This is a genomic window from Pseudomonas sp. S8, from assembly GCF_050473925.1.
GTDB classification, from domain to species: domain Bacteria; phylum Pseudomonadota; class Gammaproteobacteria; order Pseudomonadales; family Pseudomonadaceae; genus Aquipseudomonas; species Aquipseudomonas parakoreensis.
In genome coordinates this window covers 5,362,501-5,475,323 of the sequence record NZ_JBFDVZ010000016.1, presented here as the reverse complement: position 1 = coordinate 5,475,323, position 112,823 = coordinate 5,362,501, and the positions used below count along the sequence as shown (strand labels likewise).

Genomic DNA, 112,823 nt, shown 5'->3' with positions numbered 1-112,823 from the left:
GATCATGGTGCCGAAAGGCGAATGGGGCGACCGCGTATTGCGTGCGTTCAGCCAGGACTGGCAGGCCAATGGCGGCAGCATCGTTGCCACCGAACGCGTTGATCAGCCAGTGCAACTGGCCCAGCAGATCGCTGACATGTTCCAGCTGCGTCAAAGCGAAGCCCGCGCCAAGAGCCTGCAAAACGCTGCTGGCACCAATGTCGCCGCGCAGCCGTCGCGTCGCCAGGACATCGAGTTCATCTTCCTCGCAGCCACCCCGCAGCAAGCGCAGCAGATCAAGCCGACTCTGAACTTCCAGTACGCGGGTGACGTTCCGGTGTACGCAACTTCCCACGTGTACAGCGCCAGCGGCGATGTGAACCAGTACAACGACATGAACGGCGTGCGCTTCTGCGAAACCCCATGGTTGCTGGAAGCCAATGACCCGCTGCGTCAGCAAGTCACCGCGCAATGGCCGCAAGCGGCCGGCAGCCTTGGTCGCCTTTACGCCATGGGCGTCGACGCCTACCGTCTGGCGCCGCGCCTGGGTCAGTTGAAGGCGCTGCCGGACAGCCGCATCGAAGGTCAGTCGGGTAGCCTGGGCATGACCCAGACCCAACGCGTAGTGCGTCAGTTGCCATGGGCACAGTTCGTCAACGGTCAGGTTCAACGCCTGCCGGACACCCCGCGCTGATGCCCGACGGCTCGCACCTGCAAAGCGGTAAAGATGCCGAGCGCCAGGCGCTCGAGCATCTGCAACACCAGGGTCTGCGCCTGCTGGCGCAGAACTGGTCATGCAAACGGGGCGAGCTTGATCTGGTCATGCTTGATGGCGATACAGTAGTATTCGTCGAAGTCCGCTACAGAAAAAACACTCAATGGGGTGGCGCGCTCGCTAGCATCGATGAGCGCAAACGGCAGAAGCTGATTTTCGCCGCACAGCATTTCCTTCAGCGCGAGTCACGTTGGGCCGATTCCCCTTGCCGCTTCGACGTGGTGGCCATCGACAGGCACCCGGATCAGTTGAACTGGTTGCAGAATGCGTTCGATGGTTGATTCTCTGCACACCACCCCGGACACTTTCACCGACAATTTTTGCTCTTTGCTTTGCGGGCTGCACATTCACGTGCCGAACAGCCGCGCTACTTAAGGTCACACAGATGGACATGCAATCCCGAATTCGCCAGCTTTTCCAGGCCAGTATCGACACCAAGCAACAGGCGATGGACGTACTTGCACCGCACATCGAGCAAGCCAGCCAGATCATGGTCAACGCCCTGCTCAACGAAGGCAAAATGCTTTCGTGCGGCAACGGCGGCTCTGCCGGCGACGCCCAGCACTTCTCCTCCGAGCTGCTCAACCGCTTCGAGCGTGAACGCCCGAGCCTGCCGGCCATCGCTCTGACCACCGACAGCTCGACCATCACCTCGATCGCCAACGACTACAGCTACAACGAAGTGTTCTCCAAGCAGATCCGCGCACTGGGTCAACCCGGCGACGTATTGCTGGCGATTTCGACCAGCGGCAACTCCGCAAACATTATTCAAGCGATCCAGGCCGCACATGATCGCGAAATGGTTGTCGTAGCTTTGACTGGCCGCGATGGCGGCGGCATGGCTTCACTGCTGCTGCCTGAAGATGTCGAGATTCGCGTACCGGCCCATGTCACTGCACGTATTCAGGAAGTCCATCTGCTGGCGATCCATTGCCTCTGCGATCTGATCGACAGCCAACTGTTCGGGAGTGAAGAATGACCCCTAATCGCCTTGGCCTTCTGGCCTTGACCCTGTGCCTCGGCATCAGCGGCTGCACCTCGGTGGTGAATGCCAGCCGTGAAGCGCCGATTGAAGACGACCGCGGCACCCGAACCTTCGGCAGTAAAATCGACGACTCGCTGATCGAAACCAAAGTCGGCGTCAACGTGGCCAAGGCCGACCCCGGCCTGGACAAGGATTCACATATCGTCGTCACCAGCTTCAACGGCGTGGTCCTGCTTGCCGGCCAGACGCCGCGCGAAGACCTCAAGGCCAAGGCCGAACAGGCCGCCGCCAACGTGCAGCGCGTGAAGAAAGTGCACAACGAACTGCAAGTGATTGCACCTTCAAGCTTCCTCGCTCGCCAGAACGACGCCTGGCTGACCACCAAGATCAAGACCCAGATGCTGACCGACGCCAGCATTCCCGGCTCGCGCATCAAGGTCGTGACCGAGAACGGTATCGTTTACCTGCTGGGCCTGCTGACCAAACAGGAAGCACAACAGGCAACCAATCTGGTGCAAGGCGTTGCCGGCGTGCAGAAGATCGTGAAGCTGTTCGAATACATCGATTGATCTGCACTTCTGTAGGAGCTGCCGAGTGAAACGAGGCTGCGATCTTTTGATCGTCAAAAACAAGATCAAAAGATCGTCCGAACGCGGCCCGAGCCTTCGGCAGCTCCTACGTAATAAAAAAGGCGACCCTCTCGGGTCGCCTTTTTTATTACTTCACCACTTTCAAACTTGGCCGGCCACTTGGGCGCGGCGGCTCGCTGTCGGGTGGCGGCACATCGTCATCAGGCTCGATATCGTCTTCGTCATCCATCGGCGACTCTAGATCGAACACCATGCCCTGACCGTTTTCCCGGGCATAAATACCCAGAATTGCGCTGATCGGCACATAGAGACTATGCGGAACGCCACCGAAGCGACCCTCAAAGGTCACCACGTCGTTGTCCATGTGCAAGTGCCGCACGGCACTGGGCGAAATGTTCAGGACAATCTGCCCGTCGCTGGCGAAACCTTGCGGCACCTGCACTGCCGGGTATTCGGAATTGACCAGCATGTGCGGGGTGCAATCATTATCCACAATCCACTCGTAGAGCGCGCGGACCAGATAAGGTCGACTGGAGTTCATAGCGGCTCCTTAAGCCTTAGCGCATGTCGCGTTCGACGCCAGACAGACTCGCCTGGAAAGCCTCACGCGCAAACTGGCGCTCCATATAATCAAGCAGCGGCTTGGCCGGCCGCGGCAGTTCAATACCCAGAATCGGCAAACGCCAGAGTATTGGCAATAGGCAGCAATCCACCAGACTTTGTTCCTCACTGAGGAAAAACGGCTTTTCGGCAAACAACGGCGACACGCCCGTCAGGCTTTCACGCAATTCCTTGCGCGCCACGACACGCGCGGCTTCCTTGGTTTTCGGATCCAGGATCAGATCCACCAGACCACACCAGTCGCGCTGAATACGGTGAATCAGCAGACGGCTGTTGGCACGCGCCACCGGGTAAACCGGCATCAGTGGCGGATGCGGGTAACGCTCATCCAGATATTCCATCACCACGGTCGACTCCCACAACGCCAGGTCGCGATCGACCAGTGTCGGGAGACTGCCGTAAGGGTTCACCTCAATCAGTTTAGGCGGCTGGCGGCCAGCTTCCACGTAAATGATTTCGGCGCTGACACCCTTCTCTGCAAGCACGATGCGCACTCGGTGGGAATAGTGGTCGGCGGGGTCGGAGTAACAGGCCAACCGATTGGTCACGCCCATGGCGATCCTCCTCGCTTGTTGAAATGATTGGAACCGGAAAAACGCGCGCGCCCAGAGGGCGCCTCCCGCAATGCCTGGCGAACCAGACATTGCGTTATCGGAAGCACCCTTGGGCGCGCGCGATTAACAGCAATGCTTGAAGCGTATCAGTGCACGTCTTTCCAGTATTCACGCTTGAGCAGGTAGGCGAACACAAAGAAGAACGCCAGGTACAGCAAGACGTAAGTACCGATGCGCTGATGTTGCAGCTTAACCGGGTTAGCCGAGTAAGCCAGGAAGGTTACCAGATTCTTGACCTTCTCATCGAACTGCTCTTCGTTCAGAGCACCGGTTTTCGGCACGATGGTCAGCTGATCGCATGCTTCATGCGTCAGCGGCGTACCGGTCAGCGGATCGTATTGCTTCTTGCCGTCCTCGACGATCTGCACTTGCTTGCAGCCCACCACCTGACGACCTTGCAGGCCGACCAGCACGTTAGGCATGCCGACGTTCGGGAAGACCTTGTTGTTCACGCCCCATGGGCGCGCCGGATCTTCGTAGAACGAGCGCAGGTAACCGTAGAGCCAATCGGTGCCACGCACCCGAGCCACCAGGGTCAGGTCCGGTGGCGCAGCACCGAACCAGGTCTTGGCGTCTGCCGGCTGCATGCCGATGTTCATGTGGTCGCCGATCTTGGCGCCGGTGAACACCAGCTTCTCGAGCATCATGTCGTGGGGAATGCCGAGATCATCGGCCACCCGTTCGTAACGCTGGAACTTGGCACTGTGGCAACCCATGCAATAGTTGGCAAAGGTGCGCGCACCGTCCTGCAGGGCAGCTTTATCGGACACGTCGATGTCGACTTTTTCCAGCTCCGGACCACCGTGTTCGGCGGCGAAAGACAGCACAGGCAGCGCAGCAAAAATCAGAGCAAAAAATAACTTTTTCATCAGCCAGTCACCCTTTCCGGAACCGGTTTGGTCTTCTCGAGCCTGGTGTAGAACGGCATCAGAATGAAGTAGGCGAAGTACAGGAAGGTGCAGATCTGCGACACCAGCGTGCGCTCGGGCGTCGGGGCCAGTACGCCCAGAATGCCGAGGATCACGAAGGAAATGCAGAACACCAGCAGCCAGATTTTGCTCATCCAGCCCTTGTAGCGCATCGATTTGACCGGACTGCGGTCCAGCCACGGCAGCACGAACAGCATGGCAATCGAGGCCCCCATGGCGATCACGCCCATGAGCTTGTCCGGGATCGCACGCAAGATCGCGTAGAACGGCGTGAAGTACCAGACCGGCGCAATGTGCTCAGGCGTCTTGAACGGGTTGGCTTGCTCAAAGTTCGGCTTTTCGAGGAAGTAACCGCCCATTTCCGGGAAGAAGAACACGATAAAGCAGAAGATGAACAGGAACACCACCACGCCGACGATGTCTTTCACGGTGTAGTACGGGTGGAAGGCAATGCCGTCCAGCGGGACACCGTTTTCGTCTTTGTGCTTCTTGATGTCGACGCCATCCGGGTTGTTCGAACCGACTTCGTGCAGCGCCAGAATGTGCAACACCACCAGACCGAGAATCACGATCGGCAGCGCCACGACGTGCAGTGCGAAGAAGCGGTTCAGAGTGATTCCGGAGATCAGGTAGTCACCACGAATCCACTGGGTCAGGTCGTTGCCGATGACCGGAATCGCACCGAACAGCGAGATGATCACCTGGGCACCCCAGTAGGACATCTGCCCCCAAGGCAGCAGATAACCCATGAAGGCCTCAGCCATCAGCGCCAGGTAGATCAGCATGCCGAACACCCAGACGAGCTCACGCGGTTTCTGGTACGAACCGTAGAGCAGGCCCCGGAACATGTGCAGATAAACCACAATGAAGAACGCCGAAGCGCCGGTGGAGTGCAGCAGACGCAGGATCGAGCCGTACTCGACGTCGCGCATGATGTACTCGACGGAAGCGAACGCCTCTTCTGCCGACGGGGTGTAGCTCATCGTCAGCCAGACACCGGTGACGATCTGGTTGACCAGCACCAACAGTGCCAGCGAGCCGAAGAAATAGAAGAAGTTGAAGTTTTTTGGCGCGTAATACTTGCTGAGATGGTCTTCCCACATTTTGGTCGCCGGGAAGCGCGCATCCACCCAATCCATGAACTTGCTCATCACGCTTTCTCCGTATCGACGCCAATGACAATCAGGTCATCGGTCTCATAGGAATGCGGGGGAACTGGCAGGTTCAAAGGCGCGGGTTGCGACTTGTAGACGCGGCCAGCCAGATCGTAGTGGGAACCGTGGCAAGGGCAGAAATAGCCGCCGACCCAGTCTTTGCCCAAGTCCGCAGGCGCCACTTCGGGACGGAAGGTGGGAGAGCAACCCAGGTGAGTGCAGATCCCGATCAGCAGCAGGATTTCCGGCTTGATCGAGCGCACTTCAGGATCGACATAAGTAGGTTGCGTGGAGTTTTTGGAAGTCGGATCGGAGAGCTGGCCCTCGATCTTCTTGAGATTCCCCAGGATTTCCGCAGTACGGCGGACAATGAACACCGGCTGACCGCGCCATTCGGCAATCATCTGCTGTCCTGGCTCGATCTTGCTGACATTCACTTTCACCGGTGCACCGGCGGCTTTCGCCTTGGCACTGGGAAACCATGACCCCACGAACGGGACCGCAGCCCCCACCGCTCCTGCAGCACCCACCACGGATGTGGCTGCTACCAAGAAGCGACGCCGGCCTGCATTCACGCCGTCATTGCTCATTCAGTCCTCTCCCATCAGCTTTGTGGCCTGTTAAATCAGGCATCTACTAAATAAATCAATGTTACTTATAAAAATTTTGCCGAGATGGTAATGAAAAGCCCCAATTCTGACAAGGGAATTACCCGGGGCTCCCACCCTCAAGCCTTGTAGTATAGGGGGTCTACGAATGTGGCAAGTTGTCACAGCGCAATTCTTTAATAAATCGCAGGCATAAAAAAACGCCCGGTTCCGTGAGGAATCGGGCGTTCTTTTTTGAACGTGGAAACGAATTAACGCTTCGAGTACTGCGGACGCTTACGCGCTTTACGCAGACCAACTTTCTTACGTTCAACTTCACGGGCGTCGCGAGTAACGAAGCCAGCTTTGCGCAGAGCGCTACGCAGGGTTTCGTCGTAGTCCATCAGAGCGCGAGTGATGCCGTGGCGGATTGCGCCAGCCTGACCACTTACACCACCACCGATGACAGTGACGTAGATGTCGAACTTCTCGACAGTCTCGGTCAGTTCCAGCGGCTGACGAACTACCATGCGGGCAGTTTCGCGGCCGAAGAACGAGTCCAGGGAGCGGTTGTTGATGGAGATGTTACCAGTACCCGGACGCAGGAAAACGCGTGCGGTTGCGGTCTTGCGACGGCCAGTGCCGTAATTTTGAGTCGCCGACATAATGAACTATTCCGTTAAATCTTCAGTTCTTGGGGCTGCTGAGCAGTATGAGGGTGTGCAGCGCCCGCATAGACTTTCAGCTTACGGTACATGTCACGACCCAGCGGGTTCTTAGGCAGCATGCCTTTAACCGCGGTCTCGATCACGCGCTCAGGGGCCTTGGCGATCAGCTTTTCAAAGTTGATCGACTTGATGCCGCCCGGGAAACCGGAGTGGGAGTAGTACATTTTGTCAGTGGTTTTAGCGCCGGTTACACGGATCTGCTCGGCGTTGATTACGACGATGTAGTCGCCGGTGTCAACGTGAGGAGTGTACTCAGGCTTGTGCTTGCCACGCAGACGGCTCGCGATTTCGGTGGCCAGACGACCCAGGGTCTGACCAGCAGCGTCGACGACAAACCAGTCGCGCTTTACTGTTTCCGGTTTAGCAGTAAAAGTTTTCATTCTTTATAGCCTCAGGGGCCGCCTGTAAATAAGACGGCGGATCTTACTGAATAGTGCGTACTTTGACAAGTCAAAGGCAGCCGGATACAGACGCTTTCGGGGGCTCGGGTCGGCGCGTCCGTTCAACGGCAAGATTCTTCGGCGGCGGCGCATCACTTCCACTGCAGAAAGAGGTCGGCAATTATGCAGATTGCGAAAAAATTTTCAACCTGCTTTTATGATTGTTTTGCCCAAGGAGCACCCGATGGACTATCGCCAGCTAGGCCGTACCGACCTGAACGTGAGTGCAATCTGCCTCGGCACCATGACCTGGGGCGAGCAAAACACTGAAGCTGAAGCCTTCGCCCAGATCGAGCGGGCCAAGGAAGCCGGGATCAATTTCATCGACACCGCCGAGATGTACCCGGTGCCGCCGAAAGCCGAAACCTACGCCACCACCGAGCGCTACATCGGCAATTATTTCAAAAGCCGTGGTGATCGTGCCGACTGGATCCTCGCCAGCAAGATCGCCGGCCCGGGCAACACCATCGACTACATCCGCGACAAAAACCTGCGCCACAACCGCCAGCACATCACCGAGGCGGTGGATGCCAGCCTCAAGCGCCTGCAGACCGATTACATCGACCTCTACCAGTTGCACTGGCCGGAGCGCAGCACCAACTTTTTCGGACAACTGGGCTACAAACACAAGATCGAAGCCAACCTGACGCCGCTCGAAGACACCCTCGAAGCGCTCGACGAACAGGTCAAGGCCGGCAAGATCCGCCACATCGGCCTGTCCAACGAGACGCCGTGGGGCACCATGCGCTTCCTTGCCCTGGCCGAAGCCCGGGGCTGGCCGCGCGCGGTGTCGATCCAGAACCCGTACAACCTGCTCAACCGCAGCTTCGAGATCGGCTTGGCGGAAATCGCCATCCGCGAACAGTGCGGCCTGCTCGCCTACTCGCCGCTGGCGTTCGGTTTCCTGACCGGCAAGTACGAAGGCGGCGCGCGTCCGCCGAAAGGTCGCCTGAGCCTCTACAGCCGCTTCAGCCGCTATTTCAACGCGCAATCGGAAGCGGCCTGCAGCCGTTACGTGGCCCTGGCCCGTGAACACGGTCTTGATCCGGCGCAGATGGCCCTTGCATTCGTCACCCAGCAACCGTTCGTCACCAGCAACATCATTGGCGCGACGACGCTGGAGCAACTGGACAGCAACATTGCCAGTTTTGATCTGAAGCTTTCCGATGAGGTGCTGGCAGGGATCGAGGCGATCCACAAGGATCATCCGAACCCGGCGCCTTGATCAACCGTTAAAAGCTTCGCGAGCAGGCTCGCTCCCACAGGTACAGCGTGATCCCTGTGGGAGCGAGCCTGCTCGCGAAGGGGCTCGTCAATTCACCGCAGAACTCACAGCGACCGCGCAATGATCTCCTTCATGATTTCATTGGTACCGGCATAGATCCGCTGCACCCGTGCATCCGCCCACGCCCGGGCCACCGGGTATTCCCACATGAAGCCGTAGCCGCCATGCAACTGCACGCACTCGTCGAGCACCTTGCATTGCAGGTCGGTGCCCCAGTATTTGGCCATCGCTGCTGTCGGCACATCCAGCTTGCCCTGCAGATGCAGCTCCAGGCACTTGTCGACAAAGACCCGGCCGATCTGAATCTCGGTGGCCATTTCCGCCAGTTTGAAGCGGGTGTTCTGGAAGTCGGCGATCGCCTTGCCAAACGCCTTGCGATCACGGGTGTAATCCAGCGTCCATTGCAGTGCCGCTTCGGCTGAGGCCAGACCACCAATCGCCACGGTCAGACGCTCCTGTGGCAATTCCTGCATCAAATAGGCAAACCCCGCTCCGGCCTGCCCCAGCAGATTTTCCTGGGGGACACGCACGTCCTGGAAGAACAATTCCGACGTGTCCTGCGCCTTCATTCCGACCTTCTCCAAGCGTCTGCCCTTCTCGAAGCCCGGCGTATTCGCCTCTACCACAAACAGACTGGTGCCCTTGGCGCCGGCTTTCGGATCAGTCTTGGCGACCACGATCACCAGGTCAGCGAGGAAGCCGTTGGTGATGAAAGTCTTGGAGCCGTTGATCACATACTCGTCGCCGTCCAGCACTGCGGTGGTCTTGACCCCTTGCAGGTCGGAGCCCGCACCCGGTTCGGTCATGGCAATCGCACTGACCATCTCGCCCGAGACCAGTTTCGGCAGGTACTTGTGCTTCAGCGCTTCGCTGCCGTAATGCAGGATATACGGCGCGACGATGTCCGAATGCAGCGAAAAGCCGATACCGGTCAGACCCAGACGACCGACCTCTTCGATCACCACAGCGCTGTACAGGAAGTCCGCGCCCAGGCCGCCATACTCCTCCGGCAGGTGCGAGCAGAGCATCCCCGCCTCCCCCGCCTTGTTCCACAGTTTGCGGTCGATGTGGCCTTGTTTCTCCCATTGCGCATGGAACGGCACGGCCTCTTTTTCGAGGAAGGTTCGTACGCTGTCGCGGAACAATTCGTGCTCGGAGCTGAACAAGGTTCTGGGGATCATGCGGCACCTTTCATTGTTGTTGGAAGAATATGACCTTCAGAGACTAAGCCTCACCTCCGACACAGGACACTGGACACATCCGACAAAAAATAAGACGATCCAGCCGTCTGGTGACCACTTTCCCTTATAAAAACAAAACAAAAGTTGAATTATGTCCAAGCAAGTCTCCACGCCCTTGCGGCGCGTCAGCATCCTGGCAATCGACCGGGTTTTCGCATCCACCCTCATGCAGGCCAAGGATTTCTTCCATCTGGCCAGCCTGCGTTACGGTAAACAACTGGGCCACGGCCTGACACCGGCGTTCGAAACCCGGCTGGTCAGCCCCGACGGCAAACCGGTGAACAGCTTCAGTGACGTGATGATGCCGGTGGACGGCGGCCTGGAAAACGCCGACGTCATCATCCTCCCGGCGTTCTGGGACGATTTCGATACGCTGTGCGGCCGTTATCCACAGATCCTGCCGTGGCTGCGCGAGCAGCACGCCCGTGGCGCCGTGCTCTGCGGCGAAGCCACCGGGGTGTTCTGGCTGGCCGAGGCCGGGCTGCTCAACGGCAAGGAAGCGACCACTTACTGGCGCTTCTTCAATGCCTTCGCCGAGCGCTTTCCCAAGGTGTACCTCAATCAGGACAAGCACCTGACCGACGCCGACAACCTGTATTGCGCCGGCGGCACCACCTCGGCCTGCGACCTGTATATCTACCTGATCGAACGCTTCTGCGGTGCCAACGTGGCGCAAGCCGTGGCCCGCGACATTCTGTATGAAGTGCAGCGCAGTTATTCGCCGGGACGTATCGGTTTCGGCGGGCAGAAGCTGCACCAGGACGTGATCATCCTGCAGATCCAGCACTGGCTCGAAGAGCATTTCGCCGACAAGTTCCGCTTCGAAGACGTGGCCCGCGAGCACGGCATGAGCATCCGCAACTTCATGCGCCGCTTCCAGACCGCGACTGGCGACAAGCCGCTGCACTACCTGCAACGCCTGCGCATCGAGACTGCCAAAGGTCTGTTGTCGGGCAGCCGCAAGAGCATCAAGACCATCAGTTATGAGGTCGGCTACGACGATGCGAGCTTCTTTGCGCGGCTGTTCCGCCAGCACACCGAGCTGTCGCCGAACCAGTATCGGCAGCAGTTTCAGCAGGCTGCGTAGGCCCCTGAGCAAATACAAATCCTGTGGGAGCTGGCTTGCCAGCGATGGCGTCGTGTCAGGTGATATCTATTTCTCTGACAAACCGCTATCGCTGGCAAGCCAGCTCCCACAGGGATCGCAGTGCATTACAGATTTTCTTCAGCGCAAAAAAAGGGCCTGCAATTGCAGGCCCTTTTTATTCGCCGAATCTGTTTAAGGCTTGTGCGCCCGGGACAGGAATTCGTGCGATTGCATCTCCAGCAGACGGCTCAGCGTACGCTGAAATTCGAACGTCAGGCGCCCGCCGGTGTACAGGTCTTTCAACTCGACTTCGGCAGAAATGATCAGCTTGACGTTTCGATCGTAGAACTCGTCGACCATGTTGATGAAACGCCGGGCGATGTCGTCGGTGGTGACGCTCATCTGTTCGACACCACTGAGCAGCACCGCGTGGAAGATCTTGCCCAGCTCAATGTAGTCGTTCTGGCTGCGCGGGCCGTCGCACAGTTCGCGGAAGTCAAACCAGGCCACGTCGTCACAGGTGCGCAGGGCACGGATTTCGCGGTTCTCAATGATCAGCACATCGTTTTCCACCGCCGCCGTGCATTCCGGCGTCAATGCCTTGAAGCTCTTGCGCAGGCTTTCGTGGGCCGCTTCGTCCAGCGGATAGTGGAACAGCTCCGCTTGTTCGAGATGGCGCAAACGGTAGTCGACGCCGCTGTCGACGTTGACGATTTCGGTGTTCTGCTTGATCAGCGCAATGGCCGGCAAGAAACGCGCGCGCTGCAGGCCGTCCTTGTACAGGCCGTCCGGAACGATGTTCGAGGTCGCGACCAGGGTCACGCCGTTCTTGAACAGCTCTTCCATCAGCGTGCCGAGGATCATCGCGTCGGTGATGTCCGAGACGAAGAATTCATCGAAGCAGATCACTCGCGACTCGGTCGCAAAGCGCTTGGCGATGATGGTCAGCGGGTTTTTCTCGCCGCCGAGGGTTTTCATCTCTTCGTGCACGCGCTTCATGAAGCGGTGGAAGTGAGTGCGGGTCTTTTCCTTGAACGGCAGCGCTTCGAAGAAGGTGTCGACCAGGTAAGTCTTGCCGCGCCCCACGCCGCCCCAGAAGTACAGGCCCTTGACCGGCGTCTGATCCTTCTTGCCAAACAGTTTGCCCAGCAAACCCGGCTTGTTCTGCTCGGCCGCGATCAGATCGTCGTACAGGCGCTGCAGATGACGCACAGCAGTTTCCTGCGCGGCGTCATGGAAGAAGTCCGGGCGTTTCAGATCAGCTTGGTATCGTTCTAGGGGCGTCATAATTCGTTAGCAAGGCAACAAAAACGGGCCGTCACTGTAGCGACGGCCCGTGGGAATGGCAATCAGCCCTTGGTCGGGCCGCACCGTTGTTTAGTCCTGAACCGGGGTCAGCGCTACGCGCAAAGCTTCGATCGCGGCGTCCCGCGCAGCAGCATCAGCGAACGCCGGGCTGTCGCCAACGCACTCGCCTTCCAGCCACACGCTAAAGCTCAGGTCTTGATTGCGGATGTCCAGCGCCTGACCGGTTTGCAGTTGCTTGGTCACCTGGCCGGCGGTTTTGCCGTCGGCGAAGTTACGCGACAGCAGCAGTTGCTCGCCATCGGCCGCCAGCAGACGGAAACGGAAGCTGCCGTCGTCTTCACGGAAACTGACGAAACGTGCAGCTTTCACGGCTTTCTTTTTGGTGGTCGCCGCGACTTGCACCTGATTGACGAACGAACGCAGGCCAACCGCTTCACGCAGTTCGTTGAGGAACGGCGTCGCCACCGCACGGGCCTTTTTCGCACCGTGTTGCAGGATGTCTTCCAGATCCGCCGGGCGCTCGATCAGTTGGTGATAGCGTTCGCGAGACTCGCCCAGTTCTTTGTCGAGCAACTGGAACAGACGGTTCTTCGCCTCGCCCCAACCCAGACCGCCGAGCAGTTCGCTGCGGAATTCGTCAGCCTGCGCCGGTGTGGCGAAGGCCTGGAACAGAGTGAACAGGTGCGAGTTGTCCGGATCTTTGGCTTCGCCCGGCGCTTTGGAGTCGGTGACGATCCGCGAGATCGCGTCCTTCATCTCTTTGGCGCTGGAGAACAGCGGGATGGTGTTGTCGTAGCTCTTCGACATCTTGCGCCCGTCGAGGCCGGGCAAGGTCGCCACGCTCTCCTCGATCAGCGCTTCAGGCATGGTGAAAAACTCTTTGCCCTGGCCGAACAGGTGGTTGAAGCGCTGGCCGATGTCTCGGGCCATTTCCACGTGCTGGATCTGGTCACGACCGACCGGGACCTTGTGCGCGTTGAACATCAGAATGTCCGCCGCCATCAGCACCGGGTAGCTGTAGAGGCCCATGGTGATGCCGGCATCCGGGTCTTCACCGCTCTCGACGTTCTTGTCCACCGAGGCCTTGTAGGCGTGCGCCCGGTTGAGCAGGCCTTTGGCGGCGACGCAGGTCAGCAGCCAGGTCAGCTCAGGGATTTCCGGGATGTCGGACTGGCGATAGAAGGTCACACGGTCGACATCCAGGCCACCGGCCAGCCAGGTCGCGGCGATTTCCAGACGCGAGCGCTGGATGCGCAGCGGGTCATCGCATTTGATCAGGGCGTGGTAGTCGGCCAGGAAGTAGAACGAGTCGGCATTGCTGTCGCGGCTGGCGAGGATCGCCGGGCGGATGGCGCCGGCGTAGTTGCCCAGGTGCGGCGTGCCGGTGGTGGTGATGCCGGTGAGGATACGGGTACGGTTCGTCATGGGTAATCGCTTGTCAGACTGCAATCAATTCGAGAGACGCGGCAGGATCAGATCCTTGAGATCGGTCAGCTTGCCATGAAAAAAGTGTCCGCATTCTGCCACTTTCAGCAGCTCATGGGGGCGCTTGAGTTGTTCCGACCAGTCGTAGACCAGCTGCGGATCGATCACTTCGTCGGTTTCCGGCTGGATCACGGTCAGCTCGCCGTGCTGTGGCAGTTGATCCTGATCGCCCAGGCGCATCACCGCCGGCGCGACCATGAACAGCTGCTTGAGCTGCACGCCTTGGGCTTCGAGACGACCGCCGAGACTTGCTGCAACAAATCCGCCGAAGGAGAAACCGAACAGGGTCAGCGGCAGATCCGGGTGTTTTTCCCGCAGCCAGGCGGCAGCGGCCTGGGCGTCGTCGACTTCACCGCTGCCCATGTCGTGGGAGCCTTCGCTGGCACCGACGCCGCGATAGTTGAAGCGCAAAGTAATCAGGCCGGCGTCGCGCGCGGTGCGCTGCAGGGTCGAGACGACCTTGTTGAGCATGGTGCCGCCCTGCACCGGGTTCGGATGGCAGATCAGCGCGATGCCGATTGGCTGCTCGCTATCCAGATACAACGCTTCGATATGGCCGACTGGGCCATCAATCACTACAGGGGTTTCACGCATCAGCAAGGAAGGAACTCCGTGACCTCGAATCGGGTCGACTCGTCTAGCAAATTGTCTGTGCCAATCTATTGCGAGTGAATCGCGGTATACAGCGCAGGTTCGAGCCGTTAACGTAAAGCAAAGCCGTTTATAGAGGAAGGACTCGTGGAACACTCGCTCTTAGTTTGGTTGTTACCGACTCTTGCCCTGGTTGTGGGTGTCGCCATTGGATTCCTGATCGCTCGCGTCGCACCGAATGCCGCGCCGAGCCGCACGCAGCGTCAACTGGATGATATCCAGGAGCGTTTCGACAGCTACCAAAACGAGGTGGTCACCCACTTCAACAGCACCGCGATGCTGGTCAAGAAGCTGACCCAGAGCTATCAGGAAGTGCAGGATCATCTCGCCGAGGGCGCCAACCGCCTGGCCCTGGACGAGCAGACCCGTCAACGCCTGATCGCCGCCTTGCACGCCGATGCCGCCCAGGCACCGCGCGAACGCCTGACGCCGCCGCGCGATCAGGAGCCGCCGCGTGATTACGCGCCAAAAGCCCCGAACTCACCGGGCATGCTCGATGAGCATTACGGTCTGAAGAAGTAATCGGGTTTCGCGCCCAATAAAAAGCCCCCGGACAATTCGGTTGTCTGGGGGCTTTTTTGTATCTGTTGAGTTTGGGGTGCCTGCACGGGCCCAGTAACAGGAGCTGTCGAGTGAAACGAGGCTGCGATCTTTTTGATCTTGTTGTTGAAAGCTGAAGATCAAAAGATCGCAGCGTGCCGCAGCTCCTACAGGGCGACTACGTTCGGGCAAAAAAATGCCCGGTCACAAGACCGGGCATTTCTTCACTCAAGCATTCAGTTACGGATACTGCTGAACCGTACCCGGCTGTTGCTGCTGACCACCATACTGCTGACCCGGAATCGCCTTCAGGTTGACCTCGACGCGGCGGTTCTGCGCGCGGCCATTGACGTCACCGTTGCTGGCAATCGGGTTATCCGGGCCGGCGCCACGGGCCGACAGGTTGGCACCGCTGACACCTTGCGAGGTCAGGTAAGTTGCCACGCTCTGCGCACGACGCTGGGACAAGTCCATGTTGTGCTGGCGGCTGCCGGTGCTGTCGGTGTAGCCGACGATTTCGATCTGGTTCTGGTTGAACTCTTTCAGCGAGTTCGCCAGGTTGTTCAGCGGTTGGTAGAAGCTCGGTGCGATGTTCGCCGAATCAGTGGCGAAGGTGATGTTGCCCGGCATGATCAGTTTGATCTGATCGCCTTGGCGCTGCACTTCAACCCCGGTATTGGCCATGCTGGCGCGCAGCTTTTTCTCTTGCTGGTCGGCGTAGTAACCGTAACCGGCGGCCGAAGCACCGACCACCGCCGCGCCGATCAAGGCGCCCTTGCCACGGTTGTTGTGGTCGATGGCGGCACCTGCCAATGCACCGGCCAGAGCGCCGAGGCCACCGTATTTGGCAGTTTTGCTCATGCCTTGCGAGCCACCGTCGGCCTGCCCCTGATTGTCATACGGGTTGGGCGAGGCGCAACCGGCCAACATGGCCACAGCGGTAGCAACAATAATCAAACGAGGCGTGGTGAACATGAAGAGCTCCTGGTTTTTGCATTTTGTGTGGCAGCGGCCCTAGGCAATAGACCTGTGCGGGCGTTGGATCATGACAATGCCGAAAAATTCCGCCGCACACTCGTGACAAAATGTTTAGGCGCGCACGAACGGGTTTTCGCGCATTTCATCTCCGAGACGCGTGTCCGGACCATGCCCGGCAACCACGATGGCGTCTTCGTCGAGCGTGTACAGTCGCTGCTTGATCGATCGCACGATGGTCGCCTGATCGCCGCCCCACAAATCCGTGCGCCCTACCCCGCGACGAAACAACGTGTCGCCGGCAATCAACAGCTTAGCCTCGGAAAACCAAAAGCTCATGGAACCGGGCGTATGTCCCGGTGTATGCAGCGCCACACCGCAGCCACAGGCCAGTTCTTCATCGTCGCTCAACCAGCGATCCGGCGACGGCACCGGTGTGTACGGCACACCAAACATCTGGCATTGCATCTCAAGGTTGTCCCACAGGAACTGGTCTTCCTTGTGCAGATGCAAGGTTGCGCCGGTTTTCTCTTTCATCTGCCCGGAAGCGAGGAAGTGATCGAGGTGCGCGTGGGTGTGGATGATGCTGACGACTTGCAGACCATGGGCATCAAGGCGCGCCATGATCAGGTCAGGATTGCCGCCTGGGTCGACGACGATGGCTTTTTTGCTGATCGGGTCGCCGATGATTGTGCAGTTGCACTGGAGCGGGCCGACGGGGAAGGTTTCGCGAATCAGAGTTGGGCTCGGGGCGGTCATGGAAAATCCTGGACGAACGGTCGTAAGGCTTATTTCAGAATTCTACTGCACATGCCGATACAATTTGCCCGGTCAGTTATTTGACGCCACTAATCCGAAAAAATGATGGCTTAATGATGTCAAATGTATTGTTTCTGGTGCAAAATCGCATTTTTTTGTAGCGGTCGCATTCAGGAAGGGCCGCAGCGCACTCAGGAAATCCCCGCATGCCTACGCCTATTACGTTCTCCTTCGCGTTCCCCGCCTCACTGACTGGCAATGCTGTCGTCGACAGCCTGATTGGCGGTAAATACTGGCTGGGCTCCACTTGGCCACTGGGTGGGACGACCAGTCTGAGCTATAGTTTTATGGCTCCAGAGACCTCGTATTTCGCCACTAACTACAGTCCGAAAAACGAATATAACGCGCTGTATGAACTGACGTCCGCGCAAAAAACTGCGATCACCAGTGCACTGGGTGCATGGAGTGCCGTCGCCAACCTGACGTTCACGCTGACCAGCGACAACATCAACAATGTTGGCGACTTGCGTTTTGGTGGCTATCGGTTGATGGACAACAAGACTGCAGCCTGGGCCTACTTTCCTGACAACCTTCCGGCCGCCGGTGACGTCTGGGTCGGCACAGAAACCAGCGACCCTAATCCAATCAAGGGCACTTACGACTACATGACGTTCGTGCATGAAATCGGCCATGCGCTGGGTCTCAAGCATCCCTTCGATACCAGTGCGACCAACAAGACCCTACTGGATCCGTCGCTGGATGATGCTCACTTCACAGTGATGAGCTACAACAGCAACTATTCCTATCAGCCGACAACACCAATGGTGCTGGACATCATTGCGATGCAGAGTCTGTATGGCGCAAACATGCTCTGGCAAACCGGCGACAACTACTACAAGTGGGATGCCAACCAGTCGGTTTTTGAAACAATTTGGGACGCAGGTGGTAACGACACCATTGATGGCAGCAATCAACTGACATTCGTCAATATCAACCTCAATGAAGGCACCTACAGCAAGATCGGCAAAGCATTCACGGATTTGACCAACAACACCCAGATCAATGACGGCCTGGCGATTGCTTTTGGCGCCAAAATCGAAAACGCCATTGGCTCGGTATTCAACGACACGCTGACAGGCAACGCGCTGAACAATGTTCTCAATGGTATGGAGGGCGCCGACACCATGGACGGCGGCGCCGGGAATGACACTTATTACGTCGACAACATCGGAGACGTGGTTATCGAGCGTGGTACATCGGCCTCGGAAATAGACACTGTGATGTCGACATTGAGCTATTCCCTGGGCACCAACCTGGAAAATCTCACACTGCTGGGTACCGCAAACATCAACGGCACCGGCAATGAGCGAAACAATGTCATAACCGGCAACAGCGGCGACAATATCCTCGACGGTGGCACCGGTATTGACCGCATGATCGGCGGCGCCGGCAACGACACCTACATCGTCGACAACTCGAGCGACGTGATCGTCGAAACCAGCACCCTCGCCAGCGAAATCGACACCGTGCGTTCCTCGGTCAACTGGGTGCTGGGCGCCAACCTGGAAAACCTCACGCTGACCGGCACCGGCAATATCGCCGGCTACGGCAACGCCCTGGACAACGTGATCATCGGCAACGATGGCAACAACGAACTCAGCGGCCAAGGGGGGCTCGACACCCTGATCGGCGGCAAGGGCGACGACGCCTACCTGGTCGATCAAATCGGTGAGCTGGCGCTGGTCAAGGAACTGGCCAACGAGGGTACTGACACCCTTTATGTCACCTACGCTGCCACGGCGCAGACCAACACCGTCGACCTGAGCACCAGCAACCTGCAGAACTTCGAGAACGTCACCCTGCTCGGCGCCGGCCAGTTCAATATCATCGGCAACGACCTGAACAACACCCTGCTGGGCAACGCCGACGCCAACACCCTCAACGGTGGTGCCGGCGACGACCTCCTTGATGGTCGTGCAGGCGCCGATACCCTGATCGGTGGCACCGGCAACGACACTTACATCGTCGACAACTCGGGCGACGTGATCGTCGAAACCAGCACCCTCGCCAGCGAAATCGACACCGTGCGTTCCTCGGTCAACTGGGTGCTGGGCGCCAACCTGGAAAACCTCACGCTGACCGGCACCGGCAATATCGCCGGCTACGGCAACGCCCTGGACAACGTGATCATCGGCAACGATGGCAACAACGAACTCAGCGGCCAGGGGGGGCTCGACACCCTGATCGGCGGCAAGGGCAACGATGCCTACCTGGTCGATCAAATCGGTGAGCTGGCGCTGGTCAAGGAACTGGCCAACGAGGGCACCGACACTATTTACATCACCTACACCTCCACGGAGCAGACCAACACGGTCGATCTGAGCACCAGCAACCTGCTGAACTTCGAGAACGTCACCCTGCTCGGCGCCGGTCAGTTCAACGTCATCGGCAATGCCTCCAACAACACCCTTACCGGCAACAGCGGTGACAACATCCTCGACGGCGGTGCCGGTATCGACCGCATGATCGGCGGCGCCGGCAACGACACCTACATCGTCGACAACTCGGGCGACGTGATCGTCGAAACCAGCACCCTCGCCAGCGAAATCGACACCGTGCGTTCCTCGGTCAACTGGGTGCTGGGCGCCAACCTGGAAAACCTCACGCTGACCGGCACCGGCAATATCGCCGGCTACGGCAACGCCCTGGACAACGTGATCATCGGCAACGATGGCAACAACGAACTCAGCGGCCAAGGGGGGCTCGACACCCTGATCGGCGGCAAGGGCGACGACGCCTACCTGGTCGATCAAATCGGTGAGCTGGCGCTGGTCAAGGAACTGGCCAACGAGGGTACTGACACCCTTTATGTCACCTACGCTGCCACGGCGCAGACCAATACCGTCGACCTGAGCACCAGCAACCTGCAGAACTTCGAGAACGTCACCCTGCTCGGCGCCGGCCAGTTCAATATCATCGGCAACGACCTGAACAACACCTTGCTGGGCAACGCCGACGCCAACACCCTCAACGGTGGTGCCGGCGCCGACACAATGAAAGGTGGCGCGGGCAACGATACCTACTACGTCGACAATGCTGGCGACGTGATTGTTGAAACCAGTGCCTTGCTTGACGAAATAGACACTGTGATGTCGACATTGAGCTATTCCCTGGGCACCAACCTGGAAAATCTCACACTGCTGGGTACCACAAACATCAACGGAACCGGCAATGAGCGAAACAATGTCATAACCGGCAACAGCGGCGACAATATCCTCGACGGTGGCACCGGTATTGACCGCATGATCGGTGGCACCGGCAACGACACCTACATCGTCGACAACTCGGGCGACGTGATCGTCGAAACCAGCACCCTCGCCAGCGAAATCGACACCGTGCGTTCCTCGGTCAACTGGGTGCTGGGCGCCAACCTGGAAAACCTCACGCTGACCGGCACCGGCAATATCGCTGGCTACGGCAACGCCCTGGACAACGTGATCATCGGCAACGATGGCAACAACGAACTCAGCGGCCAGGGGGGGCTCGACACCCTGATCGGCGGCAAGGGCGACGACGCCTACCTGGTCGATCAAATCGGTGAGCTGGCGCTGGTCAAGGAACTGGCCAACGAGGGCACCGACACTATTTACATCACCTACGCCTCCACGGAGCAGACCAATACTGTCGATCTGAGCACCAGCAACCTGCTGAACTTCGAGAACGTCACCCTGCTCGGCGCCGGTCAGTTCAACGTCATCGGCAATGCCTCCAACAACACCCTTACCGGCAACAGCGGTGACAACATCCTCGACGGCGGTGCCGGTATCGACCGCATGATCGGCGGCGCCGGCAACGACACCTACATCGTCGACAACTCGAGCGACGTGATCGTCGAAACCAGCACCCTCGCCAGCGAAATCGACACCGTGCGTTCCTCGGTCAACTGGGTGCTGGGCGCCAACCTGGAAAACCTCACGCTGACCGGCACCGGCAATATCGCCGGCTACGGCAACGCCCTGGACAACGTGATCATCGGCAACGATGGCAACAACGAACTCAGCGGCCAGGGGGGGCTCGACACCCTGATCGGCGGCAAGGGCGACGACGCCTACCTGGTCGATCAAATCGGTGAGCTGGCGCTGGTCAAGGAACTGGCCAACGAGGGTACTGACACCCTTTATGTCACCTACGCTGCCACGGCGCAGACCAACACCGTCGACCTGAGCACCAGCAACCTGCAGAACTTCGAGAACGTCACCCTGCTCGGCGCCGGCCAGTTCAATATCATCGGCAACGACCTGAACAACACCCTGCTGGGCAACGCCGACGCCAACACCCTCAACGGTGGTGCCGGCGACGACCTCCTTGATGGTCGTGCAGGCGCCGATACCCTGATCGGTGGCACCGGCAACGACACTTACATCGTCGACAACTCGGGCGACGTGATCGTCGAAACCAGCACCCTCGCCAGCGAAATCGACACCGTGCGTTCCTCGGTCAACTGGGTGCTGGGCGCCAACCTGGAAAACCTCACGCTGACCGGCACCGGCAATATCGCCGGCTACGGCAACGCCCTGGACAACGTGATCATCGGCAACGATGGCAACAACGAACTCAGCGGCCAGGGGGGGCTCGACACCCTGATCGGCGGCAAGGGCAACGATGCCTACCTGGTCGATCAAATCGGTGAGCTGGCGCTGGTCAAGGAACTGGCCAACGAGGGCACCGACACTATTTACATCACCTACACCTCCACGGAGCAGACCAACACGGTCGATCTGAGCACCAGCAACCTGCTGAACTTCGAGAACGTCACCCTGCTCGGCGCCGGTCAGTTCAACGTCATCGGCAATGCCTCCAACAACACCCTTACCGGCAACAGCGGTGACAACATCCTCGACGGCGGTGCCGGTATCGACCGCATGATCGGCGGCGCCGGCAACGACACCTACATCGTCGACAACTCGGGCGACGTGATCGTCGAAACCAGCACCCTCGCCAGCGAAATCGACACCGTGCGTTCCTCGGTCAACTGGGTGCTGGGCGCCAACCTGGAAAACCTCACGCTGACCGGCACCGGCAATATCGCCGGCTACGGCAACGCCCTGGACAACGTGATCATCGGCAACGATGGCAACAACGAACTCAGCGGCCAGGGGGGGCTCGACACCCTGATCGGCGGCAAGGGCGACGACGCTTACCTGGTCGATCAAATCGGTGAGCTGGCGCTGGTCAAGGAACTGGCCAACGAGGGTACTGATACCCTTTATGTCACCTACGCTGCCACGGCGCAGACCAACACCGTCGACCTGAGCACCAGCAACCTGCAGAACTTCGAGAACGTCACCCTGCTCGGCGCCGGCCAGTTCAATATCATCGGCAACGACCTGAACAACACCTTGCTGGGCAACGCCGACGCCAACACCCTCAACGGTGGTGCCGGCGACGACCTCCTTGATGGTCGTGCAGGCGCCGATACCCTGATCGGTGGCACCGGCAACGACACCTACATCGTCGACAACTCGGGCGACGTGATCGTCGAAACCAGCACCCTCGCCAACGAAATCGACACCGTGCGTTCCTCGGTCAACTGGGTGCTGGGCGCCAACCTGGAAAACCTCACGCTGACCGGCACCGGCAATATCGCCGGCTACGGCAACGCCCTGGACAACGTGATCATCGGCAACGATGGCAACAACGAACTCAGCGGCCAGGGGGGGCTCGACACCCTGATCGGCGGCAAGGGCAACGACGCCTACCTGGTCGATCAAATCGGTGAGCTGGCGCTGGTCAAGGAACTGGCCAACGAGGGCACCGACACTATTTACATCACCTACGCCTCCACGGAGCAGACCAATACTGTCGATCTGAGCACCAGCAACCTGCTGAACTTCGAGAACGTCACCCTGCTCGGCGCCGGTCAGTTCAACGTCATCGGCAATACGTCTAACAACACACTGATTGGCAACAGCAGCAACAACACTCTGGATGGCGGTCTCGGTACGGACACTTTTACCGGCGGAGCAGGCGCGGACATTTTCAGGTTCAGCGCTCTCAACGATATGGGCAAAGACTCCAGCCGTGATGTCATTACCGACTTCAACAGCCTGCAAGGCGACAAAATCGACTTGAAACTCATCGACGCGAACTTGCTTCAGAATGGTCTCAATGGTTTTACATTCATTGGTTCGAATGAGTTTTCGGGAGCCGGGCAGTTGCGCTTCGTTGATCACGTTCTGTCAGGGAATGTCAGCGGCAACAGCGGAGCCGATTTTGAAATTCAACTGGTTGGCGTCAACAGCTTCAGTGCCAATGATTTGTTGGCCTGACGGGAAAACAGACCTGCGAAGAAATAGATAAAAAACGCCCCGACTGGCTCGGGGCGTTTTTTTGTCGATGTTTTATGCCTAGCTCAGGACTCCGAGGGCCTTAGCCCGCGCCACCGCTTGCGTACGCCGCTCAACGCCAAGTTTGCTGTTGATATGACTCGCATGGGTTTTCACCGTGTGCAGTGAAATGAACAGCTGCTCACTGATCTCCTGATTGGAACAGCCTTGGGCAATCAAACGCAGCACCGCCAGCTCCCGGCTGCTGAGTTGTTCGGTAGCGGTGGACTCGGCCACTGGACGAGTAGCCACCAGCGGAAAATGCGCCAATAAGTGCTGTCCGGCCAGCGCAGGTGAAGCGTGCAATTGGCTGCGCAACCAGTCCGGATGTTCTCTGACGAGGGCGTCAAACGGCTGTATCACGCCGCCCGCCGCCGCTTCCAGCGCCTGACTCAAGACCTTGCGTGCTTCCGTTTCGCGGCCAGTGCCCAGCAATAAGGCGACCTTCTGCGCCAGCGCCATTACACACAGCAACTGTCGACCGGTTTGCTGACCGTTTTCCAGCAGCACATTCAAGCGCCCTTCGGCAAGCATCGGCTGCCCTTTGATAACATCGAGCAACGCCTGCTGCAGTTCGACGTGCAAAGGCAACTGTGGATGAAACTCCGGCGGCGCTGCCGCACGTTCTCCGGTGTAGGTCTGACCAAGACGCGCCAGCCAGGCCTCGGCCAGATCGGTACGGCCCTGCACCAGCCACAGTTCGCATTTGACCAGGGTGATCATTGCCAGATAGTAGATCGGCGGGACGTCCCAGATGTGCATCAGGCGCTCGGCTTCGGCAAGTTCGGCAAAGGCTTTGGCAAACTCGCCGGCACCGCCGTCCAGACGGGCGATCACGCAGTGGCCGATCAACACACTGATATCGCGGCAAGCCCGCGCTTCCGCCACACCGCTCAGCAACCGCGCCCGGGCCTGCTGGGGTTGCAAGCGCATGGACAACAGAAAACCTTCGTACAGCGTCAGCCGCGCACGTACCGCATACAGACGTTGCGGGGACAGTCCACGCAACCGTTCCAGGCCCTGATGCACCTCATCCAGCGCGCGCAATATTTCCCCGCGCGACTGCAGTACCCGTGCCCGGTCGTAATGCGCCAAGGCTTCGAACAACGGATTGCCAACCCGCTGCGCCAGCTCGAGGGATTCGCGATTCAAGCCCCGGGCGCGCCACAGGTCGCCGTCGGCGATCGCCAGATTGGACAAGGTCGACAGGCACATCAGACGTTGCCCGTAACGTTTTACCGGCAGGCTTTCCAGCGCTTCGCTGCAATAGCGGTGAGTCAGTTCACGCTGGCCACGGCCCCGGGCGATGATCCCGCTGAGCGCCAGCCATTGTGCAAGCATCGACTTCTGCGCAGAGGCCGAAGGCGCTGGCAGGAAGCGACTCAAATGACTGGCCAGCTCTTCAGCGGCATCCAACTGACAGGCCAGCCCCAGCGCCCAGCTGTACAGCACGATCAAGCGTGGCGTGCTGATCAGCAGACTGTCGGGCAAGTCCATTTTCCAGCGCAGTAGCATGCCCACGTTCTGCTCGGCGAGCAGTTGCTCCTCGGACAAGTTCTGCACCAGATTCGCCGCCACATCCAGGTGGCCGGCGCGCAAGGCTTGCTCCACGGCTTCGTCGAGCAGCCCTTGAGCATTGAACCAGCGGCAGGCGCGCAAATGCAGGGTCGCCGCTGGTACCAGCGTCTGGGTCACGGGCCGGCTGCGCAGCAGATCGGAAAACAAATGGTGATAGCGATACCAGTGACCGTGCTCGTCCAGTGGTACCAGGAACACCTGATGCGCCAGCAGAAACCGCAGGATTTCGGCGCTGTCGTGGGCTTCACGCACCGCGTCGCACAGCTCGCTGCAGAAGCGTTCCTGAGGCGCGGTGTCGTAGAGAAATGCCTGTACCTCGGAGGGCAGGCAATCGATGACTTCCTCCAGCAGATAGTCGCGAATCAGCCCCTCCCCGCCGTTCAGCGCTTGCGGTAACGCGGCCTCGCTGCCGGCTTCAGATGCCGCCAGCAACCAGAAACGCAGCCCGGCCACCCAGCCTTCGCTGCGCTGGATCAGATTTTCCAGGGCTTCACCGCGCAATGAACTGCTGTGTCGATCAAGCAGGGTCAGTGCTTCGTCATGGGTCAGACGCAGATCCTGCTCGTGCAGTTCCAGCAGTTGTCGCGACAGGCGCAGGCGCGCCAGATGCCAGTCCGGACGCTGCCGACTGGTGACCATGACCAGCAAGCCATCGGGCAAGTGATTGAGGAAAAACTGCAGGCAGCGGTCGAGCACCGGGCCTTGGGCGAGATGGTAATCATCGAGCACCAGCAGCAGTGGCGCCGTTGGCTGCAGTTGCAGCGCCAGCTCATCGAGCAAGCCGTCGAGCCATTCTTCGAAGGCAAACGGCTGATGGCGCTGGCGCATCTTCAACAGGCCCAGCGCGCGACTGCCCAGATTCGGAAAGTAGTCCTGCAGTCCTTCCAGCAAGCGCTCGAGAAAACGTCCCGGATCGTTATCCCGCGGGCTCAGGCCCAACCAGAGGCTTCGCCAGTGCGCTGGCAGGCTCTGACAGAACTCCACCGCCAGCGAGCTCTTGCCGAAGCCTGCTGGAGCGCAGACCAGCAACAGGCGCCCCGCAAGCCCCGCACTCAGGCGCTCACACAGGCGCGGTCGCGACACATGGCCGTCGGGCAACGGCGGGCGAAAAAAACGCCCGTCCAGCGTCGCAACGGCAGCGCTTGCAGGATCCGGAAGCGGGGACAGATCAGTCATGGCCGGCTCTTGTTTGAATGGCGGTTGGCGGCGTAGCAGATGTCCGCAGACTAGCGGTAAACGTAGAGGGTTTGAAGGTTATTGCTACAAATGGCTACAAAAAGACTACGAGCCAGCAGGCGCTCGTGCGCAAAAGCGCGACGCAAAAAAACGCCCCGAACCAGTCGGGGCGTTTTTTCGAGGATGCGGCCTCGGGTCAAAGCTTAGCGGATACCGTCCTGGCCCAGGTTGCCCGGCTGGAATTCGCTCTTGGTGGCAGAGAAGCCGAAGTCATACGCTGATTTCTCTTCGTTCTTCATGCCCAGTGCCAGGTAACGGCCCGATTGCAGGTCGTACAGGGCTTCCAGCGCGTACCACGGCACTTGCTTGTCGTAGTAATCCTCGGCATGCGCCTCGGCCACACGCCACAGCTGACCGCGACCGTCGTAATGGTCGATGACCGCTGCCTGCCAGGTGTCTTCGTCGATGTAGAAGTCACGTTTGGCGTAGATATGGCGCTGACCCGGTTTCAGGGTCGCCACCACGTGCCAGACCCGACGCAGCTCGTAACGGGTCAGATCCTGATTGATGTGGCCAGCCTTGATGATGTCGGCGTACTTGAGGGTCGGCGAGTCGATCTTGTAGCTGTTGGAGGCGATGTACATCTCTTTCTTGCCTTCCAGCGCCCAGTCGTAGCGATCCGGCGCACCGTTGTACATGTCGAGGTTGTCGGAAGTGCGCAGACCATCCGCGGCAGTACCCGGCCCGTCATAGGACACTTGCGGTGCCTGACGTACACGGCGCTGGCCAGTGGCGTAAACCCAGGCCTTGCGCGGTTCCTTCACCTGGTCGAGGGTTTCGTGCACCAGCAGCACGGTACCGGCCAGACGTGCCGGCGCGGTCACTTTCTGCTTGAAGTAGAACAGGATGTTGCCCGGGTTGGCCGGATCGTAATCCTTCATCTTGTCGCGGAACACGAACTGGTCCTGGAAATACACCAGGCTGAACGAGCCGTTGGTTTGCGGCGTGGCTTGGGTGACCAGACGGGTCACGCTGCCACCGCGATAGCGGGTGATGTGGTTCCAGATCACCTCCAGACCGCTTTTCGGAATCGGGAACGGCACGGCGGTGTCGAAGTTTTCCAGACCGTTACCGCCGGCAACCAGATTGGTGGTGGTGGCGTTCTTCCTGATCGCGGCAAACACGTCATCCGGCACGGTCGAACCGCGATGGGACGGGTACACCGGCATCTTGAAGGTATCCGGGTAGCGCTTGAACATCGCGTACTGGCCCGGAGCGAGCTTGGCCTTGTACTGCTCGACGTTCTGCGCGGTGATGGTGAACAGCGGTTTTTCACTGCCGAACGGGTCGGACAGGAAACCCTTGCTGTCGACGGTACCGGCATTTTTCGGCAGCGGTTTCCAGGCCGGAATCGAACCGTCGGCGTTACCAGCCATTTCAGCGCCCATCGGCGTCAGGCTCTTGCCCAGTTTGTCGGCTTCGGCGGCGGGAACGGCCGCCATGACGCTGGTCGCCAGCAGCGACAGCCCCAGAACACCGGCTTGGAACAGACTCTTTGTTATTTTCATATGTGTGTTCGTCCTGAAAAAACTGTGCTTAGAAGTTCACGCCAACACTGAGGGCAACGAAGTCACGATCGTCCACGGTCGTGTAGTCGCCGCCAAAGAAGTTGGTGTAGGCCAGGCTCGCCGTGTAGGTGTTCTGGTATTCGGCATCCAGACCGAGGCTGATCGCCTTGCGACCTTCCTCGAAGTTGCCGCCTGGGCCTGGCGAGTAGCCTTTCACGTCATGCGACCAGGCCACGTTCGGCTTGAGGTTCACACCGGCGAACACGTCGCTGTAATCCCAGATCGCACGAGCGCGATAGCCCCACGAGGTCGAGGTGGTGAAACCGTCGTTGTTGCAGTTGCTGGACACGTTATCGCGCGACGCCCCCGGACCGGCACCGTTGATGGTCGAGGTGTTGAGGATCTGCGAGCAGGTGTTCAGACCGCCAGTGGCAGGCAATTCACCCGGGCCGAACACCGGGTCGCGGCCGTAACGGGCTTCGGACTTGCTTTCCAGACCACCGACGTGGGTCACGCCGACTTCACCCACCAGGGTCAGACGGTTGGCGCCCATCACCTGATCGAAGAAGTGCGTCAGGGTGGTTTGCAGTTGGGTGATCTCTTTGCGGTTGTAACCGTGCAGATCCTGGCCCGGCACGCCGTTAAGGACCGACGCATTGGTCAACGCGCCACCCAGCGGACGCACACCGGCGAACAGGATGTCGGTGGAGTTCAACTGTACCGGCGCATTCGGCCGGTAGCTGACCTCACCGCTCCACGCCGTACCGGTAGGCAAGGTGGTGGAGAAGCTCAGACCGTAGAGGCGAATGTCTTCAGGGTATTCGATGAAGTATTCCGAGTTGCCTGCCACGACCAGCGGGCCCAATGCCTGGAACGGCCCTGGCAGTGCCTTGACGCCGTTATAGATCGACTGTGGCGCGCCGGTGGCACTGAAGATCGGCGCACGGCTGTGATAGTTCATGAAGTAGGCGCCGAACTCGGTGGCCAGCGGGTCGAACATGTACTTGGCGGAAACGCCCCACTGTCCGCTGTCACGCGCATTGCGGTTAGGCGCACGGCGCACCAGCACACCCTCCTCGTTGACGTCGACACCCGCGCCTGCCAACGGGCCGAGCGCGATGGCAGGGATGGTCGAGCGCTTGTTCAATACCCGCAGGTTGTCGTCGCAACCGGTGGTGACGATGTCCGGCTGCGAGAAGAACGTGCCGCAGTTGTCGGTGACAGTCTTCTGCCAGTCGATCTGATAGAAACCTTCGGCCGAAAGGTTTTCGGTGAGGCTCTGCGACACGTAGAACATGTTGACCGGGATCAGACCTTCCTTGATCTCGGCACCCGGACGACGGAACGCGGACACGTCGATCGGGTTGATCGAGTTGATACCACCGCCGATGAAGGTACTTTCGCCCCAGTTCACTACCTGCTTGCCCAAGCGCACCGAACCTGGCTCATCGGCAATCGAGTAGTTGTGGTAAACGAAGGCGTCGAGGATCTGCCCGCCGGAAGAACGCGCCGCCACATCGCGGTTGTGGTTGCTGACGTCCTTGTATTCCAGGTCCTGGTTCTGCAGCGCGAAGTCGTACCAGTATTTGCCCCGAACGAAGACTCCGGTTTCGCCGTATTTCAATTCGAGATCATGGATGCCTTTGAAGATCTTCGAGAAGGCTTGCCCGCTCTTGAAGTTCAGGTGGCCGTTGTCGGAGGTCTGGGACAGGCCCTTGCCGCCGTTGTTGACACCAATAAGGTCCTTGTTCGGCTGCTGAGTCGAGATACTCATGCCCAGGGAGAGCGAAGAGTCGAACTGACCTTCGATTTCACCGACGTTGAAACTGACGCCGAATGCGGGCCCGGCGAGCGTAGAGGCAAGACTGACGGCCAGAGGCAGTTTAGCCCGGCGCCAGAACTGGTTTACTGATGTCATCGACGCTACTCCATGTGCATTATTGTTATGGCATTGAGTACTTTTAAAAACGCCTGGAAGACCGGGAGCCAGTAGCTGCCCGACGTCACTCCAAAGTTGCATCGCCCCGTGTCGTGCGTGTGCCCCGTTCTTAAAAATCCTTGAGCGGACTATAGCCAGCAGGCGGGTATCGCTTGATCCCTCTAAAGTGTGATTTGCAGCTGCCGGCCACTCTGGAACAGTCCTTTCGCCAGTCCGACAGATGTCGGCTCGGCAAGGATGGCTGATTTTTTCGATTTAACAAGCCAAGCGCTTGCTTGGTGGGTCTGGCGCGCCGTTTTCGGCGCGCCAGCAGACACTTAAAGTGTCGAGAGGAAGGTGCTGTTGTTGGCCTGCCATTCGGTGATGTCGAGGCGGATGCGCTTCTTGTCGAGCTTGCCGACACTGGTCTTGGGAATTTCCGTAACAAGGGCGATCTGGCTCGGAATCGCCCACTTGCTCAAGTGCCCCAATTCCACGAACGGCTTGAGGTGTTCCTTGAGCTCGCGCGCGCCGATCTCGTGCCCTTCGCGGATCACCAGCAGCGCAAACGGCCGCTCGCCCCACTGCGGATCGGCGATGCCCACCACTGCTACTTCACGTACCGCCACATGACGGCTGATCAGGTCTTCGAGATCCAGCGAAGAGATCCACTCGCCGCCGGTCTTGATCACGTCCTTGATGCGGTCGCGGATGTCGATCACGCCCATGCTGTCGAGCGTTGCCACATCGCCGGTGTGCAGCCAGCCGCCGGCCCACAGTTCGGCGCCTTTCTGCGGCTCGTTGAAATAGCCTTCGGTCAGCCACGGTGCGCGCAACACCAGCTCGCCCTGGGTTTCGCCATCGGCGGGGAGGAAGTTGCCCTCGGCGTCGACGATCGCCGCCTCCACCAGCGGCCCGGGCACACCGGCCTTGATCCGGTAAGTGGTGCGCTCGTCTTCGGTGCCGGCCATCAGTTCGTCGTTGAGGTGCGCACACGAGACCAGCGGCCCGGTCTCCGACATGCCGTACGCCGCCGTCAACTGAATGCCCCGGGCCTTGGCGGTTTCATACAGCGTGCGATTGAGCGCACTGCCGCCGATGACGATTTTCCAGCCGCCGAAATCGGTGCCCTGCGCGCCTTTGGCGTTGAGCAGCATTTGCAGGATGGTCGGCACGCAATGGGAGAACGTGACCTTCTCCTTGCGCCACAGCTCGACCAGGAACTCCGGGTCGTAACGCCCCGGATAAACCTGCTTGAGCCCGAGCATCGTCGCCACGTACGGCAGGCCCCAGGCATGCACATGGAACATCGGCGTGATCGGCATGTACACGTCGTTGGTACCGAGCAGGCGCACGCTGTCGATCGCGCCCATGATCGTCGACACGCCCATGGTGTGCAGCACCAGTTGCCGATGGGTGAAATACACGCCCTTCGGATTGCCGGTGGTGCCGGTGGTGTAGAACGTGGTGGCGACGGAGTTTTCGTCGAAATCCTGAAAGTCGTAGTGCGCACTGGCGGCGGCCAGCAGTTGCTCGTACTCGCCGACCAGATTCGGCAGCTCGGCGGTCTTTTCCGGCAGATCGGTCAGCAGCAGGGTGTTCTCCACCGTGGTCAGATGCGGCGCGATGGCCTGATACAGTCCGACGAACTCACTGTTGACCAGCACGAAGCGGTCCTCGGCGTGGTTCATGGTGTAGAGGATCTGCTCCGGCGACAGGCGTACGTTGATGGTGTGAATCACCGCGCCGATCATCGGGATGGCGAACATGCACTCCAGGTAGCGATGGCTGTCCCAGTCCATCACCGCCACGGTGTCACCCGCCTTCACCCCGGCCGCCGTCAACACGTTGGCCAGCCGCGCAACCCGCTCGATCAGGGTCGGATAGCTGTAGCGCAACTGGTCTCGGTAGATGATCTCGCGGGTTTTCTCGTAACGGGCGCCGGACATCAGCAACCGCTTGATCAGCAATGGATACTGGTAGGCCCCATCGGCCGGGGGAATGACGCGAGTCTGCAACATATGAATCCCTTTTCTGGCTGCACGGTGTTGGCGTAGAGAGCATTACTCTAGAGCCGTTATACCCCAGCCAAATCAGCCGAAGGAATGATTTGCACAGCCGTACAAATGCTAGCTTTGCGCCAGCATTTGCCGGTATTCAGCGCCGATCAGGCCGCTTGCTCTTCTGTAGGAGCTGCCGCAGGCTGCGATCTTTTGATCTTCTAAAAGCAACATCAAAAGATCGCAGCCTGCGACAGCTCCTACAGGTGAGTATTGATCAATGCATCTCGGTGAACGCGATTTTCACGCCGAGAGCGATCAGTACCGCGCCCATGGTGCGGTCGAACCAATGGCCCATGCGGGCAAAACCGGCACGTACACGTTGCTGACTGAACAGCATCGCCACCAGGCAGAACCAGAACGCGGTCGCAACGGCCAGGTAAACCCCGTAACCCGCCTGCACCGCCAGTGGCGTGTGCGGGTTGATCACCACGGTGAACAGCGACAGGAAAAACAGCGTGGCTTTCGGGTTCAGGCCATTGGTGACGAAGCCTGAAGTGAAGGCGCCGCGCGCGGTACGCACGCCAGCTTCCTTGTGCAGGTCATCGGTAACGGTTTTCGCCGGCTGCGCGCGCAAGGCTTTGAAGCCGATGTACAGCAGGTAAGCGGCGGCGGCCCATTTCAAGGCGTTGAACAGCACGATCGACTGCGACACGATCAGGCCGATGCCCAGCAGCGAATAACCCACATGCAGGAAAATCGCCGTGCCCACACCCAGCGCGGTCCAGGTGCCGGCGCGACGACCATGGGTCACGCTCTCGCGCACCACTACGGCAAAGTCCGGGCCGGGGCTGGCCACGGCCAGCAGGTGGATCAGGGCAACGGTCAAGAACTCGGTCCAGTACATGGGGGCTCCTCTGGAAGTAATCAGTCAAATCGGACTCATGGCGCAGATGTTTTCCCTGTGGGAGCGAGCTTGCTCGCGAAAGCGGTGTGTCAGACAACAGCAATTCGCTTGATCCGCCCTCTTCGCGAGCAAGCTCGCTCCCAAAGGACTTGTGAGTACCTCTGGCTCTGAGTAACCAATTGTTTCATCTGGTAGGCTCGGCAGATTACGCCTTCCGTTCCAAGCACAAAAGGTACAGTTGATGACGAACCCGCGCCGCGCCGTATTCCTCGATCACCCGTCTCTGGATCTCGGCGATCTTGACCTCAGCCCGTTGCGCGCCTGCTTCAGCGACCTGCAACTGTTCGCCCAGACCGCACCGGAACAAGTCGCCGAACGCCTGCACGGTGCCCGCGTGGCGATCACCAACAAGATCCGCATCGACGCCGCCGCGATGGCCGCCAATCCGGATCTGCAACTGATCCTGATCACCGCCACCGGCACCAACAACGTCGATCTGGACGCGGCCCGCGCCCACGGCATTACCGTGTGCAACTGTCAGGGTTACGGCACGCCGTCGGTGGCGCAGCACACGATCATGTTGCTGCTCAACCTCGCCACCCGCCTGGCCGATTATCAAAAAGCCGTCGGCGATGGTCGCTGGCAGCAAGCCAGACAGTTCTGCCTGCTGGACTACCCGATTGTCGAACTGGAGGGCAAAACCCTTGGCCTGCTTGGTCACGGTGAGCTCGGCAGCGCGGTCGCGCGCCTGGCCGAAGCGTTCGGCATGCGTGTATTGCTCGGGCAGATTCCCGGCCGCCCGGCGCGGCCGGACCGTCTGCCGCTGAACGAATTGCTGCCGCAGATCGACGCCCTGACCCTGCACTGTCCGCTCAACGAACACACCCGGCACTTCATCGGCGCCCGCGAGCTGGCGGCGATGAAACCCGGCGCCTTTGTGGTCAACACCGCTCGCGGTGGTTTGATCGACGAGCAAGCCTTGGCCGATGCCCTGCGCAACGGTCACCTCGGCGGTGCGGCGACCGATGTGCTCAGCGTCGAACCGCCGGTCAACGGCAATCCGCTGCTGGCCGCCGACATTCCACGGCTGATCGTCACTCCGCACAACGCCTGGGGCAGTCGCGAAGCGCGGCAACGCATCGTCGGCCAATTGACCGAAAACGCCCAGGCATTCTTCAGCGGTAAAGCGCTGCGGGTCGTCAGTTGATAAACTGCGGCACTTTTTTTCCAAGGAGCAGTTATGGATCCGCGCAGTGAAGTACTGCTTCGTCAGGCCGAGTTATTCCAGGGTTCGCTGTTGTTGGCCGGTTTGCCTGCCGACGATCTGCTCGGGCGCCTGCCCAATGCGTTCGGCTGGTGCTGGCATGCCGGCGATCAGGCCGCTCTCGATGCGCGCTTCGAAGGTCGCAGCCATTTCGGCGTAAACGTGCCGGAGCGCGAGTTCGACAGCGCCGTGGTATTTTTGCCCAAGTCCAAGGACCTGACCGATTACATCCTCAACGCGGTGGCCGCACGTCTGCCCGGGCGCGAGGTGTTTCTGGTCGGGGAAAAACGCAGCGGTATCGAGGGCGCTTCCAAGCAGCTCAACCCGTTTGGCAAACCGCGCAAACTCGACAGCGCCCGTCACTGCCAACTGTGGCAAGTGACCGTGGCCAATGCGCCGGAAGCCAAATCGCTGGAAAGCCTGGCGCAGACTTACGAGCTGCCACTGGCCGAAGGCCCGCTTAAAGTCATCAGCCTGCCGGGCGTTTTCAGTCATGGCCGACTGGATCGTGGCAGCGCGCTGCTGCTGGAGCACCTGGACAAACTGCCGAGTGGTCATCTGCTGGATTTTGGTTGTGGCGCCGGGGTTTTGGGCGCGGCGGTCAAACGGCGTTATCCGCACAATCAGGTGACCCTGCTCGACGTCGATGCCTTCGCCGCCGCCAGCAGTCGTCTTACTTTGGCGGCCAACGGTCTGGAAGCCGAAGTGCTGACCGGTGACGGCATCGATGCTGCACCCATGGGGTTGAACGCGATTCTAAGCAACCCGCCGTTCCATGTCGGGGTGCATACAGACTATTTCGCTACCGAGAACTTGCTGCGAAAAGCAGCCAAACATCTGAAAAACGGCGGCGAACTGCGCTTGGTTGCGAACAGCTTCCTGAAGTATCAGCCATTGATCGAAGAGCATCTGGGCGTGTGTGCGATCAAGGCCGAAGGCAATGGTTTCCGGATTTACCGGGCCAAACGCGGCTGAAAATTAGCACTTGCCGAATGGATTCTGCCTAGGCAGAATCCGCTCCGTCCTAGGGGAGTAGTCTCCCACGAGCGCCAAGCTCGTCCGGCATACGTCAACATACTTGATCCTCAGATCATGGCGTATGCGACCTCAGCGTCCGCACCAGACGGATCGCAGGGTTTGACAAGACCTATGACACGCACACCTTACCCGGGGCGGGAAGGCTGTACGTGTCATAGCCGTGTCGACCCGCCCCTTAGGAAATCCTGATGCTGGACTCGTTACTCGTTCCCACCGCAATCGTTGCCTTGGCCGAAATCGGCGACAAGACGCAACTGCTCGCGCTGATTCTCGCCGCTCGCTTTCGCAAACCCTGGCCGATCATTGCCGGTATCGTCGCCGCGACCCTGGCCAACCACGCGGCAGCCGGTGCGGTCGGCGCCTGGTTCGGCAGCTTCTTCTCCGATTCGGTACTGCACTGGATTCTTGCCGCGAGCTTCGCCGCCACTGCACTGTGGACGCTGGTCCCGGACAAGATGGATGACGATGAAGCCGGCACCGCGCGCAAGTTCGGGCCCTTCCTGACCACGCTGATCGCGTTCTTCCTGGCGGAAATCGGTGACAAAACCCAGATCGCCACCGTGATGCTGGCGGCGCAATACCCTGAGCTGTGGCTGGTGATCATTGGCACCACGGCGGGCATGTTGATTGCCAACGTGCCGGTGGTCTTGGCGGGTAACTTTGCCGCGGAGAAACTGCCGCTGACGCTGATCCGTCGCTTGGCGGCTTCGGCATTCCTGATTCTGGCGATCGTTGCGGTGTACAAGGCGATGCAGAGCAGTGGCTGGGTTTAACCCCCGTCTACTGAACTACCCAAAACCTGTGGTGAGGGGATTTATCCCCGATGGGGCGCGAAGCGCCCCCAAGCTGACCACCTCGGTGCACCCAGTACACCGCAGTCATAGGTTTTGGGGCTGCTTCGCAGCCCATCGGGGATAAATCCCCTCACCACAATAAAGCCGGTTCCCTTCAAACCCCCGACGGACTCAGGACTTCGGCGCTTTCTCGTACAACGGCATCACTTTCGGAATCGCTGCCTGCAGCGAGGCGATGCGGCTGGACGAGGCCGGGTGAGTGCTCATGAATTCCGGCGGTGCGCCTTCCGAGGCCTTGCTCATCTTGTTCCACAAGGTGATCGCCGCATTCGGGTTGTACCCGGCGCGGGCGGCCAGTTCGAGGCCAATCAGATCGGCTTCGTTTTCATTGGCGCGGCTGTTGGGCAAGGTCATGCCGTAGTTGGCCACGGTGTCGGCCAGCGCCAGGCTGTCCTGGCCCAGACCGAACAGCGCACCGGCACCCTGCTTGGCCATTTCAATGCCATAAGCCTTGGACATCGCTTCACGACCGTGCTCGCGCAGGGCGTGAGCGATTTCGTGGCCCATGACTGCGGCGATTTCATCGTCGGTCAGCTTCAGGCTGTCGATCAGCCCGGTATAGAAAATGATTTTGCCGCCAGGGCCGCAGTTGGCGTTGAGCTCATCGCTCTTGATCAGGTTGACTTCCCATTGCCACTGCGCGGCATCCGGGCGGAAATTCGGTGCCTGGGCGATCAGGCGGTTGGCAATGGCCTGAACCCGCTTGGCCTCCGGGCTGGTCTTGTCCAGCACGCCTTTGCTCGACGCCTCGCCGACGGTCTTCTGATAGGACTGGGCATACATCTGGTCGACCTCTTGCGAGGACAGCATGCTGAACATGTACTGCTTGCGCTCCACGCCCACGGCTCCGCCGCTGGTGGTGTTGACCGACTGACAACCGGCCAGCAACAGCGCTGCGCTCAGTGCACTTACAACCAATGTCTTGTTCATTCAAAAGCTCCCTGAAAACCTGCCGCGTATCGTAGGGGGTGAATTGTATCGGCGCCAGATACAACAGACGCGTTGCAGCGTCTTTCGGAAGTTTCCCACCGCTGTTGTCGTAAAAAATTCACAGCAACCGGCAAGTCTGCTGCCGCTGCGTCGTGCACCGATCCATTTGCGACATCCTCCGCCCTTTGTTCCGTCCAACACTCATGGCGCAATGCCTGCTGCCGATACAACAGCGCAGACGTCCTCTTGCGTGCGGAGCTCCCATGAAGTTCAAGTCGATCCAGTTTTCCGTCGCCGCCCTGGCCGGCGCCATCGTCCTCAGCGTGGTCGCCGCGCTGGTGCTGTACGCGCTGTTCTCCGGCGCCCGCACTCAAGACATGGTGCAGCAGCGCACCCAGGCGCAGTTCGAGCAGGTCATCGAACAGCGCCTGACCTCGCTGGCGCAGACCCAGGTCAGCCAGATCCAGCGCGAACTCGAAGCGCCGCTGCTGATTGCCGGCGGACTGGTGCGGGTCAATGCGCTGCTCGGCACACCGGGCGCCGACGGCCAGCCGCGACTGAGCATCAGCCGCGAGCAATTGATCAGCCTGATCAAGGAAAACGTCGAGCAGAACCCGAAGATTCTCGGCACCTACATCGGTTGGGAAAAGAACGCACTGGATCACAATGACGCGGCCTACGTCGGCAGCGCCGTGATCGGTATCGACCCTGCCAACGGACGCTTCCTGCCGTGGTGGTTCCGCAATACCGACGGCAGTCTGGGCGTGGACAAACTGGCCGATGTCGACGATCAGAAAACCCTGTCCACCGGGGTGCGCGCCAGTGAGTATTACCTCTGTTCCAAGGAAACCAAAAAGCCCTGCGTGATCGATCCGGCGCCTTACAAAGTCGGCGACAAAGTCGTCATGCTCGCCTCGTTCATTGAACCGATCATGCTCAACGGCGCTTTTCAGGGCATCGTCGGCGCCGACCTGTCGGTGAACTTCATTCAGGACATGCTCCTCGCCGCCAACCAGAAGCTGTACAGCGGCGCCGGGCAAATGGCCCTGATCGGCGGCAACGGGCGGATCGTGGCCTACACCCAGGACCCGAGCAAATTCGGTGAAAAGGTCAGCGACATTCTCGACGCCGAACAGATTGCCAACATGGCCAATCTCAAACGCGGCGAAGTCACCTACTCCGTCAACAAGGACAAGGGCCGCATCGAGTTGTACCTGCCATTCGGCATCGGCCAGACCGACGCGCGCTGGACCCTGATGCTGCAACTGCCGCTGAACGCGGTAATGGCCGATCTGCAGAAACTTCAGGCCGACCTCGATGCCCAGCGCAAATCCGACACCTTCGGTATGGCCATGGTCGGTCTGATCATCGCCGGCATCGGCCTGCTGGTGATCTGGCTGGTGGGCCACGGCATCGCCCGCCCTCTGAAGCAGATGGTCGCCATGCTCGATGACATTGCCAAAGGTGAAGGCGATCTGACCCGCCGCTTGAGCAGTGATCGCAGCGATGAACTCGGCTCGATTGCCAAAGGCTTCAACACCTTCCTCGCCAAGTTGCAGGCGATGATCACGCAGGTGGTGACGTCGGTGCAGAGCGTCAGCGATTCCTCCGAACACACGGCCGACATCGCCATTCGCACCAACATCGGCATTCAGAAACAAATGGCCGAGATCGATCAGGTCGCCACTGCCGTGCAGGAAATGACCGCCACTGCGCAAGACGTGGCGCGCAACGCCACCCAGGCGGCGCAAGCCGCCAGCCATGCGGATCAGGCCGCAGGCCAGGGCATGCAGATCGTCCGTGACACCTCGAATTCGATTGGTGCGCTGGCGCTGGAAATCGGCAAAGCCGTGGGCGTGGTGCAGACCCTGGCCAAGGACAGTGAAAACATCAACGCGATCCTGACTGCCATTCGCGGGATCGCCGAGCAGACCAACCTGCTGGCGCTGAACGCCGCGATCGAAGCGGCGCGTGCCGGCGAACAAGGGCGCGGCTTTGCCGTGGTCGCGGACGAGGTGCGCAATCTGGCGCAGAAGACCCAGAAGGCCACCGAAGAAATCCAGAGCATGATCCAGCAACTGCAACAGGGCACCCGCGACGTAGTGCGGGTCATGGAGGACAGCCAGAACCGCACCGACGAAAGTGTGCAGCACGCGGCGAAAGCCGCCGAAGCGCTGGAGACGATTACTCAGGCGGTGTCGGTGATCAATGACATGAACACGCAGATCGCCAGTGCCGCTGAAGAGCAAAGCGCCGTGGCGGATGACATCAACCGCAACGTGATCAATATCGGTCAGGTGGCCAATGAAGTGGCGGGCGGTGCGGATGAGTCGAGTTCGGCGAGTGCCGGCCTGACCAAACTGGCGGAGCAGCAGCGGCGCTTGATCAATCAGTTCAAGGTTTAACAGCAAGATCAAAAGATCGCAGCCTGCGGCAGCTCCTACACCAATCCTGTAGGAGCTGCCGCAGTCTGCGATCTTTTCGCTTTTCACATCAACCCGGGGTCAGACACTCCGGCCCATTGAGCTTCGGATCATTCACCAGATTCGCCAGCACCCGCTCGCGCAATGCCGCCGGCTCACTGGCGAGCAAACCCTGCAGCACATGCAGCGGCGTCGCGGGATCGAGCCAGGCCGCCTGCCCCGCCTCATCGAGAATCAACGGTCGGCGCTGACTGGCCGCTGGCTGCGTGATGACGGCGGTGCTCAGCCACACCTGCTCCTGCACCGGATACGCCTCCCAGATCGCCGCGAAAAACAGCGATGAACCCTCACCCGGCGTCAGCCAGTACGGGCGCTTGCGCAGATTGCCGCGCCATTCGTAGAAACCGTTGGCCGGCAACAGACAACGACGCAGGCGCAGCGCTTCACGGAACATCGGTTGCTCGGCGACCGTTTCCGCCCGGGCATGCGCCGGGGTTTTCGATAGATCGGTCAGCCACGGCGGCGTCAGCCCCCAACGGGCGCGGGCCAGCGTGCGTTGGCCGTCGGCCTCGGCGCGCAGCATCAACACCGAATCATTGGGAGAAATATTCCACTGCGCCTGCTGATCGGCGGGAAATCCGGGCAGGGCCGCGAAGTCGCGGTTCCAGCGAAACAGGGCATAACGTCCACACATGGGGCAACACGACTCAGCAATAAAACGAACGTCAGCCTAACAGACCAGCGTCCCGGGGAAGCTCTCCGGTTCATCGCCGGGCAGCGGCAGCGCGGCATTGTACGCGGTGATCAGCTCGCGGGCGTATTCGGCCTGATCGTTATCGACCGACAACCCCAGCAGGCCAAAAATCGGCAACTCCCCCGTGCCGCCGAGCAGATCCCGGCCCACCAGGTGCGCCTCGATGCCCTCGCTGGCGAGCATGCCCTTGAGCATCTCGCCTTCCATCAGGTTTTCCGGCTCGTAGATTCGCTGCATGGGCGCCCCTCATTCGTTTTCACTGAACACTTCCAGAAACCAGTCCTCGCCATGCACCTGCAAGACAAACGTAATCGGTCGACAACACACCTGACAGTCCTCGATGTAGGTCTGATCGCCGCCGGACAAGTCCACTGTCGTCTCTACCTCTTCACCACAATACGGACATTCATACAGTGCGCTTTCCAGCATCGCGGTCTCCCAGGTGACTTGTGCGTATAATCGCCGGTCTATTTGCAGGGCTATTTTTGTCTGGCTACTTTTTCAGACCGTGCCCCGTTGGTTTTCGATCAAAACCTTTACTTACCCTAGCCGTTTCCAACAAGAGAGCATGATGGGCGAATTCGATGCCATCCGACCTTACGACGACAGCGAAGTACCTGTGGTACTGGCAAGACTGCTCGGCGACAAGGCGTTTCTAGATATCCTCACCCACTTCCGCTTCCCGCGTTTTGCCGGTGCCTTCGGTTGGATGCTCAAACCACTTATAGCCCATCGGCTGCGTCGTGAGTTCGCCAGCGTGACCTCGGTGGCGACGTTGCAGGACAAGATCGAGTCCTACGTCGACCACACCATCGAGCGCGCCACCGACGGCGTGACCTACACGGGTGTCGAGCAATTCAAGTCCGGCAGCGCTTATCTGTTTATCGCCAACCACCGCGACATCGTGATGGACCCGGCCTTCGTCAACTATGCGGTGTACCACGCCGGCCTGCCGACGCCGCGCATCGCAATCGGCGACAACCTGCTGCAAAAGCCTTTTGTCAGCGATCTGATGCGCCTGAACAAGAGCTTCATCGTGCACCGTTCGATCACCGGGCGCCGCGAGAAGATGGCGGCGTATCAATTACTGTCAGCGTACATCAACCACTCGATCCGCAACGATTGCGCCTCGATCTGGATCGCGCAGGCCGAAGGCCGGGCCAAGGACGGCGACGACCGTACCGAGTCGGCGATCCTCAAGATGTTCCACATGAGCCGCAAGGACGAGCCGTTCGGCGAAGTGATCCAGTCGCTGAACCTGACTCCGGTGTCGATCAGTTACGAATACGACCCGTGCGACCAGGCCAAGGCCCGCGAGCTGTACATCCGCGCTACCACCGGCACCTACGCCAAGGCGCCGGGCGAGGATGACGTGAGCATTGCCAAGGGCATTACGGGCTACAAGGGCCGGGTGCATGTGAACTTCGCCGCGCCAATCACCGAGCTGTTCGAAGACACCAAGCAATTGGCGGTCGAGATGGACAAGCAGATTCTCGGCGGTTATCGCCTGTTCCCGGTGCATTACCTGGCATACGCGCAGTGGGCCGATGCCGATCCGCAACTGAACGTGCCGAAGGCTGCCGAGCTGTTCCCCGCCGACGAACTGGCCAAGGCGCAGGAAGAATGGCAGAGCCGTCTGGACGCCTGCCCTGAGGAGCACCGTCCGTATCTGGTGCTGCAATATGCGACGCCGGTGCGTAATCAGTACCGGGTGAAGGCCGGGTTGCCGTTGTAAAAACTGTTGGCAAATCACACTGTGGCGAGGGGATTTATCCCCGATGGGTCGCGAAGCGGCCCCAGGATTCTGCCTGAATAATCATGGGCCTGCTGCGCAGGCCATCGGGGATAAATCCCCTCGCCACAAGGTTTTGCATTCACTTCAGAAGCGCGTGCTGATCCAGGAGACGATCAGGGCCAGGCCAAGGCAGGCAAAACCGAAGCGGTAGAAAAAGCGGTTCATGCGCAAGGTCGCCCAATCCAGAATCGGTTCGGCGTTCGGTTGGGCCTGGCGCTGAGCGGCGATGCTGGCCATGGCGCGTTGTTCACGACGGCGAGTCGCATGCAGCAGCCAACTGCCCGGGAAAGCCAGAGCCAGCGCCAGCAGGTTGATCAATTTGGCGGGATGGGCGGTAAACAGCGTCATCAAGTGCAGCGACATCACAGACCTCGGAACTGAATCGGTGTGGCAGGCGCCCGATCGACGACTGCGGCGCGGATTCTACCGAAACACTCCGCCACCGCCCTACCCTTTGCGACAAATAACCTGACAATCGACCGATGGCTGCCCTGTGTCACGGCATCGTCATTTACATCGGCCACCATGCGCGCCTCGAAACACACATGGAACGCGACATGCTGCACGCCGAAAACCAGGATCGCCTGTACCTCATCACCCCGACCGACGAACAACAAAGCCTCGTCGGCAGTCTCGCCTTCAATGTTCAGGATCGCCACTGGCTGGTGTATTGCGCCCTCGGCGGGCATCAACATGCGGATTTGCCGGAGACTGACCTGCTGACCGGTGTGAGCGTTCTCGACTTCTACTCCCAGGCCGCCTGAACACCATCGCCCCCCTGTAGGAGCTGCCGCAGGCTGCGATCTTTTGATGTTGTTTTAAAAATCAAAGTCAAAAGATCGCAGCCTTCGGCAGCTCCTACAGGGGATTAGCGTCGTCCTGCAGGCAGGAAAAAGCCCGGCGCCATCACTGGCACCGGGCTTTTTCACATCAGCCGAACAGCTTACTCGGCGAGGATCTGACCCACGGTCGGGTCCTTGAACAGGCGAGTCAAGGCGTCGCTCAACACGTCGCTGACCAGCTTGGTGTTGGTTTCCTGGTTCGGCGCCATGCCGAACCGCTGGTCCAGCGAAGCACCGTAGCGGCCGCTGTAACGACGGTTGCCGCTCTGCACGTCGGAACGGAAGGTCGCGCCGATGGTGGCCTCGGTCACGTACATGCCTTCTTTCGGCGACTGGTACTTGAGCTCGGTCAGGGTCACGGTCAGTTGCGGCGCATTCATCGCGTTGCTGGTCGGGGTGAAGCCGAGCAGCCGCACGGCGGCTTCAGCCTGGGCCTGCAACTTCGGCAGGATCTGCTCGCGTTGTACAGTAATGGCGCTGGTTTCCGGGTACAGGCCGCCACGGGTGCCGAGGGTTGGCGACGGACGACCGTCAACCACGCGCACCACCACTTGCTGGCCATGGCCGACCGGGGCCAACTGCGTGGTCAGCTTCGGTTCCGGGCTCAGTTGTTGCGGGCTGTGGGCGCAGCCAACCAGGGTCAAACTGGTCACAGTGATCAAACCGAACAACAGGCGTTGCAACATGCTCTTTTCTCCAGAATCAGGCACAAACAGGCCGGCAGTATAGCGGTGGGCCACTGCGGGTCACCAGCACTCGACGGTGAATACTCAAATGTCTGACCCAGCCGAGAGAATGCGGTTCCTGTCACAGATTATTCACCGCCCATACACCTTGGCGTCACGGCCGCCTGGCAAGCTTCAAACCAGTCCCCAACAAGGTACTTGCCATGCGTTATCTGATCTCGTTGTTCGCGCCACGTCCGCTGCACCGCAGCTTCGCCCTGCTGGATCGCAACGGCCACTGCCAGGCCTTCAAACAGTGCAGCCTCAAGCCAATGGGCGACGGCTGGGTGGAAATCGAAGAAATCCGCCTCAACTGGTTGCACCAGCCGCTGCCCGCCAGCGCCCGGGTCATCGAGCAACAGCCTCGCGCACGTGCCCAGGCGATGTTGAGCATCTGACCGGATGCCTAATAAAAGTCATTAAACTCGACCAACTGCCCGCATTTCTTCGATACAATCTCCCCCCGATTATAAGGACGTCTCCTGATCGGGCCCCGCAACACCGGCAATGCCCTGCATTCGCCATCAAAATCGCCCACAGAGAGCCGCCCACACAGATCGAGTGAAGTTGGCGCGCTTGCCTGTTCTTCCGGCAAACCCCCCGCTTTTCGCGAATCTGCAGAGCTGTCATACGCTCGGCCACCGCGTTGTTTTGCCTTTGCGGGCACGGTGCCAGGCCTGGACAGCCCTTTTTTGAGGTTCACGTCTTCAAAAGAGCGTGAAAAAAACGGGTTTTCACAACTTCACAAGAGTGTGGCGAGCAAATGAATAGTTTTGCGTCTGAACATGCACCATTAGCGTCTGTAACAGCCCAACGACACAGGACCGGGGAAACCTCGAACATCGGAGCCTGAAGCCTGTCCGCTACGGATTTGGTTGCACAAAACGGATGTCTCGACCATAAGTCGAATTGCCAGCCGCGTGCTGAAATGAGTTCATGCAACTCTTGAAGCCAGGCCGCATGCATCCGTCGAAGTTGCGAAAAATTGCGAAGATTCGGACATGACGAACCTGACCATGGGTTATCCGGGGCTTAACTGACCTGCCCCGCCACTCCCTGGCAGCCATGCCGACAATTTGGTGCTGCAGATTTTGGAGACGCGTTAAATGGCGCATAACGAAGCAGTCGACGTAGTTCTGGTTGGGGCCGGCATCATGAGTGCCACCCTGGCAGTACTGCTCAAAGAACTCGACCCGACGATCAAGCTGGAAGTCGTCGAGTTGATGGATTCCGGGGCCGCGGAGAGTTCCAACCCGTGGAACAACGCCGGTACCGGCCACGCCGGTCTGTGCGAGCTGAACTACACGCCGCAGGCCGCCGACGGCAGCGTCGACATCAAGAAAGCCGTGCACATCAATACCCAGTTCGAAGTGTCCAAGCAGTTCTGGTCGTACCTGACCAAAAAAGGCACCTTCGGCTCGTGCAAGTCCTTCATCAGCCCGGTGCCGCACCTGAGCTTCGTCCAGGGTGACAAAGGCGTGTCGTTCCTCAAGGAACGCTTCAACGTGCTGCACAAGCACCACGCCTTCGCCGACATGGAATACACCGAAGACAAGGCCAAGATGGCCGAGTGGATGCCGCTGATGATGCCGGGCCGTTCGCCGGACGAAGTCCTGGCCGCGACCCGCGTGATGAACGGCACCGACGTCAACTTCGGCGCCCTGACCAATCAGTTGCTCAAGCACCTGACCAGCGCACCGGACACCCAGGTCAAATACTGCAAGCGCGTGACCGGCCTCAAGCGTAACGGCGCCGGCTGGACCGTCAGCATCAAGGACGTCAACAGCGGCAACAGCCGTGAAGTCGATGCCAAATTCGTCTTCCTCGGCGCCGGTGGCGCGGCCCTGCCGCTGCTGCAGGCTTCGGGCATCGAGGAAAGCAAAGGCTTCGGCGGCTTCCCGATCAGTGGCCAGTGGCTGCGTTGCGATAACCCGGAAGTGGTCAAGCACCACCAGGCCAAGGTCTACAGCCAGGCCGCGGTGGGTTCGCCACCCATGTCCGTGCCGCACCTGGACACCCGCGTGGTCGACGGCAAGAAATCCCTGCTGTTCGGGCCATACGCCGGTTTCACCACCAAGTTCCTCAAGCACGGCTCCTTCATGGACCTGCCACTGTCGGTTCGCGCGGGCAACATCGGGCCGATGCTGGCAGTGGCGAAAAACAACATGGACCTGACCAAGTACCTGGTCAGCGAAGTGATGCAATCGATGGAGCAGCGTCTGGACTCCCTGCGCCGCTTCTACCCGGAGGCGAAAGCCGAAGACTGGCGCCTGGAAGTGGCCGGCCAACGGGTACAGATCATCAAGAAGGACCCGAAAAAGGGCGGCATCCTGCAATTCGGTACCGAGCTGGTCGCAGCGAAAGACGGCTCCCTCGCCGCCCTGCTCGGCGCTTCGCCAGGTGCTTCGGTAACCGTTTCGATCATGCTGGAACTGATCGAGAAATGCTTCCCGGCCAAGGCCAAGGGTGAGTGGGCAGCCAAACTGGCGGAAATCTTCCCGGCCCGCGAGAAGGTTCTGGAAACCGATGCTGCGCTGTATCGCAAGATCAACACGCAGAACAACATCGCCCTGGAACTGGTTGAAGAAAGCAGCGAGACCCCAAGCTTCGCTTGATCTTGCGACATGAAAAACGCCCCGTACTCAGTGAGTGCGGGGCGTTTTTTATTGACCCTGAAAAGCAAAAGATCGCAGCCTGCGGCAGCTCCTACAGGGTAAACACAAATCCAGTGTAGGAGCTGCCGAAGGCTGCGATCTTTTGATCTTGTCTTTTGATCTTAACCGCGAGCCTTGTCGATCAGCTCGATGTACTCGGCCGCGTTACGCTGGTCCTTGATCAAATCAACAAACGTCTGACCGTGCTCGTCCTTGCCATCCACGTCATAACCGGCAGCCACGAAGAACGTCAGGAAACGCTCGAAATCGTCGATGCGCAGGCCACGGTAGGCCTTGATCAGTTTGTGCAGCGACGGCGAAGTGGCGTCGACCGGCTCAAAATCGAGGAACAGCTTGATCTGCTCATCGCCGATCTCGTCACCAATCACCTGTTTCTTATCTTTACGCATTGCCGACTCCAGCTCGCAGACATTACACGGGGCGGGCAGTTTACCCCTGCCCAGCCACAAGGCTCAACGCGCACGAACGGCCCCGGTGTGCAGATCGGCCCAGATGTGGCCGTTGGCGTAACTGAGGAACTGTACATACACGGTGTCGTTGCGCAGCAGATCGACCACCACCCGGTATTGAGCCAGCGGGTAGAACAGGGTCAGGGTCTTGCTCTTGTCGTCATAAACCGGTTTTTTCAGGCTTTTGCTTTCGCCATCGAAATTGACCAGCACCTGGGTGATGGTCGCGCCCTTGTTCAGCGACTTGCCCTTGAGGCGGATCATCAGCGGTGAGGTCACCGGAATCGGCTGCTGATTGGACTGGCGTTGCGCACCGATCACCACCGAATAATCGGTGACCTGCAGCAGTTGTTGCTGCTCGGGTTCGGCATCACGCAGGGTCAGGTCGTCCGGCGGCAGGAATTGGCTGTGCATCGGGGCGGCGGCCAGGGGCAGGCTGAGGGTCAGCAACAGGGCGGCAAGGCTGCGGATCAGAAGGCTCATGACAGGCTCCGGGGGCGAGGCCGAGCACTCTAGCATGGGATTAAAAGCAAAAGATCGCAGCCTTCGGCAGCTCCTACAGGGTGTACATCAATCCCCCTGTAGGAGCCGCCGAAGGCTGCGATCTTTTGATCTTGCTTACATGCCTTTAACGGCAAAGATCCCGTTGGCGTTGCGCCAGTAGCCTTTGTAGTCCATGCCGTAACCGAAGATGTAGCGGTCAACGCACGGCAGGCCGACGAAGTCTGCCTTCAGGTCAGGACGTGCCTTGCGGTCGTGGTCCTTGTCGATCAGCACGGCGGTGTGCACTTTGCGCGCGCCGGCGTGTTTGCAGAAGTCGATGATCGCGCCCAGGGTGTGACCTTCGTCGAGGATGTCGTCGATGATCAGCACGTCGCGGTCGATGAACGAGACTTCCGGCTTGGCTTTCCAGAACAGGTCGCCGCCGCTGGTTTCGTTGCGATAACGGGTGGCGTGCAGGTAGGAGGCTTCCAGCGGGAACTGCAGATGAGTCAGCAGTTTGCCGGAGAAGATCAGGCCGCCGTTCATCACGCAGAACACCACCGGGTTGCTGTCGGCCAGTTGTTCGTTGATGTGTGCACCGACGCGGGCGATGGCGGCCTCGACTTCAGCTTCGGTGTACAGGCAGTCAGCCTCTCGCATGATTTGACGGATATGCTCGAGATCAGCGGACATGGCGCTCTCCAGGGGTGGCGGAATTGGAAAAGCGGGCAAAGGTACGCATCCCGCGAGGTCGAATCAAGCGTTAATGGACTAACGTACTCAATGTCCTATAGGACATCACCCTCGGATAGATTAATCTAGGCCGGTTTTTTTGCCCGCCGCCGGAGTTTTTCCATGCCCATCCTCGAGATCCGCCATCCGCTGATCCGCCATAAACTCGGCCTGATGCGCCGCGCTGACATCAGCACCAAGAATTTCCGTGAGCTTGCTCAGGAAGTCGGCGCCCTGTTGACCTATGAAGCTACCAAAGACCTGCCCCTGGAAACCTACGATATTCCAGGTTGGTGCGGCACCGTGTCGGTGGAGAAAATCGCCGGCAAGAAGATCACCGTCGTGCCGATCCTGCGCGCCGGCATCGGCATGCTCGAAGGCGTGCTGAGTCTGATCCCGGGTGCCAAGGTTTCCGCAGTGGGCGTCGCCCGCAACGAAGAAACCCTGCAAGCGCACACCTACCTGGAAAAACTGGTTCCGGAAATCGACGAACGGTTGGCGATGATCATCGACCCGATGCTCGCCACCGGCAGCTCCATGGTCGCGACCATCGACCTGCTGAAGAAAGCCGGCTGCAAGGACATCCGCGCAATGGTGCTGGTCGCCGCGCCGGAAGGTATCGCTGCCGTAGAAAAGGCTCACCCGGACGTGACCATCTACACCGCGTCCATCGATGAGCGCTTGAACGAGCACGGTTACATCATCCCTGGGCTTGGCGACGCCGGTGACAAGATCTTCGGCACCAAGCAGAAGGACGCGTAAACATGCAGCAAGAGTTCAACGATCCGCTCTGGCGCACGGTGCTGTCCGGTGCCCAGATGCTGTTCGTGGCTTTCGGCGCCCTGGTGCTGATGCCGCTAATCACGGGTCTTGACCCGAACGTGGCACTGTTTACCGCAGGTCTGGGGACGATCCTGTTCCAGATCGTCACCGGGCGTCAGGTGCCGGTGTTCCTCGCGTCGAGCTTTGCCTTCATCACTCCGATCATTCTCGCCAAGGGCCAGTTCGGCCTCGCCGCGACCATGGGCGGCGTGATGGCGGCCGGTTTCGTCTATACCTTCCTCGGCCTTGCCGTGAAGATCAAAGGCACCGGTTTCATTGACCGTCTGCTGCCACCGGTAGTGATTGGTCCGGTGATCATTTCCATCGGCCTGGCCATGGCGCCGATTGCCGCGAACATGGCAATGGGCAAGGCGGGTGATGGTTCCGAGCTGATCCATTACCAGACCGCGATGATGATCTCGATGCCGGCGCTGCTGACCACGCTGATCGTGGCGGTGTTCGGCAAAGGCATTTTCCGTCTGGTGCCGATCATTTCCGGGGTGCTGGTCGGTTTTGCCATGTCGTTTTATTTCGGCGTGGTCGATACCGCGAAGATTGCTGCCGCGCCATGGTTCGCCCTGCCGCACTTCACCGCCCCCGAGTTCAACTGGCAGGCGATCCTGTTCATCGTTCCGGTGGCGCTGGCGCCGGCCATCGAGCACATCGGCGGCGTCATTGCCGTGGGCAGTGTGACCGGTCGTGACTATCTGAAGAAGCCGGGCCTGCATCGCACCTTGCTGGGTGACGGCATCGCTACCACGGCCGCCGGCCTGTTTGGCGGCCCACCAAACACCACCTATGCCGAAGTGACCGGCGCGGTGATGCTGACCAAGAACTACAACCCGAAAATCATGACCTGGGCGGCGATCTTCGCCATCACCCTGGCGTTCATCGGCAAGTTCGGCGCGCTGCTGCAAAGCATTCCGGTGCCGGTGATGGGCGGGATTCTGTGCCTGCTGTTCGGCTCGATTGCCGCGGTGGGGATGAACACCCTGATCCGTCACAAGATCGATCTGGGCGAAGCGCGCAATCTGGTGATCGTCTCGGTGACCCTGGTATTCGGTATCGGCGGTGTGCTGGTCGGCACCGGCACTGGCCCGGACGACTTCGGCCTCAAAGGCATCGCGTTGTGCGCGGTGGTGGCCATTGCGCTGAACCTGATCCTGCCGGGCAATGACAGCTGGAAGCACAAGAAGGCGGATGAGCCGCTGATCTAAAATCTGCTCATGACCTGTGGCGAGGGAGCTTGCTCCCGCTTGACTGCGAAGCAGTCATAAACTCGGCGGATGCGGTTTCCTGTGAACCGCGTTCGCAGGGTTTGGGGCTGCTTCGCAACCCAGCGGGAGCAAGCTCCCTCGCCACAACAGCTACAGCGCCAACGGCGCTCTTTCACACAGGATTGCCAACGCCTTCGCCCATTGCGGGTCGTCATTCAGGCACGGCACCAGCACCAGCTCCTCGCCCCCCGCCTCGCGGAACTGTTCCTGACCGCGATCACCGATCTCTTCCAGCGTCTCGATGCAATCGGCGACAAACGCCGGGCACATCACCAGAATCTTTTTCACGCCGCTTTTCGCCAGCTCATCCAGCCGCGCTTCAGTGTAGGGTTCGATCCACTTCGCCCGCCCCAGACGCGACTGAAACGACACCGACCATTTGCCATCGGCAATGCCCGCGCGCCTGGCGAACTCGGCGGCGGTGCGTATGCACTGGGCGCGGTAACAGGTGGCCAGCACAGCCGGCGAGGCATTCTTGCAGCAGTCTTCGTTTTTGAGGCAGTGATTGCCCGTCGGATCGAGCTTGGTCAGGTGCCGCTCCGGCAAGCCATGGAAGCTCAGCAGCAAGTGATCGTAATCCTGCTGCAAGTGCGGTTGGGCACTGGCGACCAGTGCATCGAGGTATTCCGGCTGATCGTAGAACGGTTGCAGCACCGACAGTTTCACGTCGAGTCTGTTCTCGCGAATCACCCGCTTGGCTTCTTCGATCACCGTGGTGGTGGTGCTGTCGGCGAACTGTGGATAAAGCGGCGCCAGCGTGATGCGCTTGTGCCCCGCAGCCACCAGTTGCAGCAACCTGGTTTCAATCGACGGCTCGCCGTAACGCATGGCCAGTTCCACCGGGCCATGGGTCCACCGGGTGGTCATCTGCTGCTGCAGACGACGGCTGAGCACCACCAGCGGCGAGCCCTCCTCCCACCAGATCGAAGCGTAGGCATGGGCCGATTGCTCAGGGCGCTTGATCAGGATCAGCGACACCAACAGCCGCCGCACCGGCCACGGCAGGTCGATCACGTACGGGTCCATCAGAAATTGATTGAGGTAGCTGCGTACATCGGCCACCGAAGTGGAGGCCGGGGAGCCCAGGTTGACCAGAAGCAAGGCGTGATCGGTCATGCATCGTCCTATTTCAAAGGCGGCCGGAGAGATCATCCAGAGCCGCGCGCAAATCCGTGAACTGGAAAGTGAAACCCGCTTCCAGCAAGCGTGCCGGCATGGCGCGTTGGCCCCCCAGCAACAGCAATGACATTTCGCCAAGCCCGACCTTCAGCGCCAGGGCCGGCATCGGCATGAACGCCGGACGATGCAGCACGCTGCCCAGCGTTTTGGCAAACTCGCGATTGCGCACCGGTTTCGGTGCGCAGGCATTATAAGGACCGCTCGCCTGATCGCGGTGCAGAAGAAAATCAATCAGGGCGATTTGATCATCAATATGAATCCATGGCATCCACTGCCGACCATTGCCCAAAGGCCCGCCCAGCCCAAGCTTGAACGGCAGCAACAGCCGCGACAAAAAGCCGCCCTCGGCTGATAGCACCAGCCCGGTTCGTACCAGCACCACGCGCACGCCCAATGCTTCGGCACGCTGCGCGGTTTCCTCCCAGGCGATGCACAACTGGCTGGCAAAATCGTCGATCACCGGCGGTGAGTCCTCGGTCAGCTCGCGCTCACCGCCGTCACCGTACCAACCGACTGCAGAGCCGGAAATCAACAACGCCGGTTTCTGTTGTCGTGTTTCCAGCCAGGCCAGCAGGGTTTCGGTCAGGGTGATGCGGCTGCTCCACAACAACGCTTTGCGCCGATGGGTCCATGGCCGATCCGCGATCGGTGCTCCAGCCAGATTGACGATTGCATCCAGTGGCTCGTTGCCGAAGTCTTCGAGACGGGCAATACCGCGCACCTGCGCACCGCAGATCTGCGCGACCTTCTCCGGACGCCGACTCCACACCGTCAGTTGATGGCCTTGCCTGGACCAATACTGACAGAGCTGACGTCCGATCAAACCAGTACCGCCGGTCAGCAATATGCGCATGACATCTTCCTCGCGTGGCGTTTTACCCGGATCACTAGTCTATTTTTATAAGCAGGGATCTTTTCTATCGGGCAGGCTCTATTGTTTAACCATAGGCCAAGCTGTCAGAACGAGAACGCTAGAAGTTATACCAAAAAACAAAATTGTACAGGTTTCATTCACGGCGTAGTCTGTACAGAAAGGTAAACGAGGCCCCTATGACTGTACCTATCGCAATCATCGGCACCGGCATCGCCGGACTCTCCGCCGCGCAAGCGCTGACAGAGGCCGGACACACCGTCCAGCTCTTCGACAAAAGCCGCGGCAGCGGCGGGCGCATGTCGAGCAAACGCAGCGACGCCGGTTCTCTGGACATGGGCGCGCAATATTTCACCGCCCGCGACCGGCGTTTCGTCACCGAGGTGCAGCGCTGGCAGAGCCAGGGCTGGGTCGCCGAATGGCAACCGCAGCTCTACACCTGTCAGGGCGGGCAATTGAATCTGTCGCCGGACGAGCAGACCCGTTGGGTCGGCACGCCGCGCATGAGCGCCATCACCCGCGGCTTGCTCAATGGCCTGGAAGTGCACTTTGCCTGCCGCATCACCGAGGTGTTTCGCGGCGAAGAACATTGGCATTTGCAGGACGCCGAAGGCTTCACCCATGGCCCCTTCAGCCATGTGGTGATCGCCACCCCGGCGCCGCAAGCCACCGCATTGCTGGCCGCCGCACCGAAACTCGCCGGCGCGGCCGCCGGGGTGAAAATGGACCCGACCTGGGCCGTCGCCCTCGCCTTCGATACGCCACTGGACACACCGATCGAAGGTTGCTTTGTGCAGGACAGCCCGCTCGACTGGCTGGCACGCAACCGCAGCAAACCGGGACGTGACACGACGTGCGACACCTGGGTGCTGCACGCCAGCAGCGCCTGGAGCCGGCAACACATCGACCTGCCCAAGGAAGCGGTGATCGAGCAACTGCACGGTGCCTTCGCCGAACTGCTGCACAGCGCCATGCCCGCGCCGACCTTCAGCCTCGCCCACCGCTGGCTCTACGCGCGCCCTGCGACCGGCCACGAATGGGGCACGCTGGCCGACGCCGATCTGGGCTTGTATGCCTGCGGCGACTGGTGCCTGTCGGGGCGCGTCGAGGGGGCCTGGCTCAGCGGCCAGGAAGCTGCACGCCGTTTGCACGAACACCTGCAATGAACCGCATCAATCCGCAAAAGCTGCTGCTCTCGAAGTGGACAGCAGCCCACCCGCAAAACCGTGAAAAGCATTTTCTGGTCACCGAGCTGTTCCGTGATGAGGAAGGTACGGTGCTGGAGATCGAGTTGCAGGCAGTCCTGACGCAGCGCAGCGAAAGGCTTGATTGGCAGCGCCTGAAGATTTCGACTGAATGGCTCCAGGGCTGGAAGTAAACACTACCCCCTGATCCGTCGCCTTCGCGAGCAAGCCCGCTCCCACAGTGGACAGCGTTAAACCTGAAAAACTTATACAAATGAGTTGACTTGTACACGCATGAATCTATGCTGAGGAAAAGTTGTACAGAAATAAATACCTGTACAGGAATAGATTCGAGGTGTGCATGTCCGATCTTTCTGCTTTGCGGCCCAAAATCGCCATCAGCGCCTGCCTGATGGGCGCCGAAGTGCGCTACAACGGCGGGCACAAGGAATCGCGGCTGTGCAGCCGCACCCTCGCCGAGCATTTCGAATTCGTCCCGGTTTGTCCTGAAGTCGCGATAGGACTGGGCATTCCTCGCGAGCCGATCCGCCTGGTCGGGGATCCGGACGCTCCTGAAGCGGTCGGCACCGTCAACCCGCAAATCAATGTCACCGAACCGCTGGCGGCCTACGGGCAGAAAATGGCCGGCGAGCTCAATGACATCTGCGGCTATATCTTCATGCAGCAGTCGCCTTCGTGCGGTCTGGAGCGGGTCAAGGTCTATCACGCCAACGGCGCGCCGGTGAACGGTGGTGGCCGTGGCATCTACGCTCAGGCGTTCTGTGCGCAGCACCCGGATCTGCCGGTGGAAGAAGCCGGACGCCTGAACGATCCGGTGCTGCGGGAAAACTTCATCACCCGCGTACTCGCCTACAGCGCCTGGCAACAAGTGCTCAAACAAGGCTTGAGCCGCCGCGCACTGACCGAATTCCACTCGCGCTACAAATACCTGTTGATGGCGCACAACCCTGAGCAATACAAAGCCTTGGGCAAATTGCTGGGCAACATGGCCCAGACCGATCCGGTCGAACTCGGCCCGCGCTATTTCAGCGAGCTGATGAGCGCGTTGAAGAAATGCGCCACCCGCCGTACCCACAGCAACGTCCTGCAGCACATCAGCGGCTATCTGAAACAGGCGATCAGCCCTGAAGACAAACAGGAAATGCAGCATGTCATCGGCCAGTACCGTCACGGCATCGTGCCGCTGGTGGTGCCGCTGACCTTGCTCAAACATCATTTTCGCCAACACCCGGATCCGTACATCGCGCAACAGGTGTACCTGCAGCCGCATCCGGAAAACCTCAGCCTGCGAAACGCCATTTGATGAACGACACACTCGACAGCAGCGCCCGGGAAGACCTCGGTGCGGACTTCAAGAAAGCCCTCGACGAGGGCTGGCTACCCATCCGCGAAGTGGCGCGGCAGACCGGCGTCAACGCCATTACCCTGCGCGCCTGGGAGCGCCGTTACGGGTTGATCGTGCCGCAGCGCACGCCCAAGGGCCATCGCCTGTATTCCAGCGAACATGTGCAACGCATCCTGACCATTCTGACCTGGCTCAACCGAGGCGTGGCGGTCAGTCAGGTCAAACCGTTGCTCGACGCGCCGCAAGCCTTCACCGAGACGGTGGAGAACGACTGGCAACGACAGCGTCAGGCCTTGCTCGGCGCCGTCATCCAGCTCAATGAACGCAATCTCGACGACAGCATCAACCAGGCCATGGCCCTGTACCCGCCACGCACGCTGTGCGAGCAATTACTTCTGCCGCTGCTGGCCGAACTCGAACAGCGCTGGCAAGGACAGTTCGGTGCGCAGATGGAGCGTGTGTTCTTTTATTCGTGGTTGCGCAGCAAATTCGGCGCGCGCATCTACCATAACAATCGGCAATTGCACGCTGCACCGCTGCTGCTGATCAATCACTCGGACCTGGCGCTGGAACCACACCTGTGGCTCTGCGCGTGGCTGATCAGCAGTGCCGACTGCCCGGTACAAGTGTTCGACTGGCCTCTTCCGGCCGGAGAACTGGCGCTGGCGGTCGACCACCTGCAAGCGCGAGGAGTGCTGCTGTATTCCAGCAAGGCAATGAACCTGGCGCAGTTGCCGAAACTGCTGAACGGCATCAGCGCGGCAAAAATGCTCGTCGGACCAACGGTATGCATCCACCAGACCGAGTTGTCCGTAAGAACCCTTGAGATCGCTGATTTGATCCTGGCCGAAGATTCGCTCTCGGCCCATCAGGTACTCGTTCAGCGTGGGCTGATTTAATGGAAACCGCGATGCAATTGATCTGGCTGCGCAGCGACTTGCGCCAACATGACAACACCGCCCTCGCGGCTGCCGCTGCGCGCGGCCCGACGGTTGCCGTGTATCTGTTGAGCCCGCAGCAATGGCTGGAACATGACGACGCGGCGTGCAAGATCGACTTCTGGTTGCGCAACCTGCGTGAATTGAGTGCCAGCCTTGGTGCGCTGAATATCCCGTTGCTGCTGCGCACTGCCGACCATTGGGATCAGGCCCCGGCGGTGTTGCTTGAGCTTTGCCGGCAACTGAACGTGGAAACCGTGCACGTCAACGAAGAATACGGCGTCCACGAAAGCCAGCGCGACGCCGCCGTCGCCGCGGCCCTGAAAACCAGAGGCATCACTTTTCACAGCTACCTCGACCAACTGCTGTTCAGACCCGGCACGGTACTGACCAAAACCGAAACATACTTTCAGGTGTTCAGCCAATTCCGCAAGGTCTGCTATGAGCGCCTGCATCGCTCGGTACCAGCGTTGGTAAAAGCACCCGGCAAGCAAGCGAAGCTGAATATCGACAGCGATCCGGTGCCGGCCTCAATCAAAGGTTTTGCAGCACCGAGCGAGTCATTGCGCGCCCTGTGGCCGGCAGGCGAGCAGGAAGCCCGGCGCCGTCTCGACACCTTCGCCGACGCGCAAATCGACTACTACCAGAGCGAACGCGACTTCCCGGCCAAACCCGGCACCAGTCAACTCTCGGCCTATTTGGCTGCCGGGGTGATTTCGCCGCGCCAATGCCTGCATGCGGCCCTGCAAAGCAATCAGGGCGAGTTCGACAGCGGCAAGGTCGGCGCGGTGACGTGGATCAACGAGCTGCTGTGGCGTGAGTTCTACAAGCACATTCTGGTGGGTTATCCACGGGTGTCGCGTCACCGCGCGTTTCGCCTGGAAACCGAGGCCCTGGCCTGGCGTGATGCGCCGGACGATCTGACCGCGTGGCAAGAAGCGCGCACCGGTTTGCCGATCATCGATGCGGCCATGCGCCAATTGCTGGAAACCGGCTGGATGCACAACCGTCTGCGGATGGTGGTGGCGATGTTCCTGACCAAAAACCTGTTGATCGACTGGCGTGAGGGCGAGCGTTTTTTCATGCGTCACCTGATCGACGGCGACCTGGCAGCGAACAACGGCGGCTGGCAATGGAGCGCTTCGACCGGCACTGATTCGGCACCGTACTTCCGTATTTTCAACCCGATCAGCCAATCGGAAAAATTCGACAGCGAAGGTGTGTTCATCAAGCACTGGCTGCCTGAACTGGCCGGCCTGAACAAGAAGGAAGTACACAACCCGGCCAGCGCCGGCGGACTGTTCGGCGTGGCGGATTATCCGGCGCCGATCGTCAATCTGGGGGCCTCGCGCGAACGCGCGCTGGCGGCCTTCAAGAACCTGCCGGCGCGTTCGTCCATGGAAGATGCCCATGAGTGAATTCCTGCGCCGCTTCGCCCGTCAGTTCGCCGAGTTGAACAAGGACAACTTGCAACGCCTGAGCGACCTGTACAGCGAGGACATTCACTTCACCGATCCGCTGCATGAAGTGCAGGGGCTCAAGCAACTGCGCAACTACTTCAGCGAGCTCTACGCCAACGTCAGCGAATTGCGCTTCGACTTTCACGGTTTCGACCAGATCGCTGACGGTGAAGGTTACCTGCGCTGGGTCATGAGTTACCGCCACCCGCGCCTGGCGGGTGGCCAGTTGATTCGCGTCTCCGGGTGTTCACACCTGCTGTGGCGCGACAAGGTTTATCGCCACCGGGATTATTTCGATGCCGGGGCCATGCTGTATGAACATTTACCCGTATTGGGCCGGGTGATCGCCTGGCTGAAAAGGAGAATGGGATGAGTCGTACACCTCCACGGCGGTATTGGCTGACCGGTGCCAGCAGCGGCATCGGCGCAGCGCTGGCCGAAGAGATTCTGAAAAGCGGCGCGCATCTGGCGGTCAGCTCGCGTCAGGTGGCACCGCTCAAAGTGCTGTCGCAACGCTATCCGGGGCAAGTGCTGGTGGTGGCGGGCGATCTGACCAACAGTCAGACCGTGCGCGAAATCGGTCAGCAGATCGAACAGGCCTGGGGTTCACTGGACAGCGTGATTCTCAATGCCGGCACCTGCGAATACGTGGACGCCCGACAGTTCGATGCCTCGATCATCGAACACGTAGTGCGCACCAACCTGCTCGCCAGCAGTTACTGCATCGAAGCCGCCCTGCCGTTGCTGCGCAAAGGCACCGCGCCGCATCTGGTCGGGATGGCCAGCTCGGTCACCTATCTGCCGCTGCCCCGGGCCGAAGCCTATGGCGCATCGAAGGCCGGGCTGCGTTACCTGTTTGAATCGCTGCGTATCGACCTGGCGGTCGAGGGCATCGACGTCACGATCATCAGCCCGGGCTTTGTCGAAACGCCACTCACCGCAAAGAACGACTTCCCGATGCCGTTGAGCTGGCCTGTGGATAAAGCCGCGCGGCATATCTTCAGCCATCTCGATAACCGGCCTCTGGAAATCGCTTTTCCGGCACTGTTCATGGCGGCACTGTGGCCCCTGTCGAAACTGCCGGCGCGTCTGCAACTGGCGATCGGCAAGCGCATGGTGCGCAGCAACCCACCGCTGCGAGACCCGATATGAAGATTGCCATTGTCGGCAGCGGAATCGCCGGCCTGACCTGCGCTCACCTGCTCAATCGCCGACACGACATCACGGTGTTCGAGGCCAGCGACTGGGTGGGCGGCCACACGCACACCGTGCAGGTAACCGTCGACGGCCGCGAATACCACGTGGACACCGGTTTCATCGTGTTCAACGACTGGACCTACCCGAACTTCATTCGTTTGCTCGGCCAGCTCGGGGTGTCGTTCAAACCGACCGAAATGAGCTTTTCGGTGACCGACCCGGATTCCGGTCTGGAATACAACGGCAACAACCTCAACAGCCTCTTTGCCCAACGCAGCAATCTGCTGTCACCGGGGTTCTGGGGGATGTTGCGCGACATCCTGCGCTTCAATAAAGAAGCCCAGCGCGACCTCGCCGAACAGCGGATCGCCGCCGACACCACCCTCGACGATTACCTCAAGGCTGGCGGTTATGGTGAACGTTTCATCCTGCACTACATCGTGCCGATGGGCTCGGCGATCTGGTCGATGCCGATGGCCGAGATGCTCAATTTTCCGCTGCAATTCTTCGTGCGCTTCTTCAAGAACCATGGCCTGTTGTCAGTCAGTGATCGCCCGCAATGGCAGGTGATCGAGGGCGGCTCCAGTGCCTATGTCGCGCCACTGACCGCAGCGTTCCAGGACAAGATCCGCCTCAGTTGCCCGGTGACGCGCATCGATCGCGATGAACACGGCGTGGTTATCCACAGCCCGGCCGGCATCGAGCGTTTCGACAAAGTCGTGCTTGCCTGCCACAGCGACCAGGCCCTGCAATTGCTTGGCACGCCAAGCCAGGCGGAACGCTCGATCCTCGGCGCCCTGCCCTATGCCGATAACGAAGTCGTGTTGCATACCGATACCCGTCTGCTGCCGACCCGCAAACTCGCGTGGGCCAGCTGGAACTATCGCTTGAGCGGCGCCGGCCATACCCACGCGGCCGTCACTTACGACATGAACATCCTGCAGGGCATTCAGAGCGACACCACGTTCTGCGTCAGCCTCAACCAGAGCGCCGGGATCAGCCCGTTCAAGGTGCTGGCCAAATACACTTACGCCCACCCGCAATTCAGCCTCGCGGCGGTCGCGGCGCAGAACCGCTGGGCCGAAATCGACGGTCAGCAGCACACCCACTACTGCGGCGCTTACTGGGCCAACGGTTTTCATGAGGACGGCGTGGTCAGCGCATTAAGCGTGGCCGCCGCGTTCGGGGAAAGCTTATGAACAGCGCCCTGTACAGCGGCTGGATCGGCCATCGACGCTTTGCACCCAGACGCCACGAATTCCGCTACCGGATCGGTCTGCTGTACCTCGATCTGGCCGAACAGGACGCCGTGTTCGAACTGTCGCCGTTTGCCAGCCGCAGCCGTTTTGCGCCGTTTTCATTTCGCGAAACCGATTACCTGAAAACCTTTACCGGCAGCGGCATGCGCCTGATCGACGCGGTGCGCCAGCAGGTCGCAACCGCCCTTGGCTACCAGCCGCAAGGTTCGGTCTGCCTGCTGACCCAGCCGCGCAGTTGGGGTCTGGCGTTCAATCCGGTGAGTTTCTTTTATTGTCACGAGGCCGACGGGCAACTGGCGGCGATTCTCTGCGAAGTGACCAACACGCCGTGGCGCGAACGTTATCACTACGTATTGCCCGCCCGCACGCCGACCCACTTGCAAGACTTTCATCAGCATTTCGCCGTGGCCAAGGCCTTTCATGTTTCGCCGTTCCTGCCGCGCGATCTGGAGTACCGCATGAGTTTCAGCCCGGCCGCGCAAAACCTCGGCGTGCACATGGCCGACTGGCAGGGCGACCTCAAGCTGTTCGACGCCACGTTGAACTTGCAGCGCGAGCCCCTTGATCGCCGCAGCCTGCACCGCTACTTGCGGCGCTTTCCGTGGATGACCGCGAAAACCTGTCTGGCCATTTATTGGCAAGCCCTGCGCCTGTTGCTCAAACGCGCGCCGATTTTTGCTCATCAGGCTGCCGACGGCAGCTTCCAAATCGCCACTGTGCCTCCCAAGGAGCACCGCCATGAAATCCTCTAGCCTGACTGTCAGTCGCTTCAGCACCAACGGCTTGACCGGCTCGCTGCTGCGGCGCGGCGTATTGCGGCAACTGAGCCGACTCAAACACGGGCAGTTGTTGGTGGTCGAGGACGGCGAGCGCCTGATGTTCGGTACGCCGGGCAGCCACCTGCTCGGTGAAATCCATGTGCAAGACGCGGCGGTGTGGGGCATGGTCGCCGGTAACGGCTCGATTGGTGCCGGCGAAGCATTTATCCACGGTTACTGGAATTCGCCGGACCTGACCGCGGTGGTGCGCGTGTTCGTCAGCAACCTCGACGTACTCGACGCCATGGAACGCGGCCTGGCCCGCCTCAGCCGGCCACTGGTGCAAGGCCTGCACTGGCTCAACCGCAACACGCGCAAGGGCTCGCAGAAAAACATCGCCGCGCACTATGACCTGGGCAACGATCTGTTCGAACAGTTTCTCGACCCGACCATGATGTATTCGGCCGCGCAGTTCCTCACGCCCGAGGACAGCCTGGAACAGGCACAACTGAACAAGCTGGAACGGATCTGCCAGAAGCTCGCGCTCCAACCCGAAGACCACCTGCTGGAGATCGGCACCGGCTGGGGCAGCATGGCGCTCTATGCTGCGCAGCATTACGGTTGCCGCGTCACCACCACGACCCTGTCGAAAGAGCAGTACGCGTTTACCGCCAAGCGCATTGAAGCCCTGGGGTTGCAGGATCGGGTGACGCTGCTGCTCAAGGATTACCGCGACCTCACCGGCGAGTACGACAAACTGGTGTCGATCGAAATGATCGAAGCGGTCGGCCATCGCTTCCTGCCGACCTACTTCAAACAATGCGCGCACCTGCTCAAGAGCAACGGCCTGATGCTGTTGCAGGCAATCACTATCCGCGAGCAGCGCTACGAACAGGCCAAGCGCGGCGTCGACTTCATCCAGCGCTACATCTTCCCCGGCGGCGCCCTGCCCTGCGTGCAAAAGATGCTTGAAGTGGTCAGCCGCGAGACCGACATGAACCTGTTGCACATGGAAGACTTCGGCCTGCACTACGCCCGTACCCTGCGCCTGTGGCACGAAAACTTCCGCCGCGCCCATGGCCGTTTGAGCGAATTGGGTTACGACGATTACTTCCTGCGGCTGTGGGAGTTTTACCTGTGCTACTGCGAAGGCGGGTTTCTGGAGCGCACCATCGGCACGGCGCAATTGCTGCTGGCGAAACCGGCGGCCATGCCGGCGCCGTTGCTCGGGCGCTTCGATGCTTGAGCGAGTGGCCAATGCTGTGCTGTTTCAGGTCGGCTGGCTGGCCTGTGTCATCGGCGGCAACAGTCTGTGGCTGCTGCTGGCGCTGGCGGTGCTGGTGATTCATCTGGGCTGGATCAGCAGTTGGGCGGCGGAAGGTCGCCTGATCCTCAGCGTGGTGATTGTCGGCACGGCGGTAGACAGCCTGTTGCGGGCTGCCGGGGTGTTCGAATTCCAGGATCTGTCGCCACTGATTCCGCTGTGGCTGATGCTGCTCTGGGCCTTGCTCGCCACCACGTTGCGTCATTGCCTGCAATGGAGCGCCCGTCCCTGGTGGCTGGCCAGCGCCCTCGGTGCAGTGGGCGGCGCAGTATCCTATTACGGCGGCGGACATCTGGCCGGCGTGCGATTCCCCTACGGTGAAGTGCCGACCCTGATCGGCATCGGCCTGATGTGGGCCCTGCTGTTTCCGTTGTTGCATGCCATGGCGCGGCGCTTGAGCCACTGAGCGTCTGTCAGACCTTTCACACGATACCCGGCGGCTGCCTTACACTGCCCGGCATGAAAACCATTCCCCACCAGCAAATCACCGAGCCAGCGGTCACCTGTTCGACCTGCGCGGCGTGCTGCTGCCAGCTTGAGGTGATGCTGATCACCGACACCGGCGTGCCTGAGCGCTTTATCGATACCGATGAGTGGGGCGGTGAAGTCATGCTGCGTCTGGACGACGGTTGGTGCGCGGCGCTGGATCGCGACAGCATGATGTGCACGATCTACGAACGACGTCCGCTGATCTGTCGCGAGTTCGAGATGGGTGCACCGGAGTGCATTGAAGAACGCAAAGGCATTGCCACGGCCTACCGTTGATTAGATGCAAAAAGATCGCAGCCTGCGGCAGCTCCTACAGGGGATTGGGTTTTCCTGTAGGAGCTGCCGCAGGCTGCGATCTTTTGATCTTGCTTACAGCGGCATCGTGTAATGCAGCGCGTAGCTTTCTACACCGTCGTTGCTGCTGGCCAGGCCGGCGTTGGAATAGTGCGTCGCTCGGATCCCGACTTCATGCCCGCCATTGAAGCGCAGGCCAAAACCGATGCGGTCTTCGAACTGGAAAGAGCCGCCGATGTTGTTGCTTTCATATTTGGTGTTGGAGAACGCTGCGACACCAATGCCCGCCTCAACATACGGCTTGACCGACTGACCGGCAAACTCGTAAACGAACACCGGCGAGAACGACAGGCTGTTGTTGCTGGAAGTCTTGTCACCCTCCCAATACGTGTAGGCACCGCTCCAGTAACCGGTCAGGCGACCGACGTCACTTTGCAGCCAGCTCTTGTCCCAATCGAAATTCATGCCCAGGCGATACGTCATTGTCGAATCGCTGGTCGCACCCACTGCAAACTCAACGCCTGCCGCTTGTGCGGTAATACTTTGCCCCATCAGTGCAGCCGCAATCGCGGCCAAGCAGAATAGTCGCTTCACTTTGAAACTTCCTTTTCCGGAACGATCGTTTGGTTTTTTAGTAAACCCAGCGGTATAGAAATCAGCGCTTGAGCAGAAGTTCAGCTGACTTTTTAGATATTTCACATTTTTTTTACAAGATGAATTTTTCGACGTCGCCGGCTGCCTGGCCCAACAGGGGCAGGATTTTGCGAAAGGACGTCGGATCGGCGCTGGTCCAGAATCTGACTGGTTGGTTCGGTCCGTTGGCGAGCAACTCACGCTCGGCCAGCAGCCGCTGCAACTGGCGGGCAACAGCGGCACCGGTGTCGATCAGGCTGATGCTTTCGGGGAGCATCGACTTGAGCATCGGTTTGAGAAACGGATAGTGGGTGCAGCCGAGAATGATCGTGTCGCAACCGTTGGCCAGCAACGGCTCGACATAGTGCTGGAGCAATGCGCGCAGCTCGGCGCTATGCAGATCACCGCTTTCAATCAGCTCGACCAGGCCGGGACACGGCTGGGTGATGACGCGCACGTCGGTGGCGAAACGATCGAGCAACGCGGCGAACTTGGCGCTCTGCAACGTGCCGGTGGTGGCAAGTACGCCAACCACACCGCTACGGGTCGCGGCAGCAGCAGGTTTGACCGCAGGCTCCATGCCGACAATCGGCCACTCGGGGAAATCCCGGCGCAGATCGGCAACAGCGGCCACCGTCGCGGTGTTGCAGGCAATCACCAGGGCCTTGGCACCCTGCTCGCGGAAAAAACCGGCCATCACCTTGCAGCGCTGGCGGATGAACTCAGGGGATTTCTCGCCGTAGGGAATGTGCCCGCAATCGGCGAAGTACAGCAGTGACTCATGGGGCAGCAACCGCTGGATCTCGGCCAGTACCGACAAGCCGCCGACACCGGAATCGAACACCGCGATCGGTGCCTCACGCATCGTGCGATCCGCAGACGCTGCAGCCCGGATCGCGCTTGACCCGCAGCTCACGAAAGCGCGAACCCAAGGCATCGATCAGCAGCAAGCGGCCTACCAGTGGTTCGCCGAAACCGACCAGCACTTTCAAGGCTTCGAGCGCCTGAAGACTGCCGACCAGGCCCACCAGTGGCCCGACCACACCGGCCTCGCTGCACGTCAGTTCGGCTTCGCTGCCATGCCCGTACAGGCAGTGATAACACGGACTTTCCGGGCGACGCGGGTCGAACACCGCCAACTGCCCTTCCAGACGAATCGCCGCGCCGCTGACCAGCGGCTTGCGCGCGGCCACGCACGCGGCGTTGACCGCTTCGCGGGTGGAGAAATTGTCGGAACAGTCGAGCACCAGATCCACCGCCGACACGGCAGCGGCAAGGGAGTCCTCGTCCAGCGCCTGACGGTGCGGCACCAGTTGAATCTCGGGATTGATCGCGCCGAGGCGCTTGAGCGCCGAGTCGACCTTGCTCATGCCGACGCTGTCGGTGTCATGAATGATCTGACGCTGCAGATTGGTCAGGTCGACCGTGTCGAAATCCGCCAGATGCAACTCACCGACACCGGCCGCCGCCAGATACAGCGCGACCGGCGCACCGAGACCGCCGAGGCCGACGATCAGCACGCGGCTGTCTTTGAGCTTCAGTTGCCCATCGATGTCGATGTGTTGCAGCAGAATCTGCCGGCTGTAGCGCAGCAATTCCTGATCATTCAGCACGGCAGGCGCCCCAGGCTGATCCGTTGATGGCCGCCCAGATCGGTGCGGCTGTGGACTTGTTCAAAACCGCGAGTGAGCAGCAGATCACGCACGGCCTCGGCTTGATCATAGCCGTGTTCGAGCATCAGCCAGCCGCCGGCTTCCAGATGATCCGGCGCCTGGGCAACGATCAGGCGCAGATCGTCGAGCCCGTCGACACCGGCCACCAGCGCACTGGCCGGTTCGAAGCGCACGTCGCCCTCGACCAGATGCGGGTCGGCAGCGGCGATGTAGGGCGGGTTGCTGATGATCAGATCGAAGCGCTGGGCTTGGAGGGCGCTGAACCAATGGCTGCTCAGCACCGTGGCGTTGCTCAGGTTCAAGCGCTGACGGTTGCGTTCGGCCAGGGCCACGGCTTCCAGCACGCGATCCACCGCCGTGACTTGCCACGCCGGGCGTTCGCTGGCCAGGGCCAGGGCAATCGCGCCGCTGCCGGTGCCCAGATCGAGCACTTTCGCCGGCGTTGCCGCCAGCAGCTCCAGCGCGGCTTCGACCAGCAATTCGGTGTCCGGGCGAGGGATCAACGTGTGCGGCGCGACTTCCAGATCGAGTTTCCAGAAACCCTGCTGACCGAGGATGTAGGCCACCGGCTCGCCACTTCGACGCCGTTGCAGGTACTCGGTAAAAATCAGCACCGCTTCGCTGGGTACGATGCGCTCGGGCCAGGTGTGGAGGAAGCTGCGCGACTTGCCCAGTGCCGCCGCCAGGAGCAATTCGGCATCCAGGCGCGCCGTTGGCGAATCCGGCAGTTCGGCGGCACGCAGCAGACTGGCAATGATGGTCATTTATTCACCTATCGCTGCAAGCTGGTCGGCCTGGTATTCGGCCAGCAAAGGCTCGATCACCGCTTCAACGCCACCGGCGAGGATTTCATCCAGGGAGTACAGGGTCAGGTTGACGCGATGGTCGGTGACCCGGCCCTGAGCAAAGTTGTAAGTACGAATACGCTCGGAACGGTCGCCGGAACCGACCAGCAGCTTACGCTCGCTGGCAATCGCATTGGCCGCTGCGGCGGTCTGCTGGTCGTTGAGCTTGGCCGACAGCCAGGCCATCGCCCGCGCACGGTTCTTGTGCTGGGAACGTTCTTCCTGGCACTCGACGACGGTGCCGGTCGGTATGTGCGTGATGCGGATCGCCGAGTCGGTGGTGTTGACGTGCTGACCACCGGCCCCGGAGGAGCGGTAAGTGTCGACACGCAGATCCGCCGGGTTGATCTCGATGGCTTCCCGCTCGTCCGGCTCGGGCAACACCGCCACGGTGCAGGCCGAGGTGTGGATACGGCCCTGGGATTCGGTGGCGGGTACACGCTGTACGCGGTGCGCGCCGGACTCGAATTTCAGCTTGCCGTAAACGTTGTCGCCTTCAATGCGGGCGATGACTTCTTTATAGCCACCATGCTCGCCTTCGTTTTCCGAAAGGATCTCCACGCGCCAGCCACGCCGTTCGGCGTAACGCGAGTACATGCGAAACAGATCGCCGGAGAAGATCGCCGCTTCGTCGCCACCGGTACCGGCGCGGATTTCGAGAAAGACGTTACGCCCGTCATTGGGATCCTTGGGCAGCAACATGCGCTGCAGATCATCTTCCAGTCTGATCAGCAATTCCTTGGCTTCGCGGACTTCTTCCACGGCCATTTCACGCATGTCCGGGTCGCTGTCCTTGAGCAGCGCCTGGGCGCCTTCAAGATCACTTTGTACGCCGAGCAGCTTTTTATAGCCTTGTACCACCGGCTCGAGTTCGGCGTATTCCTTGGAATAAGCGCGGAATTTGGCCTGATCGGCAATGACTTCGCCGTCGCCGAGCAGCGCGGTCAGTTCCTCGAAACGGTCCTGGAGGATGTCCAGCTTGTTGAGCAGTGACGCTTTCATTGCGGTTTTTTATCCGAAAAACTATCCGGTGAGCCCTCGAGGGCGAAGAGTTCCTGGGCCATGGCCAGCGCATCGAGGCGGCCTTCGGCAGAAAGCTTTTTCAACTGCACGCTGGGCGCATGCAGCAGTTTATTGGTCAGGCCACGGGCCAGTTGCCCGAGCACCTCTTCAGCGTTGCCGCCGTTGGCCAGCAGACGCAGGGCCTTTTGCAGCTCCTCGTCGCGCAGGCGTTCGCTCTGTTGCCGATAAGCCTTGAGCACATCGACCGCCGCCAGTTCGCGCAGGCGCACCATGAAATCGTCGGCGCCGACCGAGACCATCTCTTCCGCCGCCTGGGCTGCGCCCTGCCGACTCTTGAGGTTCTCGGCAACCACTTCGTGCAGATCGTCGACGCTGTACAGGTAAACGTCGTCGAGTTCGCCAACTTCCGGCTCGATGTCGCGGGGTACGGCGATGTCGACCATGAAGATCGGCTTGTGCTTGCGCTGCTTCAGCGCGCTTTCGACGGCGCCTTTACCGAGGATCGGCAACTGACTGGCGGTCGAACTGATCACGATATCGCTGCGCACCAGTTCTGCCGGAATGTCCGATAGCAGCACCGCATGCGCGCCGAACTGCTCGGCCAGCAGGCTGGCGCGTTCCAGCGTACGGTTGGCGACCACGATGCGCTTGACCCCCAGCTCGTGCAAATGGCGGGCGACCAGCGTGATGGTCTCGCCGGCGCCGATCAACAGGGCCTGGCTGCGCTGCAAATCACTGAAAATCTGTTTGGCCAGGCTGACGGCGGCAAACGCCACGGACACCGGGTTTTCACCGATGGCGGTGTCGGTACGCACTTGCTTGGCGGCGTTGAACGTCGCTTGAAACAGCCGCCCCAGCAGCGGGCCGATGGTGCCCGCCTCACGCGCCACGGCGTAGGCCGATTTCATCTGGCCGAGGATCTGCGGTTCGCCCAGCACCAGCGAGTCGAGCCCGGAGGCGACGCGCATCATGTGACGAACTGCCGCATCATCTTCGTGCACATAGGCGCTCGCGCGCAGCTCATCGAGGCTTAAATGGTGATAATCGGCCAGCCAGCGCAGAACCAGATCAGCGGAAATCTGATCCTGTTCTATATAAAGCTCACTGCGATTGCAGGTGGAGAGGATCGCAGCTTCGCGGCTGTCGGTGAGTCGGCAGAGCTGCTGCAAGGCCTCCACCAGCTGCTCAGGGGTAAAGGCCACGCGCTCGCGGACGTCTACTGAAGCAGTCTTGTGGTTAATACCGAGTGCAAGGAAGGCCATTCAAGGTCGCTGATGGTGACGTGAAGCCGGCAATTGTCCTACTTCGTCAGATTCAGAACAACTACCGCTGACTATTGTCCCAATTGTCGGCCACTATAAAGGCCACATTCGAGACTCGGTTATGTTTGGCCGAAGGCTTGTGTCATGATGATCCGACCGCAGGTTAGTCGTCCTCTTCCTATATGAATAGATCTTCCGCGTTGCTCCTTGCTTTTGTCTTCCTCAGCGGCTGCCAGGCCATGGCACCCGTTTCGCCGGACGGTACTCCGCCGGTCGAAGACACCGCGTCCACGCCTGAAAAACCCAAGGTTTACAGCTCGTTCAGCGAGGAAACCGTTTTCAGCCTGCTGAGCGCCGAACTCGCCGGCCAGCGCAATCGGTTCGATATTGCCCTGGACAACTACGTGACCCAGGCGATCAATACTCAGGACCCGGGGGTTTCCGAGCGCGCGTTCCGCATCGCCGAATACCTCGGCGCCGACCAGCCTGCGCTGGATACCGCGCTGATCTGGGCAAAAAACGCCCCGGACGACCTCGAAGCGCAGCGCGCCGCTGCCGTGCAGCTGGCCCGCGCCGGGCGTTACGATGACTCCATGGTCTACATGGAAAAAGTTCTGCAAGGCAAGGGCGACACTCATTTCGACTTCCTCGCACTGTCGGCGGCCGATACCGATCAGGAAACCCGCAACGGTTTGATGAAAAGTTTCGACCGTCTGCTGCAGCGCCACCCGAAGAACAGTCAGCTGATTTTCGGCAAGGCCCTGTTGCTGCAACAGGACGGCGACAATAAAGCCGCCCTGAGCCTGCTCGAAGACAACCCGCCGGAAGAAGGCGAGATTGCTCCGATCCTGTTGCGCGCGCGCCTGCTGCAAACCCTGAATCGTGGCGACGAAGCATTGCCACTGCTGCGCAAAAGCATCAAGAAATACCCGGACGACAAGCGCCTGCGCCTGACGTATGCGCGCACCCTGGTCGAACAGGACCGGATGGACGACGCCAAGGTCGAGTTCTCCACCCTGGTTCAGCAATACCCGGAAGACGACGAACTGCGTTATTCGCTGGCACTGGTGTGCCTGGAAGCCAAGGCCTGGGACGAGGCCAAGGGTTACCTGGAAGACCTGATCGCCCGGGAAAGCCACGTTGACTCGGCGCACCTGAACCTCGGTCGCATCGCCGAAGAACGCAACGACCCGCAGGGCGCGCTGATCGAATACGCGCAGGTCGGCCCTGGCAATGACTATCTGCCGGCGCAACTGCGTCAGGCCGATATTCTGATGAACAACGGCAAGACCGCCGAAGCCCAGAGCAAACTCGCCGCCGAACGCGATGCCCAGCCGGATTACGCTATCCAGCTGTATCTGATCGAATCCGAAACCCTGTCGGCCAACAAACAGGACGACAAGGCCTGGAAAACGCTGGATAAAGCCTTGCAGCAATACCCGGACGATCTGAATCTGCTCTACACCCGGGCCATGCTCGCGGAAAAACGCAATGACCTCGCACAGATGGAAAAAGACCTGCGCCTGATCATCAAGCGCGACCCGGACAACGCCATGGCGCTCAATGCGCTGGGCTATACCCTGTCCGATCGCACTACCCGCTATGCAGAAGCCAAAGCCCTGATCGAACAGGCGCACCAGATCAATCCGGAAGACCCGGCGGTACTCGACAGCCTTGGCTGGGTGAATTTCCGCATGGGCAATCTGGACGACGCCGAGAAGTATCTGCGTCAGGCGCTCGAGCGCTTCCCGGACCACGAAGTCGCCGCGCACCTGGGCGAAGTCCTGTGGGTCAAGGGCAATCAGCGCGAAGCCAAACAAGTCTGGGGCAAATTCCTCAAGGATCAGCCCGACAGCACCATCCTGCGCAGCACCATCAAGCGCCTGACCGGATCCGAGACTCTTTAACTCATGTTTTTGCGCCACGTTATTGTTTTCAGCTTCATCGCCCTGCTCGCCGGTTGTGCGGGCTTCGGTGCTCGCGAATCGGTCGAGGGCCACGGCAGTCCGGCTCAGTGGGCCGCGAACAAACAACAGCTGACCGGCCTCGACGGCTGGCAGATCGACGGCAAGATCGGTATCCGCGCACCGAAAGATTCCGGTAGCGGCACGCTGTTCTGGCTGCAACGTCAGGACTACTACGACATTCGTCTGTCCGGCCCGCTGGGTCGTGGCGCGGCGCGTCTGACCGGGCGTCCGGGCAAGGTCTCGCTGGAAGTCGCCAATCAGGGCCGCTATGACGCCGAGTCACCGGAAGCGCTGCTCGAAGAGCAACTGGGCTGGAAGTTGCCCGTGTCGAATCTGGCCTGGTGGGTCCGTGGCCTGCCGGCGCCCAGCAGCAAAAGCCGTCTGACCCTGGATAACGACAGTCGCCTGGCCAATCTGGAACAGGACGGCTGGAAGGTCGAGTACCTCAGCTACGCCGAGCAGAACGGTTACTGGCTGCCCGAGCGAATCAAACTGCATGGCACCGATCTGGACGTGACGCTGGTGATCAAGACCTGGCAACCGCGTAAATTGGGGCAATAAAGCATGACCGCTCCACGTCTGACGCTGCCGTCGCCGGCCAAGCTCAACCTGATGCTGCACATTCTCGGGCGCCGCGCGGACGGCTACCACGAATTGCAGACACTGTTTCAGTTCGTCGATTACGGCGACGAAATCACCTTCGCCGTGCGCGATGATGGCGTGATTCATCTGCACACCGAATTCGCTGGCGTGCCCCACGACAGCAACCTGATCGTGCGCGCGGCGAAAATGCTGCAGCAACAGTCTGGCTGCACACTGGGCATCGACATCTGGATCGACAAGGTGCTGCCCATGGGCGGCGGCATCGGTGGCGGCAGCTCCAACGCGGCGACCACCCTGCTCGGCCTCAATCACTTGTGGCAACTGGGCTGGGATGAAGATCGCCTCGCGGCATTGGGCCTGTCGCTTGGCGCTGACGTGCCGGTTTTCGTTCGTGGTCACGCGGCTTTTGCCGAGGGCGTGGGCGAAAAACTGACCCCGGTCGACCCCGAAGAACCGTGGTATCTGGTGCTCGTGCCGCAAGTCTCTGTAAGTACGGCAGAAATTTTTTCCGATCCTTTGTTGACACGTAACACGCCGCCCATTAAAGTGCGCCCCGTTCCCGAGGGAAACAGTCGAAATGACTGCTTGCCGGTGGTTGCAAGGCGTTATCCAGAAGTACGTAACGCATTGGATTTGTTAGGTAAATTTACCGAAGCAAAACTCACCGGAACTGGAAGTTGTGTGTTTGGGGGCTTCCCAAGCAAAGCTGAAGCTGATAAAGTCTCGGCCCTTCTGACAGAGACCCTTACAGGGTTTGTAGCGAAAGGAAGCAACGTTTCGATGTTGCATCGCAAGCTGCAAAGTCTGCTCTAAAAGGAATCAAGTGCCAGGCACTTGAAGCAACAGATACAGGGGCGTCGCCAAGCGGTAAGGCAGCAGGTTTTGATCCTGCCATGCGTTGGTTCGAATCCAGCCGCCCCTGCCATTTTCTATACTCATCCAGGTTACCCTCAGCCTCTAGGTACTGCGCGTGTCCAAGATGATGGTCTTTACGGGGAACGCTAACCCCGATCTGGCTCGGCGTGTTGTACGTCAGCTGCATATCCCTCTCGGTGACATCTCTGTCGGCAAGTTTTCCGACGGCGAAATTACTGCCGAGATCAATGAAAACGTTCGCGGTAAAGACGTTTTCATTATTCAGCCGACTTGCGCTCCGACCAACGATAACCTGATGGAACTGGTAGTGATGGCTGATGCCTTCCGCCGCTCCTCGGCTACTCGTATCACTGCTGTTATTCCTTATTTTGGTTATGCCCGTCAGGATCGCCGTCCGCGTTCCGCACGTGTGGCTATCAGCGCGAAAGTCGTTGCTGACATGCTTACCGTAGTCGGCATCGACCGTGTGCTCACGGTTGATCTGCATGCTGACCAGATTCAGGGTTTCTTCGATATTCCGGTAGATAACATCTACGGCTCCCCGGTTCTGGTGGATGACATTGAAGATCAGCGCTTCGAAAACCTGATGATCGTGTCCCCGGACATTGGTGGCGTCGTGCGTGCACGGGCTGTTGCCAAATCCCTGGGCGTGGATCTCGGGATCATCGACAAACGCCGTGAGAAAGCCAATCACTCTGAAGTGATGCATATCATCGGTGATGTCGAAGGGCGTACCTGCATTCTGGTCGATGACATGGTCGATACCGCCGGCACTCTGTGCCACGCGGCCAAGGCCTTGAAAGAGCATGGCGCAGCCAAGGTCTTTGCCTACTGCACACACCCTGTGCTGTCGGGTCGGGCCATCGAGAATATCGAAAATTCCGTGCTGGACGAGCTGGTGGTGACTAACACCATCCCGCTGTCCGCTGCAGCACAAGCCTGTGCACGTATCCGTCAACTGGATATCGCACCGGTTGTTGCCGAAGCGGTTCGCCGCATCAGCAATGAAGAATCGATCAGCGCGATGTTCCGTTAAGGGCCCTGCCCTTCTCGAAATGTCTCGTTGACGAAAAGCGCCCCGCCCCGGCATACCTGTCGGGGCGGGGCTTTTTTGCCCATACCGTGTTTGGCGCTGGTCGCAAACGCCGCTCGGTCATGGCTATTTTGGAGATACAAAATGAACGATTTTACTCTGAATGCTGAAGTGCGTTCCGACCTGGGGAAAGGTGCGAGCCGCCGCCTGCGTCGTCTCGCCGCTCTGGTTCCAGCTGTTGTTTACGGTGGCGACAAAGCCCCTGAATCCATCAGCATGCTGGCCAAAGAAGTTGCCAAACTGCTCGAAAACGAAGCGGCTTACAGCCACATCATCGAGCTGAACGTTGGTGGCAAGAAACAAAACGTCGTCATCAAAGCCCTGCAACGTCACCCGGCCAAAGGCCACGTGATGCACGCTGACTTCGTACGCGTTGTAGCTGGCCAGAAACTGACCGCTATCGTTCCTGTGCACTTCATCAACGAAGCTGCTCCAGTGAAGAAAGGCGGCGAAATCTCGCACGTTGTTGCCGAGATCGAAGTTTCCTGCCTGCCAAAAGACCTGCCTGAGTTCATCGAAGTCGACCTGGCTAACGCTGAAATCGGCACCATCGTTCACCTGTCGGACCTCAAAGCTCCTAAAGGTGTCGAGTTCGTTGCTCTGGCACACGGCGATGACAAGGCAGTAGCCAACGTCCACGCTCCACGTGTTGCTCCAGAAGCTACCGAAGAAGGCGCAGCAGAGTAATTTCACTCTGTTCGTCGGAGTGAGTGAAACATCGCGGACTGGAACGTAGCGAGAAAGCGGGCGAGAACGCGGAGTTTACATTCATGGTAAATGAGCAATTTTCGTCCACTTTCGCCGCCTTCACTGATCGCGGCGATGTCAAACACCACTCCAAGGAAGGGCCCCTATCGTGACTGCCATCAAACTGATCGTTGGCCTGGGAAATCCAGGCGCCGAATACGAACAGACCCGGCATAACGCAGGGGCCCTTTTTGTTGAGCGCATCGCCGCCGCGCAAGGTGTGAACCTTGTGGCCGATCGCAAATATTTCGGCCTGACCGGGCGCTACTCGCATCAGGGTCAGGATGTTCGTCTGCTGATTCCCACCACCTACATGAACCGCAGCGGCCAGGCCGTGGCGGCACTCGCCGGTTTCTTCCGCATCAAGCCTGAAGAAATCCTGGTGGCGCACGACGAACTCGACTTGCCTCCGGGCGTCGCCAAGCTCAAGCAGGGCGGCGGCCATGGCGGTCACAACGGGTTGCGCGACATCATCGCGCAACTGGGCAATCAGAATACGTTCTACCGCCTGCGGCTTGGCATCGGCCACCCGGGCGTCGCCAGTATGGTTTCAAATTTCGTCCTGGGTCGTGCGCCACGCGCCGAACAGGAAAAACTCGATGCCAGCATCGACTTTGCCCTCGGCGTGCTGCCGGATATCCTCGCCGGTGAATGGAACCGCGCGATGAAAAACCTGCACAGCCAGAAGGCCTGACTCTAATCCGAGGGGAAACACCATGGGATTCAATTGCGGCATCGTCGGCCTGCCTAACGTCGGCAAGTCCACCCTGTTCAACGCCCTGACCAAATCCGGTATCGCGGCCGAGAACTTCCCCTTCTGCACCATCGAGCCGAACAGCGGCATCGTGCCGATGCCGGATCCGCGTCTGGACGCTCTGGCGGCCATCGTCAATCCGAAACGCATCCTGCCGACCACCATGGAATTCGTCGACATCGCAGGCCTGGTGGCCGGCGCCTCGAAAGGTGAAGGTCTGGGCAACAAGTTCCTGGCCAACATCCGTGAAACCGACGCCATCGCTCACGTGGTGCGCTGCTTCGAAGACGACAACGTGATCCACGTGTCCAACAGCGTCAACCCGAAGCGCGACATCGAAATCATCGACCTGGAACTGATCTTCGCCGACCTCGACAGCTGCGAGAAGCAACTGCAGAAAGTCGCGCGCAATGCCAAGGGTGGTGACAAGGACGCAGTGGCTCAGAAAGCCCTGCTGGAGCAATTGATCCCTCACTTCACCGAAGGCAAGCCTGCGCGCAGCCTGATGAAGAACATGAGCGCCGACGAGAAGGCGATCATCAAGGGCTTCCACCTGCTGACCACCAAACCGGTCATGTACATCGCCAACGTCGCTGAAGACGGTTTCGAGAACAACCCGCACCTGGACGTGGTCAAGGCCATCGCCGAAGAAGAAGGCGCCATGGTTGTTCCGGTGTGCAACAAGATCGAAGCGGAAATCGCCGAGCTCGACGACGGCGAAGAGAAGGACATGTTCCTCGAGGCCCTGGGCCTGGAAGAGCCAGGCCTGAACCGCGTGATCCGCGCCGGTTACGAAATGCTCCACCTGCAGACCTACTTCACCGCCGGTGTCGAAGAAGTCCGCGCCTGGACCGTCCGCGTCGGTGCCACGGCACCACAAGCCGCCGGCGTGATCCACACCGACTTCGAAAAAGGCTTCATCCGCGCCGAAGTCATCGCCTACAACGACTTCATCCAGTACAAGGGCGAAGCCGGTACCAAGGAAGCCGGTAAATGGCGCCTGGAAGGCAAGGACTACATCGTCAAAGACGGCGACGTGATGCACTTCCGCTTCAACGTGTAAGCGACACGCCCAAGAAAAAGCCGCGTTTGATACGCGGCTTTTTTGTGCCTGAAATTTCCACTGTGCGAGCCTGCTCGCGAAGAGGGAGTGTCAGTCACATCTCTGTGAATGCCATACCGCATTCGCGAGCAGGCTCGCACACAGTTGGAAATAGTGTGGGGTCAGGCCTTTTTGGTGCGCGGCAGGAAGATCGCCAGCACGCCAAACAACGGCAAAAACGAGCACAGGAAATACACGTACTCGATACCGTGCACATCCGCCAGATGCCCGAGCAACGCCGCACCGATCCCGCCAAAACCGAACATCAAGCCGAAGAACACACCGGCAATCATCCCGACATTACCCGGCACCAGCTCTTGCGCGTAAACCACAATCGCCGAGAACGCCGAGGCGAGAATGAAGCCGATCACCACACTGAGGACAGTGGTCCAGAACAGATCGACGTGCGGCATCAGCAGGGTGAACGGCGCCACGCCGAGAATCGAAAACCAGATCACCGCCTTACGCCCGATCTTGTCGCCAATCGGCCCGCCGAAGAACGTCCCCGCCGCCACCGCACCGAGAAACAGGAACAGGTGCAACTGCGAACTGGCCACCGACAGGTCGAACTTCTCGATCAGGTAGAAGGTGAAATAGCTGGTGAGGCTGGCCATGTAGAAATACTTGGAGAACACCAGCAAGCCGAGCACCACCAGCGCACTGATCACTCTGCCCTTCGACAACCCGTGAGTCGCCGCCTGCCCGGCCTTGAGCTTGAACAGGTTCAAGTGATGGGCGTACCAGCGGCTGATGCGGTACAGCACGAACAGCGCAAACACCGCGAACAGACCGAACCACGCCACGTTGCCCTGACCGAACGGAATGATGATCGCCGCCGCCAGCAACGGGCCGAACGCAGAACCGGCGTTACCACCGACCTGAAAGGTCGATTGCGCCAGACCAAAGCGTCCACCCGAGGCCAGCCGGGCAATTCGCGAGGCTTCGGGATGAAAGGTCGAGGAACCGATACCGATCAATGCCGCCGCCAGCAGAATCAATGGAAAACTGCCGACCACCGACATCATCACGATGCCGATCAGCGTGCAGATCGAGCCCGCCGGCAACAGCCACGGTTTTGGATGGCGGTCAGTGTGATAACCGACCCACGGCTGCAGCAGCGATGCGGTCAACTGGAAGGTCAGCGTGATCAGCCCGACCTGAGTGAAGCTCAAGCCATAGTTGGCTTTGAGCATCGGATAGATCGACGGCAGCACTGACTGAATCAGGTCGTTGATCAAATGCGCCAGCGCCACCGCGCCGATGATACGCATCACCAACGGGCTGCTTTGGGAAGGAGAGGACGCCGAGGCAGCGGCGGTCTGAGCGTTGCTGATAGCCATGGAAGTTTCCGTACAGCAGATGGGTGCACGCGGGCAGGTGCGTCAATGTGCCATTTTTCGGTGCACCAGCGCCATCCCCTTAGCCAGCTAACTAACGTCCAGTTCGATGACTCATCAATCCCTGTAGGAGCTGCCGCAGGCTGCGATCTTTTGATTCTGTTTTTAAAGGGCAAGATCAAAAGATCGCAGCCTGCGGCAGCTCCTACAGGTGGAAAGGGTGATAGCTCAACGCCATGGTCTGAATCTTGCCTTGCTTCTCCCCTCGAACGCGGCGGCCTTACAAAGGTCGCCGAGAATGGGAAGTTTCGCTACAGAGCCGGCCTACCGAGCGGGCGAGAGTGAACTTCCGAGGCCTTTTAGCAGGGCACAACATCGAGGTCGTACGACCGCGATGCACGCCGTTGGTGCGTGGTGTCCAGAGGAGTCATGGGGCATGCAGGCTTTCCTTTCACCGGGGATCAAATTGCTGGGGCGGTTTGGCTTCGCGCGTAAATTCCAGCTGTTGTTTCTGCTGTTCATTCTGCCGTTGGCCGGCAGCCTGTTGATGATTGGTCAGGACTATCGCGACAAGCTCAATCTGATTTCCGGTGAGCGTGCCGGCGTGCGCCAGTTGCTCAGCCTCGATGCGCTGGACAACCTGCTCGCCGCCCAGCGTGACCGCGCCGCCCGTTGGCGCGCCACCGAAACCAATCGCCAGCCGACCCCTGCCACCCTCGCCGCCATGGCTGCATTTGATGCCGTGCAACCGGCCCTCCAGCAAGCCACCAGCGATCTGGGCAACGCCCTGAACAAGGACGGCGCCGAAGGCGAAACCCTCGCCCGCTATCAAGCCCTGCAAACCGCGCTTGGCGGTCTGGATTCGAAAAGCCTGAGCAGCGTCGGCTGGTGGCCGGACGGTTACGACCGCTTCACCAGCGCACTCAGCGCCCTGCAAGCCTTGCGCGAGCAAATCGTCATGGACAACCGCCTGACGCTGGCGCCATGGCTGGAAACCTATCTGCTGACGCAGATCTCCACACAGCACGCACCGGATCTGATCGAGCGCGTGGGCCGCCTCGCCGCCGTCGGCCAGGCTTCGGTGGTCTCGGGACAATTCACTTTGCAGAGTCGCTTGCAACTGCGCGATCTGCGTGGCCGCATCGGCGATGCCCGCGAACAGCTTGTCAAAACCGCTGGTCTGCTCGAAGCGCGTCTGCCGAGCGATTTGCACACCTGGGCCGGTCAGTATCACGACAGCCTCAAGCGCCTTGATGCCGGGCTGAAGGTGCTGGATGACGGCGTGTTTGGCGGCAGCATTACACTCAAACCGGAAGACTTCGAACGCAGCCTCGATGCACTGTTGGGCGATCTCGCCTCATTGCGCCAGCAATCACTGCTGTCGCTGGATCAGCGCCTGGACGCTTACCACGCTTCGGCGATTCGTCAGTTCATCGTGGTCGCCGGCGTGTTCGGCTGTCTGCTGCTGGCGGCGTTGTACCTGTTCGTCTGCCTGCAAGCCTCGATCCGCCGCAGCGCCAGCGGCATTACCCTGCTTGCCGAAGCCCTGCGTGACGGCAACCTGAGCCTGCAAGTGCCGGTGGTGGGCCGCGACGAGCTGGCGGCGATCAGCACCGCGCTCAACGTCGCCGTGGTGCAACTGCGCGCCAGCATGCTCGGGGTCGATCACGAAACCTCGCAACTGAGCCACGCGGTGCGCAGCCTCAACGATCATTCCAGCGGCGCGCTGAGCGAAGTCGAAGCGCAGCAGTTGCAGATCAGCCAGATCGCCGCCGCTGCGACGCAACTGGCCGCCACTTCGCAAGGTGTGGCGCAGAGTTGCGAACAGGCCTCCGGCAGCGCCCAACAGACCCGGCGCATCGCTGCCGACAGCAGCCGCGACAGCCAGCGCACCACGGCGAGCATTCAGCAACTCAACCAACGGCTGAACGACACCGCAGCGGCACTCGGTCGAGTCAGTGAACAGGGCCAGCAGATTCAACTGGTGGTTGACACCATCCGTGGCGTCGCCGAGCAGACCAACTTGCTCGCGCTCAACGCCGCCATTGAGGCCGCACGCGCTGGCGAACAGGGACGCGGGTTTGCCGTGGTCGCCGATGAAGTGCGCAGCCTGTCGCAGCGCACCCAGTCATCCACCGCGCAGATCGCCGGCACCGTCGACAGCCTGCGCGCCACGGTCAACGAGGCGGTGAGCCTGATGGAAGCCGCCTGCGGCCAGGCGCAATCGGATGCCGACGCCGTGACCGGTCTTGGTGAACGTCTCGGCGAAATCGCCAACGCGGTACAGAGTGTCACTGACACCCTGGCGCAGATCGCCACCGCCGTGGAAGAACAGGCGAGCACCGCCGATGAAGTCAGCGGCAATATCCAGCAGGTCGATCAGGCCGCGGTGCGTCTGCTTGAAGGTGCCCGCGCAGTGAATCTCGCGGCGGATACCCTGAGTCAGGGCAGCAAGGCTCTGAGCGACAACACCGCACGCTTCCGCCTCAGCTGATCCGCGCTTCGGGGAAGTCCGCTTCCAGCTCGATCTTCAGCCACTGGATAAACCACGCCACATCCGCCGACAGTTCGGCGGACGGCGTCAGGACCCGGTAGCTTTCCAGCTTCACCTGCGCGTCCACCGCGCGCACCAGTTTGCCGGACTTGAGCTCCTCGCGCACCAGCACTTCATTGGCCAAGGCAATGCCCTGCCCGCTCTCGGCCACCGACAGCGCGTGATCGTTGTTGACATAGAGCATGTCGGAATTGAGGTGAATATCCAGGTTGTGGGCAGCGAACCACAGGTTCCACCACTCGCCGTCATCGACGTGGATCAGTTCATGGCGAACCAGATCTGCCGGGCCGATCACAGGCTCGATGCTGGCGAGGTATTGCGGGGTGCAGATCGGAAACACCCGCGGGCAGATCAATGCTGCACGGGAGTCGGCGTACTGCCCGTCAAGGCCATAGACGATGCCCAGATCGGCACTTTTGCCGTCGACTTCGGTGAAGGTCGAGTTTGGCTCGATCGCCAGTTTCAATCCCGGTCGCAGATGCCGCAGGGTTTCGATCCTTGGCATCAACCAACGCTTGGCAAACCCTGGCACCACCATGATCCGCAACCAGCGCTCGGCATCTTTCGGCCGCGCCTCCTTGCCGGCTTCAATGATCAACTGCAACGCCGCGCTGATCTTGCGGTGGTACTTCTCACCCGCCGGCGTCAAATTGACCCCGCGCGAGGTGCGTTCGAACAGCTGAATGCCCAGCCAGTCCTCCAGCAACTTCACGTGCCGGCCAATCGCTGGCTGGGTCACGTGCAAGGCTTTCGAAGCCTCGACATAGCTGCCCAGGCGCGCGGCGGCATCAAACGCACGCACCGCGTTGAGCGGCGGCAAACGGTGGTCGGGCATGATTCCTGGCACCTTTGGCTGTTAAATTAACTAACACCTGCCATGTTTAAATTGAAGTTTCGCCCGGCGCAAGCCCTCGCTGATAATCGAGCCACAGCAGAACAACAAAACAGCTGGTTTCACCCCGTACGCAATCTCGATCCTGCCCAGAAAAATAATATCCATGGCCCGACGACGTCGCTGATTCACAGCGCACTCGCAGGCGATGGGGGAATCGGAGGTAACGCATGAATGCCCTGCATTCGCTGCAAACGCTGGCGGTGTCGATCCGCTCGGTGCGCAAGGTTTACGGTGATCCGGACACCGGTCCGGTGGCGTTGAAAAACATCGACCTGGACATTCGCGACAACGAATTCTTTACCCTGCTCGGCCCTTCCGGCTGCGGCAAAACCACCCTGCTGCGGATGATCGCCGGCTTCGAGTTTCCTACCGAAGGCGAGATCCTGCTGTACGGCGAAAACATCGCTGATCGCCCGCCATTCCAACGCCCGGTCAACACGGTGTTCCAGCATTACGCGCTGTTCCCGCACATGACCATCGCCGAGAACCTGGCCTTCGGGCTTGAATCGCAGCCGATGGGCAAGGTGCTGAACAAGGCGCAAATCACCGAGCGCGTACGCGAGATGCTCGCGCTGGTGCAGATGGAACGCTTCGCCAATCGCAAGCCGGCGCAGTTGTCCGGTGGCCAGCAACAACGCGTCGCCCTCGCCCGCGCCCTGGCTCCGCACCCGAAAGTATTGCTGCTCGACGAACCCCTTTCCGCGCTCGATCTGAAGCTGCGCCAGGCCATGCGCGAAGAGCTGAAAACCATTCAGGCCAAGACCGGCATCACCTTCATCTTCGTCACCCACGACCAGGAAGAAGCGCTGACCATGTCAGAACGCATCGCCGTGTTGTCCGAGGGCGAAGTGCAGCAGGTCGGCCGTCCGGAAGATATCTACGAACGCCCGCGCAATCGCTTCGTCGCCGACTTCATCGGCGAGACCAATTTCATCCAGGGCACGGTGACGAAGATCGAGGCCGGCCAAGCCTGGTTCGCCGGGCCGGCCGGGCATCCGCTGCCGGCGCAAGCGTGCAGCGATGTGACGGTCGGCGCCAGCGTGACGTTATCTGTGCGCCCCGAGCGCCTGCATCTGGTGCCTGCCGCGACCGAGGCCGCGCTGCCGTGCCGGATCGAAGCGCAGATCTACCTCGGCACCGATCTGCAATATCAGGTCAGCCTCGGCGACGGCTCGCGCCTCACCGTGCGCACGCCCAACTGCGTCGACCAGAGCCTGCGCTTTGCCGTCGGTTCTCAGGCCGGTCTGTTGTTCGACCGCGGAAGCGCCAGTGTCCTGCACGATTGAGTCCGAGGAGTTGCCATGCACGCCTTACCGATTGCCAACACGCTGGAGCGCCGCAAGGCCTTCCAGAGTTTCCTCGGGGTCAGCCCGGCGCTGGTCGCCATTGGCCTGTTTCTGCTGGTGCCGATCTTGATTGTCATCGGCTACTCGCTGATGGAAGCCAACCCCTACGGCGGGGTCAATAAAGTCTTCAGCAGCGATGCCTACACCTCGTTGCTGTTCGAACGGCAGATGGACGACAGCCTGGCCTTTGCCGACTCCTACCTGATCATCGCCTTGCGCTCGATCGGCATTGCCGGGCTGACCACGCTCATCACGCTGTTGATCGGCTTCCCGGTCGCGGTATGGCTGGCGATGCAACCGGCGCATCGGCGTGGTCTGCTGATCTTTCTGATCACCGTGCCGTTCTGGGCCAACCTGCTGATCCGCACTTATGCGTGGATTCTGCTGCTGCGCAACACCGGGGTGATCAACAACAGCCTGATGGGCATGGGCGTCATCCATGAGCCGTTGCAGCTGTTGTACACCGACGGCGCGGTGCTGCTGGGGCTGGTTTATACCTACGCGCCGTTCGTGGTGCTGCCGATCTACGCCACGCTGGAAAAGATGGATATTCGCTTGCTCGAAGCGGCGCAGGATCTGTATGCCGGCCGCGTGCGCACCTTGCGCAAAGTGGTGTTGCCGATCGCCAAACCGGGAATTCTCGCCGGCGCCATCCTCACGTTCGTGCCGTGCCTGGGAGCGATGATCGCCCCGGAACTGCTCGGCGGCGGCACGCGGATGATGCTCGGCAACCTGATTTTCCGGCAGTTCAGCGATGCACGTAACTGGCCGTTCGGCGCCGCGCTGTCGCTGGTGCTGATGGCCGCCGTGATGCTGGTCTTGACCGTGTATGCCCTGCGCGCCGAGCGCCAGCGCATCGCCAAAGGAGGTGCGTAATGCTCGCACTATTCAAACGCAAGCCGGGCGTGCAGGACTTCCCCGGTTTCGGCGGCTTCAGCTTGCTGTTCTATCTGTACCTGTACGCGCCGATCGTGGTGCTGGTGGTGTTCTCGTTCAACGCTAACCAGTCGGCGACGGTGTGGACCGGCTTCAGCCTCGACTGGTATCGCGCCGCGTTCGCCAATCAAGCCTTGCGTCAGGCCGCTGGCAACAGCCTGTTGATCGCGGTCTGTGCGAGCATGATCGCCACGGCGATTGCCACCCTCGCCGCCCTCGGCACCTCACGCGGCGCCAAGTTCAAGGGCCTGCAATTGTCGATGGGCGCAATCATGTTGCCGCTGGTGCTGCCGGAAATTGTCGTCGGTGTGGCGACGCTGGCGCTGTTCTCGACCATTGGCCTGTCGCTGGGCTACGGCAACTTGATTATCGCCCATACGGTGTTCTGCATTCCGTTCGCCTACCTGCCGATTCGCGCTCGCCTCAACGACATGGACCTGTCGCTGGAACAAGCCTCGGCCGACCTGTATGCCGGCCCGTGGCGGACCTTCCGCAAGGTGACCTTGCCGCTGCTGATGCCGGGAATTTTCTCAGGGCTGATGCTGGCCTTCATCGTCTCGCTGGATAACTTCGTGATCTCGATGATGGTCGCCCAGGCCGGTACGACAACGCTGCCGATCTTCATCTTCGGCCTGTTGCGCATGGGCGTGACACCCGACGTCAACGCCGTGTCGACCCTGATCCTCGGCGTCTCGGTGCTGTTTGTGAGCCTCTCTTACCTGCTGGGCAAAAAGAACGCCTGAACCTTCCAAGAACTGTGGGGAAATAGCATGAGCAAGTGGATAAAAAGCGTCGGCACTGCGTTGTTCCTGACTGTGCCGCTGGCGATGACCGGCAGCGTTCAGGCTGCGGAAAAACTCAACGTGGTGAGCTGGAGCGGGTACTTCTCGCCGGAGATTCTCGCCAAGTTCCAGAAGCAGACCGGTATCGAAGTCACCGTCGATTCCTACGACTCCAACGAAACCCTGCTGGCCAAACTGAAACAGGGCGGCGCCGGTTACGACGTGGCGATTCCTTCGCACCAGTTCATCCCGATCCTGATCAAGGAAAACCTGTTGGAGCGCTTCGATCCGGTCAAGGAACCGTACTACGCCAGCGTTGTGGATAACCTGAAAAAACCGAGCTGGGACCCGGAGGGCGCGTACTCGGTGCCATTCATCTGGGGCACCACCAGCGTAGTCCTCGACACCGCGCGCTATAAAGGCCCGACTGACAGCTACAAAGTTTTATACGAGCCGCCAGCCGAGTTGCAGGGACGGATCAACATGTTCGACTCGACCAGTGAGATGGTCGACATGGCCAGCCTCTATCTGAATGTGCCGCTGTGCAGTGAAGACCCGAAACAGATGCAACAGGTGCTGACGCTGCTCAAGGCGCAGAAGCCGTTCGTAAAGACTTACAGCTCCAAGGCCGGCTCGATCCGCGAAAACCTCGCCTCGGGTGAAATCGACATGTCGATGTTCTGGGGCGGCTCATCGATGCGCGCCCGCGAGATGAAACCGAGCCTGAAATACCTGTACCCGAAAGAAGGCGTACTGGCCTGGGTCGACAACATGGTCATCCCCACCGGCAGCAAGAACCCGGCGAATGCCAAGGCGTTCATCGCCTTCCTCAGCCAGCCGGAGAACGCGGCGATGACCCAGAACTTCCTCAAGCACCAGAGCCCGATCAAAGGCGTCGAACCGTTCCTCGATGCGGCGCTCAAGGATGCGCCGGAATTGCACATTCCCGAGGGTACTCACGTGGTGTTCAGCAAGACCTGCGGCGAAGGCGCGATCCGCCTCGCTGATCGTCTCTGGACCAACCTGATGCGTTGATTCCTGCCGCCCCGGCATGACGCCGGGGCGTTTCTTCAGCCGTCTGAAAGGCGCCGTTGTCATGAACTCCAATAACATCAGCGAACTGGTCCTTTTACAGGCCCACGCACTCGCCGACCGCATCCGCCTGCGCCAAGTGTCCTGCCGCGAAGTGATGCAGACTTATCTTGCCCATATCGAACGCTTCAACCCGCAGGTCAACGCGCTGATCAGCCTGCAGGCACCGGATGTTCTGCTGGCCCAGGCCGATGCGCGCGACGCCGAACTGGCGCGTGGCGAATACCGTGGCTGGATGCACGGCCTGCCCCACGCGATCAAGGATCTGTCGCTGACCCAAGGCATCCGCACCACACTCGGCTCACCGTTGTTCAAGGACTTTATCCCCGAGCGCGACGGCATCATGGTCGAGCGGATCAAGGCCGCCGGTGCGATCATCATCGGCAAGACCAACACCCCGGAATTCGGCCTCGGTTCGCAAAGCTATAACACGCTGTTCGGTGCTACCGGCTGCGCTTATGACCCGCGCAAAACCGCCGGTGGCAGCAGCGGCGGCGCAGCAGCGGCGCTGGCGATGCATCTGGTGCCGGTGGCCGATGGCAGCGACATGATGGGTTCGCTGCGCAACCCGGCGGCGTTCAACAATATCTTTGGTTTCCGCCCGTCTCAGGGCCGCGTGCCGTTTGATGACAGTGCCGATCTGTTTTTCGATCAACTTGGCTATGAAGGACCGATGGCCCGCAGCGTGCGCGATGCGGCGTTGCTGCTGTCGGTGCAGGCTGGGGGCGATGCCCGGGCGCCGTTGTCCAACGCTGAATCCGGAGAGGTCTTTGCCGCGCCGCTGGAGCGTGATTTCAAGGGCACGCGATTGGGCTGGCTGGGAGACTTCAACGGTTATCTGCCGATGGAAAACGGCGTTCTGTCGCTGTGCGAGAAGACCTTTGCCGACTTTGAAAGCCTTGGCTGCCACGTTGAATCCGTTCAGCCGGGGTTCGCGCCTGAGCGGTTGTGGAGCAGTTGGCGGACGTTGCGGCACTGGATGGTCGCGGGGTCGCTGGGCGCAACTTATGCTGATCCACAGAAGCGCGAGCTGCTGAAACCGGAAGCCTGCTGGGAAGTGGAAAACGGTCTGAAGCTTTCGGCGAGCGAAGTGTTCGCCGCGTCGGTGGTGCGCAGCGATTGGTATCGGGCGATTTCCCGGTTGTTCGAACGCTACGATTACCTGCTGCTGCCCAGTGCACAGGTCTTCCCGTTCGATAAAACCCAGCCTTGGCCGACGTCTATCGAGGGCGTGAGCATGGACACGTATCACCGCTGGATGGAGGTAGTCATCCCCGGCACGCTGTCGGGTTGCCCGGTGGCGAGCGTTCAGGCCGGCTTCAATGCGCAGGGGTTGCCGATGGGGCTGCAGATCATCGGCCGGCACCAGGCCGACTTCGCGGTTCTGCAACTGGCGCACGCCTATGAACAGGCCAGCCGCTGGTTCGAACGCTGCCCTTCGCCCCTGCTGAGCCAGTAATTTTGATAAACGGTTGAAAGCGTAGAAAAAATTTTTAAATTTACGCTTGACGCTTTTCCATTTCAGGGGAATAATGCGCGCCACTTGGCTACATAGCTCAGTTGGTTAGAGCATAGCATTCATAATGCTGGGGTCCGGGGTTCAAGTCCCTGTGTAGCCACCAAGTACTAAAAACGGCTTACCGAAAGGTAGGCCGTTTTTTTATGCCTCGAAAAAACCACCCTCCCGTGGCGAGGGGATTCATCCCCGATGGCTGCAAAGCCGCCCCTCTCCATCCAGCTGCCCCATAATTCCTGATTGGCCCTGACCAAGGTTAATGGCACGTCAACAAACCGGGAAAGCACTGCAGGAAAAAGGTGCGCGCGGTGTACGAATTGGATTTTTCGTAAAACCTCGCGCCTGAACCCCACCCCATCGGTTTGCCCGAATTCCCCGTTGACCGACAAGCTCCCCTGGCTCGTTTCAAAGCCATACAGGGAGTTGGCATGGCTCGATTCAAATTTCTCTTCGATGAAGATTGGCTTCGGAAACGTCCGAGAAGGACCGGCTCATGGGCCGCTTGGAATCCGCCTCCCCCGCCGGAGCCGGTGTACATCGAAAAGGATGAATGGCCAACGCCCAAGCCCCGCGAAGACCAGGTGTTCGCCAAGTCCTGCACGCCGGATAACTGGTGTCGAACGGACGCCGGCACTGCGCCAGAGCCCGCCGCCAATTTCGGCAAGATCATGGTCGCGGGTGCCATGCTCTTTCCCTCAGCCAGCACCGCGGTAGCGACCGCGCTCGGCGCCGACCTGGCTTTGGGGCGCATGGCCGGCGGCGGGATTCTGCAACAACGCCTCAACTGGGCCATCCGTGGCGCAGGCGGCGCGGCCAGCGTATTCATCCTCGGGATGCTGCCGACCCGCATGGGCGACGGCACATTGCACACCGACGAACAACTACGCCGCATGAGCCGCGCCAGCACTCGCGTGCGCTTCCAGTTTCGGCGCGATGCCCAAGGCGTCATGCAGGTTTACGGCATCCACGCCGGCGCTTCGGGCGATGACTCGGTCCGTACCGTCAACGTCGAGTGGAACAGCGACAAGACGGCGATGGAGGCCAGGCTCAACGGCATCACGATTTTATGGACGCCGCAACGCGGGCCACTCGGTTCAATGCCGCCGCTGGTTTATCCGGAACACCGCGAGCAACTGAACACGATCCTTGTCCACGCGATTCCTGAGAACACTGATACCCAGATAGAAGGCCCGCCCCGGCGAAGACATTACCGCCGAAGATTGTATTCTGGTGTTCCCGGCGGACACTGGGCTGAAGTCGCTTTATGTGGTGTTTTCGAGGCCGGCCAGGCTGATGCCGGGGACGGTGACGGGGCTGGGTGAGGATGTTTCGGGGATATGGCTTGCTGGAGCGGGAACGGGGATCGGTGCGCCGATTCCGACACGGATTGCGGATAGGCTCAGGGGGAAGGAGTTTTCAAGCTTCGATGCATTTCGGAAAGCATTCTGGCAGGCCGTGCGGGATGATCCAGCCCTGTTTAATCAGTTCAATGTGGATGCCCAAGATCGTTTAGTGTCAGGCAATGCTCCCGCCGTTCGAGATAGAGAGGCCGTTGGCACACGAGGCGTATTTGAAATACACCACGTCGAGCGGATCGTAGACGGCGGCGCTGTGTACGACATAGACAACCTTCGCATCAACACCCCTAGAAATCACATCAGCCAGCACAAAAAGTAGTGAACGCACATGGTAAAAATATCCGAATACACAGAAACCGAATTTATCCGCTTCATTGAAAAAATACGGGCAACCAACAAATGTGGATCGGATACGGAGCTTGGTGAACTGCTGGCGCAGTTCAGAACGCTAACCGGTCACCCGGATGGAACCGACCTGATTTTTTATCCCGAGCCAGGAGCAAACAGCTCTGCTGAGGGCATTGCGAAGACCGTAAAGGAGTGGCGTGCCACTAATGGACTTCCGGGCTTCAAGCAATAGATGTCGAACCCCAAAATATGATCATCAAACGCAGCTTTTCGGACTACACCGAACAAGACTTCGTTGAATTCGTGGACGAGATCAGAAAAGAAGACAAGGCGCCCACTGATGAGCGTGCAGACGTCTTAGTGCGGCACTTCAACTCGATTGTTGGTCATCCAAGCGGGATGGACCTTATTTACTATCCAGAACCCGGAGCGGACACGTCGTCCGCTGGTATAGCTCGTACAGTTGCAGCATGGCGTGCTGCTAATGGTCTGCCCGGATTTAAGCAATAAGCGTTTTTTATCCCTCGAGACACACCGAACCCGTGGCGAGGGGATTTATCCCCGACAGGGTGCGCAGCGCCCCTTTTCCCCATAAAAACCGAACGGGCCTGCTGCGCAGTCCATCGGGGATAAATCCCCTCACCACACTGCCAAACCTGACCTGTGTAGGTAGCTTTGCCGCCAGGGCCATCACCCCCTTCAACCATATAGATATTCAAGAAAGCCAAATACGGACTACATCACATCGAGCATATCCAGCATGGAGGTGCGGTTTATGATGTGGATAACCTCGCTGTGATGACTCCGAAACGACATATAGAGATTCACACGGAATAAAAATGTCTACTAAAAACAACTTCTCGGATTACACGGAACAAGAGTTCCTCGACCTGCTTGAGCGCATCATGGGAAATGATGAGAGCGAGGAGGAAGAAGGCAGACTTGTATTTCACTTCAACTCAATTTGTGGACATCCGAAGGGGTCCGACTTGATTTTCTACCCTGAGGACGACGCTGACGATTCAGCAGAAGGCGTGACCGAAACCATTAAAAAATGGCGTGCTGCCAATGGGCTACCCGGCTTCAAGCAATAAGCAACTTCATCCCCGAAGAAAGCCACAATGCCAAGCCTGACCTATTCAGGCTGCTCTGCCGACAGGGCCGCCAACCCCTTCGCCCAGATCTGCCGAGTCCGCAGCCCCACCATCGCCCGCCAGTCCGGATCGGCCGGATAAAACTGCTCCAGCAGATTCAACTTGATCGCCCGCCCCGTCGCATCCAGCGGATCGCCATGCAGATGGAGCCAATGGTCATCGCGCAAATGCCGATGCACGTCTGGCCCCGGATACGTTCCGCATTCGATCACGAATGGCATCAGTTGCACGTCGGGCAACGCATTGAGCAGCGCCTGTGAGGTGTACCCGGTAGCGGTCGCTGCCACACCGGTTTCACTCAAGGTGTCGGCGCCGGTGTGCAGCGTGTACAGCCATGGGCCATAAATCGCCTGTGCCTGCGCGAGTGCCGGATAAGGCGCCTGGGTGATGGTGAGCAACATCGGATGCCCGTACTCCCCTGCCCCGGTGTGCAGGTCGAAGCACATCACGGTTTCAGCACCGGTCATATGCGCATCGATGATCTGATGCAACGTGCGATTCGACCAGCTCGGTGCGCGGCCGCCATAGAACAGGCCATCGGGATGACTGTGCTGACCGCCCTCGACAATCGACATCACCGCCGGCCAGCCATGTTCGGCAATCTGTGCGTCGAGCAAGGCATCGGCCTGCGCGCGCTGCGGTCCGTGCAAATCGGTGCAGGCATAGATCTCGTGCAGCGTGGCGTAGGCGCAGTTGTCCGGCAACGGCCCGGCGAAATCCAGGTGATTGCGGTTGAGATCGATGTTGTCTTCGTTGACCCGGCGCAGCCACGCGGCGCCCCATGGGTTGATCAAGTGGATCATCACAACCGCAACATCCTTGGGCAGCGAGCCGGGAACGAAAGTTTGCAGCCAGTCGATCTGGCAATCCGAACCGTAATAGCCCTCGACCCCGTGAGTGCCGCTGAGTGCCACCAAACGACGTTTGGCCTGCGGATCACCGAGCACAGCGACGTCGGTGCTCAAGGGTTCACCGAAGGGGCCGCAACGCGGATGGGCGTACGAGGTGAGCGTGGCTCCGGCAGTTTGGGCGGCGGTCAGAAACTGTTCGCGCTGATCACGGTAACTGGACTCAGTGGGAAACTCGCTGTGCATGTCGGCCTCTTGTTGGTTTTGTACTTGTGGGAGCGAGCTTGCTCGCGAAGGCGATAGTGCATTCAACATTTTGGTTGCCTGACACGCCGCATTCGCGAGCAAGCTCGCTTCCACAGGGGCTTTGTTTCAGTTCGATCAATTTGGCATTGACCCTAGCGAACATCCGCCCAGAAAAGAAAGACAAAAATGCCCGGCGGTTTGCGTCGCGACCGGCCGGTCGATAAAGTCCGTCAGACCTTTTACCCCACGGACGGAGAGCCCCACGTGTTTCCAGCCCTGCCCCTGAGCCGCTTTCGCCTGCCTGCCCTGACGCTGATCATCAGCGCCCTGACCCTCACCGCGTGCAACGCCCCGCCCTCCTCGACCTTGCCGCTGGCACCGGAAGCCGCTTCCGGTTACCGCACCGATCTGCAGACTCGCCACGCCAGTCAACACATGGCCGCTGCCGCCAATCCGCTGGCCGCCGAGGCCGGTCGCAAGATGTTGCGCAAGGGTGGTTCGGCGATTGATGCAGCGATTGCCATGCAAGCAGTGCTGACCCTGGTCGAGCCGCAATCCTCCGGGATCGGTGGCGGCGCGATGATCGTGTTGTGGGACGGCAAACAGGTGCGTACCTACGACGGTCGCGAAACCGCGCCGGCGGGTGCCACCGAGAAGCTGTTCCTGCAGGCCGACGGCAAACCGATGCCGTTCCCGCAGGCACAGATCGGCGGCCGCTCGGTGGGAACGCCGGGCGTGTTGCGTGCGCTGGAGATGGCGCACAAGCAACACGGTCGGCTGCCGTGGGCCACGCTGTTCGAACCGGCGATCAAACTCGCCGAGCAGGGCTTCGCGATTTCGCCGCGCCTGCATTCACTCTTGGAGGCCGACCCGGTGATCGGTAAATCGCCGGATATGGCGGCCTACTTCCTCAACCGCGACGGCAGCGTCAAAGCCGTCGGCACGCGTCTGCAGAACCCGGCATTGGCCGCCGTACTCACGCGCATCGCCAACGAAGGCCCGGACGCGCTGTACAAAGGCTCGATCGCCGAAGAGATCGTCGCCAAGGTGCAGGGCCACGCCAACCCCGGCAGCTTGTCGCTGAATGATTTGCAAGGCTACAAGGCCAAAGAGCGCGCTCCGCTGTGCACCGACTATAAACGCTGGCAGGTCTGCGGCATGCCGCCGCCGTCGTCGGGCGGGATCGCCGTGGCGCAGATTCTCGGCACCCTGCAAGCGCTGGAAAGCCGCGATCCACACCTGTCGCTGACGCCGCTCAAACCCGTGAAAACCAACAAACCGGCCGGTATCGAACCCGATCCTCAAGCCGTGCACCTGATCGCCGAAGCCGAGCGCCTGGCCTACGCCGATCGCGCGCAATACGTGGCCGATACCGACTTCGTCCCGGTGCCGGTCAAAGGTCTGGTGGATCCGGGCTATCTGGCCAGCCGCGCCAGCCTGATCGGCGAACGGAGCATGGGCAGCGCCAAACCCGGCACACCGCCGGGCGTACAGGTGGCCTACGCGCCGGATCGCTCACCGCTGCGTATCTCCACCTCGCAAGTGGTGGCGGTGGATGACCTCGGTGGCGCGGTATCGATGACCACCACCATCGAAGCGGCATTCGGCTCGCACCTGATGGTGCAGGGCTTTTTGCTGAACAACCAGATGACCGACTTCTCGTTCATCCCCGAAGAGAACGGGCAGAAAGTCGCCAACCGCGTCGAACCCGGCAAACGCCCACGCTCGTCGATGGCGCCAACATTGATCTTCGACCGCAACAGCGGCGAGTTCCTCGCCAGCGTCGGCTCGCCGGGCGGCTCGCAGATCATCGAATACGTGGCCAAGACCACCGTCGGCCTGCTCGACTGGAACCTCGACCCGCAAAGCGCCATCAGCCTGCCCAACTTCGGCAGCCGCAACGGCCCGACCGAACTGGAACAGGGCCAGTTCAGCCCGGCGCTGATTCAGGCGCTGAAGGACAAGGGCCACACGGTCAACGAAATTGACATGACCAGCGGCACTCAGGCGATCGTACGGGTCAAGGATGCGCAGGGTAAAGCATCGTTGGCGGGTGGTGCGGATCCGCGGCGTGAAGGGGAAGCGTTGGGAGATTGAGGCTACGCACGGAAAACAAAAGGCTTACTGCGAGGTAAGCCTTTTTTATGCCTGATAAATTGTGCTCATCTGCCGCAAAAGGCTCGCGAATCAAACCGACAGGATTTTGCCGTCCACCGCATCGCCAATCGTCAGAAAATGCCCGCCGGCCACGTGGTGCAGCGTGCGCAAGCCGTCGTGCCCGTCGAAGTGCCAGCGGCCGTCGCTGAACACACGTTCATCGGCATGAGCGGCGATGACTTCGGCGAGGAACAGGTCATATTGTTCGTGATTGCGCGGTTCGGGCAGCAAGCGGCATTCGAGCCAGGCCACGCAACCTTCGAGTAACGGCGCCTCGACAGTTTCACCGGTAAAGGTTTGCAGGCCGTAAGCGTGAAACTTGTCCTGCCCCTGACTCTGCTGGATCTCCAGCCCCGAGGTATTGCCGACGGTTTGCACGATGTCAGCCTGATTGACGCACGGCACGTTGAGCACAAAAGTGCCGGACGCTTCGAGCAACTGGCGGGTCCAGGTGGACTTGTCGAGGACGACGGCGACTTTCGGCGGTTCGAAATCCAGTGGCATTGCCCAGGCGGCGGCCATGATGTTGCGCTGGCCGTCATAAGCGGCGCTGACCAGCACGGTCGGCCCGTGATTGAGCAGACGGTAGGCTTTGTTCAGCGGCACCGGGCGGCGGTGGGAGGCGCTCATGGGGATCTGCTCCGGGGAAAAGGAACAGATTGTAGCGCCAGCTGCTGGTGAAAACCTGTAGGAGCTGCGGCACGCTGCGATCTTTTGATCTTGATGTTGATCCTTGAAATCAACATCAAGATCAAAAGATCGCAGCCTCGTTGCACTCGGCAGCTCCTACAGGTATTGGCGGGGGAATCAGTTAGAAAGTTGATTGGCAAACTGCCCGACCGCATCCACCACTTTCTGCGCGCCGTCCTGAATCTCGACGATTACCGTGCCCGCCTCCGCCGCCAGCGCCAGGCCTTGTTCTGCCTGCAGCTTGCCATCGGTCATCAGGGCCACGGCGTTACGCGCCATCTCCTGGTTCTGCCGCACCACGCCGACGATCTCTTCGGTCGCCTGACTGGTGCGCGAAGCCAGTTGTCGGACTTCGTCGGCCACCACCGCAAAGCCCCGGCCCTGCTCGCCAGCGCGCGCCGCTTCGATGGCCGCGTTGAGCGCCAGCAGGTTGGTCTGTTCGGCAATGCCGCTGATGGTTTTGACGATGGTACCGATCACCTGCGACTGCTCGTTCAGGGCTTCGATGCCCTCACCGGCCGCCTGCATGTGGCGTGACAGATCACGCATCACATTCACCGCCTCGGTGACCACCGTGGTGCCACGTTGCGCGGTGTTGTCGGTTTGCTGCGAAGTGCTGTAGGCAATGCTCGCCGCGTCGGCAACCGCTTGTTCACGGTTGACCTGATCGGTGATCACCGTGGCGAACTTCACTACTTTGTACAGTTTGTTGTTGGCATCGACCACCGGGTTGTAGGACGCCTCCAGCCACACCGTACGACCATGGCTGTCGACCCGTTTGAAGCGGTCGGCGACAAACTCGCCATTGTTCAGACGACGCCAGAAATTCTGGTACTCGGCGCTGTTGTACTCCTCAGGTGTGCAGAACATCCGATGATGTTTGCCTTTGATCTGCGCCAGGCTGTAACCCATACCATGCAGAAAGCGCTCGTTGGCATTGAGCACGTTGCCGTTGAGGTCGAATTCGATCACCGCCGTCGAGCGCACCAGAGCGCCGATCAGGTTTTCGTGTTCGCGCGAGGCTTCGATGGTGCGGGTCAGGTCGCTGGAGAAGATCGAAAAATGCTTGATCCGCCCGTCCGAAGCGCGCACCGGCTGCACGATGGAGCGCAGCCAGGCTTCTTCGCCATTACCGCGCAGCAGGCGCACTGCACCAGCGAAATGTTCGCCACGGGTCAGGGCGGCCTTGAAACGATGATGAAAGTCATCGGCCTTCACATGCGCCGGAACGATGTCTTCAATGGCGCGCCCCACCAGATCCTGGCTCTTGTAGAGCATTTCGCCGAGGAAGTTCTGGTTGACCGACTGAATCCGGCCATCGGGTTCCAGGGTCAGCACCAGCATCTCGCTTTCCAGGCTTTCCTTCACCTGCAGCAGGCTGGAGAGTTCTTCACGGAGAGTGGCCAGCTCTTGCTTGAGGCGTTTGTTGAACATGGGCAGATACCGATGGAAAGAAAGCGGGATGCAGACTAGCCATCGGCCTTGAATTTCTTTTCTGAAGAGCGCTTGAGACCCGTCGGTCAAAAATAGTTCACGGGCGTGCGATCAGACAGTTCCGGCCACTTGGCATTGCCCTGTACGCGGCATTCGCGAGCCGAAATACAGCGCACTCAACAGCCCCACCACGCCCATCACCGCACAGAACATCACGCAGATCCACGGACTCCACGGCATCAGACCGATCAGCAACAGCGGTGTCATGCTCGCCCACGCGGCGTAGGCAATGTTGTAGGTGAAGGAGATACCTGACACGCGAATTCGCGCCGGGAACAACCCGACCATCACCGACGGCACCGCCCCCACCACACCGCAGGCCAGGCCGGCGATGGCGTATGCCAGCCCGATCCAGTGACCGCCCATGATCAAGCAGCTGTAAAGCAAGCCGATTCCCAAGGGCAGCAGCAGGCTATAGAGCATGACGGTGCGCCAGGCCCCCAGACGGTCGACCAGCAGCCCGGCGATCACACAGCCGATGTTGAGGAAGACAATGCCCAGCGCGCTCAGGGCGAAGGTATGGCTGGCGGTCATGCCGAAGGTTTTCTGCATCATGGTCGGCGTAATGACCACGAACACCACCACGGCCGAGGTCAGCACGCAGGTCAGCAGCATGGCCGGCAACATCGCCAGTCGATGCTCGCGCAGCACCGTACGCAGCGGCAGTTCAACCCGCGCTTCACGCTGCGCCTCCATGGCCATGAACACCGGGGTTTCGCTCAACCAGCGGCGCAGGTACACACCGATCACGCCGAACACGCCACCGAGCAGGAACGGATAACGCCAGGCGTAATCGAGGATTTCCGCCGGGCTGAACACGTGTGCAAGGAAAGTCGCGGTCAACGCACCAATCAAATAACCGAAGGTCAGCCCGGCCTGCAAAAAGCCCAGCGCGTAACCGCGATGTCCGGCAGGCGCGTGCTCGGCGACGAACACCCAGGCACTCGGCACCTCCCCTCCAACCGCCGCGCCTTGCAGGATGCGCAGCGCCAGCAACAGCAGCGGCGCGAAATAACCGATCTGGGCATAAGTCGGCATGATCCCGATCAGCAGGCACGGCAGCGCCATCATCAGGATGCTCAGGCTGAAGACCTTTTTCCGGCCCAGGCGATCGGCGAAATGCGCCATCAGGATCCCGCCCAGCGGACGCGCCAGATACCCGGTGACAAAGATCCCGAAGCTTTGCAGCAGCCGCAGCCATTCGGGCATTTCCGGTGGGAAGAACAACTGGCTGAGGGTCAGGGCGAAGAACACGAAAATGATGAAATCGTAGATCTCCAGCGCCCCGCCGAGGGCCGCAAGACCGAGGGTCTTGTAGTCGGAACGGCTGAACGGCGCCGGTCGGGCTGTGGATTGGGCAGTCATGGCAAAGCACTCTGGCAGGCAAAAAACCAAGGCGCTCATGGTCTACGCAAATCCGCCTGGGGACAACCCGTTAGACCATGGTCACGGTTTGGCAGAAACCTGCTCACAAAATGGCGGCGGTTGATTTACTGTTGAGGCTTGTCTGGCGGGACACATCTGAATCAGGTCTACCTCTGTGGCGAGGGAGCTTGCTCCCGCTGGGTCGCGAAGCGGCCCCCTCTGAACTTTAAAAGCAGGGGACTGCTACGCAGTCCAGCGGGAGCAAGCTCCCTCGCCACAGGGTTGTCGGGTTTGAATGTCCCAAGGACCACAATAACCATAAAAATCCGAGGTACTCCCTGTGGCCGTTGATATCGAAGATAGCCGCTCCGCGCGCTTTGCCTTGCGCTGTTCAAACTTTGCCGAACGCTGGTTCCCCGACTCCTGGGTGTTCGCCGCGTTGGCCGTAATCATTGTCGCGCTGGCCACGCTGGCCATGGGCGCGAAACCCACCGATGCCGCGATGGCCTTCGGTGACGGGTTCTGGAGCCTGATTCCGTTCACCATGCAAATGGCCTTCGTGGTGATTGGCGGCTACGTGGTCGCCAGTTCGCCGCCGGCGGTCAAACTGATCGACAAGCTGGCGCGCATCCCGAAAAACGGCCGCTCCGCCGTGGCCTGGGTCGCACTGATCTCGATGGTCGCTTCGCTGTTGAACTGGGGTCTGTCGCTGGTGTTCGGCGGTTTGCTGGTGCGCGCCCTCGCCCGCCGCACCGATCTGAAAATGGATTACCGCGCGGCCGGTGCGGCGGCGTATCTGGGCCTCGGCGCGGTCTGGGCCCTGGGCCTGTCCTCATCGGCGGCGCAGTTGCAGGCCAACCCGGCGAGCCTGCCGCCGGCGATCCTGTCGATCACCGGGGTGATTCCGTTCACCCAAACCATCTTCCTCTGGCAGTCCGGTGCGATGCTGCTGGCGCTGATCGTGATTTCGATCATCGTCGCCTACGCCACCGCGCCCGGCCCGAACTCTGCGCGCGACGCCAAGGATTGCGGCATCGACCCGGCGTTCAATCTGCCACCGCTGCAACCGCGCACCCGGCCCGGCGAATGGCTGGAGCACAGTCCGCTGCTGATCATCTTGCTGGTGCTGCTGGCGGCCGGCTGGCTGTTCCACGAGTTCTCGAGCAAACCGGCAATCACCGCGATTTCCGGGCTCAACACCTATAACTTCCTGTTCATCATGCTCGGCGCGCTGCTGCACTGGCGCCCGCGCAGCTTCCTCGATGCGGTGGCCCGGGCGGTACCGACCACCACTGGCGTGCTGATCCAGTTCCCGCTGTACGGCTCGATTGCTGCGCTGCTGACCACAGTCAAAGGTGCCGATGCGCAGACGCTGGCGCATCACATTTCGACCTTTTTTGTCAGCATCGCGTCCCACGACACCTATGCGCTGTTGATGGGCGTGTACTCGGCGATTCTCGGTTTCTTCATCCCTTCCGGCGGCGGCAAGTGGATCATCGAAGCGCCGTACGTGATGCAAGTGGCTAACGATCTGCAATACCACCTCGGCTGGGCCGTGCAGATCTACAACGCCGCCGAAGCGCTGCCGAACCTGATCAACCCGTTCTACATGCTGCCGCTGCTGGGTGTGCTCGGCTTGAAGGCGCGGGACCTGATCGGCTTCTCGTTCGTGCAATTGCTGGTGCACACGCCGCTGGTGCTGTTCCTGCTGTGGGTGCTGGGGACGACATTGGCGTATACGCCGCCGGTAATGCCATAGATTGACGAGATAGCACCTGCCTCAGGGCAGGTGCTATCAATGTTGCTCGGAGGGCAAGACTCTCAATAGCTCAGGCAAGGCAACCTGAACTGTTTCCCAAACGACATCCAGATTGATGTCGAAATAACCATGAGCGATCCGGTTACGCATCCCGCGCATGCTGCGCCAGGGAGTTTGAGTGTTCTGAGCCGCGAACTCCGGAAACCGGTCCATTATTTTGGTTGCCGCCTCGCCAATAATGACCAGGCTCATGATGACCGCTTGTTGCGTCCGTTTGTCGTCGACGAACTCTTCCTTGCTCAGACCTTCGACGAAGACCCGCGCATCGCTTGCAGCTTGACGCATATGCTCAAGTTAATCGCCGAGCCGGTTCGCGATCATACGGGACGGGCCTGTTCAAGTACCTGCTGACGAAACTTCAGCGGAAGGTCTCCTGGGGTCAACAGGTCGACGGTAACGCCTAGCAAATCTTCGAGCTCAACCTGAAGCCCGCCGAGATCAAACAAGGTGGTACCGGGCAATGGATCGACCAACAGATCAAGGTCACTGCCCTCCATATCGGTACCCAGCAGCGTCGAGCCAAACACGCGCGGATTGGCCACACGGAATCTGCCGACAACCTCACGAACGGAAGCTCGTTGCAGATCAAGAGCAATGGAAGGCTTCATGGTTCACTCAGGCCAGTTTCGCTATTGCAGCAGTCTAGCAGTGCGAAGGGGTCTCGTAGACACCGCACGATTTTGTAACCCAACCGTCACATCCACTTGCTAGCGTCCGCCCGAAACAAACTGAAACAATTAAGCAAAACGGGCTGACAGATGAAAGACGAAACAGACAGCACTGACGCACCTGAATCCGACACCCCCACCGACACCAGTCGCCGCCGCTTCCTCGGTGGAGTTGCCGTCCTCGGTGTGGGCGCGACGCTGGCCGGCTGCGGTAACGCCAGCAATGCGCCGGGCAAACCGGCCGAGCGCCCGCTGACGTCAGCCGAGCTGGACAAGGCCCTGCGCGATCAAGTGAAAACCGTGGTGGTGATCTACGCCGAGAACCGCAGCTTCAACAATCTGTTCGGTGATTTCCCCGGTGTCGAGAAGCCGCTGTCTGCGCTCAAACCTGCCGATTACCAGCAACGTGATCGCGACGGCAGTCTGTTGCAGACGCTGCCTCCTGTCTGGGGCGGCGTGTTGCAGATCGGCCCGCAAACCCTAGATGGCGTGACCTACCCCAGCGCCACGCAGTTTCAGGAAAACCTGCCCAACGCACCGTTCGCCCTCAAAGGCCCGAACGGCGAAGATTTGCCGTTCGGCTTGGTCACCCGCGATTTGTGGCACGTGTTCTATCAGAACCAGATGCAGATCAACGGCGGCAAGAACGATGGCTTTGTTGCCTGGGCCGATTCCGGCGGGCTGACCATGGGCCATTACGCTCAGAGCCGTTATTCCCTGCGTCTGTGGGACGTGGCTCAGGAATTCGTGCTGTGCGATAACTTCTTCCAGGGCGCGTTCGGTGGCTCGTTCCTCAACCACCAATACCTGATCAGCGCCACCGCGCCGTTCTATCCGGACGCGGCCAATTCGGTGGCCAAGTCGCAGATCGCCGCGCTGCAAAGCGCTGACCCGGCCGATCCACGCCTCAAGCCGCTGGAGGCATCGCCGGCCAGCGCCATGACCGGCCCGCCGCAGTTCGGCCCGAGTGCGCTGACGCCGGACGGTTACGGTGTCAACACCCTTGCCCCGCCGTACTGGCCAACATGGATTCGCGACCCGGAGCGTCCGGCGTATTCCAAACCGGATCTGCCCAACGTACTGGTGCCGCAGACCCACGAGCACATCGGCGACAAGCTGTCGAAGAAGAATGTCGATTGGGCCTGGTACGCCGGCGCGTGGCAGGCGACGCTGGATCAATACAAGGATTCCGGCGGGATTCCGAAGATCCCCAACTTTCAATATCACCACCAGCCGTTCAACTATTTCCAACAACAAGGCCCGGAAAACCCGCAGGAGCGCAGCAAACGCCTGCGCGATGCCGGGCTGGGGGATGAATCGAGCACCAACAAATTCTTCGCCGATGCCGAGGCCGGCAAGTTGCCGGCGGTCACGTTCTACAAACCACAAGGCAACCTGAATATGCACGCTGGATATGCCGACGTGGCCTCCGGTGACCGGCACATCGTCCGCGCCCTCAAAGTGCTGCGCGAAAGTCCGCAATGGAAAAACATGGTGGTGATCGTCACCGTCGATGAAAACGGCGGCTGGTGGGACCACGTGGCACCGCCCAAGGGCGATCGCTGGGGGCCGGGATCGCGGGTGCCGGCGCTGGTGGTGTCGCCATTCGCCCGTAAAGGCACGGTGGATCACACGGTCTACGACACGGCGTCGATCCTGCGCCTGATCACCCGGGTGTTCCAACTGGAAACCCTCGACGGCCTCAAGCAGCGCGATGAGGCAATGTTCGCCCGTGGCCAGAAACCCATGGGCGATCTGAGCAACGCCCTGCATTTTCAGGCGTGAGCCGAGTGCGGCGGGCTGACGAAAAAATCCGCGAATGACAGCTTCACTGTGCAACACGGCTGATCCAATATGAAGCGCCCCAAACTCCGGGGAACCCACGCTGAAAAGGATCTGAGCATGTTCAAACTCGCAGGATTTACCCCCGCCGCGCTGACACTCGCCGCGCTCACATTGAGCGCGGCGGCCCACGCCGATGTCGATCTGAAGCTGGGCAGCACCGAGCGCGTCACTCGCCTTTTTGCCTACCCCAACAACTGCAGCGTGATCTGCTATCGCAACTGGTCGCTGGAGCAGACGGTCGCTCACTATTTGAGCCAGAGCGTGCAGCGCGATGGTTACGCCAATGCCAAGGTGCTGGTGAAGAACGATAACGGGCAGATTTACGTTGAGATCAGTGGCGTACCGAAAGGCTACGACAAGCCGCTGTCGGCGCTGCTCGACGCCGGTGATCTGGCCTATACCGGCGCCAGCAAGCTCAATGCCGATGGCAAATGGGCGTACAGCTGGTACCTGTTCCTGCCGTTGGGCATGGCCCTGGAAAACCGCAAGAGCGTCGAGCTGCTGCACTTCCCGCCGGATTACTCGCTGACCCAGGCCCAGGATTACCTGCGCTCGAACACCACGGATCGCTGGGCCACGCTGTTGAGCGCCAACGGGATTCCGGCCGACCAGACGCCGGCGTATCAGACCATCATCGACATCGCCCCCATCGCGGCGCCGTCCAATGCCGGCAGTGACCTGGAAGGTGTCTACGACTACTTCAAGGATTATCAGACCACGCTGGTCAAGCAGTTCAGCCAGACCAGCGCCGGCACCACCCTGCCGATGGTCGCGTTCGGCGCACCGGTGCGTAACTGGATCAAGCAGCAGTATGGCCCGACCGTCGCCGTACTGGGTCTGGCGACTATCAGCCCGAGTGCGGGGGTGAACGTGCCGGTGCTGGGTTCGAACCATCCGAGCTACATCTGGTACGCCGCCGATCCGGCCAGCTACGACGGCGATGAAGCGAAAGCCGATGCCGCCGGCTTGAAGGTCATGGGCCAGGACTTGAGCGCGGCCTGCTGGCAGGCCGGGATGGGCAGCAAGCCCGGCACCGATGCGAAAACCCTGCTCAGCAGCTGTACGCAAACCTGGCAAGTGACGCAAAAGGGCAAGACCTGCGAGCTGTTCTACACCTCGATCCGCAACCTGACCCCGGCCCAGGCTGCCGCCAAGTGCTCGACCACGCCGATCAAGGCACAACTGCAACAGCTTCAGGGCGAAATGCCGGACACCAGCGTTCCCGCGCCACACCTCTGATGGTCTGAAAGCCTTCCCGTGTCAGTCGATGCTGACACGGGAAGCAGCCGATCACGCCTGTCAGATCTGACAGTAGACGCTTTGGCGTTTACGCGAGAGGATCGGATCCAAACATGTTGCAGCGCTGACAGGACGTCAGATCAAGGAAGTCGCAGCATTTGCCGACAGGGATCGTTATGAACAATCAGGCCCATCAGCATCACATCCCCCGCGACGCACCCGGCATTTACCCGTTTGCCGGATTGCCCGTGCGCCTGGGTTTCCCATCCAGCGAGGACTTCGAAATCGTTCAGCACGACGATGGCCGCGCGTCGGTGGTGGCGCGTCGGGCGTTCCTGCGGATCACCCGGATGTGTCGGGTGTCCGGGCAACTGCTGCCCTATCGCTGCCGACAGACTCGCCAGCTACTGGCCGGCATCCATCTCTACGATCCGCGTTTTTGCGGATTGCTCGAACATGCCTGCGACCCGAATGCGTTCCTCGACATGAGCGAACTGTGGCTATGGGCGCTGCGCGATATTCAGCCGGGAGACCGCCTGACCATCGACTTCGCGGCCACCGAAGACCGTTTGCTGCAACAGTTCGCCTGTACTTGCGGCTCGCCGCGCTGCCGTGGGTGGATCACCGGTTACGATGAACCACCCACGATCGAGGGCCAGCACTTTTTGCAGCGCTGGCGACATCCAGACTGAGTTACAACGCTCCGACCGGGCGCAGACGGTACTGCGGCGGCAGTTGCTCGAAGCCGCTGATGGTAGTGTTCAGGCTTTTCCAGCGACCGTCCTTGATGCCGTAGATGCAACCGTGAATCGACAGGTTCTGGCCGCGATGCCAGGCGTTCTGGATGATGCTGGTGTGGGCGACGTTGGCCACTTGCTGGATAACGTTCAGTTCGCAGAGGCGGTCGACCTGTTCTTCCTCGGTCGGCAGCTTGGCCAGTTCTTCACGTTTTTCGTAATACAGGTCACGGATCGAGCGCAGCCAGCCATCAATCAGGCCGAACTGGCGATCCTGCATCGAGGCACGCACGCCGCCACAGCCATAGTGGCCGGTCACAAGAATGTGTTTGACCTTGAGCACGTCGACCGCGTACTGGATCACCGACAGGCAGTTGAGGTCGGTGTGCAGCACGACGTTGGCGACGTTGCGGTGTACGAACAGATCGCCCGGCAGCATGCCGACGATCTCGTTGGCCGGCACCCGCGCGTCGGAGCAGCCGATCCACAGATATTCCGGGGTCTGCTGGCGTGCCAGTTTGGCGAAGAACTCCGGATCTTCCTTGGTGATCGCGTCAGCCCAGCGCTCGTTGTTATCAATCAGGTCTTGTAAGTCGTGCATGGTTAAGGCCTCAAGAAAGATGCGCTGGTATGACAGACGACCACCCGTCGGGGTCACGCAAGGGTCGCAAGTGTTTTCGTTGGAATTCCTGGGTGTGCGGTGAGTCCACTTAGTAAGGCCCACAGTATGAGGATTTGCCATGACTGATTCACGACGTCCGTACGATGCGGTGCAACCGGAACCGATCGATGATAACGAGGACCGCATGGGCTCGGTGCATGAACTGGATTTTGATGAAGACGAACCCAGCGCCAGGATTGGTGACGAGATTCCGGCGCGAGAACGCGAGCAACTGATGCCCAACGAGCGCGTGCGCGAGGCCGGGTTGACCGGTGCATCGACGGCGGACCACGAGCCGACCGACGATGATCTGAGCCCGGAAACACTGATTCATGAAGATGGTGCGCGCGATGCCGAAGAGGCTGGCGCAGGCAATCAGGCGGATTGGGACCTGAGCATTGTCGACGAGGACGATATCGGCGGCGGCAATGGTCTGGATGAGGCGGAGCTGGCGCGGCGTGATCCGCTGGATGGCAATCGCTGATCTCCTGATGTGACGCGACTCACTGTAGGAGCTGCCGAAGGCTGCGATCTTTTGATCTTGCCTCTAAAAACAAGATCAAAAGATCGCAGCCTTCGGCAGCTCCTACAGGAGATCAGTCAACCAGGGTGCAGGCCATGACCACGGCGTCTTCACGCCCGCCCACCGCCGGATAATAATCCCGGCGCCGGCCAATTTCGTTGAAGCCATAACGCTCATACAGCTTGAACGCTGCGGTATTGCTGTCACGCACTTCCAGAAAGCATTCCCGAGCGTCAGCCTTGTAGGCAATCGACATCAGATGCTCCAGCAACGTCAGCCCCAGCCCTCGCCCCTGATTCTCCGGTTTGACCGTGATGTTGAGCAGGTGCGCCTCATCCAGAATGATCTGCACCACGCCGTGGCCGACTTGCTGCTGGCCTTCGAACATCAGCCAGATCTGGTATTTGCCCAGCCCGTCGAGAAAAATCCCGCGCGTCCAGGGATGGCTGTACGCCGCGTATTCGATCTTCAATACCGCGTCCAGGTCCGCCTCGGTCATCGGGCGGAACGATACAGCTTCACTCATTCGATGGTTTCCAGCGCGCCATCAGCCGACGCATGGCTTGCCACACAGCGGCTTTGCGCTGTGGCTCTTCCATTAACAATTCCAGACTGGGAATGGCCCAGGCCAGGCCCAGGCCTTCGATCTGCAACTCACTGTTGAACGCTTCAGCGTCCGCTTCACCGGCAAAGCGCACCGCCGGCAGGCCAATCAACCACAGGCAGGCGCAAGGTGCCGCTTCCATCTGTACCGAGAGGAAACCCTGAACAAAGTCGCGTGCCGCTTCCGGGCCCTGATCCATGGTTCCGCGGTTCAGCCAAGGCCAGCGCACCGGCTCACCGACGATTTGTGGCGCATCCGGCAGACCGGCGGCGCGAAGCATGTCTTTAAGCAGCAGATAAGCTGGATCGCGGCTCTGGAACGCTTCGCCTGTGGGTAACTCGACCAGCAGCAGGCAAGCCCCGGCGCGCAGCAATTGCAGGGCGAAACGCGGGGGCGGCACGGGCGCGGGTCTGGCGACAACTGGCGCCTCCTCGACCTCTTCTACCGGTTTGGCGCCATTGCGGGTACTGGCGAGCGACGGGCGTGGCACTTCGATCTTCGGCCGTTCGACCGGACGGGCGGCAGGCTGCGCCGGAGCTTCGGCCTGCACAACCGGCATCGCCGCGACCTCTGGCTCAGGCTCGGGCATGTCCAGCAGCTCGGGCCGCGACGGGGCGGCGAAAGGCAATTCGGTGCGCGGCAGCCAGTTGACCACCTGCATGGCGTTCAAATAGGCGCGGCGGCGGGACTCGATTAGCAAAGGGTCGGCCACTTGTGGATAACTGAAGTGGGCTGATTCTACAGCCCTTCGTTCAAGATCGCTTGCTGTTGATCGATAGCCTTTACCTGGGCTCGCTCCCTGAGAAAATGCGACAGCCCGTCCCGAGAGTGAATCGCATCCCTCCTGATGCAGTACAATCGCGGCTTTTAATCGCCAACCAGCCGGCCATTCCGATGATCGAACCCAAGCGCGTCTTGCGCGCCCTCGCTGAACACTGGGCACTTCTTGAGCCACTGTGCGAGCACTTCGACCAAGGCACCCTGAGCCTCAACGAACTGCGCACGCAACTGGCCGCCCAACAACTGGACAGCACGCCGCAGGACATCACCAGCCTGCTCGACGTGTGGATTCGCCTCGATATTCTGGTGCCCGTGGCGAAAAGCCCGAACCGTTTCGAGCTCAACGCGCAGATCCACGACTTCCTCGCCTACCTGCGCCGTGAGCACCGTCTGGGCCTGTGCCTGGAGATCGAAGCCTATCTGCGCCACCTCGAACGGCTGGCCGGCTACATTCAGGACGCGTTCGATGTGCGCGACGGCAACGACCTCGCCCGTCAGCTGCGTTTGCTCGACATGCGCGTGCGCGACGTGCTGAAGAAACTCGACAACGACGAGCAGGCGCTGGTGGCCGTGGCCGAACGGGCCAAGACCAGCGACCGGCAGATTCCGCTGCGTCAGCGTTACGCCGAAGTGCTGGCAACCTGGGACGAATACGTCGAACCGATGATCGATCTGGTAAACGCCGACGGTGCCTTCGAGCAAGGCGTGCGCAAGGTCGAAACCGTGCTGCTGAAGATGCTCAGCGAACAGCAGCGCCTCGGCCATCTGGTCGATGACGACATGCTGCTGCGCACCCACGCGCGTATCCTCGAAATGCAGACCAGCGCCCAGTTGACCCTGCGTCATGCCCGCGAGCTGCTGCTGCCGCTGCGTGAAGAAGCGCGCCGGCACAACGCCGTGACCCGTGGTGCCGCGCTGGCGCTGGCGGCGATCCGCCGCAAAGGCATCGACGCCGTGCCGCAAGCGGCGATGCCGCTGTTCACCCGGCCGCAAAGCACCTTCCTCGGCAGCGCCAGTCAGGTCGAGGCCTACGTCTACGCCCTGGCGCGTTTCGAGCCGAAACCGGCGCGTTTCCCCAAGGCGCACAAAACCCAGAAATCCGGCGATGCCCCGCGTGCACCGCGCACCGTGCGCGAGATGGTCGAGCGTTGCGAAGAGTCCCTGCCGATGCCGGATCTGATGACCTGGTTGCTGGAGCAGGAACCGGACGGCGCCACCGACGAATTGCTCTACTGGTTCTCGCGCCTGTCGCGGGAAAAACGCTTCACCCGCGAGCGTCTGGAACGCCGCGAATACCACACTCACGAGCATCAGGTCAGCCTGCGCTCCTTCGCCCTGCTCTCGGCCCGCGCCCCTGCCGCCGCCGAGGATTCTGCGAGCATCCCCAATGCATCTTGATCTATCCGAACTGTCCCAACTGGCGCCGATCTTCCGTGAGCTGTTCAAGGGCTACCACGTCAGCCGCCGCGACCCGGAACTGTACGCGCAACTGTCGAACTTCCAGGATCAATACCGCACGCTGTTCAAGGCGCTGGGGTTCGAGCTGGTCTGCGACACCCGTGGCTTCTACTACTTCGTGCCGGACATGGCCGCTGCGGCGGTGAACAAGACCGCTCAGCGCCTGGCGCTGTTCACCTTCATCCTCGTCGAGCACCTGGCCGATCAGGGCCGCGATCCGATCGCCGTGCTCGACGGTGGCAGCCTCGGCCGTGAAGAACTGCCGTCGCTGCTGGACAAATACCGCGACCTGTTCATCCAGGCCGAAGTGCAGACCGTCGAAGAACTCGAAGAAAAGATCATGCGCCGCATGACTCAACTGGGTTTTGCCGGTGAAGAAAACGGCGTGTATCGCTTCCTGCCGCCGATGCACCGCTTCCTCGACGTGTGCCTGTCGGTGCAGCAGGACCGCGATCTGGCGGCCAGCGTACACAGCGTGCTGCCGCTGCCGGCACCGGTGCTGATCGACGAAGAGGCCGAAGCCAAATTCCTCGAGACCGACGATCCGCTCGATCTCAGCGAGTTTGAGGAAGAAAGCGAAGAAGACGCACTGGCCCGCGCCATTGCCGAAGAACAGGAGTCCGACGCATGAGCCAGGAACGCTACGGCATCCGCCGCTTTGCCCTTTTGAACACCGCCGGTTACAGCCTCGGCCTGTTCCCGCTGGAAGAACCGCTGTCGGTCTACGGCGCGAACAACCTCGGCAAATCCGCCTCGATCAACGCCTTGCAGTTCCCGATCCTGGCGCGCATGTCGGACATGAGTTTCGGCAAGTACAGCCTGGAACAATCGCGGCGTTTCTACTTCGCCTCCGACACCAGTTACATCCTCGTCGAAGTCAATCTGCCTCACGGCCCGCACGTGATCGGCGTGGTCGGCCGTGGCCCGGGCGGTGGTTTCGGTCACCAGTTCTTCGCTTATGCCGGCAAGCTGGATCTGGCGCATTACCAGAAGAACGACACCTGCCTGCGGCAGAAAGAGCTGTTCAGCAACCTTGAGAAAGAAGGCCTGAAAGCCTACGAACTCAAGCCGGACGAACTGCGTCGTTTGCTGGTGGGCGGGCACACCTCTATCCCGCTCGACCTGACGCTGATTCCGCTGCGCTCCACCAGCGAGCAGAGCCTGAAGACCTTCCGCGCGCTGTTCATCAACCTGCTGCACATGCGCGAAATCACTGCGGCCAAGTTGAAGCAACTGTTCCTCGATGCCTTCGAGCACAGCCTGCGTTCCGGCAGCGTCGACTACATTGCTGCGTGCGAAGAAGCCTTCCGCGATGTGCGCCGGATGGAGCAGGACTACAACTCGCTGGTCGCCGCCGGCCCATTGGTCGAGGCCTTGGCCAACGGCGTGAAACAGCGTGACGTGTTGCGCGGCAAACTGCATCGCCTGTCGCCGCTGCTCGACTCGTTGCTCGGCACTTGGTCGGACTACGCCAATGCACGCAAGGAAGAACTGACGATTCAGGCCGAACACTACCGTCGCGAGCAGGACGACCTGCAAAACGACCAGCGTGGCGGCACCCAGGAGCTGATGCGCCTGGAGCGGGAAATCTCCGGCATTCAGCGCTGGCTCGGCGAGTTGTCGGTGCTGAAGAACCGCTTTGCGCTGGTCGATGACGTCAAAGTACTGGAGCAACAACTGCTCGCGGCCAAGGACGCCCACGACGAACTGGCTGGTGCGCTGGCACAGTCACGACAGTTCAGCGCCGAGGATCTGGAAGAGCGTCTGCGCGACCTGGAAAAACGTCTGAAGTCGGTGAAACAGCAACTCGATCACGCCGACAACAACAGCTACGCGCGCCTGCGTGAAGAATTCTCGCAACAGGACGTCGAGCGCCTGATGCGCCTGTTCAACAGCGCGCTGTTCAGCCTGCCGCTGGGCGAACATGGCATCACCCTCGACGAAGACGGCGAGTGGGTCAAATCGGTCGAGCTGATCCTCGATGGCTTCAAGGGCGAGCGTTTCGAAGTGCCGGGGCTGTCGATCGACATCTCGCACATTGAGCCGCCGGCTCTGCAAGCGCTGGCCGACCGCGCCGCGCTGCGTGACCAGAAAGAGCGTCTGGAAAAAGAGCTCAAGCAGCTCAAGACTCAGCAAGCCGTGGCCGCCGACCGCGCCGCGAGCAAGACCCAGACCGAAGCGCTGTACCAGCAAGTGCTGGATGCGCAGAAAGCCCTGGAAGATTTCCGTCGCACTCAAACGCTGAGCGCCGAAGAAGGCGACAAGCTTGAGCAACTGGCGCAGATGGAAGCCGCGCAGGACGAACTCAAGCGCTCCAGCGATGCGTTCACCGAGCGCGTCCAGCAACTGTCGGCCAAGCTGCAACTGGTCGGCCGGCAGATCGCCGACATGGAAGCCAAGCAGCGCACCCTCGACGACGCCCTGCGCCGCCGTCAGCTGCTGCCGGCGGATCTGCCATTCGGTACGCCGTTCATGGATCCGGTCGACGATTCGATGGACAACCTGTTGCCGCTGCTCAATGACTATCAGGACAGCTGGCAGGGTCTGCTGCGCGCCGACGGGCAGATCGAAGCGCTGTACGCGCAAGTGCGTCTGAAAGGCGTGGCCAAGTTCGACAGCGAAGACGACATGGAGCGCCGTCTGTCGCTGCTGATCAACGCTTACGCGCACCGTACCGATGAAGCGCTGACGCTGGGCAAGGCGCGGCGTGCGGCGGTCACCGACATCGCCCGGACCCTGCGCAACATTCGCAGCGACTACGACAGCCTGGAGCATCAACTGGCGCTGTTCAACCGCGAGATCAACAAGCGTCAGGTGTCCAACCTGCAGAGCTTCCGCATCGTCCTCGCGCCGAACAAGGAAGCACTCAAACACATCGACCAGATCATCCACAGCGCCGGTCAGTACGAAGAAGGCGAAACCCTGTCGGTGTTCGATCTGAGCCAGAGCGCCGAACAGGACAACAAGAACGAAGAGGCCAAGGAATACCTGGCTCGGCTGGTGGCGGCGAACCACAACCAGCTCGGCCTCAAGGACTTGTTCGAACTGGCGTTCGAGATCACCAAGGTCAACGGTCAGCCGGTGATTCACACCGACATCGACGGCGCGGCCTCCAACGGCACCACCATGACCATCAAGGCGCTGACCAACATGTACTTGTTGCTGCACCTGATGGATCGCGACCTGGCCGGTCGCGTGCGCCTGCCGTACTACCTCGACGAGGCCGCAGACATCGACGAGAAGAACCAGGCCGCATTGCTGGAAACCAGCCTGCAATTGGGCTTTGTGCCGATTCTGGCGAGTGTGAAGCCGCAAGTCTGCGCAAGTGTCGCCATCGACCTGGAAGGCGGCAGCGGCCCGGCGGGGATCTACATCGACGAGGCGGACTGGAAGTACATCCGCCGGCATGATGTGGTGAAGGCCACCGTCAACGTGCAAGCCGATGAGCCAGAGCTGGATGAGGTTTGATCGGCGTTAGCTGAAGGCAAAAAAAGGGCCGCGATCTGTTGGGATCGCGGCCCTTTTTTATGGCTTTGGGTTTGTGCTGAATAGGAGGACCTCATCGCTGGCAAGCCAGCTCCCACAGGTTTTTGCGTTGAACACACATTCTGTATACGACATGAAACCCTGTGGGAGCTGGCTTGCCAGCGATGGCGTCTTTGTAGACGCCACATCAATTCCAGATTACTTACCGAGCGAAATCTTCGGCGCCCAGGTCAACCACTCATCCTCGAACTTGTCGAACAGCGGGAACGTCTGTTCCGCACGCGCCGGGTTGCCCATCCGTTCACCGTCCGGGGTAGCGAAAGCGATTCCCCCCTGAATCGCCGTCTCCAGCGACTCTGTGCGCACTGTCAGACCATTGAACAAGCCGATGTCGAAACCAACGCCGCTGGTGTTCCAGAATCGGCTGCCGCTGCGCACCAGCGGCGCGTACTTCGGCTCGATCAGAATGTGCACCAAGACGCGATCTGCGGTCTGACCCAGCTCATAGCCCGTGACTTTGCCCACAGTGATTTCTCGGTAGGTCACGGGTACGCCCGGTTTCAGTGAGCCACGGCGCGCAGCGCTCAACACCAGACTCAAACCGGCTTCCTGTTTGGCGACTTCCGGCGGACTGGCCAGCGCAACGAAGTTCTTCTGCGGGCCGAGGTTTTTTGCCGCCGGCTGCACTTCCACATACTGCCCGGTAACCAGGGTTTCCAGGTTCTGCGTCTTGATCAGTCCCAACTCTGGCTTGACCACCCAGAACTGACTGCCGACCCGCGCAATGCGCTCCGGCACTTCGGTGATCCGCGCGGTAATCATCACGGCTTGCAGATCGTCGGTCAGATCGACGTCTTCAATCTTGCCGACATCCAGCCCTTTGAAACGAATCGGCGTGCCCGGGCGCAAACCATCGGCGCGGTCGACCTTGATCGTCACCAGCGTGCCTTTCTGGTTGGCCTCGTCATGGTTGGCGAACAGCCGGAAGCGCGGAATACGCTTTTGCAGCGGCGCTTTGGCTTGCGGTGTTTCGAAGGCAATGCCGCCGGCCATCAACGTCTGCAACGACTCGCTCTTGACCTGAATCCCGCCCGTCAGACCACCGGTGAGGGTGATGCCGCTGACGTTCCAGAAGCGTGTCGACGCGTTGACCAGGTTTTCGTATTCCTTCTCGATATGCACGCCAATGACGATTTGTTTTTTGGTCTTGGAGAACTGATAGCTCTGAACCGAACCGACCTTGACCTGCTTGTACAGAATCGGACTGCCGACTTCGATCGAACCGAGAACATCGGTGAACAACACCAAGTGTAGACCCGGCGAACGCAGATCCAGCGGCGGCGCTTTTGGCCGCGCCTCGAACTCGCGTTTCGGCGCGGCACCTTTGTCGCCCGGACGCACAGCGATGTAGTTGCCCTTCACCAGCGCTTCGAGCCCGGTGATACCGGCCAGGGAAATCGACGGTTTGACCACCCAGAATTGCGTGCCGTCGACCAGATAGTCTTCAGCCAGAGGATCCAGCGTCAGTTCGGCCGTGGCGCTGTTCAGATCCGGATCGATTTTCAGCGCTTTCATGTTGCCGACCTGAATGCCTTTGTACATCACTGGCGTACGGCCGGCCTGCAGGCCTTCGAAGTCGCTGAGTTTGACCTTGACCCGGATGCCGGCAGCGGCGGCGTCGAAGTCCTCATACAGACGGAACGGCAGGCTTGGATCAGTAGGCGGACTGTCCTTGCGATTCTCCGGAGTGGCGAAGGCAATACCACCGGCGACGATGCTCGCCAGAGACTCGCTGCGAACCTTCACCCCCGACAGGTTGGCGTCGATGCTGATGCCACTGGCGTTCCAGAAGCGCGTGTGTTTGCGCACCAGTTTGGCGTAGGTCGGCTCGATGAACACCTTGAGTTCAACGGTGCTCTGGTCTTCAGACAGCACGTAGCTTTTGATCTGACCGACCTTGATCTGTTTGTAGAACACCGGACTGCCGCGGTTCAGCGAACCGAGACGATCGGCCTTGATGGTCAGGTGCAGGCCGGGCTTGGAGTCCGACAGCGGCGGCTCTTCGGCGAGTGCCTTGAACTTGCGGGTCGGCTCGCCTTCACCGGGACTGATGGCCACGTAATTACCTGAAACCAGGGTTTCCAGACCGGTAATGCCGGCCAGGGTCACGCTCGGTTTCACCAGCCAGAAACGCGTGCTGGTCTTGAGGTATTGCTCGACGTCCTTGTTCATTTCGACGGTGGCAATTACCCCTTTGGAGTTGCCCTCGTCATCCAGTTTGAGCGTCTTCACTTTACCTACTGGCATGCCCTTGTAGACCACTTCGGTCTTGTTGGCCTGGATGCCTTCACCGCTTTCGAAACGCACCTGAATCTCGATGCCGGTTTCGTTATAGGCACGCCAGCCGAGCCAGCCGCCGATGATCAGGGCAATCAGAGGCAGTACCCAAATGGCAGACCAGTTGGAGGCCGGTCGGGTTTTCGCTACAGGCAAATCAGTCATGGTCGTCGTCCGACTCCGTGTTATCCCAAATCAGTCGGGGATCGAAAGTTACTGCGGCAAGCATCGTCAGAATCACCACACTGGCGAAGGCGATGGCGCCAAGGTTGGCTTCGACACTGGCAAGCCGGCCGAAGTTGACGACCGCCACCAGAATGGCGATCACAAAGATGTCGAGCATCGACCAGCGACCGATGAACTCAATGAAGCGGTACATCCAGATGCGCTGCCGTGCAGACAATGGCTGGCGGCGCTGTACAGAAAACAGCAACAGCGCGATACCGACCAGTTTAAACGTCGGCACCAGAATACTGGCGATGAACACCACGGCGGCAATCGGGATCATGCCGTGTTGTACCAACTGGATCACGCCGGACATGATGGTGCTGGGGTCGCCCTGACCCAGCGAGCTGACGGTCATGATCGGCAACACATTGGCCGGAATGTAGATAATCGCAGCCGTGATCAGCAGGGCCCAGGTTCGGATCAGGCTGTTGGGCCGGCGAGCATGAACCAGCGCGCCGCATCGGGTACAGGTTTGCTCGTCGGTGACCGCGTCCTGCCTGTTCAACTCGTGGCATTCGGTACAGACCAGAATGCCCGCATCAATCGCCCGCATGAGGGTCTTCTCCTGATAGCGCCTGCCAGATCTGATGCGGTGACATCACCACTTCCAGCCAGACCTGAACCAACAACAAACCGATGAAACACGCCAGACCGAGGCCGACGGTGATGGCCGCCATGTCCGCCAGTTTGACGATCGCCACGAGGACGCCCATTAGGTAGACCTCGAGCATCCCCCAGTCTTTGAGGTGGTGATAAATACGGTAGAGCAGCAAGCCGTAACTGCGGCCGATGTTGAATCGAATCGTCAGCAATACGAATAACTGGCACAGCAACTTCAGCAACGGAATGGCCATACTGCATAGAAATACAATGATCGAAACGCCCTGCATGTCCGTATTGAACAAGCCGAGCACGCCGCTCCAGACCGTATCCTGCGAAGATTGTCCGAGAATATTGAGTTGCATGATGGGTAAAAAGTTTGCCGGGATGTACAGCAATAATGCTGCGATCACCAGGGCAAGGCTGCGCTGCACCACGTTATGGCGGTGGGCGTACAACTCGTAACCGCAGCGCGGGCAGAGCGCTTTCTCGCCATGGGCAAGCTTGGGCTTGCGCATCAGCAGGTCGCACTCGTGACAGGCCACCAGGTCTTCCAGCGGTAAATCTGACAGCCCTGAGGCGTCAACCGGATCTGACATAAAGGCTCTGGCTCCGAAAAAGGTGGGGCTATTCTAGTGTTCTGATTCGAAAATAACTGTGCAAATTTGTTCGCTGGCTAAGTAAAAATACTTTCCTGCGGACAAAACAAAACCCCAACTGCTTTCGCAATTGGGGTTTCGGAATTTAATCTTGACGATGACCTACTCTCACATGGGGAAACCCCACACTACCATCGGCGATGCATCGTTTCACTTCTGAGTTCGGGATGGGATCAGGTGGTTCCAACGCTCTATGGTCGTCAAGAAATTCGGATACTGACTCGTGACCAATTGGCCTCGCTTCAGCAAATCGGGTATGTGATACAGGTGTTTGTGAGCAGCGCGAACTTTCGGTTCATTGCGTCTTCACACACCGCAATCTGGTCTCTTTCGAGCATTCAGATTGCTTGGGTGTTATATGGTCAAGCCTCACGGGCAATTAGTATTGGTTAGCTCAACGCCTCACAGCGCTTACACACCCAACCTATCAACGTCGTAGTCTTCGACGGCCCTTCAGGGAACTCAAGGTTCCAGTGAGATCTCATCTTGAGGCAAGTTTCCCGCTTAGATGCTTTCAGCGGTTATCTTTCCCGAACATAGCTACCCGGCAATGCCACTGGCGTGACAACCGGAACACCAGAGGTTCGTCCACTCCGGTCCTCTCGTACTAGGAGCAGCCCCTCTCAAATCTCAAACGTCCACGGCAGATAGGGACCGAACTGTCTCACGACGTTCTAAACCCAGCTCGCGTACCACTTTAAATGGCGAACAGCCATACCCTTGGGACCGGCTTCAGCCCCAGGATGTGATGAGCCGACATCGAGGTGCCAAACACCGCCGTCGATATGAACTCTTGGGCGGTATCAGCCTGTTATCCCCGGAGTACCTTTTATCC

General features: G+C 60.1%; 106 protein-coding genes, 2 tRNA genes, 2 rRNA genes, 3 pseudogenes and 1 riboswitch (2 of these 114 only partly in view). Of the genes and pseudogenes, 61 read left to right on the top strand and 52 right to left on the bottom strand.

Going from position 1 to position 112,823, the window contains the following annotated elements; all coding sequences use genetic code 11:
* The 4 genes from AB1J88_RS25970 to AB1J88_RS25955 form a co-directional block, all read left to right on the top strand.
* Positions 1-673, top strand: partial view of a penicillin-binding protein activator gene (locus tag AB1J88_RS25970; protein WP_041073162.1) — the 3' end only. It extends 1,139 nt beyond the left edge of the window; the window shows 673 of its 1,812 coding nt (coding positions 1,140-1,812); its start codon lies beyond the left edge, outside the window; it ends in the stop codon at positions 671-673.
* On the top strand, positions 673-1,035 hold the full coding sequence (locus AB1J88_RS25965) for a YraN family protein (protein ID WP_041073170.1): 363 nt from the start codon (positions 673-675) through the stop codon (positions 1,033-1,035). Before AB1J88_RS25970 ends, AB1J88_RS25965 begins: the two co-directional genes overlap by 1 nt.
* Positions 1,036-1,139: 104 nt before the next feature.
* Positions 1,140-1,733 carry a phosphoheptose isomerase gene (locus tag AB1J88_RS25960; RefSeq protein WP_025109297.1) on the top strand — a complete coding sequence of 198 codons (594 nt, stop codon included), beginning with the start codon at positions 1,140-1,142 and terminating at the stop codon, positions 1,731-1,733.
* The gene (locus AB1J88_RS25955) at positions 1,730-2,308 is read left to right on the top strand and encodes a BON domain-containing protein (RefSeq protein ID WP_041073173.1); all 579 of its coding nucleotides are present in this window, start codon (positions 1,730-1,732) and stop codon (positions 2,306-2,308) included. Before AB1J88_RS25960 ends, AB1J88_RS25955 begins: the two co-directional genes overlap by 4 nt.
* A gap of 148 nt (positions 2,309-2,456) precedes the next feature.
* Here the strand turns inward: AB1J88_RS25955 and AB1J88_RS25950 are convergent, their stop codons facing one another.
* The 7 genes from AB1J88_RS25950 to rplM form a co-directional block, all read right to left on the bottom strand.
* Entirely contained in the window at positions 2,457-2,870 is a 414-nt protein-coding gene (locus tag AB1J88_RS25950; protein ID WP_145593172.1) for a ClpXP protease specificity-enhancing factor, read from the bottom strand.
* Between the two features lie 16 nt (positions 2,871-2,886).
* Positions 2,887-3,504: a glutathione S-transferase N-terminal domain-containing protein gene (locus AB1J88_RS25945; RefSeq protein WP_430292251.1), complete on the bottom strand. Its 618-nt coding sequence runs from the start codon at positions 3,502-3,504 to the stop codon at positions 2,887-2,889.
* A gap of 146 nt (positions 3,505-3,650) precedes the next feature.
* Positions 3,651-4,433 (bottom strand): cytochrome c1, encoded by a 783-nt coding sequence (locus AB1J88_RS25940; protein WP_007961619.1) that lies wholly within the window; start codon positions 4,431-4,433, stop codon positions 3,651-3,653.
* On the bottom strand, positions 4,433-5,644 hold the full coding sequence (locus AB1J88_RS25935) for a cytochrome b (protein WP_041073175.1): 1,212 nt from the start codon (positions 5,642-5,644) through the stop codon (positions 4,433-4,435). Before AB1J88_RS25935 ends, AB1J88_RS25940 begins: the two co-directional genes overlap by 1 nt.
* Positions 5,644-6,237 carry a ubiquinol-cytochrome c reductase iron-sulfur subunit gene (petA, locus tag AB1J88_RS25930; protein WP_003228055.1) on the bottom strand — a complete coding sequence of 198 codons (594 nt, stop codon included), beginning with the start codon at positions 6,235-6,237 and terminating at the stop codon, positions 5,644-5,646. Before petA ends, AB1J88_RS25935 begins: the two co-directional genes overlap by 1 nt.
* Before the next feature lie 269 nt (positions 6,238-6,506).
* Positions 6,507-6,899 (bottom strand): 30S ribosomal protein S9, encoded by a 393-nt coding sequence (rpsI, locus tag AB1J88_RS25925; RefSeq protein ID WP_007961615.1) that lies wholly within the window; start codon positions 6,897-6,899, stop codon positions 6,507-6,509.
* A 14-nt stretch (positions 6,900-6,913) separates the two neighbouring features.
* Positions 6,914-7,342, bottom strand: a complete 429-nt coding sequence (gene rplM, locus AB1J88_RS25920) for a 50S ribosomal protein L13 (protein WP_003228062.1) — start codon at positions 7,340-7,342, stop codon at positions 6,914-6,916.
* A gap of 244 nt (positions 7,343-7,586) precedes the next feature.
* Between rplM and AB1J88_RS25915 the strand changes: the two genes are divergently transcribed.
* Positions 7,587-8,627: an NADP(H)-dependent aldo-keto reductase gene (locus AB1J88_RS25915; protein ID WP_430292249.1), complete on the top strand. Its 1,041-nt coding sequence runs from the start codon at positions 7,587-7,589 to the stop codon at positions 8,625-8,627.
* Between the two features lie 104 nt (positions 8,628-8,731).
* Here AB1J88_RS25915 and AB1J88_RS25910 read toward each other — a convergent pair whose 3' ends face one another.
* Positions 8,732-9,868: an acyl-CoA dehydrogenase family protein gene (locus tag AB1J88_RS25910; RefSeq protein WP_430292247.1), complete on the bottom strand. Its 1,137-nt coding sequence runs from the start codon at positions 9,866-9,868 to the stop codon at positions 8,732-8,734.
* 250 nt (positions 9,869-10,118) lie between these two features.
* Between AB1J88_RS25910 and AB1J88_RS25905 the strand changes: the two genes are divergently transcribed.
* The gene (locus AB1J88_RS25905) at positions 10,119-11,015 is read left to right on the top strand and encodes a GlxA family transcriptional regulator (protein WP_179295013.1); all 897 of its coding nucleotides are present in this window, start codon (positions 10,119-10,121) and stop codon (positions 11,013-11,015) included.
* Positions 11,016-11,207: 192 nt separating this feature from the next.
* Here the strand turns inward: AB1J88_RS25905 and zapE are convergent, their stop codons facing one another.
* The 3 genes from zapE to AB1J88_RS25890 all read right to left on the bottom strand — a co-directional run bounded on the left by zapE (position 11,208) and on the right by AB1J88_RS25890 (position 14,402).
* Complete coding sequence (gene zapE, locus AB1J88_RS25900; RefSeq protein ID WP_041074841.1) at positions 11,208-12,302, bottom strand: cell division protein ZapE; 1,095 nt, start codon at positions 12,300-12,302, stop codon at positions 11,208-11,210.
* A gap of 90 nt (positions 12,303-12,392) precedes the next feature.
* Positions 12,393-13,748, bottom strand: coding sequence for a tryptophan--tRNA ligase (locus tag AB1J88_RS25895; protein ID WP_430292246.1), 1,356 nt, complete (start codon positions 13,746-13,748; stop codon positions 12,393-12,395).
* 24 nt (positions 13,749-13,772) lie between these two features.
* Positions 13,773-14,402, bottom strand: coding sequence for an alpha/beta hydrolase (locus AB1J88_RS25890; protein ID WP_414904992.1), 630 nt, complete (start codon positions 14,400-14,402; stop codon positions 13,773-13,775).
* Between the two features lie 144 nt (positions 14,403-14,546).
* On the opposite strand from AB1J88_RS25890, the gene AB1J88_RS25885 reads away from it, so the two are divergent.
* On the top strand, positions 14,547-14,981 hold the full coding sequence (locus tag AB1J88_RS25885) for a YhcB family protein (RefSeq protein WP_007961596.1): 435 nt from the start codon (positions 14,547-14,549) through the stop codon (positions 14,979-14,981).
* A gap of 258 nt (positions 14,982-15,239) precedes the next feature.
* Here AB1J88_RS25885 and AB1J88_RS25880 read toward each other — a convergent pair whose 3' ends face one another.
* On the bottom strand, positions 15,240-15,974 hold the full coding sequence (locus AB1J88_RS25880) for an OmpA family protein (RefSeq protein ID WP_007961595.1): 735 nt from the start codon (positions 15,972-15,974) through the stop codon (positions 15,240-15,242).
* 114 nt (positions 15,975-16,088) lie between these two features.
* Positions 16,089-16,733, bottom strand: a complete 645-nt coding sequence (locus AB1J88_RS25875) for an MBL fold metallo-hydrolase (RefSeq protein WP_430292244.1) — start codon at positions 16,731-16,733, stop codon at positions 16,089-16,091.
* A 206-nt stretch (positions 16,734-16,939) separates the two neighbouring features.
* Between AB1J88_RS25875 and AB1J88_RS25870 the strand changes: the two genes are divergently transcribed.
* Positions 16,940-23,062, top strand: a complete 6,123-nt coding sequence (locus AB1J88_RS25870) for a reprolysin-like metallopeptidase (RefSeq protein WP_430292243.1) — start codon at positions 16,940-16,942, stop codon at positions 23,060-23,062.
* Positions 23,063-23,140: 78 nt separating this feature from the next.
* Here the strand turns inward: AB1J88_RS25870 and AB1J88_RS25865 are convergent, their stop codons facing one another.
* The 5 genes from AB1J88_RS25865 to AB1J88_RS25845 form a co-directional block, all read right to left on the bottom strand.
* Positions 23,141-25,873 (bottom strand): LuxR C-terminal-related transcriptional regulator, encoded by a 2,733-nt coding sequence (locus tag AB1J88_RS25865; RefSeq protein WP_430292242.1) that lies wholly within the window; start codon positions 25,871-25,873, stop codon positions 23,141-23,143.
* A gap of 203 nt (positions 25,874-26,076) precedes the next feature.
* Positions 26,077-27,441: a DUF1329 domain-containing protein gene (locus tag AB1J88_RS25860; RefSeq protein ID WP_041072394.1), complete on the bottom strand. Its 1,365-nt coding sequence runs from the start codon at positions 27,439-27,441 to the stop codon at positions 26,077-26,079.
* 28 nt (positions 27,442-27,469) lie between these two features.
* On the bottom strand, positions 27,470-29,359 hold the full coding sequence (locus AB1J88_RS25855) for a DUF1302 domain-containing protein (RefSeq protein WP_430292241.1): 1,890 nt from the start codon (positions 29,357-29,359) through the stop codon (positions 27,470-27,472).
* Positions 29,360-29,697: 338 nt separating this feature from the next.
* Entirely contained in the window at positions 29,698-31,380 is a 1,683-nt protein-coding gene (locus AB1J88_RS25850; protein ID WP_430292240.1) for a fatty acid--CoA ligase, read from the bottom strand.
* A gap of 256 nt (positions 31,381-31,636) precedes the next feature.
* Positions 31,637-32,266 (bottom strand): LysE family translocator, encoded by a 630-nt coding sequence (locus AB1J88_RS25845; protein ID WP_027612203.1) that lies wholly within the window; start codon positions 32,264-32,266, stop codon positions 31,637-31,639.
* A gap of 241 nt (positions 32,267-32,507) precedes the next feature.
* On the opposite strand from AB1J88_RS25845, the gene AB1J88_RS25840 reads away from it, so the two are divergent.
* The 3 genes from AB1J88_RS25840 to AB1J88_RS25830 all read left to right on the top strand — a co-directional run bounded on the left by AB1J88_RS25840 (position 32,508) and on the right by AB1J88_RS25830 (position 35,341).
* On the top strand, positions 32,508-33,473 hold the full coding sequence (locus tag AB1J88_RS25840; RefSeq protein ID WP_430292239.1) for a 2-hydroxyacid dehydrogenase: 966 nt from the start codon (positions 32,508-32,510) through the stop codon (positions 33,471-33,473).
* Between the two features lie 33 nt (positions 33,474-33,506).
* A complete protein-coding gene (locus AB1J88_RS25835; protein ID WP_003228088.1) occupies positions 33,507-34,505 on the top strand; it encodes a class I SAM-dependent methyltransferase in 999 nt (332 codons plus the stop codon).
* Between the two features lie 39 nt (positions 34,506-34,544).
* A riboswitch (yybP-ykoY riboswitch) is annotated at positions 34,545-34,684 on the top strand.
* 72 nt (positions 34,685-34,756) lie between these two features.
* Positions 34,757-35,341: a TMEM165/GDT1 family protein gene (locus tag AB1J88_RS25830; RefSeq protein ID WP_430292237.1), complete on the top strand. Its 585-nt coding sequence runs from the start codon at positions 34,757-34,759 to the stop codon at positions 35,339-35,341.
* Positions 35,342-35,533: 192 nt separating this feature from the next.
* On the opposite strand, the gene AB1J88_RS25825 is transcribed toward AB1J88_RS25830, so the two are convergent.
* Positions 35,534-36,352 (bottom strand): M48 family metallopeptidase, encoded by an 819-nt coding sequence (locus AB1J88_RS25825; protein ID WP_025109318.1) that lies wholly within the window; start codon positions 36,350-36,352, stop codon positions 35,534-35,536.
* Between the two features lie 203 nt (positions 36,353-36,555).
* On the opposite strand from AB1J88_RS25825, the pseudogene AB1J88_RS25820 reads away from it, so the two are divergent.
* Positions 36,556-37,902, top strand: a pseudogene (locus AB1J88_RS25820) (HAMP domain-containing protein); the annotation flags it as partial.
* A 12-nt stretch (positions 37,903-37,914) separates the two neighbouring features.
* The gene (locus tag AB1J88_RS25815; RefSeq protein WP_371851365.1) at positions 37,915-38,757 is read left to right on the top strand and encodes a methyl-accepting chemotaxis protein; all 843 of its coding nucleotides are present in this window, start codon (positions 37,915-37,917) and stop codon (positions 38,755-38,757) included.
* Between the two features lie 88 nt (positions 38,758-38,845).
* Here AB1J88_RS25815 and AB1J88_RS25810 read toward each other — a convergent pair whose 3' ends face one another.
* From AB1J88_RS25810 to AB1J88_RS25800, 3 genes are read right to left on the bottom strand one after another with little or no spacing between them, the layout of a single operon-like run.
* On the bottom strand, positions 38,846-39,469 hold the full coding sequence (locus AB1J88_RS25810) for an SOS response-associated peptidase (RefSeq protein WP_047599203.1): 624 nt from the start codon (positions 39,467-39,469) through the stop codon (positions 38,846-38,848).
* 36 nt (positions 39,470-39,505) lie between these two features.
* Positions 39,506-39,766, bottom strand: coding sequence for a putative signal transducing protein (locus tag AB1J88_RS25805; protein WP_025109321.1), 261 nt, complete (start codon positions 39,764-39,766; stop codon positions 39,506-39,508).
* A 9-nt stretch (positions 39,767-39,775) separates the two neighbouring features.
* A complete protein-coding gene (locus tag AB1J88_RS25800; RefSeq protein ID WP_020799766.1) occupies positions 39,776-39,958 on the bottom strand; it encodes a CPXCG motif-containing cysteine-rich protein in 183 nt (60 codons plus the stop codon).
* Positions 39,959-40,100: 142 nt separating this feature from the next.
* Between AB1J88_RS25800 and AB1J88_RS25795 the strand changes: the two genes are divergently transcribed.
* Positions 40,101-41,264 (top strand): 1-acyl-sn-glycerol-3-phosphate acyltransferase, encoded by a 1,164-nt coding sequence (locus AB1J88_RS25795; protein ID WP_179294961.1) that lies wholly within the window; start codon positions 40,101-40,103, stop codon positions 41,262-41,264.
* 144 nt (positions 41,265-41,408) lie between these two features.
* Here AB1J88_RS25795 and AB1J88_RS25790 read toward each other — a convergent pair whose 3' ends face one another.
* The gene (locus tag AB1J88_RS25790; protein WP_007967709.1) at positions 41,409-41,687 is read right to left on the bottom strand and encodes a hypothetical protein; all 279 of its coding nucleotides are present in this window, start codon (positions 41,685-41,687) and stop codon (positions 41,409-41,411) included.
* Positions 41,688-41,881: 194 nt separating this feature from the next.
* Here AB1J88_RS25790 and AB1J88_RS25785 point away from each other — a divergent pair, with 194 nt between their 5' ends.
* Positions 41,882-42,088, top strand: coding sequence for a hypothetical protein (locus AB1J88_RS25785; protein WP_027612213.1), 207 nt, complete (start codon positions 41,882-41,884; stop codon positions 42,086-42,088).
* Between the two features lie 179 nt (positions 42,089-42,267).
* On the opposite strand, the gene AB1J88_RS25780 is transcribed toward AB1J88_RS25785, so the two are convergent.
* Positions 42,268-42,852, bottom strand: a complete 585-nt coding sequence (locus tag AB1J88_RS25780) for a YajG family lipoprotein (RefSeq protein ID WP_025109324.1) — start codon at positions 42,850-42,852, stop codon at positions 42,268-42,270.
* Between the two features lie 203 nt (positions 42,853-43,055).
* Between AB1J88_RS25780 and AB1J88_RS25775 the strand changes: the two genes are divergently transcribed.
* Both AB1J88_RS25775 and mqo read left to right on the top strand, forming a co-directional pair.
* Positions 43,056-43,289, top strand: coding sequence for a hypothetical protein (locus AB1J88_RS25775; protein ID WP_041072422.1), 234 nt, complete (start codon positions 43,056-43,058; stop codon positions 43,287-43,289).
* Positions 43,290-43,997: 708 nt separating this feature from the next.
* Positions 43,998-45,506: a malate dehydrogenase (quinone) gene (mqo, locus tag AB1J88_RS25770; protein WP_041072424.1), complete on the top strand. Its 1,509-nt coding sequence runs from the start codon at positions 43,998-44,000 to the stop codon at positions 45,504-45,506.
* A gap of 161 nt (positions 45,507-45,667) precedes the next feature.
* On the opposite strand, the gene AB1J88_RS25765 is transcribed toward mqo, so the two are convergent.
* From AB1J88_RS25765 to AB1J88_RS25755, 3 genes are all read right to left on the bottom strand, one after another.
* The gene (locus tag AB1J88_RS25765; protein ID WP_222018409.1) at positions 45,668-45,955 is read right to left on the bottom strand and encodes a PA4642 family protein; all 288 of its coding nucleotides are present in this window, start codon (positions 45,953-45,955) and stop codon (positions 45,668-45,670) included.
* Positions 45,956-46,018: 63 nt separating this feature from the next.
* Complete coding sequence (locus AB1J88_RS25760; RefSeq protein WP_430292235.1) at positions 46,019-46,498, bottom strand: hypothetical protein; 480 nt, start codon at positions 46,496-46,498, stop codon at positions 46,019-46,021.
* Between the two features lie 135 nt (positions 46,499-46,633).
* On the bottom strand, positions 46,634-47,191 hold the full coding sequence (locus AB1J88_RS25755; protein ID WP_041072430.1) for a hypoxanthine-guanine phosphoribosyltransferase: 558 nt from the start codon (positions 47,189-47,191) through the stop codon (positions 46,634-46,636).
* 162 nt (positions 47,192-47,353) lie between these two features.
* On the opposite strand from AB1J88_RS25755, the gene upp reads away from it, so the two are divergent.
* Positions 47,354-47,992 (top strand): uracil phosphoribosyltransferase, encoded by a 639-nt coding sequence (gene upp, locus AB1J88_RS25750; RefSeq protein WP_041072432.1) that lies wholly within the window; start codon positions 47,354-47,356, stop codon positions 47,990-47,992.
* A gap of 2 nt (positions 47,993-47,994) precedes the next feature.
* A complete protein-coding gene (locus AB1J88_RS25745; RefSeq protein ID WP_007951684.1) occupies positions 47,995-49,269 on the top strand; it encodes a uracil-xanthine permease family protein in 1,275 nt (424 codons plus the stop codon).
* A 150-nt stretch (positions 49,270-49,419) separates the two neighbouring features.
* Here AB1J88_RS25745 and hemH read toward each other — a convergent pair whose 3' ends face one another.
* Both hemH and AB1J88_RS25735 read right to left on the bottom strand, forming a co-directional pair.
* Positions 49,420-50,445 carry a ferrochelatase gene (gene hemH / locus AB1J88_RS25740; protein ID WP_430292233.1) on the bottom strand — a complete coding sequence of 342 codons (1,026 nt, stop codon included), beginning with the start codon at positions 50,443-50,445 and terminating at the stop codon, positions 49,420-49,422.
* A 13-nt stretch (positions 50,446-50,458) separates the two neighbouring features.
* Positions 50,459-51,361, bottom strand: coding sequence for a TIGR01777 family oxidoreductase (locus AB1J88_RS25735; RefSeq protein WP_086791607.1), 903 nt, complete (start codon positions 51,359-51,361; stop codon positions 50,459-50,461).
* 197 nt (positions 51,362-51,558) lie between these two features.
* Between AB1J88_RS25735 and AB1J88_RS25730 the strand changes: the two genes are divergently transcribed.
* The 12 genes from AB1J88_RS25730 (at position 51,559) to AB1J88_RS25675 (ending at position 61,630) form a co-directional block, all read left to right on the top strand.
* Positions 51,559-52,545, top strand: coding sequence for an NAD(P)/FAD-dependent oxidoreductase (locus tag AB1J88_RS25730; protein ID WP_047296478.1), 987 nt, complete (start codon positions 51,559-51,561; stop codon positions 52,543-52,545).
* Positions 52,542-52,757 (top strand): TIGR02450 family Trp-rich protein, encoded by a 216-nt coding sequence (locus AB1J88_RS25725; RefSeq protein WP_047296480.1) that lies wholly within the window; start codon positions 52,542-52,544, stop codon positions 52,755-52,757. Before AB1J88_RS25730 ends, AB1J88_RS25725 begins: the two co-directional genes overlap by 4 nt.
* A gap of 167 nt (positions 52,758-52,924) precedes the next feature.
* The gene (locus AB1J88_RS25720; protein ID WP_041072444.1) at positions 52,925-53,887 is read left to right on the top strand and encodes a YbgA family protein; all 963 of its coding nucleotides are present in this window, start codon (positions 52,925-52,927) and stop codon (positions 53,885-53,887) included.
* Positions 53,887-54,828: a MerR family transcriptional regulator gene (locus tag AB1J88_RS25715; protein WP_430292232.1), complete on the top strand. Its 942-nt coding sequence runs from the start codon at positions 53,887-53,889 to the stop codon at positions 54,826-54,828. The genes AB1J88_RS25720 and AB1J88_RS25715 overlap by 1 nt, the downstream gene beginning before the upstream one ends.
* A gap of 11 nt (positions 54,829-54,839) precedes the next feature.
* Positions 54,840-56,285 (top strand): deoxyribodipyrimidine photo-lyase, encoded by a 1,446-nt coding sequence (gene phrB / locus AB1J88_RS25710; protein WP_430292230.1) that lies wholly within the window; start codon positions 54,840-54,842, stop codon positions 56,283-56,285.
* Positions 56,278-56,700: a nuclear transport factor 2 family protein gene (locus tag AB1J88_RS25705; RefSeq protein ID WP_041072450.1), complete on the top strand. Its 423-nt coding sequence runs from the start codon at positions 56,278-56,280 to the stop codon at positions 56,698-56,700. The genes phrB and AB1J88_RS25705 overlap by 8 nt, the downstream gene beginning before the upstream one ends.
* Positions 56,697-57,479 carry an SDR family NAD(P)-dependent oxidoreductase gene (locus AB1J88_RS25700; RefSeq protein ID WP_108183774.1) on the top strand — a complete coding sequence of 261 codons (783 nt, stop codon included), beginning with the start codon at positions 56,697-56,699 and terminating at the stop codon, positions 57,477-57,479. The genes AB1J88_RS25705 and AB1J88_RS25700 overlap by 4 nt, the downstream gene beginning before the upstream one ends.
* Positions 57,476-58,723, top strand: coding sequence for an NAD(P)/FAD-dependent oxidoreductase (locus tag AB1J88_RS25695; protein ID WP_430292229.1), 1,248 nt, complete (start codon positions 57,476-57,478; stop codon positions 58,721-58,723). Before AB1J88_RS25700 ends, AB1J88_RS25695 begins: the two co-directional genes overlap by 4 nt.
* The gene (locus AB1J88_RS25690; RefSeq protein WP_108183776.1) at positions 58,720-59,535 is read left to right on the top strand and encodes a DUF1365 domain-containing protein; all 816 of its coding nucleotides are present in this window, start codon (positions 58,720-58,722) and stop codon (positions 59,533-59,535) included. The genes AB1J88_RS25695 and AB1J88_RS25690 overlap by 4 nt, the downstream gene beginning before the upstream one ends.
* On the top strand, positions 59,522-60,787 hold the full coding sequence (locus tag AB1J88_RS25685; protein ID WP_041072458.1) for an SAM-dependent methyltransferase: 1,266 nt from the start codon (positions 59,522-59,524) through the stop codon (positions 60,785-60,787). The genes AB1J88_RS25690 and AB1J88_RS25685 overlap by 14 nt, the downstream gene beginning before the upstream one ends.
* The gene (locus AB1J88_RS25680) at positions 60,780-61,271 is read left to right on the top strand and encodes a DUF2878 domain-containing protein (protein ID WP_430292227.1); all 492 of its coding nucleotides are present in this window, start codon (positions 60,780-60,782) and stop codon (positions 61,269-61,271) included. The genes AB1J88_RS25685 and AB1J88_RS25680 overlap by 8 nt, the downstream gene beginning before the upstream one ends.
* Positions 61,272-61,324: 53 nt before the next feature.
* Positions 61,325-61,630 carry a YkgJ family cysteine cluster protein gene (locus AB1J88_RS25675; protein WP_041072462.1) on the top strand — a complete coding sequence of 102 codons (306 nt, stop codon included), beginning with the start codon at positions 61,325-61,327 and terminating at the stop codon, positions 61,628-61,630.
* 93 nt (positions 61,631-61,723) lie between these two features.
* Here AB1J88_RS25675 and AB1J88_RS25670 read toward each other — a convergent pair whose 3' ends face one another.
* The 6 genes from AB1J88_RS25670 to hemA all read right to left on the bottom strand — a co-directional run bounded on the left by AB1J88_RS25670 (position 61,724) and on the right by hemA (position 67,084).
* On the bottom strand, positions 61,724-62,242 hold the full coding sequence (locus AB1J88_RS25670; RefSeq protein WP_027612230.1) for an acyloxyacyl hydrolase: 519 nt from the start codon (positions 62,240-62,242) through the stop codon (positions 61,724-61,726).
* Between the two features lie 112 nt (positions 62,243-62,354).
* The gene (gene murI / locus AB1J88_RS25665) at positions 62,355-63,146 is read right to left on the bottom strand and encodes a glutamate racemase (RefSeq protein ID WP_430292226.1); all 792 of its coding nucleotides are present in this window, start codon (positions 63,144-63,146) and stop codon (positions 62,355-62,357) included.
* Positions 63,139-63,894 (bottom strand): molybdopterin-synthase adenylyltransferase MoeB, encoded by a 756-nt coding sequence (locus AB1J88_RS25660; RefSeq protein ID WP_086791597.1) that lies wholly within the window; start codon positions 63,892-63,894, stop codon positions 63,139-63,141. The genes murI and AB1J88_RS25660 overlap by 8 nt, the downstream gene beginning before the upstream one ends.
* Positions 63,888-64,718 carry a peptide chain release factor N(5)-glutamine methyltransferase gene (prmC, locus tag AB1J88_RS25655; RefSeq protein WP_430292224.1) on the bottom strand — a complete coding sequence of 277 codons (831 nt, stop codon included), beginning with the start codon at positions 64,716-64,718 and terminating at the stop codon, positions 63,888-63,890. Before prmC ends, AB1J88_RS25660 begins: the two co-directional genes overlap by 7 nt.
* Positions 64,719-65,801 (bottom strand): peptide chain release factor 1, encoded by a 1,083-nt coding sequence (gene prfA / locus AB1J88_RS25650; RefSeq protein ID WP_041072470.1) that lies wholly within the window; start codon positions 65,799-65,801, stop codon positions 64,719-64,721.
* Positions 65,798-67,084 carry a glutamyl-tRNA reductase gene (gene hemA, locus AB1J88_RS25645; protein ID WP_041072472.1) on the bottom strand — a complete coding sequence of 429 codons (1,287 nt, stop codon included), beginning with the start codon at positions 67,082-67,084 and terminating at the stop codon, positions 65,798-65,800. The genes prfA and hemA overlap by 4 nt, the downstream gene beginning before the upstream one ends.
* A 182-nt stretch (positions 67,085-67,266) precedes the next feature.
* Here hemA and AB1J88_RS25640 point away from each other — a divergent pair, with 182 nt between their 5' ends.
* The 8 genes from AB1J88_RS25640 (at position 67,267) to ychF (ending at position 74,187) form a co-directional block, all read left to right on the top strand.
* Complete coding sequence (locus tag AB1J88_RS25640) at positions 67,267-68,991, top strand: tetratricopeptide repeat protein (RefSeq protein WP_430292223.1); 1,725 nt, start codon at positions 67,267-67,269, stop codon at positions 68,989-68,991.
* Positions 68,992-68,994: 3 nt separating this feature from the next.
* The gene (lolB, locus tag AB1J88_RS25635; RefSeq protein ID WP_041072477.1) at positions 68,995-69,612 is read left to right on the top strand and encodes a lipoprotein insertase outer membrane protein LolB; all 618 of its coding nucleotides are present in this window, start codon (positions 68,995-68,997) and stop codon (positions 69,610-69,612) included.
* A gap of 3 nt (positions 69,613-69,615) precedes the next feature.
* Positions 69,616-70,467 carry a 4-(cytidine 5'-diphospho)-2-C-methyl-D-erythritol kinase gene (gene ispE, locus AB1J88_RS25630; RefSeq protein ID WP_027612238.1) on the top strand — a complete coding sequence of 284 codons (852 nt, stop codon included), beginning with the start codon at positions 69,616-69,618 and terminating at the stop codon, positions 70,465-70,467.
* A gap of 37 nt (positions 70,468-70,504) precedes the next feature.
* Positions 70,505-70,579 (top strand) — tRNA-Gln (locus AB1J88_RS25625).
* A gap of 45 nt (positions 70,580-70,624) precedes the next feature.
* Positions 70,625-71,566 carry a ribose-phosphate pyrophosphokinase gene (locus tag AB1J88_RS25620; RefSeq protein ID WP_003171603.1) on the top strand — a complete coding sequence of 314 codons (942 nt, stop codon included), beginning with the start codon at positions 70,625-70,627 and terminating at the stop codon, positions 71,564-71,566.
* Positions 71,567-71,707: 141 nt separating this feature from the next.
* On the top strand, positions 71,708-72,310 hold the full coding sequence (locus AB1J88_RS25615; protein ID WP_007967646.1) for a 50S ribosomal protein L25/general stress protein Ctc: 603 nt from the start codon (positions 71,708-71,710) through the stop codon (positions 72,308-72,310).
* A gap of 169 nt (positions 72,311-72,479) precedes the next feature.
* On the top strand, positions 72,480-73,064 hold the full coding sequence (gene pth / locus AB1J88_RS25610; protein ID WP_003228164.1) for an aminoacyl-tRNA hydrolase: 585 nt from the start codon (positions 72,480-72,482) through the stop codon (positions 73,062-73,064).
* Positions 73,065-73,086: 22 nt separating this feature from the next.
* Positions 73,087-74,187 (top strand): redox-regulated ATPase YchF, encoded by a 1,101-nt coding sequence (gene ychF, locus AB1J88_RS25605; protein ID WP_430292222.1) that lies wholly within the window; start codon positions 73,087-73,089, stop codon positions 74,185-74,187.
* 161 nt (positions 74,188-74,348) lie between these two features.
* Here ychF and AB1J88_RS25600 read toward each other — a convergent pair whose 3' ends face one another.
* Positions 74,349-75,566 carry an MFS transporter gene (locus tag AB1J88_RS25600; RefSeq protein WP_430292221.1) on the bottom strand — a complete coding sequence of 406 codons (1,218 nt, stop codon included), beginning with the start codon at positions 75,564-75,566 and terminating at the stop codon, positions 74,349-74,351.
* A gap of 433 nt (positions 75,567-75,999) precedes the next feature.
* On the opposite strand from AB1J88_RS25600, the gene AB1J88_RS25595 reads away from it, so the two are divergent.
* A complete protein-coding gene (locus tag AB1J88_RS25595) occupies positions 76,000-78,057 on the top strand; it encodes a methyl-accepting chemotaxis protein (RefSeq protein WP_430292220.1) in 2,058 nt (685 codons plus the stop codon).
* Here the strand turns inward: AB1J88_RS25595 and AB1J88_RS25590 are convergent.
* Positions 78,050-78,952, bottom strand: coding sequence for a LysR substrate-binding domain-containing protein (locus AB1J88_RS25590; protein ID WP_430292219.1), 903 nt, complete (start codon positions 78,950-78,952; stop codon positions 78,050-78,052). The genes AB1J88_RS25595 and AB1J88_RS25590 overlap by 8 nt on opposite strands.
* Positions 78,953-79,179: 227 nt before the next feature.
* On the opposite strand from AB1J88_RS25590, the gene AB1J88_RS25585 reads away from it, so the two are divergent.
* From AB1J88_RS25585 to AB1J88_RS25530, 12 genes are all read left to right on the top strand, one after another.
* The gene (locus tag AB1J88_RS25585; RefSeq protein ID WP_430292218.1) at positions 79,180-80,298 is read left to right on the top strand and encodes an ABC transporter ATP-binding protein; all 1,119 of its coding nucleotides are present in this window, start codon (positions 79,180-79,182) and stop codon (positions 80,296-80,298) included.
* 15 nt (positions 80,299-80,313) lie between these two features.
* Positions 80,314-81,234 carry an ABC transporter permease gene (locus tag AB1J88_RS25580; RefSeq protein ID WP_430292217.1) on the top strand — a complete coding sequence of 307 codons (921 nt, stop codon included), beginning with the start codon at positions 80,314-80,316 and terminating at the stop codon, positions 81,232-81,234.
* Positions 81,234-82,037, top strand: a complete 804-nt coding sequence (locus AB1J88_RS25575) for an ABC transporter permease (protein ID WP_430292216.1) — start codon at positions 81,234-81,236, stop codon at positions 82,035-82,037. The genes AB1J88_RS25580 and AB1J88_RS25575 overlap by 1 nt, the downstream gene beginning before the upstream one ends.
* Before the next feature lie 27 nt (positions 82,038-82,064).
* On the top strand, positions 82,065-83,111 hold the full coding sequence (locus AB1J88_RS25570) for an extracellular solute-binding protein (protein WP_430292215.1): 1,047 nt from the start codon (positions 82,065-82,067) through the stop codon (positions 83,109-83,111).
* 61 nt (positions 83,112-83,172) lie between these two features.
* A complete protein-coding gene (locus tag AB1J88_RS25565) occupies positions 83,173-84,627 on the top strand; it encodes an amidase (RefSeq protein ID WP_430292214.1) in 1,455 nt (484 codons plus the stop codon).
* An 86-nt stretch (positions 84,628-84,713) separates the two neighbouring features.
* Positions 84,714-84,790 (top strand) — tRNA-Met (locus AB1J88_RS25560).
* Between the two features lie 322 nt (positions 84,791-85,112).
* Positions 85,113-86,006 (top strand): S-type pyocin domain-containing protein, encoded by an 894-nt coding sequence (locus tag AB1J88_RS25555; RefSeq protein WP_430292212.1) that lies wholly within the window; start codon positions 85,113-85,115, stop codon positions 86,004-86,006.
* Positions 85,915-86,361 carry an HNH endonuclease signature motif containing protein gene (locus AB1J88_RS25550; RefSeq protein WP_430292210.1) on the top strand — a complete coding sequence of 149 codons (447 nt, stop codon included), beginning with the start codon at positions 85,915-85,917 and terminating at the stop codon, positions 86,359-86,361. Before AB1J88_RS25555 ends, AB1J88_RS25550 begins: the two co-directional genes overlap by 92 nt.
* Positions 86,362-86,370: 9 nt before the next feature.
* A complete protein-coding gene (locus tag AB1J88_RS25545; RefSeq protein ID WP_086791584.1) occupies positions 86,371-86,622 on the top strand; it encodes a bacteriocin immunity protein in 252 nt (83 codons plus the stop codon).
* Between the two features lie 17 nt (positions 86,623-86,639).
* Positions 86,640-86,900 carry a bacteriocin immunity protein gene (locus AB1J88_RS25540; protein ID WP_086791583.1) on the top strand — a complete coding sequence of 87 codons (261 nt, stop codon included), beginning with the start codon at positions 86,640-86,642 and terminating at the stop codon, positions 86,898-86,900.
* A 201-nt stretch (positions 86,901-87,101) separates the two neighbouring features.
* Entirely contained in the window at positions 87,102-87,227 is a 126-nt protein-coding gene (locus AB1J88_RS25535; protein WP_369426612.1) for a hypothetical protein, read from the top strand.
* A 2-nt stretch (positions 87,228-87,229) separates the two neighbouring features.
* Positions 87,230-87,484: a bacteriocin immunity protein gene (locus tag AB1J88_RS25530; RefSeq protein ID WP_430292208.1), complete on the top strand. Its 255-nt coding sequence runs from the start codon at positions 87,230-87,232 to the stop codon at positions 87,482-87,484.
* A gap of 41 nt (positions 87,485-87,525) precedes the next feature.
* Here the strand turns inward: AB1J88_RS25530 and AB1J88_RS25525 are convergent, their stop codons facing one another.
* A complete protein-coding gene (locus tag AB1J88_RS25525; protein WP_430292207.1) occupies positions 87,526-88,638 on the bottom strand; it encodes a DUF2817 domain-containing protein in 1,113 nt (370 codons plus the stop codon).
* A gap of 264 nt (positions 88,639-88,902) precedes the next feature.
* On the opposite strand from AB1J88_RS25525, the gene ggt reads away from it, so the two are divergent.
* Complete coding sequence (ggt, locus tag AB1J88_RS25520; protein ID WP_430292719.1) at positions 88,903-90,735, top strand: gamma-glutamyltransferase; 1,833 nt, start codon at positions 88,903-88,905, stop codon at positions 90,733-90,735.
* A 90-nt stretch (positions 90,736-90,825) separates the two neighbouring features.
* Here ggt and AB1J88_RS25515 read toward each other — a convergent pair whose 3' ends face one another.
* The 4 genes and pseudogenes from AB1J88_RS25515 to AB1J88_RS25500 form a co-directional block, all read right to left on the bottom strand.
* Positions 90,826-91,425: a flavin reductase family protein gene (locus AB1J88_RS25515; protein ID WP_430292206.1), complete on the bottom strand. Its 600-nt coding sequence runs from the start codon at positions 91,423-91,425 to the stop codon at positions 90,826-90,828.
* A 177-nt stretch (positions 91,426-91,602) separates the two neighbouring features.
* Positions 91,603-92,040, bottom strand: a pseudogene (locus AB1J88_RS25510) (methyl-accepting chemotaxis protein); the annotation flags it as partial.
* 150 nt (positions 92,041-92,190) lie between these two features.
* Positions 92,191-92,829, bottom strand: a pseudogene (locus AB1J88_RS25505) (PAS domain-containing protein); the annotation flags it as partial.
* Between the two features lie 201 nt (positions 92,830-93,030).
* Positions 93,031-94,344, bottom strand: a complete 1,314-nt coding sequence (locus tag AB1J88_RS25500; protein ID WP_430292205.1) for an MFS transporter — start codon at positions 94,342-94,344, stop codon at positions 93,031-93,033.
* Positions 94,345-94,684: 340 nt separating this feature from the next.
* Here AB1J88_RS25500 and AB1J88_RS25495 point away from each other — a divergent pair, with 340 nt between their 5' ends.
* Positions 94,685-96,103: a short-chain fatty acid transporter gene (locus AB1J88_RS25495; protein ID WP_086791573.1), complete on the top strand. Its 1,419-nt coding sequence runs from the start codon at positions 94,685-94,687 to the stop codon at positions 96,101-96,103.
* Between the two features lie 36 nt (positions 96,104-96,139).
* Here AB1J88_RS25495 and AB1J88_RS25490 read toward each other — a convergent pair whose 3' ends face one another.
* Positions 96,140-96,448 (bottom strand): HepT-like ribonuclease domain-containing protein, encoded by a 309-nt coding sequence (locus tag AB1J88_RS25490; protein WP_430292204.1) that lies wholly within the window; start codon positions 96,446-96,448, stop codon positions 96,140-96,142.
* A 32-nt stretch (positions 96,449-96,480) separates the two neighbouring features.
* Positions 96,481-96,771, bottom strand: coding sequence for a nucleotidyltransferase family protein (locus tag AB1J88_RS25485; RefSeq protein ID WP_430292203.1), 291 nt, complete (start codon positions 96,769-96,771; stop codon positions 96,481-96,483).
* A gap of 150 nt (positions 96,772-96,921) precedes the next feature.
* Here AB1J88_RS25485 and AB1J88_RS25480 point away from each other — a divergent pair, with 150 nt between their 5' ends.
* The 3 genes from AB1J88_RS25480 to AB1J88_RS25470 all read left to right on the top strand — a co-directional run bounded on the left by AB1J88_RS25480 (position 96,922) and on the right by AB1J88_RS25470 (position 100,607).
* Positions 96,922-98,616 (top strand): acid phosphatase, encoded by a 1,695-nt coding sequence (locus AB1J88_RS25480; protein ID WP_430292202.1) that lies wholly within the window; start codon positions 96,922-96,924, stop codon positions 98,614-98,616.
* A 117-nt stretch (positions 98,617-98,733) separates the two neighbouring features.
* The gene (locus AB1J88_RS25475) at positions 98,734-99,915 is read left to right on the top strand and encodes a hypothetical protein (protein ID WP_222018379.1); all 1,182 of its coding nucleotides are present in this window, start codon (positions 98,734-98,736) and stop codon (positions 99,913-99,915) included.
* Between the two features lie 176 nt (positions 99,916-100,091).
* Positions 100,092-100,607: an SET domain-containing protein gene (locus tag AB1J88_RS25470; RefSeq protein ID WP_086791564.1), complete on the top strand. Its 516-nt coding sequence runs from the start codon at positions 100,092-100,094 to the stop codon at positions 100,605-100,607.
* Position 100,608: 1 nt separating this feature from the next.
* Here AB1J88_RS25470 and can read toward each other — a convergent pair whose 3' ends face one another.
* The gene (can, locus tag AB1J88_RS25465; RefSeq protein ID WP_430292201.1) at positions 100,609-101,253 is read right to left on the bottom strand and encodes a carbonate dehydratase; all 645 of its coding nucleotides are present in this window, start codon (positions 101,251-101,253) and stop codon (positions 100,609-100,611) included.
* 139 nt (positions 101,254-101,392) lie between these two features.
* Here can and AB1J88_RS25460 point away from each other — a divergent pair, with 139 nt between their 5' ends.
* A complete protein-coding gene (locus tag AB1J88_RS25460) occupies positions 101,393-101,797 on the top strand; it encodes a serine kinase/phosphatase (protein WP_108183800.1) in 405 nt (134 codons plus the stop codon).
* 112 nt (positions 101,798-101,909) lie between these two features.
* Here the strand turns inward: AB1J88_RS25460 and rimI are convergent, their stop codons facing one another.
* Together rimI and AB1J88_RS25450 are read right to left on the bottom strand one after the other, a co-directional pair.
* Complete coding sequence (gene rimI, locus AB1J88_RS25455; RefSeq protein ID WP_041074813.1) at positions 101,910-102,362, bottom strand: ribosomal protein S18-alanine N-acetyltransferase; 453 nt, start codon at positions 102,360-102,362, stop codon at positions 101,910-101,912.
* On the bottom strand, positions 102,355-103,101 hold the full coding sequence (locus tag AB1J88_RS25450; RefSeq protein WP_430292718.1) for an energy transducer TonB: 747 nt from the start codon (positions 103,099-103,101) through the stop codon (positions 102,355-102,357). The genes rimI and AB1J88_RS25450 overlap by 8 nt, the downstream gene beginning before the upstream one ends.
* A gap of 233 nt (positions 103,102-103,334) precedes the next feature.
* On the opposite strand from AB1J88_RS25450, the gene mksB reads away from it, so the two are divergent.
* The 3 genes from mksB to mksF are packed head-to-tail and all read left to right on the top strand — an operon-like array spanning position 103,335 to position 108,146.
* Positions 103,335-104,618 (top strand): Mks condensin complex protein MksB, encoded by a 1,284-nt coding sequence (gene mksB, locus AB1J88_RS25445; RefSeq protein ID WP_400764707.1) that lies wholly within the window; start codon positions 103,335-103,337, stop codon positions 104,616-104,618.
* Complete coding sequence (mksE, locus tag AB1J88_RS25440) at positions 104,608-105,309, top strand: Mks condensin complex protein MksE (RefSeq protein ID WP_016773189.1); 702 nt, start codon at positions 104,608-104,610, stop codon at positions 105,307-105,309. The genes mksB and mksE overlap by 11 nt, the downstream gene beginning before the upstream one ends.
* Positions 105,306-108,146 (top strand): Mks condensin complex protein MksF, encoded by a 2,841-nt coding sequence (mksF, locus tag AB1J88_RS25435; RefSeq protein ID WP_145593127.1) that lies wholly within the window; start codon positions 105,306-105,308, stop codon positions 108,144-108,146. The genes mksE and mksF overlap by 4 nt, the downstream gene beginning before the upstream one ends.
* Before the next feature lie 216 nt (positions 108,147-108,362).
* Here mksF and AB1J88_RS25430 read toward each other — a convergent pair whose 3' ends face one another.
* From AB1J88_RS25430 to AB1J88_RS25410, 5 genes are all read right to left on the bottom strand, one after another.
* Positions 108,363-110,666: an MlaD family protein gene (locus AB1J88_RS25430; protein WP_430292200.1), complete on the bottom strand. Its 2,304-nt coding sequence runs from the start codon at positions 110,664-110,666 to the stop codon at positions 108,363-108,365.
* Positions 110,659-111,282, bottom strand: a complete 624-nt coding sequence (locus AB1J88_RS25425; protein ID WP_430292199.1) for a paraquat-inducible protein A — start codon at positions 111,280-111,282, stop codon at positions 110,659-110,661. Before AB1J88_RS25425 ends, AB1J88_RS25430 begins: the two co-directional genes overlap by 8 nt.
* A complete protein-coding gene (locus AB1J88_RS25420; protein WP_430292198.1) occupies positions 111,269-111,928 on the bottom strand; it encodes a paraquat-inducible protein A in 660 nt (219 codons plus the stop codon). Before AB1J88_RS25420 ends, AB1J88_RS25425 begins: the two co-directional genes overlap by 14 nt.
* A 149-nt stretch (positions 111,929-112,077) precedes the next feature.
* Positions 112,078-112,193: ribosomal RNA gene (rrf, locus tag AB1J88_RS25415) — 5S ribosomal RNA — on the bottom strand.
* A gap of 153 nt (positions 112,194-112,346) precedes the next feature.
* Positions 112,347-112,823 (bottom strand): 23S ribosomal RNA (locus tag AB1J88_RS25410); it runs 2,415 nt beyond the window's last position.

Excerpts from the sequence above, each read along its gene's own strand:
- AB1J88_RS25895 (WP_430292246.1), bottom strand. The coding sequence starts at position 13,748 with ATGACGAACCGTACCCGTATCCTCACCGGCATCACCACCACCGGCACG.
- AB1J88_RS25600 (WP_430292221.1), bottom strand. The coding sequence starts at position 75,566 with ATGGCTATCAGCAACGCTCAGACCGCCGCTGCCTCGGCGTCCTCTCCT.
- petA (WP_003228055.1), bottom strand. The coding sequence starts at position 6,237 with ATGAGCAATGACGGCGTGAATGCAGGCCGGCGTCGCTTCTTGGTAGCA.
- AB1J88_RS25515 (WP_430292206.1), bottom strand. The coding sequence starts at position 91,425 with ATGAGCGCCTCCCACCGCCGCCCGGTGCCGCTGAACAAAGCCTACCGT.
- AB1J88_RS25685 (WP_041072458.1), top strand. The coding sequence starts at position 59,522 with ATGAAATCCTCTAGCCTGACTGTCAGTCGCTTCAGCACCAACGGCTTG.
- rpsI (WP_007961615.1), bottom strand. The coding sequence starts at position 6,899 with ATGTCGGCGACTCAAAATTACGGCACTGGCCGTCGCAAGACCGCAACC.
- prmC (WP_430292224.1), bottom strand. The coding sequence starts at position 64,718 with ATGACCATCATTGCCAGTCTGCTGCGTGCCGCCGAACTGCCGGATTCG.
- AB1J88_RS25760 (WP_430292235.1), bottom strand. The coding sequence starts at position 46,498 with ATGAGCCTTCTGATCCGCAGCCTTGCCGCCCTGTTGCTGACCCTCAGC.
- AB1J88_RS25960 (WP_025109297.1), top strand. The coding sequence starts at position 1,140 with ATGGACATGCAATCCCGAATTCGCCAGCTTTTCCAGGCCAGTATCGAC.
- AB1J88_RS25790 (WP_007967709.1), bottom strand. The coding sequence starts at position 41,687 with ATGTCGCTGCACTTGATGACGCTGTTTACCGCCCATCCCGCCAAATTG.
- murI (WP_430292226.1), bottom strand. The coding sequence starts at position 63,146 with ATGCGTGAGGCACCGATCGCGGTGTTCGATTCCGGTGTCGGCGGCTTG.
- AB1J88_RS25470 (WP_086791564.1), top strand. The coding sequence starts at position 100,092 with ATGAACAATCAGGCCCATCAGCATCACATCCCCCGCGACGCACCCGGC.
- AB1J88_RS25425 (WP_430292199.1), bottom strand. The coding sequence starts at position 111,282 with ATGCGGGCGATTGATGCGGGCATTCTGGTCTGTACCGAATGCCACGAG.
- rplM (WP_003228062.1), bottom strand. The coding sequence starts at position 7,342 with ATGAAAACTTTTACTGCTAAACCGGAAACAGTAAAGCGCGACTGGTTT.
- AB1J88_RS25540 (WP_086791583.1), top strand. The coding sequence starts at position 86,640 with ATGATCATCAAACGCAGCTTTTCGGACTACACCGAACAAGACTTCGTT.
- AB1J88_RS25780 (WP_025109324.1), bottom strand. The coding sequence starts at position 42,852 with ATGTTGCAACGCCTGTTGTTCGGTTTGATCACTGTGACCAGTTTGACC.
- AB1J88_RS25815 (WP_371851365.1), top strand. The coding sequence starts at position 37,915 with ATGATCACGCAGGTGGTGACGTCGGTGCAGAGCGTCAGCGATTCCTCC.
- AB1J88_RS25875 (WP_430292244.1), bottom strand. The coding sequence starts at position 16,733 with ATGACCGCCCCGAGCCCAACTCTGATTCGCGAAACCTTCCCCGTCGGC.
- hemA (WP_041072472.1), bottom strand. The coding sequence starts at position 67,084 with ATGGCCTTCCTTGCACTCGGTATTAACCACAAGACTGCTTCAGTAGAC.
- ychF (WP_430292222.1), top strand. The coding sequence starts at position 73,087 with ATGGGATTCAATTGCGGCATCGTCGGCCTGCCTAACGTCGGCAAGTCC.
- AB1J88_RS25785 (WP_027612213.1), top strand. The coding sequence starts at position 41,882 with ATGCTGCACGCCGAAAACCAGGATCGCCTGTACCTCATCACCCCGACC.
- AB1J88_RS25480 (WP_430292202.1), top strand. The coding sequence starts at position 96,922 with ATGAAAGACGAAACAGACAGCACTGACGCACCTGAATCCGACACCCCC.
- AB1J88_RS25565 (WP_430292214.1), top strand. The coding sequence starts at position 83,173 with ATGAACTCCAATAACATCAGCGAACTGGTCCTTTTACAGGCCCACGCA.
- AB1J88_RS25420 (WP_430292198.1), bottom strand. The coding sequence starts at position 111,928 with ATGTCAGATCCGGTTGACGCCTCAGGGCTGTCAGATTTACCGCTGGAA.
- AB1J88_RS25840 (WP_430292239.1), top strand. The coding sequence starts at position 32,508 with ATGACGAACCCGCGCCGCGCCGTATTCCTCGATCACCCGTCTCTGGAT.
- hemH (WP_430292233.1), bottom strand. The coding sequence starts at position 50,445 with ATGACCGATCACGCCTTGCTTCTGGTCAACCTGGGCTCCCCGGCCTCC.
- AB1J88_RS25720 (WP_041072444.1), top strand. The coding sequence starts at position 52,925 with ATGTCCGATCTTTCTGCTTTGCGGCCCAAAATCGCCATCAGCGCCTGC.
- AB1J88_RS25460 (WP_108183800.1), top strand. The coding sequence starts at position 101,393 with ATGACTGATTCACGACGTCCGTACGATGCGGTGCAACCGGAACCGATC.
- AB1J88_RS25945 (WP_430292251.1), bottom strand. The coding sequence starts at position 3,504 with ATGGGCGTGACCAATCGGTTGGCCTGTTACTCCGACCCCGCCGACCAC.
- AB1J88_RS25850 (WP_430292240.1), bottom strand. The coding sequence starts at position 31,380 with ATGTTGCAGACTCGCGTCATTCCCCCGGCCGATGGGGCCTACCAGTAT.
- AB1J88_RS25940 (WP_007961619.1), bottom strand. The coding sequence starts at position 4,433 with ATGAAAAAGTTATTTTTTGCTCTGATTTTTGCTGCGCTGCCTGTGCTG.
- mqo (WP_041072424.1), top strand. The coding sequence starts at position 43,998 with ATGGCGCATAACGAAGCAGTCGACGTAGTTCTGGTTGGGGCCGGCATC.
- lolB (WP_041072477.1), top strand. The coding sequence starts at position 68,995 with ATGTTTTTGCGCCACGTTATTGTTTTCAGCTTCATCGCCCTGCTCGCC.
- AB1J88_RS25525 (WP_430292207.1), bottom strand. The coding sequence starts at position 88,638 with ATGCACAGCGAGTTTCCCACTGAGTCCAGTTACCGTGATCAGCGCGAA.
- AB1J88_RS25475 (WP_222018379.1), top strand. The coding sequence starts at position 98,734 with ATGTTCAAACTCGCAGGATTTACCCCCGCCGCGCTGACACTCGCCGCG.
- AB1J88_RS25450 (WP_430292718.1), bottom strand. The coding sequence starts at position 103,101 with ATGCAGGTGGTCAACTGGCTGCCGCGCACCGAATTGCCTTTCGCCGCC.
- AB1J88_RS25570 (WP_430292215.1), top strand. The coding sequence starts at position 82,065 with ATGAGCAAGTGGATAAAAAGCGTCGGCACTGCGTTGTTCCTGACTGTG.
- can (WP_430292201.1), bottom strand. The coding sequence starts at position 101,253 with ATGCACGACTTACAAGACCTGATTGATAACAACGAGCGCTGGGCTGAC.
- AB1J88_RS25595 (WP_430292220.1), top strand. The coding sequence starts at position 76,000 with ATGCAGGCTTTCCTTTCACCGGGGATCAAATTGCTGGGGCGGTTTGGC.
- AB1J88_RS25915 (WP_430292249.1), top strand. The coding sequence starts at position 7,587 with ATGGACTATCGCCAGCTAGGCCGTACCGACCTGAACGTGAGTGCAATC.
- AB1J88_RS25795 (WP_179294961.1), top strand. The coding sequence starts at position 40,101 with ATGGGCGAATTCGATGCCATCCGACCTTACGACGACAGCGAAGTACCT.
- AB1J88_RS25490 (WP_430292204.1), bottom strand. The coding sequence starts at position 96,448 with ATGCGTCAAGCTGCAAGCGATGCGCGGGTCTTCGTCGAAGGTCTGAGC.
- mksF (WP_145593127.1), top strand. The coding sequence starts at position 105,306 with ATGAGCCAGGAACGCTACGGCATCCGCCGCTTTGCCCTTTTGAACACC.
- mksB (WP_400764707.1), top strand. The coding sequence starts at position 103,335 with ATGATCGAACCCAAGCGCGTCTTGCGCGCCCTCGCTGAACACTGGGCA.
- AB1J88_RS25910 (WP_430292247.1), bottom strand. The coding sequence starts at position 9,868 with ATGATCCCCAGAACCTTGTTCAGCTCCGAGCACGAATTGTTCCGCGAC.
- AB1J88_RS25545 (WP_086791584.1), top strand. The coding sequence starts at position 86,371 with ATGGTAAAAATATCCGAATACACAGAAACCGAATTTATCCGCTTCATT.
- AB1J88_RS25810 (WP_047599203.1), bottom strand. The coding sequence starts at position 39,469 with ATGTGTGGACGTTATGCCCTGTTTCGCTGGAACCGCGACTTCGCGGCC.
- AB1J88_RS25680 (WP_430292227.1), top strand. The coding sequence starts at position 60,780 with ATGCTTGAGCGAGTGGCCAATGCTGTGCTGTTTCAGGTCGGCTGGCTG.
- AB1J88_RS25430 (WP_430292200.1), bottom strand. The coding sequence starts at position 110,666 with ATGACTGATTTGCCTGTAGCGAAAACCCGACCGGCCTCCAACTGGTCT.
- AB1J88_RS25715 (WP_430292232.1), top strand. The coding sequence starts at position 53,887 with ATGAACGACACACTCGACAGCAGCGCCCGGGAAGACCTCGGTGCGGAC.
- AB1J88_RS25830 (WP_430292237.1), top strand. The coding sequence starts at position 34,757 with ATGCTGGACTCGTTACTCGTTCCCACCGCAATCGTTGCCTTGGCCGAA.
- AB1J88_RS25485 (WP_430292203.1), bottom strand. The coding sequence starts at position 96,771 with ATGAAGCCTTCCATTGCTCTTGATCTGCAACGAGCTTCCGTTCGTGAG.
- AB1J88_RS25950 (WP_145593172.1), bottom strand. The coding sequence starts at position 2,870 with ATGAACTCCAGTCGACCTTATCTGGTCCGCGCGCTCTACGAGTGGATT.
- prfA (WP_041072470.1), bottom strand. The coding sequence starts at position 65,801 with ATGAAAGCGTCACTGCTCAACAAGCTGGACATCCTCCAGGACCGTTTC.
- AB1J88_RS25825 (WP_025109318.1), bottom strand. The coding sequence starts at position 36,352 with ATGAACAAGACATTGGTTGTAAGTGCACTGAGCGCAGCGCTGTTGCTG.
- AB1J88_RS25690 (WP_108183776.1), top strand. The coding sequence starts at position 58,720 with ATGAACAGCGCCCTGTACAGCGGCTGGATCGGCCATCGACGCTTTGCA.
- AB1J88_RS25700 (WP_108183774.1), top strand. The coding sequence starts at position 56,697 with ATGAGTCGTACACCTCCACGGCGGTATTGGCTGACCGGTGCCAGCAGC.
- phrB (WP_430292230.1), top strand. The coding sequence starts at position 54,840 with ATGCAATTGATCTGGCTGCGCAGCGACTTGCGCCAACATGACAACACC.
- mksE (WP_016773189.1), top strand. The coding sequence starts at position 104,608 with ATGCATCTTGATCTATCCGAACTGTCCCAACTGGCGCCGATCTTCCGT.
- AB1J88_RS25745 (WP_007951684.1), top strand. The coding sequence starts at position 47,995 with ATGCAGCAAGAGTTCAACGATCCGCTCTGGCGCACGGTGCTGTCCGGT.
- upp (WP_041072432.1), top strand. The coding sequence starts at position 47,354 with ATGCCCATCCTCGAGATCCGCCATCCGCTGATCCGCCATAAACTCGGC.
- AB1J88_RS25765 (WP_222018409.1), bottom strand. The coding sequence starts at position 45,955 with ATGCGTAAAGATAAGAAACAGGTGATTGGTGACGAGATCGGCGATGAG.
- AB1J88_RS25955 (WP_041073173.1), top strand. The coding sequence starts at position 1,730 with ATGACCCCTAATCGCCTTGGCCTTCTGGCCTTGACCCTGTGCCTCGGC.
- AB1J88_RS25775 (WP_041072422.1), top strand. The coding sequence starts at position 43,056 with ATGCGTTATCTGATCTCGTTGTTCGCGCCACGTCCGCTGCACCGCAGC.
- AB1J88_RS25835 (WP_003228088.1), top strand. The coding sequence starts at position 33,507 with ATGGATCCGCGCAGTGAAGTACTGCTTCGTCAGGCCGAGTTATTCCAG.
- AB1J88_RS25640 (WP_430292223.1), top strand. The coding sequence starts at position 67,267 with ATGAATAGATCTTCCGCGTTGCTCCTTGCTTTTGTCTTCCTCAGCGGC.
- AB1J88_RS25705 (WP_041072450.1), top strand. The coding sequence starts at position 56,278 with ATGAGTGAATTCCTGCGCCGCTTCGCCCGTCAGTTCGCCGAGTTGAAC.
- AB1J88_RS25860 (WP_041072394.1), bottom strand. The coding sequence starts at position 27,441 with ATGAAAATAACAAAGAGTCTGTTCCAAGCCGGTGTTCTGGGGCTGTCG.
- AB1J88_RS25755 (WP_041072430.1), bottom strand. The coding sequence starts at position 47,191 with ATGTCCGCTGATCTCGAGCATATCCGTCAAATCATGCGAGAGGCTGAC.
- AB1J88_RS25615 (WP_007967646.1), top strand. The coding sequence starts at position 71,708 with ATGAACGATTTTACTCTGAATGCTGAAGTGCGTTCCGACCTGGGGAAA.
- AB1J88_RS25800 (WP_020799766.1), bottom strand. The coding sequence starts at position 39,958 with ATGCTGGAAAGCGCACTGTATGAATGTCCGTATTGTGGTGAAGAGGTA.
- AB1J88_RS25865 (WP_430292242.1), bottom strand. The coding sequence starts at position 25,873 with ATGACTGATCTGTCCCCGCTTCCGGATCCTGCAAGCGCTGCCGTTGCG.
- rimI (WP_041074813.1), bottom strand. The coding sequence starts at position 102,362 with ATGAGTGAAGCTGTATCGTTCCGCCCGATGACCGAGGCGGACCTGGAC.
- AB1J88_RS25935 (WP_041073175.1), bottom strand. The coding sequence starts at position 5,644 with ATGAGCAAGTTCATGGATTGGGTGGATGCGCGCTTCCCGGCGACCAAA.
- AB1J88_RS25880 (WP_007961595.1), bottom strand. The coding sequence starts at position 15,974 with ATGTTCACCACGCCTCGTTTGATTATTGTTGCTACCGCTGTGGCCATG.
- AB1J88_RS25590 (WP_430292219.1), bottom strand. The coding sequence starts at position 78,952 with ATGCCCGACCACCGTTTGCCGCCGCTCAACGCGGTGCGTGCGTTTGAT.
- AB1J88_RS25675 (WP_041072462.1), top strand. The coding sequence starts at position 61,325 with ATGAAAACCATTCCCCACCAGCAAATCACCGAGCCAGCGGTCACCTGT.
- AB1J88_RS25855 (WP_430292241.1), bottom strand. The coding sequence starts at position 29,359 with ATGACATCAGTAAACCAGTTCTGGCGCCGGGCTAAACTGCCTCTGGCC.
- AB1J88_RS25695 (WP_430292229.1), top strand. The coding sequence starts at position 57,476 with ATGAAGATTGCCATTGTCGGCAGCGGAATCGCCGGCCTGACCTGCGCT.
- AB1J88_RS25890 (WP_414904992.1), bottom strand. The coding sequence starts at position 14,402 with ATGCGTGAAACCCCTGTAGTGATTGATGGCCCAGTCGGCCATATCGAA.
- zapE (WP_041074841.1), bottom strand. The coding sequence starts at position 12,302 with ATGACGCCCCTAGAACGATACCAAGCTGATCTGAAACGCCCGGACTTC.
- AB1J88_RS25530 (WP_430292208.1), top strand. The coding sequence starts at position 87,230 with ATGTCTACTAAAAACAACTTCTCGGATTACACGGAACAAGAGTTCCTC.
- AB1J88_RS25965 (WP_041073170.1), top strand. The coding sequence starts at position 673 with ATGCCCGACGGCTCGCACCTGCAAAGCGGTAAAGATGCCGAGCGCCAG.
- AB1J88_RS25555 (WP_430292212.1), top strand. The coding sequence starts at position 85,113 with ATGGCTCGATTCAAATTTCTCTTCGATGAAGATTGGCTTCGGAAACGT.
- ispE (WP_027612238.1), top strand. The coding sequence starts at position 69,616 with ATGACCGCTCCACGTCTGACGCTGCCGTCGCCGGCCAAGCTCAACCTG.
- AB1J88_RS25805 (WP_025109321.1), bottom strand. The coding sequence starts at position 39,766 with ATGCAGCGAATCTACGAGCCGGAAAACCTGATGGAAGGCGAGATGCTC.
- AB1J88_RS25735 (WP_086791607.1), bottom strand. The coding sequence starts at position 51,361 with ATGCGCATATTGCTGACCGGCGGTACTGGTTTGATCGGACGTCAGCTC.
- AB1J88_RS25580 (WP_430292217.1), top strand. The coding sequence starts at position 80,314 with ATGCACGCCTTACCGATTGCCAACACGCTGGAGCGCCGCAAGGCCTTC.
- AB1J88_RS25585 (WP_430292218.1), top strand. The coding sequence starts at position 79,180 with ATGAATGCCCTGCATTCGCTGCAAACGCTGGCGGTGTCGATCCGCTCG.
- AB1J88_RS25845 (WP_027612203.1), bottom strand. The coding sequence starts at position 32,266 with ATGTACTGGACCGAGTTCTTGACCGTTGCCCTGATCCACCTGCTGGCC.
- AB1J88_RS25870 (WP_430292243.1), top strand. The coding sequence starts at position 16,940 with ATGCCTACGCCTATTACGTTCTCCTTCGCGTTCCCCGCCTCACTGACT.
- AB1J88_RS25725 (WP_047296480.1), top strand. The coding sequence starts at position 52,542 with ATGAACCGCATCAATCCGCAAAAGCTGCTGCTCTCGAAGTGGACAGCA.
- AB1J88_RS25500 (WP_430292205.1), bottom strand. The coding sequence starts at position 94,344 with ATGACTGCCCAATCCACAGCCCGACCGGCGCCGTTCAGCCGTTCCGAC.
- AB1J88_RS25730 (WP_047296478.1), top strand. The coding sequence starts at position 51,559 with ATGACTGTACCTATCGCAATCATCGGCACCGGCATCGCCGGACTCTCC.
- AB1J88_RS25575 (WP_430292216.1), top strand. The coding sequence starts at position 81,234 with ATGCTCGCACTATTCAAACGCAAGCCGGGCGTGCAGGACTTCCCCGGT.